This is a genomic window from Kitasatospora sp. NPDC094016 (assembly GCF_040304045.1).
Taxonomy (GTDB): Bacteria; Actinomycetota; Actinomycetes; order Streptomycetales; family Streptomycetaceae; genus Kitasatospora.
The window spans coordinates 1-82,062 of record NZ_JBEOUK010000011.1; the positions used below are offsets into that span (position 1 = coordinate 1).

The following is an 82,062-nucleotide window of genomic DNA, read 5'->3' on the forward strand; positions in this document are numbered from 1 at the left end:
GGCTCCCAGTAGACGACTGGGTTGATAGGCCGGATATGGAAGCCCTGTGAGGGGTGGAGTTGACCGGTACTAATAGGCCGAGGGCTTGTCCTCAGTTGCTCGCGTCCACTGTGTTGTTCTGAAACAACGACCCCAACCCGTTTGGTCACGGGGTTGGTGCGGTTGACAGTTTCATAGTGTTTCGGTGGTCATAGCGTGAGGGAAACGCCCGGTTACATTCCGAACCCGGAAGCTAAGCCTTACAGCGCCGATGGTACTGCAGGGGGGACCCTGTGGGAGAGTAGGACGCCGCCGAACAATTATTCGAGAGAAGCCCCCGCCGGGTGAACCTGGCGGGGGCTTTTCTGTTGTAGGGTCAACGTGCATTGTCGTCACACGGGACAGGAGGCCCCCGGGTGGAGGTCCAGGAGACGCGGGTCCAGACCGATCGCGTCCTCACCATCCCCAACCTGCTCAGCATGGGCCGGCTGGTCGGTGTTCCGCTTTTTCTCTGGCTGATTCTCTGGCCGGTTTTCGACGGCCCCAACAACGATGGTTGGGCGCTGCTGATCCTGATGCTGAGCGGTGTCAGCGACTACCTCGACGGGAAACTCGCGCGGCGATGGGGACAGGTCAGTCGGGTGGGGCAGCTGCTCGATCCGCTGGCCGACCGACTCTACGTGCTGTCCACGCTGGTCGGTTTGACCTGGCGTGAGATTCTTCCGTGGTGGGTGACGGCGATTCTGCTGGCCCGGGAAGTTTTTATCGGCGCGCTGTTGCCCATTTTGAACCGGCACGGTTACGGGCCGCTCCAGGTGAGTTTTCTGGGGAAGGCCGCGACCTTCAATCTGATGTACGCGTTTCCGCTTCTCCTGCTCGGCCGCGTGGACAGCTGGATCGCGCGGCCGGCCGAGGTGGTGAGCTGGGCCTTCATCTGGTGGGGGACCACGTTGTACTGGTGGGCCGGTATTCTTTACGCGGTTCAGGCCCGGCGGATCACCCGGGCGGCCTCGACGGGGTCCGCGTCCGCAGTCTGAGACGTGATCTGAGAGAAGTCCCACGCCGTATCGGTGCGTCGGACGATACCTTCCGGGTAGGGATCCCTCTGGAACGGTTTGATGGACCTGTAGGTCCACCACCGCAAAGGAGGACGCACCCGTAATGAAAGCCGTTGTCATGGCAGGGGGCGAAGGAACCCGACTCCGCCCGATGACCTCCAGCATGCCGAAGCCGCTGCTTCCGGTCGCCAATAGGCCGATCATGGAGCACGTGCTTCGGCTGCTGAAGCGGCACGGCCTCTCCGACACCGTCGTCACCGTTCAGTTCCTGGCCTCACTGGTCAAGAACTACTTCGGTGACGGCGAGGACCTGGGCATGCATCTGACCTATGCCCACGAGGAGACGCCGCTAGGCACCGCGGGGAGTGTCAAGAACGCCGAGGACGCGTTGAAGGACGACTCCTTTCTGGTGATCTCCGGTGACGCACTCACCGACTTCGACCTCTCGGAATTGATCGACTTTCACCGCAGCAAGAACGCGCTGGTCACCGTCTGTCTCACCAGGGTGCCGAATCCCCTCGAGTTCGGTATCACGATCACGGACGACGACGGACGGGTCGAGCGCTTCCTGGAGAAGCCGACCTGGGGACAGGTCTTCTCGGACACTGTGAACACCGGTATCTACGTGATGGAACCAGAGGTCTTCGACTACGTCGCAGCAGGTGAGTCCGTCGACTGGTCGAGTGACGTCTTCCCGCAATTGTTGAAGGAGGGCAAGCGGGTCTACGGCTACGTCGCCGAGGGCTACTGGGAGGACGTTGGCACCCACGAGAGCTACGGCAAGGCCCAGGCGGACGTCCTGGAGGGCAAGGTCGACGTCGAGCTCGACGGGTTCGAGATCTCGCCGGGCGTCTGGGTGGCCGAGGGCGCGGAGGTGGACCCGGAGGCGGTGCTGCGCGGGCCGCTGTACATCGGGGACTACGCCAAGGTCGAGGCCGGCGTCGAGATCCGCGAGCACACCGTGCTCGGCAGCAACGTGGTGGTCAAGCGCGGCGCGTTCCTCCACAAGGCGGTCGTGCACGACAACGTCTACATCGGGCCGCAGAGCAATCTGCGCGGCTGCGTGGTCGGCAAGAACACCGACGTGATGCGGGCCGCCCGGATCGAGGACGGCGCGGTGATCGGGGACGAGTGCCTGATCGGCGAGGAGTCGATCATCGGTGCGAACGTCCGGGTCTATCCGTTCAAGACCATCGAGGCCGGCGCCGTCGTCAACACGTCGGTGATCTGGGAGTCCCGCGGCCAGGAGCACCTGTTCGGCGTGCGTGGCGTGTCGGGGATCCTGAACGTCGAGATCACCCCGGAACTGGCCGTGCGGTTGGCCGGCGCGTACGCCACGACCCTGAAGAAGGGGGCGACCGTCACCATTGCGCGTGACCACTCGCGTGGTGCGCGTGCGCTCAAACGGGCGATGATTTCGGCGCTCCAGACGTCGGCCATAGACGTCCGCGACCTGGAGAACGTGCCGATGCCGGTGGCCCGGCAGCACACCGCGCGGGGGAGTGCGGGCGGGATCTTCCTGCGGACCACGCCGGGGGTGCCCGACTCCCTGGACATCCTCTTCTTCGACGAGCGCGGGGCCGACCTCTCGCAGGCCGGCCAGCGAAAGCTGGACCGCGTGTACGCGCGCCAGGAGTACCGGCGGGCCTTCCCCGGTGAGATCGGGGACCTGACCTTCCCGTCCAGCGTCTTCGACTCCTACGCGGGCAACCTGCTGCGGGCCGTCGACACCACCGGGGTCCGGGAGGCCGGACTGAAGGTGGTCGTGGACACCGCGCACGGCAGCGCCGGCCTGGTTCTGCCGAGCATCCTCGGACGGCTCGGAGTGGAGGCGCTCACCGTCTCCAGCGGGCTGGACGAGGCGCGGCCGACGGAGGACGCGGAGGAGCGGCGGGCCGGGCTGGCCAGGCTCGGCGAGCTGGTGGCCTCCTCCCGGGCGGCCTTCGGCGTCCGCTTCGACCCGGTCGGCGAGCGGGTCGCGTTCGTCGACGAACTGGGCCGGGTGATCGACGACGACCGGGCGCTGCTGGTGCTGCTGGACCTGGTCGCGGCCGAGCGGCGCAGCGGGCAGGTGGCGCTGCCGGTGACCACGACCCGGATCGCCGAGCAGGTCGCCGCGTACCACGGCACCCAGGTCATCTGGACCACGACGACGCCGGACGACCTGGCGAAGGCGGCCGCCACCGAGGGCACGGTGTTCGGCGGGGACGGGCGTGGCGGTTTCGTGGTGCCGGAGTTCAGCGGAGTGCTGGACGGGGCCGCGGCCTTCGTGCGGTTGGTCGGCCTGGTGGCGCGGACCCAGCTCACGCTGAGCCAGATCGACGCGCGCATCCCGCAGGCGCACATCCGTCGCCGGGACCTGGCGACGCCGTGGGCGGCCAAGGGGATGGTGATGCGCTCGGTGGTCGAGGCGGCCGGCAGCCGGCGGCTGGACACCACCGACGGCGTCCGGGTCGTCGAGGCGGACGGGCGCTGGACGCTGGTGCTGCCGGATCCCGCCGAGGCGACCACCCACCTGTGGGCGGAAGGTCCGGACGACGAGGCCACGGAGGCGCTGCTGGACGAGTGGGCGGCGGTGGTCGACGGCGCCGGGAGGTGACGACACCGGCCTGATCGTTCGACGGTCCTGACGGTCGGGGCGCGCGGCATGGTCCGCGCGCCCCGCTGTCCGTTTTCACACTGTTCGCAATGATCCGTCACTTTGTGTCGTGAGTGCAGCTCAGGGGGTGTGCGTGGGCCCCTTCGCCGACGTGGGACGATGGTCCGCATGCCAGCGACGCCGACGCCGAGTGCCCCGAACGGACGGTACAACCGTCCGGACGCCTCGATGTCCCTGCTGACCAACGTCATGGACCACAGCCTCGACGAGGGCTACGCCGAGGCTGCCGCGGCGCGGGGCGCAGACCACGACAGCCGGATACCCAGGACGGCCCGAGGCCTGCTCACGCTGGGCGCCGGGCTGGCGCTGGTCGGGGTCGTGGTGACGGTCGGCGCGGTGAACGCGCACAAGGCGGAGCCGACGCTGGCCAAGGAGCGGGACGCGCTGATCCACCGGATCAACGACACCAACGGCTCGGCCGACCACCTTCAGCAGCAGGTCCAGGACCTGCGGCGCAAGGTCGAGAGCACGCAGCAGCAGGCGCTGGCCACGGGCGACGGCGACCAGGGCGGTCTGACCGGCGCGGTGGGTCTGGGCGAGGTTTCGGGGCCGGGCGTCAAGCTGGTCCTGGAGGACGCGGCGGGGACCGGCGGCGGGGGGAACGTCGACCCGCGGGCCGGGCAGGGCTTCTCCAACAGTGGCCGGCTGCGGGACCGCGACCTCCAGCTGGTGGTGAACGGCGTGTGGGGATCCGGTGCGGAAGCCGTGGCGATCAACGGTCAGCGGCTCACCGCGCTCTCGGCGATCCGGGCCGCGGGCGAGGCGGTACTGGTGGACAACCGGCCGCTCGTCCCGCCGTACAACATCCAGGCGATCGGGGACGGGCCGAAGCTGCTCACCGCCTTCGAGAACGACATGGCCGGGCAGTACCTGCGGTTGCTCCAGGAGAAGTACGGCATCAAGTCGACCATGTCCGCGCAGAAGAACCTGACGCTGCCGGCCGCGGTGGGCGTGACGCTGCGGACCGCGCAGCCGGTCACGTCCGAGCCCTCGCCCCCGGCGTCGCCGTCGGCGGCTCCGGTCGCGCCGACGCCGCCACCCACCGCCGGAACCTCCGGGAGCCCGAGCGCGTCCGTTTCACCGTCTGCGGGCAGCACCGGGCGGCGTACGCCGAGCGGGTCCGCGAAGACCACGACAGCCCACTCGTCCACGACGGCCCCGCCCGGGTCGTCGTCCGCAGGGACAGGAGCAGCTAGACCGTGATTGCCGTACTGGGTCTCGTGATCGGGGTGGTCGTCGGACTCTTCGTCCAGCCCGAGGTGCCGGACGCCGTCGTGCCGTACCTGCCGATCGCGGTGGTGGCGGCGTTGGACGCCGTGTTCGGCGGCGTCCGGGCGATGCTGGACGGGATCTTCAACGACAAGGTGTTCATCGTCTCGTTCCTGTCGAACGTGGTGGTCGCGGCACTGATCGTCTTCCTCGGTGACCAGCTGGGCGTCGGCTCGCAGCTGTCCACGGGTGTGGTCGTCGTCCTCGGCATCCGCATCTTCTCCAACGCGGCCGCGATTCGGCGCCATGTCTTCCGCGCCTGAGTCGGGCCGCGGGGCGGCGGAGGAACACCCGGACGGCGGCGGGAAGGCCTTGGAGCGGGCTGCCGAGGCGTCGGGGCCGGAGTCGGCGGCCGAGGCGGGCCCGGTCGAGCCGGTGGACGGGGCCGCAGAGGTCCAGCACGCCGACCAGGCCGAGGATCCGGAGGAGCCGGGGAAGGCCGAGGGGCCCGAGGGGCCCGAGGGACAGGCTGCGGCGAAGTCTGACGCTAAGCCTGAGCTTGATGCGGAGGCGGCGCCCGCGCCCGTGGTGCGGCTGGAGAAGGCCGCAGCGCCTGCGTCCGAGCCTGCGTCTGAGCCCGAGCCCGAGCCCGAGCCCGTGGTGGAGCCGGCCGCCGTGGACCGCAGTGCGGGACGGCGGCGCCTCAAGGCAGCCCTGTGGCCGCCGCGGATGTCGCGCGGGCAGCTGGTGGTGGCGCTGCTGCTGTTCTCGCTCGGCCTGGGGCTGGCGATCCAGGTGCGGTCGACCAACGACCACCACAGCCAGCTCCGCGGGGCCCGCCAGGAGGACCTGGTGCGCATCCTCGACGAACTGGACAGCCGTCAGCAGCGTCTCCAGCAGGAGAAGGCGGAGTTGGAACAGTCCCTGGCCAAGTTGGAGAACAGTTCCAACCAGGCCAAGGAGGCCCAGGAGCAGACCAGGAAGAAGGCGACGGAGCTCGGCGTGCTCGCCGGCACCGTCAAAGCCACTGGTCCGGGCATCGTACTCACGGTCGATGATCCCCAAGGGCAGGTGAAGGCAGATATGCTGCTGGACACCCTGCAAGAACTTCGAGCGGCGGGGGCGGAGGCGATTCAGATCAACGATGTGCGCGTGGTGGTCAACACCTACTTCACCGACGTGTCGGGCGGCGGGGTGCAGATCGACGGGAAGAAGGTCTCGCAGCCCTATCGGTTCACCGTCGTGGGGAACCCGCAGGATCTGACACCCGCGCTGAACATCCCGGGGGGTGTCGTCCGTACTCTGGAGAGTCACCAGGCGCGGGCGACGATCACCCAGCAGCAGAAGGTGGTCGTGGACGCCCTCGTGGATCTGAAGACGCCGCAGTACGCCAAGCCGGCTTCGAAGTGACGGGGCGCCCGACGAACGGCCCGTCACCTGCGGGCGGCACCCGGTGCGGGGCGCCGCCGTCGCGTGGGCGAGACTGGGTCGTACCAGCACGCACCGGAGCACCAACCGCAGTACCAACCATCGGAGTACCACTCCAGCAGGCCCGATCCGCAATCGGGTCCGCGGCCTGTCCGAGGTTCTCACCCTGCCCCGCGGGCGGGTCTGTCACACGCAAGGGGATTCGCCCGTGAGTTTCTTCTCGAAGTTGTTCGGTCGTAACAAGGGCCGTGGCGCGGCTTCCGTCGAGGCGCCGACCGCGCGGCACCGCCGGCCCGAGGACGAGGCCGTTGTGCCGGGCATGCGCCCCGCCCCCGAGGGGGCGCCGTACGCCGAGCAGCAGCTGTTCCGGGACGGTGCCGCCGCCCAGTACGCCGGGAATCCGGTGGGCGGCTACGGCGCGTCGGTTGACCCTTCCGGCGACCCGCGCATAGGTTTCCAGTCAGGACCCTCAACCTCTGGTGGAGGGTTTGCCCCGGACCCGTACGCCGGGCACAACCCGTCGGGTGTGCCGCGCCAGGAGGCTGTGAACATGGCTGGCCCCACTCCGTGCCCCAGGTGCGGCAACCAGAACCCGGCCTCGGCCCGGTTCTGCTCCAACTGCGGTACGGCCCTGCGCGGTGGCCTGCTTCCGGAGGGGGCGGCGGAGACCACGTCGACCATCTCCATCTCCGGCCTGGAGTCGTACGACCCCAACACCACGACCGGCACCGGCGCCACGCCGGCCCTGTCGGCCGAGGTGCTGTCGGCGATCGACGCGCTGCCGCCGGGCTCTGCGCTGCTGATCGTCCAGCGCGGTCCGAACTCGGGCAGCCGCTTCCTGCTGGACTCGGACGTCACCACGGCCGGCCGTCACCCGCAGGGCGACATCTTCCTGGACGACGTCACGGTCTCGCGGCGCCACGTGGAGTTCCGTCGGACGCAGGCCGGGTTCAGCGTCGCGGACGTCGGCAGCCTCAACGGCACCTACGTCAACCGGGAGCGGATCGACGAGGTGTCGCTGAACAACGGTGACGAGGTGCAGATCGGGAAGTACCGGCTGGTGTTCTTCGCCGGCCACAACCGGGGGTACTGAACCCAACGTCGGTAGGAGCCCGAGTGAGTACGAATACCCCTTCATCTTCTCTCGGGGCGGCCACCCCCGCATCGTCCGGTCCGCAGACGGACCGCGGCGGGCGCGGGGTGGTCGCGGGCCCCAGGCAGCCGCTCCGCCCGGACCGGCCGGGTGGGCGGCGGCGCGGCGGCGACGAGCTGCTGAGCATCGGCGCGGTGTTGGCCTTCCTGCGCGACGACTTCCCCGAGGTCACCATCTCCAAGATCAGGTTCCTGGAGGCGGAGGGGCTGGTCGAGCCGCAGCGCACGCCCTCGGGGTACCGCAAGTTCAGCCCGGCCGACGTCGAGCGGCTGGCCTACGTCCTGCGGATGCAGCGTGACCACTACCTGCCGCTGCGGGTGATCCGCGAGCACCTGGACGCCATCGAGCGCGGTGAGGCACCGCCCGCGCTGCCGCCCTCCGCCGACGCCCGGCCCGGGCCGGTGGAGGAGGCGGACCGGGAGCTGGGGGCTTCGGCCGACGTCCCGTCCGGAGTCCGGCTGGGGCGTGCCGAACTGCTGGCGGCCGCCGAGTCCGGGGAACGCGAGCTGTCCGAGTGGGAGTCCTACGGTCTGGTCGCGCCCGGTCCGGACGGCGGGTACGACGGCGAGGCGCTGCAGGTGGCCCGACTGGTCGCGGAACTCGGCCGGTACGGGCTGGAACCGCGGCACCTGCGGGCCATGAAGGCCGCGGCGGACCGGGAGATCGCGCTGGTGGAGCAGGTGGTGGCGCCACTGCGCCGGCACCGGAACCCGCAGACCAGGGCCCATGCCGAGGCCACCGCGCGGGAGCTGGCGACACTGTCCGTGCGGCTGCACGCGGCGATGGTCCAGGCCGGTCTGCGCAGCCGCGGATAGCGCCCCCGCGGGGTTCCCACGGGGTTTCTGCGAGGTGGCCGTCCAGACCCGGGGCGGCCCGGGTGCACCGCGCTGACCAGCGGCGTCGGCCCTGCGCTTTCATATCCGGGGCCTGAGCCATAGGGTTGCCTGTGTGAATGAGCTCGACGTCGTGGGTGTCCGAGTGGAGATGCCTTCCAACCAGCCGATCGTGCTGCTGCGGGAGGTCGGGGGCGATCGGTACCTGCCGATCTGGATCGGTCCCGGCGAGGCGACCGCGATCGCCTTCGCCCAGCAGGGCATGACGCCGGTCCGCCCGCTGACGCACGACCTGTTCAAGGACGTCCTGGAGGCGCTCGGGCAGCAGCTCACCGAGGTCCGGATCACCGACCTGCGGGAGGGCGTCTTCTACGCCGAGCTGGTCTTCACCGGCGGGGTCGAGGTGAGCGCCCGGCCGTCCGACGCGATAGCGCTGGCCCTGCGCACCGGTACGCCGATCTACGGGAGCGAGGAGGTGCTCGCCGAGGCGGGCATCGCGATCCCGGACGAGCAGGAGGACGAGGTCGAGAAGTTCCGCGAGTTCCTCGACCAGGTGTCGCCCGAGGACTTCGGGGGCAGCGGCCCGCAGTAGTAGTGCGGACCGGATTTCTCTACAGGCCAGGCCGTTGTTTGGCTTGCCGTTTTGCCAAAAACCGTCGACCTACCCACACTAGGGGCACGAAAAACCACTCTCCTGAGTGATGTGGTTTGGCTGGCCCGGCGTGGCGATCGTTGACGGGTCATAGGGGACTGCCTACCGTCAGGAGTGGCTGTCCGGGTGACCGATGCCCGCAGTTCGGGTTGCCCGCAGCACCAGTGGACGGAGGCAGGCATGAGCAGCACCGGCGATGACACGGCCGTGGGAGGCCTGTGCGCCATGCACCTGCCGCGCACCGCTCGCACCGTGACGGACCTGCCCCGGGTGGGCAGGTTCCCGGCCGTGCAGCCCGGTCAGCCCGCCATCGAGCGGCTGGCCCCGACGTCCGAACTGATCGGCTACCGAGGTCCGACGGCCTGCGCGGCGGCCGGCATCACGTACCGCCAGCTGGACTACTGGGCCCGGACCGGACTGCTGGAGCCCAGCGTCCGTTCGGCGTACCCGGCCACCAGCCAGCGGCTCTACAGCTTCCGCGACATCCTGCTGCTCAAGATCGTGAAGCGGCTGCTCGACGCGGGCGTCTCGCTGCAGAACATCCGGGTGGCGGTCGCCCATCTGCAGGCGGCCGAGCAGGGCGACCTGGCCGGGATGACGCTGATGTGCGACGGCGCGACGGTGTACGAGTGCACCACGCCGCAGCAGGTGGTGGACCTGCTGAAGGGTGGTCAGGGGGTGTTCGGCATCGCGGTCGGAGCGGTCTGGCGGGAGCTGGAGCTGACGCTCGGGCGGCTGCACGCGGAGCGCACCGACACCGGCGAGACGCTGGTCGGCCACGACCCGTCCGACGAGCTGGCCCAACGGCGCAACCGGGCGGTCTGAACGCAGAACTGACGAGGCCGCGGGCCCGGACGGGGAACCGTCCGGGCCCGCGGCCTCGTCGTTGCGCCTGGTGAGGCGATCGAGGGAGGACACGTGGGGTTCGGCACCGGGATAGCGGGTCTGCTGCGGCGTCGGGGCGGGCTGCTGAAGGTCCGGGTTCGGCGGCGGCCCGTGCAGCGCAGGGCCTTCCAGGCGGCGACGGTGCTCTGCTCGCTGGCGCTGGCGCCGAGCGCGTGGCTGTGGTGCTCGGCCGGGGACCGGGTCGGCACGGTGGCCAGCGTGCCGACCGCGCCGGTCGCGGTGGTCTTCGGCGCCGGGCTCGACCAGGGCAAGCCGTCGCCGTACCTGGAGCACCGGCTGAGCGCGGCGCTGGACCTGTACCGGGCGGGGAAGGTGCAGGCGATCCTGGTGACCGGCGACAACGGCCGGGACAGCTACGACGAGCCGGACGCGATGCGGACGTACCTGATCGAGCACGGGGTGCCGGCGGTCCGGGTGGTGGGCGACTACGCGGGCTTCGACACCTGGAACTCCTGTACCCGGGCCCGGCGGGTCTTCGGGGTGGAGCGGGCGGTGCTGGTCAGCCAGGACTTCCACGTCCGCCGGGCGCTGGCCCTGTGCGAGGCGGCGGGCATCGACGCGTACGCGGTCGGGGTGCCGGAAGTGCACGACGGCACCTGGCTGTACGGCGGGCTGCGGGAGATCCCCGGGGCGGGCAAGGCGGCGGTCAACGCCTGGCTGCGGCCGGACCCGCTGTTCCTCGGCCCCCAGGAGGACGGCATCCCGAAGGCTCTGGCGGACGCCACGCAGCGCTAGGTGTTCTGACTCGGCCTGGGCCCCGCCCGGGTTCGTACGCATTGTCGGACCCCTGCGGGATGATCGGCGGGTGCGATCACTGCCGAGCATCATCCACCTCGACATGGACGCCTTCTTCGCGGCGGTGGAGCAGGCGGCCAAGCCGAGCCTGCGCGGCAAACCGGTGGTCGTCGGCGGGCTCGGCGGGCGTGGGGTGGTCTCCACCGCCTCGTACGAGGCGCGGAAGTTCGGGGTGCACTCGGCGATGCCGATGGCGCAGGCGCGCCGGCTCTGCCCCAACGCGGCCTTCCTGAGCGGCCGGTTCGAGGCCTACCGGCAGGTCAGCGAGCTCGTGATGGGCCTGCTGCGCGAGCTGTCGCCGCTGGTGCAGCCGCTCAGCCTGGACGAGGCCTTCGTCGACCTGGAGGCCGGCCCCTACGGTCCGGTGCTGGCCGAGTCCGACCACGAGACCGGGGAGCGGCTGGTGCTCGCGTTGGCGGAGGACCTGCGGGCGGACATCCAGCGGCGCACCGGGCTGACCGGGTCGGTCGGGGCAGCCGGGTCCAAGCTGATGGCGAAGATCGCCTCCGAGCAGGCCAAACCGGACGGGCTGGTGCTGATCGAACCCGGGCAGGAGCGGGCCGTGCTCGGCCCGATGCCGGTCCGGGCGCTGCCCGGGATCGGGCCGGCCACCGAACAGGTGCTGCGGCGGGCCGGACTGAACACCGTGGCGGACCTCGCCGAGGCGGGGGAGGGCGAACTGGTGCTGCTGCTCGGGCGGGCGCACGGCGCCGGCGTGCACCAGATGTCGATAGGGCTGGACGACCGGCCGGTGGTGGCCGATCAGGACGCCAAGTCGGTCTCGGTGGAGGACACCTTCGAGGTGGACCTCGCCGACCGGGAGCGGGTGCTGCGCGAGGTGGAGGTGCTGGCCGCCCGGTGTGTGCGGCGGCTGCGCGCGGCCGGGCGCTCGGGGCGGACGGTGGTGCTCAAGGTCCGGCGGTTCGACTTCTCGACGCTGACCCGTTCGGAGACGCTGCGCGGGCCCACCGACGACGAGGCGGTGGTCATCGAGACGGCGCGCCGGCTGGCCTCCCAGGTGGACATCACCGGTGGGGTGCGGCTGCTCGGGGTGGGCGTCGCCCAGCTGGCCGACTACACCCAGGAGGACTTGTTCGCGCAGGCCCTGCGGGAGGAGGCGGCCGAGCACGCGGAGGCGGAGGTCGAGGCGGCCGAGGAGGAGCCGGAGGCGGCCGCGCCGCGCCGCTGGATGCCCGGGCAGGACGTCCGCCATGCCGAGCTGGGGCCCGGGTGGGTGCAGGGCAGCGGTGTCGGGCGGGTCACCGTGCGGTTCGAGACGCCGTGGAGCGGGCCGGGGCGCATCCGGACCTTCGCGGTGGACGATCCGGCGCTGGAGCCGGCCCGTCCGCTGCCGCTGTGGGGGGCCGAGGGGTCGGAAGGGCCGGAGGAGCCGGGGGTGCCGGGGCTGTGAAACGCGAAGCGGCCCCAACCGGTGGGGGGAGTACCGGTTGGGGCCGCATACCGTGCCGGACTTCGTGCGGTCGTGATGCCCTCGCGACCGTCCGAAGGCCGGGCCGCCGCGCCCTGTCCCTGAGCGCGGCGGCCGGACGCCTGGTCAGGCGTCGGTCTTGGCCAGCTCGGGGCTGGAGTTCCGCTCGGCCGTGCCGCCCGAGGCGACGACGGTGGCGGCCGGCTTGACGCCGCGGATCAGGAACGGGACGACGCCGGCGACGGCGCAGACGACGGCCGCGGCCCAGAACGCGTGCTTGTAGGCGTCCAGGGTGGGCAGCAGCAGCGGGATCTGCGGCGGCAGCTTCATGGTGTCGCCGGTCAGGATGGCGGCCATCACGGCGGTGCCGATCGCACCACCGACGGTGCGCAGCACGGCGTTCATGCCGTTGGCGATGCCGCTCTGCTCCACCGGGACGGCGCCGTTGATGTAGGCCGGCATCGCGGAGAACGCCAGGCCGATGCCCAGGCCGAAGATCGCCGAGGAGGTGTAGATGTCGCCCTCGTGGCTGTGCCGCACGGCCAGGTAGGCCATCGCGACGGCACCCAGGACGCCACCGAGGACCAGCGGCAGGCGCGGGCCGCGGCGGGCGATCAGCATCGCGCCGACCGGAGCCGCCACCATCGAGCCGATCGCGGACGGCAGCAGCAGCAGACCGGCGTGCAGGACGGTCGCGGTGAAGCCGTAGTGGGTCAGCTTCTCCGGGGTCTGGGCGAAGTTGCTGATCACCATGAACGAGCCGTACATGCCGAAGCCGATCAGCAGGCCGGCCAGGTTGGTGAAGGCGACGGCCGGACGGGACATCATCTTCATGTCCACCAGGGGGTGCGCGACCTTGGTCTCGATGACCCCCCAGATCAGGGCGACGACGGCGGCCACGGCGAACAGGCCGAGGGTCTTGGTCGAGGTCCAGCCCCAGTGGTTGCCCTGGCTGACCGCGACGAGCAGGGCGGAGAGCCAGCCGGCCAGGGTGAGGGCGCCGAGCGGGTCGGCGCCGCCCTCCTTGTCGGTGACCGGGTCGGACGGGACGCGGAACGCGACCAGGGCGACCGCGATCAGGCCGAAGACCAGGCCCATCCAGAAGATCGACTTGTAGCTCCAGTGCTCCAGCAGGAGACCGGTCGCGACCAGGCCGAGGCCGGAGCCGACGCCCATCGAGGCGCTGATGGCGGCGACGCCGCCGGTCACCTTCTGCTTGGGCAGCTCGTCGCGGACGATGCTGATCGCCAGCGGGAGCACGCCACCGCCGGCGCCCTGGAGGACACGGGCGACGACCAGCCAGGTGAAGGAGTGGGTGCTGACCGCCAGCGCCGAACCGGCGACCAGACCGGCCAGCGAGATCAGCAGCATCGGCTTACGGCCCCGGAGGTCGCCGAAGCGGCCCAGCAGGGGAGTCAGCACGGCGGCGGAGAGCAGGTTGGCGGTCATCAGCCAGGTGATGCTGGACGCGGAGACGCTCAGTTCCTTGGCCAGCGAGGGCAGGATCGGGACGACCGCGGTCTGCACCACGCTGAACGACAGCATCGCCAGGATGAGGGCCGGCAGGACCCGGGCGCTGCTCTGCTTCTCGGCCGCGGTGGTGGGCTGTGGTGCCTCACTCACGGTTGCTTCCTCCCGTACATAGTGAATGAACTGAAGTAACCATGCCGGGAGATACTTCAGAGTGTCAAATATCCATTGGTGACGCTTTGGCAAAATCGAAGGATTCCGGCCGGGCGGCGACCGGGACGAGGGCATGCCGAGGGCCCCGGACCGAGTGGTCCGGGGCCCTCGGGAGAGAGGTCAGGCGAACGGGCGCAGCACGGCCGGGCGGGGGGCCTCGGCCGCCGGGGTGGCCGTCGGGGTCGCCGGGGCGGCGGCGGTGTTGTCGTGGATCTCGACGTGCTCGCGGCGCAGCTCGTCCCGGATCACCTCCTCGGCGGTGTAGCGCTCCACCACCAGGCGGACCCGCTCGATCGGGGTGAGGTACTTGCGGACCACCGGGCGCTCCTCGCGCAGGGTGACCTCCTCCACCGCCTCGGTGATCTCCTTCTCGGTGAGCGAGGCACGCTCGGCCTCGCTCACCGGCATCCGCTCCACCCGGACGCGCTCGCGGACCACCGGGACGCGGCGCTCGACCTGCTCGCTGGTCACGTACTTGCGCAGCTTCGCGGTGCCCACGATGTGCCAGTCCGTGGTGATGTCCAGGCGCTCCTCGCGGCAGGTGATCTCCACCGGGCCGTTGGGGGACGACGGGGCGGGGCCGGTCGAGCGCTCCGGGACCGGCGCGGCCATGGCCGAGTTCGTGGTCGCGGTGGTCGTCACGATCGGGGCGGGCTGCGGCTTGGGCTCGGTCGTCGTGGGGGTGGCCGCGGGTGAGGGGGTGTTGAGGGTTCGCACGTTGACCTCTGTCGCGGTGCCGGTGGGGTCGGCAGGGGTGGTGGTCGGGGCGGGGTCGAGGGAGTGGAAGGCGATGGGCTTCACGGGCTCGGCCGCCGAGGTGGTGCCGAAGTCGAGGTCGGGGCGCGCGGGGCGGTCGCCGTCCCGGCCGGCCGGGCGGTCGCTCTCGCGGCCGACGGGCCGGTCACCCTCACGGTCGGCAGGACGGTCGCCGTCCCGGCCGACCGGGCGGCCGTTCGCCGGGGTGTCCAGGCCGTAGTAGCGGTAGAGCTGGAGCTCCTGGGCGGGCGACAGGTGCTGGCCGGCGCCGAAGTCCGGCGACTCCTTCACCAGCGACTTGTCGTACGGCACCCGGAGCTCGTCGCCGGAGAACTCGCTGGTGGTGAGCGGGACGAAGGCGTCCCGGCCGAAGATGCCGGTCCGGACGGCCGCCCACTCCGGCTGGCCGGTGGCGTCGTCCAGGTAGACCTCGTCGACCGTGCCGATCTTGTCTCCGTTGCGGTCGACCGCCTTGTGGCCGATGAGGTCCCGGGGGTCGATATCGGTTTGCACTCTTTCCTCCAGTGCGCTGCGCCTGCGGAACTCCCGCAGGACCGTGGCCGGAGCACCCGTTCCGCCTGCCACTTCACACCAAAGGCCATGAATCGGACGGGCGCGACCGGGGTGCGCCGGACGGGCTCCGGGCTGGACCGTCCGGGGGACGCGCGTAGACCCCGAGCGACCCGACGCGACCGTGATCGGGGGGCCTGCCGCTGGTACCCTGGGCGGCGACCGCCGAGCCCGCTCGGGAGAGTCCCCGGCCACGGAAAGCGCTGGTCGGGGCGCCGAAGGAGCAACTCCTCCCCGGAATCTCTCAGGCATCCGTACCGTGTGGGGTAGGTCACTCTGGAAAGCAGGGCAGGACCGTCGGCAGGGAGCCGACGGGCACCACCCTCACCGACGGTGCAAGCCGGCGGCGTGCCCACAGCGCGCCGTGCGGGTGAAGCTCTCAGGTCCCGATGACAGAGGGGGAGGCCTGTCGGGTTCGCCCGCCCGGGTCGAGCCGCTGTCCGCAGCGGCTCCGGCCGGTCGGCGTGCGCACCCCCGCCGGTCCGTGACCAGGAGGCCTCGACCACCATGAACGCCCAGCCGAACGCGGGACGCCCCACCGGCGCCTCGACCCTCACCGAGCTTGAGCTGGCCAGCCCCTTCGAGAACCGCCACATCGGCCCCGACGACGCCGCGCAGCAGAAGATGCTGGCGTCCATCGGCTACGGCTCGCTGGACGAACTCGCCGCCACCGCCGTTCCCGAGGCGATCCGCTCCATCACCGGCCTGGACCTGCCCGGCGGCCGCAGCGAGGCCCAGGTGCTCGCCGAACTGCGCGAGCTGGCGAGCCGCAACCAGGTGCTCCAGCCGATGATCGGCCTGGGCTACTACGGCACCTTCACCCCGCCGGTGATCCTGCGCAACGTCATGGAGAACCCGGCCTGGTACACCGCCTACACGCCGTACCAGCCGGAGATCTCCCAGGGCCGCCTGGAGGCGCTGCTCAACTTCCAGACCCTGGTCTCCGACCTGACCGGCCTGCCGACCTCCGGCTCCTCGCTGCTCGACGAGGGCACCGCGGCCGCCGAGGCGATGGCGCTCGCCCGCCGCGTCACCAAGGTCAAGGGCGGCGTCTTCCTGGTCGACGCCGAGACCCTGCCGCAGACCACCGCGGTGATCAACACCCGCGCCGTGCCGACCGGTGTCGAGGTCGTCGTCGCCGACCTGTCCCAGGGCATCCCGGCCGAGATCGCCGAGCGCGGCGTCTTCGGCGTGCTGCTCCAGTACCCGGGCGCCACCGGTGTGGTCCGCGACCTCACCCCGGTCATCGAGCAGGCGCACGGCCTCGGCGCGATCGTCGCGGTCGCCGCCGACCTGCTGGCGCTGACCCTGCTCGCCTCGCCGGGTTCGCTCGGCGCCGACATCGCCTGCGGCACCTCGCAGCGCTTCGGCGTCCCGATGGGCTTCGGCGGCCCGCACGCCGGCTACCTGTCGGTGCGCGCCGAGTACGCCCGCTCGCTGCCCGGCCGCCTGGTCGGCGTCTCGGTCGACGCCGACGGCAACCGTGCCTACCGCCTGGCGCTGCAGACCCGCGAGCAGCACATCCGCCGCGAGAAGGCCACCAGCAACATCTGCACCGCCCAGGTGCTGCTCGCCGTCATGGCCTCGATGTACGCCGTCTACCACGGTCCGGACGGCCTGGCCGACATCGCCCGCCGCACCCACCGCTACGCCGCCGCCCTCGCCGAGGGCCTGCGGGCCGGCGGTGTCGAGCTGCTGCACGGCGAGTTCTTCGACACCGTCACCGCCGTCGTCCCGGGCCGTGCCGCCGAGATCGCGGCCGCCGCCCGCGCCAACGGCGTCAACGTCCACCAGGACGGCGCGGACCGGATCTCGGTCTCCACCGACGAGACCACCACCCGCGAGCACCTCGCCGCCGTCTGGGCCGCGTTCGGCGTCCCCGCGGTCGAGGTCGCCGAGGGCGCCGACGCGCTGCCGGCCGCGCTGCTGCGCCAGGACGAGTACCTGACCCACCCGGTCTTCCACAGCCACCGCTCGGAGACCGCCATGCTGCGCTACCTGCGCCGCCTGTCGGACCGGGACTACGCGCTGGACCGCGGCATGATCCCGCTGGGCTCCTGCACCATGAAGCTCAACGCGACCACCGAGATGGAGGCCGTCACCTGGCCGGAGTTCGGCCAGCTGCACCCCTTCGCGCCGATCGAGCAGGCCCAGGGCTTCCTCAGCCTGATCCGCGAGCTGGAGCGCCAGCTGGTCGAGGTGACCGGCTACGACGCCGTCTCGATCCAGCCGAACGCGGGCTCGCAGGGCGAGCTGGCCGGCCTGCTGGCCGTCCGCGCCTACCACCACGCCAACGGCGACACCCAGCGCGACGTCTGCCTGATCCCCTCCTCCGCGCACGGCACCAACGCGGCCTCCGCGGTGATGGCAGGCATGCGCGTGGTCGTGGTGAAGACCCTGGTCGACGGCGACGTGGACGTCGAGGACCTGAAGGCCAAGATCGAGCAGCACCGGGACAGCCTCTCCGTGCTGATGGTCACCTACCCGTCCACCCACGGCGTGTACGAGACCCAGATCACCGACATCTGCGCCCTGGTGCACGAGGCCGGCGGCCAGGTGTACGTGGACGGCGCCAACCTGAACGCCCTGGTCGGCCTCGCCAAGCCGGGCAAGTTCGGCGCGGACGTCTCGCACCTGAACCTGCACAAGACCTTCTGCATCCCGCACGGCGGCGGCGGCCCGGGCGTCGGCCCGGTCGCGGTGCGCGCCCACCTGGCGCCGTACCTGCCGAACCACCCGCTGCAGCCGGAGGCCGGCCCGGCCACCGGGGTCGGCCCGATCTCGGCGGCACCGTGGGGCTCGGCGGCCATCCTGCCGATCTCCTGGGCGTACGTCCGGCTGATGGGCGGCGAGGGCCTCAAGCGCGCGACCCAGGTCGCGGTGCTGAACGCCAACTACATCGCCAAGCGGCTGGCACCGCACTTCCCGGTGCTCTACACCGGCCCCGGCGGGCTGGTCGCGCACGAGTGCATCATCGACCTGCGTCCGCTGACCAAGGAGACGGGCGTGACGGTGGACGACATCGCCAAGCGCCTGATCGACTACGGCTTCCACGCGCCGACGATGTCCTTCCCGGTGGCCGGCACGCTGATGATCGAGCCGACCGAGTCCGAGGACCTGCACGAGATCGACCGGTTCTGCGACGCGATGATCGAGATCCGGGCCGAGATCGACAAGGTCGGCTCGGGCGAGTGGGCGGCCGCGGACAACCCGCTGCGCAACGCCCCGCACACCGCCGCCGAGCTGGCCGGCGACTGGGCGCACGGCTACTCGCGGCAGGAGGCGGTCTTCCCGGCGGGCGTGAACCCGGCGGACAAGTACTGGCCGCCGGTCAGCCGGATCGACGGCGCGTACGGCGACCGCAACCTGGTCTGCTCCTGCCCGCCGCTGGACGAGTACGGCGCCTGATCCGGACCGGACGTACGGCAGGGCCCCGACGGGACGTATCCGTCGGGGCCCTGCCCCTTGCCGTCGTCCGGCGGCTGCCCCCGCCGGGTGCGGTCAGGCCGCGTGGGCGACGGGGCGGCGCGGTGCGATCACCCGGCCGTCGGGCAGCAGCTCTCCGGTGTCCTCGAACAGCACGACGCCGTTGCAGAGCAGGCTCCAGCCCTGCTCCGGGTGGCAGGCCACCGTGGCGGCCGCCTCGCGGTCCTCGGACTCGGCCGACGGGCACTCAGGACGGTGCTGGCACATACGTACCCTCGCTTCGCTCTGCGATCCTCCCCCGTGGTGCGGCCGCCGGCGGAGCCGTCGGGAGCCGCCGCGGTAGCCGGATCCTGTCCGCGCGCCGACCAGGTGTGGACCGACGCTCAAGTGGGTAGGACAGGTGGTCCTTCCACGCTGGTTCCCAGTGTCGGCATCTGTGGACGTGCGCGCAGGGATTTCGTGACATGCGCCACAACTCCCGGGCAGAGATCACCCGTTCAGGTGGGTCTGGCGGGGAAAGGCGCACCGACGGGTCAGCTGCGGCATGGCCCGAGGAGGTCAGAGCGGATGGCCCGTCCGGGTGGTTCGGGCGGGTGAGGGCGACGCGCACGCCCACCGGGCCACCGGGTGGTGGCCCGGTGGCCCGGTGGGCGTGGGGTCGGCTCAGGAGGAACCGAGCAGCAGTGGCTTGGCGAGCGGCGCCCGGGCGAGCAGCGGCAGCAACTCGCCGGCCGGGTAGGCGCGGTGCGCGGTGACGCCGAGCGGGGCCGGGGCCAGCGGGATCAGCTGGTCGGCGGCCGGGTCGGCGTCGGGGCCGTGCAGCCACAGTGCCGTCGCGTACTGCCCGGGGAAGGTCAACAGCCGGGGCTGCTGGCGGGACCGGGAGCCCTGGGCGAGCTGCCAGGCCTGGCGCAGCGCCCGGACCGTCGAGTCGAGGTAGGGGCCGGCGGTGAAGTGCGAGAAGGTGTGGCCCTCGACGGCCTGGACGACCTCGGCGGCGGCGGCGACCTCGGCGCCGTCCTTGATCAGGAAGCGCCAGCCCGTGCGGCGGGCGGCGCGCAGCTCCGGGCGCGGCCCCTCCAGGACGTGGACGGCGAGCGGGTGCGTGGGGAGCAGCGGGCCGACCGGATGGCGCAGTGCTGCGGCGGCGGGTTGGCGCAGCGCGGTCTCCGAGTCGAGTGCGGCCAGGACGGCGCGCAGGGCGCTCGGCGGGGGCTGGGGGGTCTGCAGAGTCATGGCGGGGTCCGCCTCTCCGTGCGAGATCGGCGTGCGAGTGCGGCATACCGGCGTGGCGCGGCGTGTCATCGGTGACGGGACCTGGCCGTGTCCGGTTGTGCATGATCGCGGTGCCGGCGCGGTCGCCGCCGTCGACGAGGGTTTCGAGGCGGAGCGGGCCGGCCGGAGCGCAGTGCGAATTCTATCGAACAGGTGCGCAGGGTGACCTGTTTATCACAGGCGGTGGCGCCGGGCAAGTCGGCAGATCTGCTGAATATCCGTCAGTTTCCTTGCATTGCAAGCCAGTACAAGCATTCGGGTATCGATCTTCGAGGTGGGCATGATGCTTGCACGGTCGGGTCGGCCGGTGTCTCAGGAGGAGGGGACCGTGGGCGAGAAGGTCGTGGCGACTCGGGCTGATCTGGCGGACCGGCAGCTGTACCGACGCAAGCTCCAGGCCTGCCTCGACGCGCTGGGGCGGATGCTGCGCGAGGACCGGTTCGACCGGCCGCGGGCGGTCATGGGCCTGGAGATCGAGCTCAACCTGGCCGACGAGGACGGCCTGCCGGCGCTGCGCAACGCGCAGGTGCTGAGCGCGATCGGCTCCAGCGACTTCCAGACCGAACTGGGCCAGTTCAACGTCGAGGTGAACATCGTGCCGCACCGGCTGTGCGGGCACGTCTTCGAGGACCTGCGCGAGGAGCTCGAAACCGGGCTGCGCTACGCCGACCGGCGGGCCGCCGAGGCCGGTGCCCGGATCGTCATGGTGGGGATCCTGCCGACCCTGGAGCACGGCCACACCGGCCTGGACGCGATCTCCCACAACCCGCGCTACAGCCTGCTCAGCGACCAGATCCTGGCCGCCCGCGGCGAGGACATCGCGCTGGACATCGAGGGCGTCGAACACCTCCAGCTGGAGACCATCACCATGGTGGCCGAGGCCGCCGCGACCTCCCTGCAACTGCACCTGCAGGTGACCCCGGAACGCTTCTCCTCGGTGTGGAACGCGGCTCAGGCGATCTGCGGGGCGCAGCTCGCGCTCGGCGCCAACTCGCCGTTCCTGTTCGGGCGGGAGCTGTGGCGGGAGACCCGTCCGGTGCTGTTCCAGCAGGCCTGTGACACCCGTACGGCGGAACTCAAGGCGCAGGGCGTCCGGCCGATCACCTGGTTCGGCGAGCGCTGGGTGGACTCGGCGTACGACCTGTTCGAGGAGAACCTGCGGTACTTCCCCGCGCTGCTGCCGATCTGCGACGACGAGGACCCGCTGAAGGTGCTCGCCTCCGGCGGGGCGCCCCGGCTCGCCGAGATGCGGCTCCACAACGGCACGATCTACCGCTGGAACCGGCCGGTGTACGACATCGCGGGCGGGATCGCGCACCTGCGGGTGGAGAACCGGGCGCTGCCGGCCGGGCCGACGGTGGCCGACACGCTCGCGAACGCCGCCTTCTACTACGGGCTGGTCCGGGTGCTCGCCGAGCAGCCCCGGCCGGTCTGGACCCGGCTGCCGTTCGAGCGGGCCGACGAGAACTTCCGGCAGGGCGCCCGCTACGGCATCGACGCGGTGTTCCAGTGGCCGCGGGCGGGCCGGGCGGGCCGCGGCGGCGGGCTGACCACGGTGTCCGCCGTCGACCTGGTGCTCAACGAACTGCTGCCGATGGCCCACCAGGGCCTGGACGAGTGGGGCGTGGAGCCCGCCGATCGGGACCGCTACCTGGGGATCATCGAGCAGCGCTGCCTGCGCCGCACCAACGGCGCGGCCTGGCAGAGCGCGACCTTCCACCGGCTGCGCGAGCAGTACGGGATGGACCGGCCGGCCGCGCTCGCCGCGATGACCAGGCGCTACATCGAGCACATGCGCACCGGCGAGCCGGTGCACACCTGGCCGGTCGGGTAGCCGGACCGCTGTGTCAGGATGATCGCTCCGGCGGTCGGCCGACGGCCGGAGCGACGCCCGCCCCGCTGGAGCCGCCCGTGACCACCCTCCCGACCGCACCGGAGACCGCGAAGCCCACGCGCCGGCTGCTCGGCGTGGAACTGCTGATCGTCCTCGGCCTCTCCCCCGGGGCCAGTGGCGTCAGCGCGCTGATCAGCTTCGCGGCCTCGCTCACCGAACCGATCCAACTCGGCCAGCAGGTCGCCACGTTGAACGGCTCGCGGGCGCCCGGCCGGCCCTGGCTGGACCTGGTGTGGCAGCTGTACTACGTCGGGCGCGGCCTGATGCCGGTGGTGCTGGTCGGATACCTGCTGGTGCGCGAGGGCGCCGCGCTGCGGGTGCTCGGCTTCGACCTCGGGCAGAAGCTGCGCGACCTCGGCCGTGGCGCCGCCGTGGCGGCCGCGATCGGCGGCTCCGGGCTGGTGCTGTACCTGGCCTCGCAGGCGGCCGGCTACAACCTGACGGTGGCGCCGTCCGGGCTGCCGGACGTGTGGTGGCGGATCCCGGTGCTGGTGCTCTCCGCGTGGCAGAACGCCGCCCTGGAGGAGGTCGTCGTCCTCGGCTACCTGCTGCGCCGGCTCGGGCAGCTGGGCTGGTCGTGGCCGGCGGCGGTGGTGGCGAGTTCGGTGCTGCGCGGCTCGTACCACCTGTACCAGGGGGTCGGCGGGTTGGTCGGCAACATGGTGATGGGAGCGGTGTTCTGCCTGCTCTACCGGCGCTGGGGGCGGGTGATGCCGCTGGTCGCGGCGCACGCGTTGATCGACACGGTGGCGTTCGTCGGGTACGCGCTGCTGGCCGGGCACGTCAGCTGGCTGCCGACCCCCTGAGCGGGAGGCGGCCGGCGAGGGTGCGCGGCGGCCGGGCGAGCAGGCGGTCGACGTGCCGGCGCTCCAGGCCCGGGCCCGGGTCGATCGGCAGCAGCAGGCGGTCGCGGCGCCAGAGGGAGTTGCGGACCAGCCGCGGCGGGATGACGTCGTCCACCCAGGCGAACGGGCGGCCCGCGGCGTAGCGCAGCAGCGGGGCCCACTTGCGGGCCGAGAGCAGCTCCATCAGCGGGACGCGCGGGTCACCGGGCTGCGGGACGTCGCCGGTGAAGCGGACCAGCGGGAGGGCGGGCAGGCCGATCGCCGGGGCGATGTGCGTATTGGCGTGCTCCTCCCAGGTGGTGGCCCACACGAGTTCGTAGGTGCCGGCCAGCTCGCGCAGCCAGGCGCCGTGCCGGGCGGAGAGGAGCACCGAGTAGCCGAACAGGGTGTGGGTGTCGAACCCGGCGTCCGGATGCGGGCAGACCGGGTTGAGCACCCCGTCGACGTCCAGGAACAACAGCGGCTTCGGCACCAGTGGCCCCCCAGAGACGGTGGTGTGACTTACCTGGTCGGACGAACCTGGCGTACCAGTGGTTGCGTACGGCCGGGCGCACGCGGGGCGCACGGGGCGCTCACGGCGCGGGCACCGGCTCGGCGGCGGCCACCGGTGCGTCGACGGTGCTCCTGCGGGCCAGCCGGCGGACCTGAGGCTCCAGCAGCACGACCGCGCTGAGTACCAGGCAGACGACGGCGCAGGCCCACAGCGCGCCCGAGAGGCCGAGCACCGTGGCCGCCGGGCCGGCCAGCGCGATGCCGATCGGGGACAGCGAGAAGGAGCCGAGCTCGTCGTACGCGGCGACCCGGGAGAACATCTCCTCCGGGATCTCCTGCTGGAGCGCGATCATCCAGTTGACCCCGAAGACGGTGACACCGACCCCGGACAGGAACATCGCGAGGGCGAGCAGCGGCAGGGGCGCCTCCGCCGCCAGCGCCAGGGCGGGCACGCCGAACAGGAACACCCCCCAGTTGCCGACCAGCAGGATCCGCCGGGGCCGCCAGCGGGCCATCAGCACGCCGGTCACCACCAGCCCGACGCCGTAGGCGGCCATCGCCAGGCCCCAGTCGGACGCTCCGCCGAGGCGCTCCTTGGCGACCGTCGGCCCGTACACCGACTCGACCGCGCCGATGCAGGCGACCAGGACGGAGAACTGCGCCACGACCACCCAGAGCCAGCGGCGGGAGGCGAACTCCCGCCAGCCCTCCCGCAGATCGCGCAGCATGCTGTGGCCCTGCGGGGCGGGCGCCTGCTCGGCCTCCAGGAAGAACCGGAGCGAGGCGGCGACCAGGAAGCAGGCGCCGTCCAGGGCGAGCACCCAGCCGGGGCCGACGGCGGCGGTGAGCGCGCCGCCGAGCGCGGCGCCGCCGATCTGGGAGGCGTTCTGGCCCATCCGGAACACCGAGAAGGCCCGGGCGGCGTGCTCCGGGGCGACGGCCTGCAGCATCATGCCGCCGGAGGCGGGGGAGTAGAGCGCGTACCCGGCGCCGCCGGCGGCGGAGAGCAGCATCAGCTGCCAGAGCCGGATGTCCCCGGACAGCACCAGCGCCGCCAGGACGACCTGGGACAGGCCGCTGAACAGGTTGGCGGCGACCATGAGGTGGTGCCGGGGCATCCGGTCGGCGAGGGCGCCGCCGACCACCAGGAGCAGGACGGTGGGCAGCAGCCGGGCGGCGGTGACGTAGCCGACCTCGGACGTGGTGCCGCCGTGGCCGAGCACGGCGAAGGCCGTGGCGATGGGGGCGCCGGCGTTGCCGAGGCCGCTGACCACGGTGGCGGCGGTCTGGATGCGGAAGTTGCGGCTCGCCCAGGCGAGGCGGCGGGGGCGCGGGGGTCGGGTCGGCACCTGGAGACTATGGCCGCCGCTCGTACGGCTGTCCAACGGGTTTCCACGGCTGGGGCGGGCTCAGCCCAGGTGGCCCCAGAGGAAGGTGAGGGTGCGGCGCCAGGCGGTCGCGGCCTGGAGCGGGTCGTAGCTGCCGAGCGGGTTCTCGTCGTTCATGAAGGCGTGGCCGGCCGGGTAGAAGTGGATCTCGGGGCGGACGTCGGTGGCCTCGCCGATCCGGATCGCGGCCTCGTCGACGGCGGCCATCGGGATCGAGCCGTCCAGTTCGCCGTAGTGCCCCAGGACGTGGGCGGTCAGGCCCCGGTAGTCGAAGTCCGGGTCGGGCGGGAGGCCGTAGAAGGGCACCACCGCGGCGACCCGGTCGCCCTCCCGGGCGGCCAGCAGCAGGGCGAAGCCGCCGCCCATGCAGAAGCCGACCACGCCGACCGCGTCGCCGACCACGCCCTCCAGGGCGAGCAGGTGGTCGACCGCCCCGGAGAGGTCCTCGACGGCCCGCTCGACCGGGAGCTCGCGGGTGAGCCGGGCCGCCTCGGTGCGGTCGTGGGTGGTGGCGCCGCCGAACAGGTCGGGGGCCAGCACGGTGAAGCCCTCGGCGGCGAACCGGTCGGCCATCGTCGCGACGTGCGTGGTGAGGCCCCACCACTCCTGCACCACCACCAGGCCCGGCCCGACGCCCTGGGGCGGGCGGGCCAGGTACCCGTGCGCGGTACGGCCGTTGCTCGGGAAGGCGACGTTCTGCCGGGAGCCGCCCTGGTCAGGCATGGGTTCCTCGCGGTGGGTCGGGCCGGATGCGGCGGGGACTCGACGGGGGCGGGCTCAGCCCATCTCCTCCAGGGCGCGGCCCTTGGTCTCCTTGATGCAGAAGGCCACGAACGGGATGGAGAGCAGCGCGAAGGCCGCGTAGATGACGTACGTCGCCGACAGGTTCCAGTCGGCGAGGTTGGGGAAGCTGACGGTGATCGCCCAGTTGGCGATCCACTGGGCCGAGGCGGCGACGGACAGCGCGAGCGCGCGGATCCGGTTGGGGAACATCTCGCCGAGCAGGACCCAGACCACCACGCCCCAGGAGAAGGCGAAGCAGAGCACGAAGACGTGCGCCGCGACCAGGGCGACGGTGGCGTGGGTGTTGTCGAGGGTGGCGGTGTCACCCGTGCCGTGCCGGTACGAGAACGCCCAGGCGGCGGTGCCCAGCGCGAGCGCCATGCCGATCGAGCCGGCCAGGGCGAGCGGCTTGCGGCCGATCCGGTCCACCAGCGCCATCGCGATCACCGTGCCGATCACGTTGATGATCGAGGTGGAGAGGCTGATCAGCAGCGAGTTGGACTCGTTGATGCCGACCGACTGCCAGAGGAACGAGGAGTAGTAGAAGATCACGTTGATGCCGACGAACTGCTGGAACACCGAGGCCCCGATGCCGACCCAGACGATCGGCAGCAGGCCGAACCGCCCGCCGAGCAGGTCCTTGAGCCGGGGCTTGTGCGAGGACTCCAGCACCGCGCGGATCTCCGCGACCCGGGCGTCCAGGTCGACGTCCTCGCCCTCCACCTCGCGCAGCACCTTGCGGGCCTGGTCCTCCCGGTGGTCGGCGATCAGGTAGCGCGGCGACTCCGGGATGGCGAGCGCCATCAGCCCGTACACCAGGGCCGGGATGGTCTCCACGCCGAGCATCCACTGCCAGGCCTGGATGCCGGCCAGGTGGCCGGTGGACTCGCCGCCGGCGGCCTGGTTGATCGCCCAGTTGGCGAGCTGGGAGACGGTGATGCCGAGCACGATCGCCATCTGCTGGAAGGAGGCGAGCCGGCCCCGGTAGGCGGTCGGCGCGACCTCGGCGATGTAGGTGGGCGCGATCACCGAGGCGATGCCGATCGCGATGCCGCCGACCACGCGCCAGGTGGCCAGCACCTGGATGCTCGGCGGGAACATCGAGCCGATGCCGCTGATCGCGAACAGGGTGGCGGCCAGCAGCATGGTGCGGACCCGGCCGAGGTGGTCGGCGAGCCGGCCGGCGGCCACCGCGCCGGCCGCCGAGCCGAGCAGCGCGATGGCCACCACGAAGGCCGTTTCGCCGTTGCCCACGGCGAAGTGCCTCTGGATGCCCGTCACCGCACCGTTGATCACCGCGCTGTCGTACCCGAACAGGAACCCGCCCATCGCGGCGGCGGCGGAGATGAAGATGACGTGCCCGAGGTGGGCCTCGCCCGCCTGATGGCTGTTGAGTGTGGACAAGCGCGCTCCCCGAGGTGGACGGGCCCGCTCTGACGGCCGAGTGGGCAGGGCTCGTCTCACATTCGAGCAGCGGCGGGGCCGCCCTGCTCGAATTGGGGGCCGATCGGGTGATTCGGGGTCAGTCACCCGGGGCGTGATGGGCCGTTCGCGCCGGGAGCGTGAACGGCCGGACGCGCCCCTCGGTCAGCCGGTGCGCCTGCCGGGCCAGTTGACGCGCTCCCCGGCCAGCCGGTGCGCCCCGGTCAGCTGACGCGCCGCTGGTGTCGGCGCAGCAGTTGGGTGCGGGCGGCGGCGTCCTGGTCGCGCCGGGGGTGCGGGGCGTTCGCGCGGTCGGCCTCGCGCTCTGCCAGCCGGTCGGCGATCGCGTGCTGGGCGTCGGCCGGCTTCTTGTCGTCGTACTTGAACTTGGCGCGCACCTCGCGGACCGTCAGGCGGAGCCCGCGCAGGCCGGGGAGTAGCCGGGAGAACTCGCCCTCACCGGGCACCACCCGGGTGTCCGGCGTCTCCGGCTGGAAGTGCGCCAGCTGGCGGTTGAGGATCTCCGCCTTGCCCGCCGCGGACTCGACGAGCTCGGCGGTGCAGTGGAAGTGGACGGAGGCGTAGTAGCTGGTGGGCGTGCCCGGCTCGCCGCGCCAGTGGCCGGGCGCGAAGGCGTAGCCGTCGGTGACCGCGAGGGTGACCTGCGGGTCGGCCCGGACGGCGGCCAGCAGCGGGTTGGGTGCGGCGAGGTGGAGCAGGATCTCGCCGCGCTCGGCGTCCAGCAGGAAGTGCGTCGGGACGAGCACCGGGCCCTCGCCCGGTCCGCCGTTGGCGGCGAGCAGGCCGAAGTCGCGGCCCTCGGCCAGCCAGGCGCGCCACTCCTGTTCGTCGCCGCGGTCCCAGGATCTGATCAGCATCGGCCGGCCCTCCGTCAGCGGGGGTAGCCGCGCAGGTGCGCGGGCAGCGGGACGGTGGTGGAGGCGGCCGGCTCGGGGGTGCCGTGCACGGTGGTGACCGGGATCAGGCCGGACCAGTGGGGCAGGTCGAGGTCCTCCGGGTCGTCGTCGGCGCCGTCCGCGCGGGTCTTGGCCGAGACCTCGTCCAGGTCGAGCCGGAGGACGGCGGTGGCGGCGAGTTCCTTGGCGTTGGCCGGGCGGACCTCGGTGGAGCGGCCGGGGATCGCGTGGTCGACCAGCGCGGCCAGCGCGACGTCCAGTTCCTCGGGGTCGGTGACCTGGTGGGCGGTGCCGTGCGCGATGACCGAGCGGAAGTTGACCGAGTGGTTGAACGCGGACTTGGTCAGCACCAGCGCGTCGACCAGGGTGACGGTGAGGCAGACCGGCAGGCCCTGGTCGGCGGAGGCGTTGCGCAGCGGACGGCTGCCGGTCGAGCCGTGGACGTACAGCCGGCCGCCGACGCGGGCGTAGATGGTCGGCAGGACGACGGGGGCGCCGTCGGCGACGAAGCCGAGGTGGCAGATGTAGGCGTGGTCGAGGATGTCGTGGATCGTCTCCTGCTCCCAGGTGGCGCGGTCCTTGTAGCGGGTGGGGGTGGTGCGGGGGGTGCGGGAGTAGCTGGCGGAGCCTTCTGAAGGAGCCGACATGACAACCTCTATGTACTAGTGCATAATTTGCTTTGTGCTAGGAGACTATCCGCTGAAAGGGCGACGCGCCAGCGAAATCGCGTCCCACATCGAACAGGGCGTGAGCACCGGGCGCCTCGCCCCCGGAACCGCGCTGCCCCCGCTGCGCGACCTCGCCGCCGAACTCGGCGTCAACCCCAACACCGTCGCCGCCGCCTACCGGCTACTCCGCGACCGCGGGGTGATCGAGACCGCCGGCCGCAAGGGCAGCCGGATCCTCCCCAGGCCCGCACTCACCCCGCGCGACCAGATCCGCGTCCCCGTCCCCCCGCACGCCCGCGACCTGTCCGGCGGCAACCCCGACCCGGCGCTGCTGCCCGACCTCGCCCCGGTCCTCGCGGCCGCCGCCCGGGCCGCCCACGCCGAGCCCGTCCTGTACGGGCACCCGGCCATCGACCCCGGGCTGCTCGCGCTCGCCCGCGCCTCCTTCGAGGCCGACGGCCTGCCCGGCGGCCCGATCGCCGTCGCCTCCGGCTCGCTCGACACCATCGAGCGCATCCTCGCCACCCGGCTGCGCCCCGGCGACGCCGTCGCCGTCGAGGACCCGGGCTGGGGCAGCCTGCTCGACCTGCTGCCCGCGCTCGGCCTGCGGCCCGCGCCCGTCCGGCTGGACGACGAGGGCCCGCTGCCCGACTCGCTCGCCGCCGCGCTGGCCGACGGCGCCCGCGCGGCGGTGGTCACCAGCCGGGCGCAGAACCCGACCGGCGCCGCGCTCACCGCCCGCCGGGCCGAGGAACTGCGGGCCGTCCTGGCCGAGCACCCCGGCGTACTGCTGATCGAGGACGACCACGGGCACGGCATGGTCGACCAGCCCTACCACTCGCTGGTGGGCGCCGGTGCGCGGCACTGGGCCGTGGTGCGCTCGGCGGCCAAGGCGTACGGCCCGGACCTGCGGCTCTCGGTGGCCGTCGGCGACCAGGACACCATCGGACGGGTCACCGGACGGCTGCGCCTGGGCGCCGGCTGGGTCAGCCACCTGCTCCAGCGCGCCGTCGCCGAACTGTGGCGCACCGACGCGGTGCCGGTCGCCCGGGTGGCCGGCGTCTACCGGGCCCGCCGGGACGCGCTGCTCGGCGAACTCGCCGCGCGCGGCATCGAGGCGCACGGCGAGAGCGGGCTGAACGTGTGGGTGCCGGTGCCGGACGAGACCTCCGCGTTGGTGGCGCTGGTGCAGCGCGGCTGGGTCGCGGCGCCCGGCGCGCGCTACCGCGTCCAGTCCCCGCCCGGGCTGCGGCTCACCGTGGCCCAGCTGGAACCGGCGGACGCGCGGCGGCTGGCCGAGGACCTGGCGGCCGTGCTGGGGGCGGGCGGGACCGGTTCGCGGCTGGTGTGAACCGGGCCGCGCCGGTCCGGTTCGACCCCCGCGCCGCGACGGTCTGAACCCGGTGCTCCGCTGGTCTGAACCCGGCGGTAACAAAGCGGGAAACCTGATGCAGATACCTAGCGGTAACCAGTGCGCGCATGTCATGTTCATCGCGCCACCGGCCGGCGGCCCACCCTCACCTAGGCGTCTCCCCGTCCCCACCGCACGGGGAGACCGAGCCGCAGGAGTTCCGCCGTGCCCGAAAACAGTTCGAGCATCACCCGCAGCGCCCCTCGACTCCGCCGACGGCTGCTCACCGCGGCCCTCGCCCTCCCGCTGGCCGCCGGCGGTCTGATGGCCGGCGGCCTCGCCACCGCCGCGTCGGCCGCAGCGGCCCCCTCCGTACCCCTCGCCGCGCCGGCCGGCCCCACCGCCAGCGTCACGCTCGGCGACAGCTACATCTCCGGCGAGGCCGGCCGCTGGATGGGCAACGCCGCCGGCACCAGCGGCAGCCGGGCCGGTACCGACCGCGCCTGGAACGGCAGTTCCGCCGACGCCTCCCGGATCTACGGCCCCACGGCCGCGAGCGGCTGCGACCGCTCCGACGTCGCCGAGGTGCTCAGCGCCTCCACCGGCGCGCAGAACGAGATCAACCTGGCCTGCTCCGGCGCCGTCACCGCGAACATCTTCCGTGCCGCCAGCGGCGGCCAGGCGCTCAAAGGCGAGGCCCCGCAGGCCGACCAACTCGCCACCGTGGCACGGCAGAACAACGTCAAGCTGATCACGCTGTCGATCGGCGGCAACGACCTCGGCTTCGGCGGCATCATCTCCAACTGCGTCCAGGACTACCTCATCTGGTACTCCTACTGCCACGACTCCGCGCAGTCCTCGATCGACTCGAAGATGCCCACGGCGATGGCCGGGGTCGGCAAGGCGATCGACGAGATCCGCGCGGTGATGGCCGGGGCCGGCTACGCGCAGGGGGACTACCGCCTCGTCCTGCAGTCCTACCCCTCGCCGATCCCGCGCAGCGCCGAGATGCGCTACCCGGAGAGCGGCTGGACCCGCTCGAACACCGGCGGCTGCCCGTTCTGGGACGGCGACGCCGACTGGGCGCGCGACTCGATGGTGCCGCAGATCTCCAAGTCGCTGGCCGGGGTCGCGGCGTCCAAGGGCGCCCAGTTCCTCGACCTCTCCGACATGCTGCAGGGCCGCGAGGTCTGCTCGACGGCCACCCGGCAGCCGACCGCCACCGCCGGACCGTCCGCGACCACCAGCGAATGGGCGCGCTTCCTGGACGGCGGCCTCAACTCCACGCAGGGCGTGCTGCAGGAGTCGATGCACCCCAACTACTACGGGCAGCAGGCGCTCGGGCGCTGCCTGACCCTGCTGTGGGGGCAGAGCAGCGGCGACTACGCGTGCCGCAACACGGCGGGGCAGGACGCGAGCGGGATGTACCTGGCGGCGCGGTGACGCCGTGACGCTCGGTTGTCATGACGCCGTGACGTTGTGGCGCTCGGCTGTCGTGACGCCGTGACGCCGTGACGTTGTGGCGCCGTGACGCGATGCCTGGCGCCCGTTTCCGGACCGGTTCCGGAGGCGGGCGCCGGGTGGTTCAGCCCTTGGCGAGCAGGGCCTGGGCGTGCGCCCGGACCTGATCCTTCGTCAAGTACGAGTCGGTGTACTCGAAATCGCGCATCCGGGCGGGCTGGCGGGCGAGGAATCCGGTCCGGACGAAGTCGTCCCCGGCGGTCGCGTTGAGCAGCCAGTTGGCGCCCACCCGGAACTTGGCCGCGTTGGTGCGCATCGCCATCAGGTGGTAGCCGCGGGCCACCAGCTGGGCCGGCACCCCGTGCAGCTCCACGCCGAGCGGCTTGGACACCGCGTCCTTGCCGCCCAGGTCGACCACCAGGCCCAAGTCCTTGTGGTAGTAGGGCTCCAGAGGCTGGTTGCGGAGCGCGGCGATCACGTTGCCGGCCACCACGCGGCCCTGCCGGGCGGAGTGCTGGGCGGTCGGCGGGCAGACAGCGCCGTCGCCCTTGGCGAGGTCCGGCACGGCGGCCGCGTCGCCCAGCGCGAACACGCTCTCGAACTGCGGCACCCGCATCTCCGCCGTCACCGCGAGCCGGCCGCGGACCGTCTCCGCGTCCAGCGTGCCGATCAGCGGGCTGGCGGTCACCCCGGCGGTCCAGATCAGCGTGCGGCAGGGCAGCACCCGGCCGTCGGTGAACTTGACCGACTCGGCGCCGACTTCGGCCACCGAGACGCCCAGCGACACCTCGATCCCGCGGCCGCGCAGCACCTCCAGAGCGGCCAGGCCCAGCGCGTCGCCCAGCTCCGGCATCAGCTTCGGGGCGATGTCGATCAGATGCCACTTGATCTGCCGGGTGTCCAGGCGCGGATAGCGGTGGGACGCGGCGGTGGTCAGGCGTTGCAGGCAGGCGGCCGTCTCGGTGCCCGCGTAGCCGCCGCCGACGACCACGAACTGGAGCCGGGACTCGCGCTCCCGCTGGTCCAGGGTGGCCGAGGCGAGGTCGAGTTGGGCGATCACGTGGTCGCGGACGTAGGCCGCCTCGGCGAGCGTCTTCATCCCGCGGGCGTAGTCGGTCAGGCCGGGGATGTCGAAGGTGCGGGTGACGCTGCCGGGGGCGAGGACCAGGTAGTCGTACTTCTGCGCCACCACCTCGTCGGTGATCTTGCGGACCACGCACACCTTGGAGGCCGGGTCCACGCCGATCGCGCCGCCCGGAACGATGTGGGTGCGGCGCAGCGTGCGGCGCAGGGAGACCGCGACCGACTGCGGGGTCAGCACGCCGGCCGCGACGTGCGGCAGCAGGGGCAGGTAGAGCTGGTAGCTGAACGGTGTGACCAGCGAGATCTCGGCCTCCGACGGCGCGAGCTTGCGTTCGAGTCGGCGTGCGCACTCCAGGCCGGCGAAGCCACCGCCCACGATCAGGATCCGAGGTCGTTCCATCGCTCATCCCTTTGCCGTGCAGGTCGTAACCGCGAAGGCCCCCATTGCTGTCCGCCACACTCGCACGGAGCAGCGGGGGCTGCCACCGGGGTGGGGCGGATGGTGGAGGGGCGGACGGGGGAGTACGGAGGGGAGGAGGTGACGGGTCGGCACCGATAGGCTGTCGTGCGTGCTCCCCGAGGTGACGGCGGTCCGTTATGTGACGCCACTGCGAGAAGGCGGCTCGATGCCGGGCCTGGTCGAGGCCGACGACCGGCGGCTGTACGCGCTGAAATGGGTCGGCGCGGCGCAGGGCCGGAAGGCGTTGGTGGCGGAGGTGCTGGCCGGGGAGTTGGGGCGGCGGCTCGGGCTGCCGGTGCCGGAGCTGGTGGCGGTCGACCTGGATCCGGTGCTGGCCCGCAGCGAGCCTGACCAGCAGGTCCAGGACCAGATGCGGGCCAGTGGCGGGACCAACCTCGGGATGGCCTTCGTCAGCGGCGCGCTCAACTTCGACCCGCTCTGCTTCGAGGTGGATCCGGAGCTGGCCGGCCAGGTGCTCTGGTTCGACGCGCTGATCGGCAACGTCGACCGCTCCTGGCGCAACCCCAACCTGCTGGTGGCGACCGGCGGGCTGCGGCTGATCGACCACGGCGCGAGCCTGATCTTCCACCACCACTGGGCGGGCGCCGCCGCCTGGGTGCGCCGCCCGTACGACGCCTCCGACCACGCGCTGCTGCGGGCCCGGCCGGACCTGACGGCCGCCGACAAGGCGCTCGCGCCGCTCGCGGAGGCCGCGATCGAGGGCGCGGTGGCGAGGATCCCGGAGGTCTGGCTGCTGGACGAGCCCGGCTTCGACTCGCCCGAGGCGGTGCGCGCCGCGTACCGCGCCCAGCTGACCGGCCGGCTGGCCGGTCCGCGCGACTGGCTGCCGGAGGTGCCCGCATGACCGAGCCGAGGACGCCCGCGCTGCCGGCCGCCGTCGAGTTGCACGACTACGAGTACGCCGTGATCCGCGCGGTGCCGCGGGTGGAACGCGGCGAGTGCGTCAACGTCGGGGTGCTGCTGTACTGCCGGCAGAACGGGTACCTGGCCGCGCGCACGCACCTGGACCAGGCCCGGCTGCTGGCGCTCGACCCGGTGGCGGACGTGAACGGGGTGCGGCGGGCGCTGCACGGGATCGAGGCGGTCTGCGCCGGGGGGCCGGAGGCCGGTCCGGCGGCGGGGGACAGTCCGGGGCAGCGGTTCCGCTGGCTGACCGCTCCGCGCAGCGCGATCGTCCAGCCGGGGCCGGTGCACACCGGGCTGACCGCGGACCCGGAGCCGGAGCTGCGGCACCTGTTCGATCAGCTCGTGCTCTAAGCTCTGTCGACCGGCCGGAGGCTTCGTCGACCGGCCGGCGCTGCAGTTCCGGTCAAGCCGTCGACGGTTGCCGTGGTCAAAGCTTGAGTTGCTGAAGCACTTGGCCGTACGCTGAGCCCATGGGTTCGACAGCGACGACGACCGTACCGACCAACGCCGAGTTGATGGAAGCGTTGGCCGCCGTCGGCGCCGCGTACTTCCAGGACTTCGCGGCGGCCGCGGCCCGGCACGGGCTCTCCTCCTCGCAGGCCAAGGCGCTCGGCGCGGTGCAGGAGCCGGTGCCGATGCGGGCGCTGGCCGGACGGCTGGGCTGCGACGCGTCCAACGTCACCGGGATCGTGGACCGGCTGGAGACGCTGCGCCTGGCCCACCGGGAGGCCGCCGCGGGCGACCGCCGGGTGAAGATCGTCGTGATCACGGACGAGGGCCGGGAGATCCTGAACCGCATCCGCGGCGAGATGGCCCGCACCCACCAGGCGTTCGAGGCGATGACCGACGAGCAGCGGATCGCGCTGCACTCGATCTGCGCGCAGGTCCTGCCGGTGCTGGCCGGCCGGGCCGCCGCCCAGTGAGCCGACCGGCAACGGACCGCGCCGCGCCCGGCGGGAACCGTCGGGCGGGCCCGGTCGGAGCCGTCCGCTCCGGCCCGGGCCGGAGCCGCCCGATGCGCCGACGTTCCGGCTGACCTCGGCTGTTAGGCTTGCGAAGCGTGAGCGCGAAGCCCCAGATCCCCAATGTCCTGGCCTCCCGGTACGCCTCGGCGACCCTGGCCCAGCTGTGGTCCCCCGAGCACAAGGTGGTCCTTGAGCGCCACCTGTGGCTCGCCGTCCTGAAGGCCCAGCAGGACCTCGGTGTCGAGGTACCGGCGAACGCCGTCGCCGACTACGAGCGGGTGATCGACCAGGTCGACCTCGGCTCGATCGCCGCCCGTGAGCGGGTCACCCGCCACGACGTGAAGGCCCGGATCGAGGAGTTCAGCGAGCTCGCCGGCCACGAGCAGATCCACAAGGGCATGACCTCCCGGGATCTGACCGAGAACGTCGAGCAGCTGCAGATCCGCCAGTCGCTGGAGCACGTGCGCGACCGCACGGTGGCCGTGCTGGTCCGGCTGGCCCGCCTGGCCGCCCAGCACTCCGAGCTGGTCATGGCCGGCCGCTCGCACAACGTGGCCGCGCAGGCCACCACCCTGGGCAAGCGCTTCGCGTCGATCACCGACGAGCTGCTGGTCGCCTTCCGGCGCCTGGAGGAGCTGATCGCCCGCTACCCGCTGCGCGGGATCAAGGGCCCGGTCGGCACCGCCCAGGACATGCTGGACCTGCTCGGCGGCGACACCGACAAGCTCGCCGAGCTGGAGCGCCGGGTCGCCGGGCACCTCGGCTTCGACAACGTGCTGATCAGCGTCGGCCAGGTCTACCCGCGCTCGCTCGACTTCGAGGTGCTCACCGCCCTCGTTCAGCTGGCCGCCGCGCCGTCCAGCCTGGCCAAGACCATCCGTCTGATGGCCGGCCACGAGCTGGTCACGGAGGGCTTCAAGGAGGGCCAGGTCGGCTCCTCGGCGATGCCGCACAAGATGAACACCCGCTCCTGCGAGCGCGTCAACGGCCTGGCCGTCATCCTGCGCGGCTACGCCTCGATGACCGGCGAGCTGGCCGGCGACCAGTGGAACGAGGGCGACGTCTCCTGCTCGGTGGTGCGCCGGGTCGCGCTGCCGGACGCCTTCTTCGCCTTCGACGGCCTGCTGGAGACCTTCCTGACCGTCCTCGACGAGTTCGGCGCCTTCCCCGCCGTGATCGAGACCGAGCTGGACCGCTACCTGCCGTTCCTCGCCACCACCAAGGTGCTGATGGGCGCGGTGCGCGCGGGCGTCGGCCGGGAGACCGGGCACGAGGTCATCAAGGAGCACGCCGTCGCCTCCGCGCTGGCGATGCGTGCGGGCGCCCGCGAGAACGAGCTGCTGGACCGGCTGGCCGCCGACGAGCGGATCCCGCTGGACCGGGCCGGGCTGGACGCGCTGCTGGCCGACCGGCTCTCCTTCACCGGTGCGGCCGGCGCCCAGGTCGCCGAGGTGGTCCGCCAGGTGGAGGCCGTTGCCGCCGCCTACCCGGAGGCCGCCAAGTACGCGCCGGCCGACATCCTCTGACGGCACGTCAACTGGCTGAGGGCCCTGCCGCCGATCCGGTGGCAGGGCCCTCGTCCGTGTGGACGTGGCCCGGGTCGAGCGGCGGGGTGGTGCCGCAGGCCCACTCGCAGTCCGGCTCGGCCACCGGACGGTCCACCGGCGCGAGCACGTTGCCGCGGACGGTGGCGAAGGCCGTCAGCCCGCCGGCGACGAGCAGCCCGGCGCAGATCAGCATCGCGGTGCGGAAGGCGGAGTCCACCGCGGACGGCACCCGGTAGGCGTCGCCGCTCAGCCCGGCGAGCGCGGGCAGCGCGGCGACCGCGAGCAGCCCGGCCGCGCGGGCGGCGGCGTTGTTGACGCCGCTGGCGATGCCCGCGTGCCGGACCTCGACGGCGGCCAGCACCGTCGCCGTCAGCGGCGCGACCAGCAGGGTCATCCCACTGCCCATGACCGTGACGGCGGGCAGCACGTCCGCCCAGTAGGAGGAGCCGGGGCCGGTGCGCAGCATCAGCAGCACCCCGGCGGCGCACAGCAGCGGACCGACGGTGAGCGGGATCCGGGGGCCGATCCGCTTGCCGAGCCGCCCGGCGCGCGCCGACAGGGTCAGCATCAGCACGGTGATCGGGACCAGGGCGAGGCCGGAGACCAGCGGGGAGAAGCCGGAGACGATCTGCAACTGCACGACCAGCAGGAAGAACACCCCGCTGAACGCCGCGTAGACGCAGAGGGTGACCAGGTTGACGGCGGTGAACAGCCGGGAGGAGAAGAGGCCGAGCGGCAGCATCGGCTCGGCGGTGCGGCGCTCGACCGCGATGAAGGCCGCGCCGAGCAGCAGGCCGGCCGCGCCGGTGAGCCAGACCGCGGGGGACAGGCCCTCCCCGGCGGCGGTCAGCGCGTAGGTGATCGCGCCGAGGGCGAGCGCGGCGAGCAGCGCGCCGGGGACGTCGAAGCGGCCGACGGCGCTCTCGTTCCGGCTCTCGGGGACGAAGCGGGAGGTGACCGCGATCACGGCGGCCGCGAGCGGCAGGTTCAGCAGGAAGATCCACCGCCAGCCGGGGCCGTCCACCAGCCAGCCGCCGAGGAAGGGGCCGACCGCGGCCGACACCCCGCCGAGGCCCGACCACAGGCCGACCGCCGCCGAGCGGTCGTCCGGGTGGAAGACGGCCTGCAGGATGGCGAGCGAACCGGGGGTGAGCAGCGCCCCGCCGATGCCCTGGACGGCGCGGGCGGCGATCAGCACGTGGATGGTGGGGGCGGCGGCGCAGGCCGCGGAGGCGGCGGCGAACCAGAGCACGCCGATCAGGAAGACCCGGCGCCGACCGTACCGGTCGCCGAGCGCGCCGCCGAGCAGGATCAGCCCGGCCAGGGTGAGCAGGTAGGCGTTGAGCGTCCACTGCAGGGACGCGAGGGAGGCGCCGAGATCGGCGCCGATGCGGGGCAGCGCGACGTTCACCACGGTGCCGTCGAGCAGCGCCATGCTGGAGCCGAGCACTGTCGCGAGGAGGACCCAGCGTCCCCGTGAGGTGCCCAGGCGCAGTGTTCCTGCTTCGGAGGTGGCCACGGGCCGATCCTGCGCCCGTGGGGCGTACGTGACAAGGGTCACCGGGGGGTGTGTCGGTGGGTGCGCGGTGCGTGAGCGGGCGGGTGCGCAGCGGTGGCGGAGTCGGCGCAGCGTCGTGGATCAGTGGCGCCGGGTAAATGGATTGTGCACGTACGGTGCAGTCGATCATTCGGAGGGTCACCGCAGCTCGGGGGGTCGTTGCCGGTTCAAGTGATCGACATTGCTTCACCCGAACGGATGGGTTTTAGTTCAGCGACCGCCCGGCCAGTCCGGACGGATCCACCGGGTGGAACGCCGAATCCTGCCGCTGCCCGGTGGCTCGCACCGAACTCTGTACGGCAGGAGCGGGGGACCCACAGGTAAGTCGCCGGACCGGAATCGGCACGCTTTCGCGTACCCGGATCCAGGGCCGGCTAGGGGTGAAGCCGCATGTGCGGCCGGGCAACTCCAGCCCGAACCCGACAGCTCACCTCGCAGGCGTCGGAGAGGAAAATTCCATGCCTGCACAGGCTCGTCGTATCGCCCTGCCCCGCGCCGCCCGCATCGGGATCGCCACCGCCGTCACCGGTGTCTCCTTCGCCCTGCCGCTCGTCACCGCGATGAGCGCCCAGGCCCACCCCGCGCCGGCCGCCGCGGTCACCGCCGCCCCGGCCGCCGCCTCCGCCGACCAGGCCCAGGCCCCGTCGCAGGAGAGCTACCGCGTCGTCAGCGGCGACACCCTGTCCCGGATCGCCGACGCCCAGCACGTCGACGGCGGCTGGCAGGCGCTGTACGACCACAACCGCGAGGTCGTCGGCGGCAACCCGGACCTGATCTTCCCCGGTCAGCAGCTCGTGATCGCCGGCCAGGCCGCCCCGGCCAAGCCCGCTGCCCCGGCGAAGCCCGCCCAGCCGTCCGCCCAGGACGCCGCGCCGGCCACCACCGCCGCCAAGCCGCAGGCCCAGCTGGAGGTCCGGACCGAGACGGCCAAGCCGTCCGCCCAGCTCCAGACCCAGCTGCAGACCGCCGCGCCGACCACCGCGGTCACCGCCGTGCCGGTCGCCGCCGCCTCGGCCTTCGTCGCCCCGCTGGCCAACCCGAAGCTGGGCACCGCGTACGGCGTGGCCGGCTCGATGTGGGCCTCCGGCCACCACACCGGCCAGGACTTCGTCGCCTCCACCGGCACCCCGCTGCGCGCCGTCGGCAACGGCGTCGTGGTGAAGGCCGGCAACGGCGGCGCCTACGGCAACGAGGTCGAGATCAAGCTCGCCGACGGCCACTACGCCGAGTACGCGCACCTGTCCTCGATCGGCGTGAAGATCGGTCAGGCCGTCAAGGCCGGACAGCAGATCGGCCTCTCCGGCGCGACCGGCAACGTGACCGGCCCGCACCTGCACTTCGAGATCCGCAACGGCTCGGAGTACGGCTCGGACATCAACCCGGTCGCCTACCTGCGGGCCCACGGCGTCGCGCTCTGACCCGTGCCGGATGTGCCGGATGTGTCGGACGCGCCGGGTGTACCGGATGTGTCGGATGTGCCGGATGAGGAACCACCGCTGCTACGGGGCGAATCGACCGCCCGGGATGGTCATGTCGGGTGACCGCTCGACCGGGTGATCGCCGCAGCAGTGGACATGGGCGCGGGACACGCCCAGGCCGGCCCGGCTCGCGAGACTTCTCTCGCGAGCCGGGCCGGCCGCTGTCGTTTCCGGGCCTTCTCGGGCGCGCCCGGGGCGAGTTGACGGCTTCGGTGGGCCGGTTCAGAGTCGGTGGGCGGGCAGCCCGTGCTGGGCGGCGGTCAGCAGCTCGTGCATCCGCTGCCCGAAGTCCTCGGTGTCGGCGGCCGGTTCGGGGAAGACCAGGCGGACGTCGCGGTGGCCGTGCGGGTGGTCCAGGCGCAGGACCAGGCCGTGGCGGTCCAGGGCGAGCGGGCGGACCTCCGGGTGCTGGGCGAGCAGGTCCGGGTCGAGCAGCCGGGTGAGGAGGGCGAGGGCGTCGGCGTGGTCGTCGGCGAGGTGGGTGAGCATGGCGGCCTCGTAGCGGGCCAGCGGGTCGGGCGTGGCGAGGGCGAGGTCGTCGGCGGTGAGCGCGCCGGTGCCGTACGGGGTGGAGAGGACGGCGTGGGCGACGTCCACGCGCAGGTGGACGCTGAGGCCGTCGTCGGCGAGGTGGGCCAGGTGCAGTCGGCCGGCCAGGGTGAGGCGGGCGCGGATCCGGTCGCGGACGGCGACGGGGGAGATGTCGGTGACGTCCAGGACGACGGCGAGTCCGTCGGTGGCGCGGGCGGCGGCGGAGGCGAGCGGGTCGCCCAGCGGGGCTCGCAGGCGCAGTCGGGAGCCGTGGACGGAGACCGGGGTGTCGAGGTCGTGGTGCTCGCCGCAGGCGCGGACGGTGAGCGAGGAGGTCGCGCTGAGCAGGCTCTGGACGCGCTCGGCGGTGGTGGGTTCGGGCACCTCGGCGTCGCCGGCGGGCAGGCTCATGACGGACCTCCAGTTAGTTAGGTGAGCCTAACCTAATATCCGCTCGAGGGTGTGGCAAGTGGCGCGGCCGGGGTTGCTGCCGCCAGGGATAGGCGGCGCTTGCAAGTACCTGCGGATGTCTCGTATTGTCGACGCCGGTAGTTGCATACACAACGGTTCTCTCCGGAAAGCGGTCCCTCATGCCCCTCGCGCTCCTGGCGCTGGCGATCAGCGCCTTCGGTATCGGCACCACCGAGTTCGTGATCATGGGCCTGCTGCCCGAGGTCGCCGGCGACTTCTCGGTCTCCATCCCCACCGCCGGTCTGCTGATCTCCGGCTACGCGCTCGGCGTCGTGGTCGGCGGCCCGCTGCTCACCGTCCTCGGCACCCGGGCCCCCCGTAAGGGCATGCTGCTGACGCTGATGGGCCTGTTCGTGCTGGGCAACCTGATCGCGGCCGTGGCTCCCGCCTTCGGGCTGCTGATGGTCGGGCGGATCGTCAGCGCGTTCGCGCACGGCGCGTTCTTCGGCATCGGCTCGGTCGTCGCCGCCGACCTGGTCGCCCCGCACAAGCGGGCCGGCGCCATCGCCCTGATGTTCACCGGCCTCACCGCCGCCAACGTGCTGGGCGTCCCGATGGGCACCCTGCTCGGCCAGCACTTCGGCTGGCGCTCCACGTTCTACGTCGTCGCCGGGCTCGGCCTGCTCGGCCTCGCCGGAATCGCGGCGCTGGTGCCCGTCCAGCCGCGGGCCGGCGCCGCCCGGCTCGGCCCCGAACTCGCCGCCTTCCGGACCCTGCGGCTCTGGCTCGCGCTCGCCATGACCGTGCTCGGCTGGGGCGGCATCTTCGCGATGTTCACCTACATCACGCCGATGATGACCGAACTGGCAGGCTTCGCCCCGAGCAGCGTCACCTGGCTGCTCTTCCTGTTCGGCGTCGGCCTGTTCGTCGGCAACCTGCTGGGCGGGTGGTTCGCCGACCGCGCGCTGATGCGCAGCCTCACCGTGATCCTCGCGGTGCTCGCGGTGCTGCTGTTCGCCTTCACCTTCGCCGCGCACAGCAAGCCGGCCGCGATCGTCCTCATCCCGCTGATCGGGCTGTTCGGCTTCGCGACCGTCGCGCCGCTGCAGAAGCGGGTCATGGACCAGGCGGCGGGCGCGCCGACGCTGGCCTCGGCCGCCAACATCGCCGCGTTCAACCTGGGCAACGCGCTGGCCGCCTGGCTCGGCGGGCTGGTCATCTCCGGCGGTCTCGGCTACGACGCGCCGAACTGGGTGGGCGGGCTGCTCACCGCGGTCGCCCTCGGTGTGACGGTGTTCGCGGCGGCGCTGGACCGGCGCGGCGCGGCGGGCGAGGGACGGGTCGTGGCGCGCTCGGGCGCCCCGGCCGAGCGGGGCGTGCCCGCGGGGAGGTGAGCGAGGGGGGGACGGCGCAGGGCCCGGACGCCTGGTGCGCGTCCGGGCCCCCGCGGTGGTCGGGCTGCTCGACGGTGGTTCAGGCGACGACGGCCTGGGCGTCGATCTCGACCAGCATCGGCTCCTGCGGCAGCTCGACGAAGATCGTGGTGCGGCAGGGCTTCACGCCGCCGGGCTTGATGTTCTCGTCGATGAACTCGGCGTACACCTCGTTCATCAGCGGGAAGTCCGCCCGCTTGGTGAGGTAGACCCGGAACATCACCACGTCCTCGATGGTGGCCCCGCCGGCCTCGACGATCGCCTTGACGTTCTCCAGCGTGCGCCGGGTCTGCGCCTTCACGTCGCCGTGGTACAGGTACTCGCCGGTCGCCGGGTCCTGCGGGCCCTGGCCGGAGACCTGGAGGATCGGGCCCTTGCGGACGCCCTGGGAGAACATCCAGGCGGGGGCGGGGGCGCCGTCGGTGCGGATCTCGGTCTTGTCGCTGGTCGGGTGCTGCTCGTTCATGGGGTTCCTCACGGTCTGGCGGTTGATCAGTTGTGGTCCGGGCGGCCGCAGTCGGCCGAGATGGCGCGGGTGGTGGCGAGCAGCTGCGGGAGGAGGTCCAGCACCTGCTCGTAGGGGAGGACGACGTCCGGCACCGAGATGGACGCGGCGGCGACGACCTGGCCGCTGGCGTCCCGGATCGGGGCGGCCACGCAGTTGATGAACGCCTCGTGCTCGGCGTGGTCCTGCGCCCAGCCCTGGACGGCGACCTTCTCCAGTTCGGCGAGCAGCGCCTCGGGCGTGCCGAGGGTGCGCGGGGTGTGCGGGGTGAAGTCGATCCCGGCGACCACCCGGCGGCGTTCGGGCAGCGGCAGGTCGGCCAGCAGCACCTTGGAGACGGCGGCGCTGTGCAGGGCGGCGCGCAGGCCGATCCGGGAGTACATCCTGACCGGGTGCCGGGAGTCGAACTTGTCGATGTAGACGACCTCGCCGCCCTCGTAGGCGGCCAGGTGCACGGTCTGGCCGGTGGTGGCGTTCAGCTCGGCCAGGTGCGGGGCGGCGATCCGGCGGACGCCGCGCTGTTCCAGGGCGAGGCCGGAGAGGGCGAACAGGCCGGCGCCCAGGTGGTAGCGGTAGGCGGCGTCACGGTAGACGAACCGTTCCTCCTCCAGGCTCTGGAGCAGTCGGAGCACGGTCGTCTTGTGGACGCCGAGCACCTCGGCCAGCTGGTCGAGGGAGCGCTCGCCCTCGCCGAGTTCGGCGAGGAGGCGCAGGGCGCGGGTGACGGTCTGGCTCATCGTGCTCCGCCGGGGTCGTTCGGGCTCGGGTTCGTGCTCATTGTGCCCGGGCCCGCCGGGTGCCGCGGGACCGGTCCGGAGGGACGGCCGGGCCGGTGATGCCCTCCACCGAGACCCGGGTGGCGGCCCAGTCGGCGGGCGAGGCGTCGAGCAGCGCGGCCACCACGGCGGCGGGCGGCAGTTCGGCCTGGTCGCCGTGGGCGGTCAGCGCGCAGGCGGCGCTCAGGTGGCCGAGCCGCAGCCGGCGGCGCTGGTCCAGGCCGCGGACGGTGCCGGCCAGGTAACCGGCGGCGAAGGCGTCGCCCGCGCCGGTGGCCTCGACCACCTCGACGGCCAGGGCCGGTTCGCTCACCGCCGTGCCGTCCCGCTCCAGGGCGGTGACCAGCCGGGCGGCGTCCTTGACCACCACGGTGGCCGGGGAGGCGAAACGGCGGCGCAGCGCGGCCGGCTCCCCGGTGCCGAACGCGGCCTCGGCCTCGTCGGCGCCGATCAGCAGCAGGTCGGCGGCGTCCAGCAGCGGCGGCAGGACGGCCGGGTCGCGGTCGCGCCAGAGCGCGGGGCGCCAGTTGAGGTCGAAGCTGACGGTCAGCTCCGGGCGGCGGTCGGCGAGCAGGGCGCGCAGCAGCGCCAGGCAGTCGTCGGAGAGCGCGGCGGTGATGCCGGACAGGTGCAGCAGGCGGGCGCCGGACAGCAGCCGGACGGCCGCCGGGTCGGCCAGCAGGGCGGGGGACAGCGCGGCCGCCGCGGAGCCGCGCCGGTGGTAGTGCAGCCGGCTGCGGCCGGGGCCGAGGTCGTGGTGGTGGCCGGTGGATCCGCCGACCTCCTTGAGGTACAGGCCGGTGGGGCGGTGCGGGTCGACGGCGACCGCCGAGACGTCCACGCCACGGGCGGCGACCTCGGCGAGCAGCCGGCGGCCGAAGCCGTCGTCGCCGACCCGGCTGATCCAGGCGGTGGGCACGCCGAGCGCGGCCAGCGCGCCGGCCACGTTGGACTCCGCGCCGCCGACCGACAACCGGAAGTTCTCCACCGCCTCCAGCGGGCCCGGCCGGTCCGGCAGCAGCACCGCCATGGACTCGCCCACGCACACGGCCGTCGGGGAAGGACCGGGGCGGGCCGGGCCCGGGGTGTCCTGTCGCGGCATCTGCTGGGCTCCTCCGTCTGCGGCGGCCGTTCCGTTGACCGTGATCCGGCGCCGATGCTAGAACCGTCATGCCAACATGTGCAACCCTCATTGCACATGTTGCAACACGGCAGATGGAGGAAGACGGTGGAGCAGACCTTCGCAAGCATCGGCACCGGGCCGGGCATCGACGACGGCGCGGTGGCGGCCCTCGCCGACGAGACGCTCGACTGGCGGTTCAAGGCCGCCCCGCCGGAGGCTTGGGGGCACTCCGTCCGCGACTGGCTGGCCACCGGACCCACCCTCACCGGGCTCGGCACCCCGCTGCTCACCCTGGACGGCGCCGCGCTCGACCACAACCTCCGCACCATGGCCGACTGGTGCGCCAAGGCCGGGGTCGCGCTCGTGCCGCACGGCAAGACCACCATGGCGCCCGCCCTCTGGCAGGCGCAGCTCGCCGCCGGCAGCCACGGCATCACCCTCGCCAACCTGCCGCAGGTGCGCGTTGCCCGGGCCTTCGGAGTCGAGCGGATCCTGCTCGCCAACACCCTGCTCGACCCGGCCGGACTGGCCTGGATCGCCGCCGAACTGGCCGCCGACCCGGCGTTCGCCTTCGTCTCCTGGGTGGACTCCACCGAGAGCGTCCGGCTGATGGACGAGGCGCTGCGCGCCGCCGGGGCCCAGCGGCCCGTCGAGGTCCTGGTCGAACTCGGCGGCCCCGGCGGGCGCACCGGCGCCCGTGGCGTGGACGCGGCCGTCGAGATCGCCGCCGCCGTGCTGCGCGCCCCCACCCTGCGCCTCGCGGGCGTCGGCGGCTACGAGGGCGCGCTCGCCCACGACGCCACCGCCGACGGGCTGGCCACCGTCCGCGACTACCTCAAGGCGCTCGCCGACCTGCACGGCCGGCTCGCCCGCGCCTACCCGGACGGCGCCCGGCCGATCGTGACGGCCGGCGGCAGCGCCTACTTCGACCTGGTCGTCGAGGAACTGGCAGGCCTGCCGGAAGCCCTCGTGGTCCTGCGCTCGGGCGCGTACATCGCCCACGACGACGGCTTCTACCGGGGCATCTCGCCGCTGGTCCGGGGCGCCGGCGCCACGCCGTTCCGCAGCGCGCTGCACGGCTGGGCCCGGGTGGTGTCCCGGCCCGAGCCGCAGCTGGCCCTGCTGGACGCCGGCAAGCGCGACCTGCCCTTCGACGAGGGCCTGCCCGAGCCGCAACGCGTGCGCGGCGGAGCCGAGTTGACCGGCACCGCGGCCCGGATCACCGCGCTCAACGACCAGCACGCCTTCCTGCGCGACGCGGGCGACCTCGCCCCGGTCGGCGCGGTGCTGCGGCTCGGCGTCTCCCACCCGTGCACGGCCTTCGACAAGTGGACCGCGATCCCGGTGCTCGACTCCGCCGACGCGGCCGAGCCGAAGGTCACCGGGCTGGTCAGGACGTTCTTCTGATGGCGGGCGGCAGAGCGCCCGACACCGTCTTCCGGGGCGCCATCGTCGTCGACGGCACCGGCGCGGACCGCTACCGGGCGGACGTGCGGATCGCCGACGGGCTGATCACCGGGATCGGCCCCGGCCTCGACGCGCCGACGGTGGTGGACGCCGACGGGCTCGTCCTCGCCCCCGGCTTCATCGACATGCACGCCCACTCCGACCTCGCCCTGCTGCTCGAACCCGAGCACCCGGCCAAGGTCACCCAGGGCGTCACCTGCGAGGTCCTCGGCCAGGACGGCCTGTCCTACGCCCCGGTGGACGACACCACCCTGCCCGCGCTGCGCCGCCAACTGGCCGGCTGGAACGGCGACCCGGAGGGCTTCGACTGGGACTGGCGCGGCGTCGCCGGCTACCTGGACCGGATCGACCGCACCGGCGTCGCCGTCAACGCCTGCTACCTCGTCCCGCACGGCTCGCTGCGGATGCTCGCCATGGGCTGGGCCAACCGGCCGCCCACCGCGGCCGAACTCGACCGGATGCGCCAGGAGTTGGCGCAGGGCCTGCTGGACGGCGCGGTCGGCATGTCCAGCGGCCTCAGCTACACCCCCGGGATGTACGCGGACACCGCCGAGCTGGTCGAGCTGTGCACCGTGGTCGCGGCCTACGGCGGCTTCCACGCCCCGCACCAACGCTCGTACGGCAAGGGCGCGTTGGAGGGATACGCGGAAATGGTGGAGATCGCCCGGCGGACCGGCTGCGCGCTGCACCTGACCCACGCCACGATGAACTTCGGCGTCAACCGGGGGCGGGCCGGCGAACTGCTGGAACTGGTCGACCAGGCGCTCGCCGACGGCGTCGACCTCACCCTGGACAGCTACCCCTACCTGCCCGGCTCCACCACCCTGGCCGCCCTGCTGCCCAGTTGGGCCACCGAGGGCGGTCCGGCGGCGACGCTCACCCGGCTCGCCGACCCGGCCGCCCGCGAGCGGATCCGGTACGAGGTGGAGGAGAAGGGCAGCGACGGCTGCCACGGCGTCGTCACCGACTGGGCGACGATCCAGATCTCGGGCGTCCGGACGGCCGAGCTGGCGCGGGCGGTCGGCCGGACCGTCGCCGAACTCGCCGCCGAGCGTGGCCACAGCGGGACGGAGGTCTTCCTCGACCTGCTGCGCCGCGACGAACTGGCCACCACGATCCTCCAGCACGTCGGGCACGAGGAGAACGTCCGGGCGATCATGCGCCACCCGGCGCACACCGTCGGCAGCGACGGACTGCTGGTCGGCGCCCGGCCGCACCCCCGCGCCTGGGGCACCTTCCCCCGCTACCTCGGCCACTACAGCCGGGAGTTGGGCGTGCTGACACTGGAGGAGGCGATCGCCCGGATGACCGGCCGGCCCGCCGCCCGGCTCGGGCTGCACCGGCGCGGCCGGATCGCCCCCGGCCACCACGCCGACCTGGTGCTCCTCGACCCCGAGAAGGTCCGGGACGCCGCCACCTTCGAGCACCCCCGGCTGCCCGCCGAGGGCGTCCAGCACGTGTACGTCAACGGCACCGCCGTCGTCCGGCAGGGCCGCACCACGGGCGCCCGGCCCGGGCGCGCCCTGCGCCGCACCGACCGAGGAACCAGATCCCTGTGAATCCCCCCTCCATGAACCCCCTCGCCGACCTGCGGGACGACCCGGTGATCGCCGTGGTCCGCGCGCCCCGCATCCCGGACGCGGCCGCGCTGTGCGCCGCGCTCGCCGACGGCGGCATCAACTGGACCGAATTCACCTACACCACACCGGAGGTGACGACGCACCTGCGGCGTGCCGCGGACGCGGGCTGGCGGGTCGGCGTGGGCACCGTGCTGACCGCCGAGCAGGCCGAGCGCGGGGTCGCGAGCGGGGCGTCCTTCCTGGTCACCCCCGGCTGCCGGCCCGAGGTCGCGCAGGCCGCCCGGGCCGCCGGGGTGCCGGTGGTGCTCGGGGCGCTCACCCCGACCGAGGTGGCCCGGGCGGTGGACCTCGGGGCCGCCGCCGTGAAGATCTTCCCGGCCAGGGCGTTCGGCCCCGGCTACTTCAAGGACCTGCGCGGCCCGTACCCGGACGTCCCGCTGGTGGCCTCCGGCGGGGTGAACGCGGGCAACGCCGCCGACTTCCTGGCGCACGGCGCGCTCGCGGTCTGCGCGGGCACGGACGTGGTGCCGCCGGATGCGGTCGCGGCGGGGGACTGGGCGGAGATCACCCGGCGGGCCCGGGCGTTCACCGCGGCGTGCGCGGTGGCGCGGGCCTGAGGGCCTGAGGGCCTGAGGTCCGGCGGGCGGCGGGGTGTGCCGGGGCGGTCGGTCGGCGAGTTGTCGGGGCGGCCGTCGGCGGGCTGTCGGCGCGGCCGGGGATGGGCGAGAATCGTGCTCCCCAGCCCCAGCCCCGGCCCCGCCGGTGGCCCCGGCCCCCGGATCCGGCAGGAGGACCCACCCCATGACCTCGCCCCGCCCCGGCCCCGACTGGCTGGCCGACGCCGTCCTGTACCAGATCTACCCGCAGAGCTTCGCGGACTCCAACGGCGACGGCATCGGCGACTTCGCCGGCATCGCCGCGCACCTCGACCACCTCGCCTGGCTCGGCGTCGACACGGTCTGGCTCAACCCCTGCTTCGCCTCCCCGTTCCGCGACGCCGGTTACGACGTCGCCGACTACCTCGCCCCGGCCCCGCGCTACGGTGCCACCGAGGACCTGGTCGCGCTGGTCGAGGCCGCCCGCCGCAAGGGCATCCGGATCCTGCTCGACCTGGTCGCCGGTCACACCTCCGACCGCCACCCCTGGTTCCTGGCGGCCGCCGAGGACCAGGCCGACCACCGGTACATCTGGTCCGACCAGCGGGTGGACGGCTTCGTCGCCTCGCCCGGCAGCCGCCCCGGCTGGTACCGGCCGAACTTCTTCGACTGCCAGCCCGCGCTCAACTTCGGCTACGCGCGCCCGAGTTCCGAGGAGCCCTGGCGACAGCCGGTGGACGCCGAGGGCCCGCGCGCCAACCGGGCGGCCCTGCGCGACATCATGGCGCACTGGCTCGGCCTCGGCCTGGCCGGCTTCCGGGTCGACATGGCCTCCTCGCTGGTCAAGGACGATCCGGGCCTGGTGGAGACCGCCAAGCTGTGGACCGGACTGCGGGACTGGCTGGACCGCGTCCACCCGCAGGCCGCGCTGTTCGCCGAGTGGGGCGATCCGGCGGCCGCCGTCGCGGCGGGCTTCCACGCGGACTTCTTCCTGCAGTTCGGCGGCGCCGACCACGGCCTGGCGCTGCGCTCGCTGTGGAACAACGGCGCCGGCACGGTCGAGGAGTTCTGGCAGCAGGGCCCGTGCTACTTCGAGGCCGAGGGGCGCGGTACCCCGCAGGTGTTCCTGGACGCCTGGCGCGCCGCCGCCGAACCGACCGAGGGCGTCGGCCACATCGCCCTGCCCACCGCCAACCACGACTTCTCCCGGCTGGCCACCGGCCCGCGCACCGACGGGCAGCTGGCCGCCGCCTTCGCGTTCCTGCTCACCTGGCCCACCCTGCCGGCCGTCTACTACGGCGACGAGATCGGCATGCGCTACCTGCCCGGGCTGCCGGACGTCGAGGGCAGCGTGCTCGGCCCGCGGTACAACCGGGCCGGCTCGCGGACCCCGATGCAGTGGGAGCCGGGGCCGGCGGCGGGCTTCTCCAGCGCGCCGCCCGAGCGCCTCTACCTGCCCGTCGACCCGGACCCGCGGCGCCCGGACGTGCTCTCCCAGCGGGCCGATCCGACCTCGCTGCTGCACACCGTCCGGCGGCTGATCGCGCTGCGCCGGGCGCATCCGGGGCTGGGCGCCTCTGGCGGGGTGGAGGTCCGGCACGCCGGGTACCCGCTGGTGTACACCCGGGCCGGACGCTACCTGGTGGCGGTGAACCCGCGCCGGGAGCCGGGGGAGGTGCGGCTGGAGCACGGCGGGGTGCGCCCGCTGGAGGTGCGGGGCGTGCGGGTGGCGGACGGGGAACTGCGGGCGGACGGCTTCTCGTACGGCGTGTTCGAGCTGTCCTGAGTGCTCGGCCGTGCCCCCGCTGGGGCGGCCGGCTTTCGATCGGCGTCAGATAGTTGTAAGCTACATCCAAGATGGTTGCATTTACCACCTGATGTGGGCGCATTCGGCACCCCTCATGGTTGTATTTGCCACCCAACTCGACTCGACGCCACCGGAGGACGGTACGAACGCCATGAGCACACCCCAGACCCCCGCCGCAGCGCCCACCCTGGGGCACTCGCTCAAGCACCTCGCCCTCCACCTGATCACCCCGCTGCTGATGTGCCTCGGCATGGCGCTCGCCTACCAGGGCGCCTTCCACCAGCCCGAGCCGCACCACCTGAAGGTCGCCGTGGTCGGCACCACCCCGCAGGCGCGGGGCCTGGCAGAGGCGATCCAGGCCAAGGCCGGGGCGGCGGTCGACGTCCGCACCCTTCCCGACCGGGCGGCCGCCGAGCAGCAGCTCCGCGACCGCGACCTGGTGGGGGCCTTCCTCCCGGATGCCAGGAGCCCCGAACTGCTCGTCGCCAAGGGGAACTCGGACACCTCGGCGGTGGCCGCCACGGCGGTGTTCAGCAACGTCACCGACCGGCAGGGCGTGCCGCTGCACGTCACCGACCTCACCACCCCGGCCGAGGGCGACCCGACCGGCCAGGGCCTGTTCTTCCTGCTGGTCGCGCTGAGCATCGGCTCCTACGCCAGCGTCGCCGTGATCGGCGCGGCCGGTGCCGGGCTGAGCATGCGGATCCGGGCGCTGGTCGGCGTGGCGGTGTCGCTGGTGGTGAGCGTGATCGGGATCGTCACCGCCGGACCGGTCTTCCACGTGGTCGACCACGACCTGGCCGCGGTGTGGGCGCTCGGCTGGCTCTACTCGGCGGGCGTCGTCCTGATCGGCATCGGCCTGCACAGCTTCCTGAAGAAGTGGACCACCCTGGCCCTGATGGTGCTGTTCGTGATGCTGAACTTCACCAGCTCCGGCGGCGTCTTCCGGCCCGAGCTGCAGAACGGCTTCTTCGGCGCGCTGCACGGCTTCTGGACCGGCGCCGGCTTCCTGGAGGGCGCGCGCAGCATCCTGTACTTCGACGGCGGCGCGGGCCTCGGCGGGCACGTCGTGACCCTGGTGGTCTGGCTGCTGCTGGGCGGGGCCGCGCTGGTGGCCGCCGCGCTCTACGAGGGGCGCGGGCGCCGGGCGGTGGAGGGCCCGGTGGAGGCCGAGGAGGAGATGGCGGAGGCGGTCGCGGTCTGACCGCACCGCACGCGAGTGCTTCACCCGCCGTCGAGGGCATCGGCACCGGGTGGGGACCGGCGGCCCGCGCCCGGCTCTGGACAAGCCGGACGCGGGCCGGTTTCGCGGCTCCGGTTCGTGAGTCCGGGCTCATGGCTCCGGTTCCGCGGCTCAGGTTCCGTGACTCCGGGTTCATGGCTCCGGGTTCATGGCTCAGGTTCCGTGACTCCGGGTTCATGGCTCCGGGTTCATGGCTCCGGGCTCCGGGCGCGCTGTCGGGGCGCCCGTCGTCCGGGACGCGGCCGAAGGCGGCGACGGGGATTCCTCCAGGGGTGAGGGTCATCGGGCGTCCCCGGCGGGGGCCGTCGCGTCGCCGGACGGGGCGTCGCCGCGCAGGTGCGGGCGGGCCAGCAGCAGGTAGAGCCCGCCGGCCGCGAGCACCGCCGCGGCCGAGAGCAGCACGAGGTAGTCGTCGTACCAGGCGGCGTCCGGGGTGCGGCCCCAGCAGATGTTGACGATCGCGGCGAGCCCGTACACCAGCGCGCCGATGTTCACCGCCAGGCCCCAGCGGCCGAGCCGGAAGTCCCCGCTCGGGCGCCAGCCGCGCAGCCGGGCGCGCAGGGCGGCCAGCACCACCATCTGGAAGGCCAGGTAGATGCCGATGCTGGAGAAGGAGATGATCTTCGTCAGGGCGCCCTCGGAGAGCGCCGAGGCGCCGACGATGATCACGCCCGGCAGCGCCGCCGCGAGCAGCAGCGCGTACGGCGGCACCCGCAGGCGGTCCGAGACGGTGGCGAGCAGCCGGCTGCCCACGATCATCCGGTCCCGGGCGAAGGAGTACGCCAGCCGGCTCGCCGCCGCCTGGAGGCTCAGCACGCAGGACAGGAAGGAGATCAGCACCACGCCGATCACCACCCGGGCGCCGGTGGCGCCGAACGCGTCGTGCAGCACCGAGGCCACCGGGTCCTTGTCGTCGCCGGAGACCACCGCGCCGATGTCCTGGATCGACATCACCAGCGCCAGGCTGACGCCGATCGCCGCCGCGCCGCCGACGTACAGGGTGCGCCGCATCGACTTGGGGATCTGTCGACCGGGGTTCGGCACCTCCTCGGCGACGTCGCCGCACGCCTCGAAGCCGAAGAAGAGGAAGACCGCGATCAGCCCGGCGGCCAGGAAGGCGTCGGTGTACGAGCCGCCGTCGCCCGCGCCGAAGCGGTCGAAGACCACGCCGAGCCCGTGGTAGCGGTGGGTCAGCAGCAGCCAGGCGCCGACCGCCAGGGCGCCCAGCAGCTCGGCGGCGAAGCCGAACACGGCCGCCGCCGACAGCACCTTGGTACCGCCCAGGTTGATCACGGTGGCGAGCAGCAGCAGGCCGAGCGCGCACCAGACGGTCGTCGCGGTGCTCGGTTCGACGCCCAGCAGCGCGGCCACGTACGGGCCGGCGCCGTAGGAGACCGCCGCGATGGTGGACATCAGCGCCAGCAGGTACACCCAGCCGGTCAGCCAGCCCCAGGTGCGGCCCCAGAGCCGGCGCGCCCACGGGTACACCCCGCCCGCCACCGGGAACTGGGCGACCACCTCGCTGAACACCAGCGCCACCAGCAACTGGCCGACCCCGGCGATCAGGAAGCTCCACACCATCGGCGGGCCGGCGGTCGCGAGGGAGGAGGCGAAGAGTGTGTACACGCCGACGACCGGGGAGAGGTAGGTGAAGCCGAGGGCGAAGTTCGCCCAGAGGCTCATGTCGCGTTTGAACTCGGAGGCGTAGCCGAGGGCGGCCAGCCGTGCGGCGTCGGCGTCGGCGCCGATGTCGGGGCCCTGAGGGGGGAGGGGGCCGGTCGGGGAGGTGGCACGTGCGCTGGCATCGGTCATGACCTGCTCCTGCTCCTGGGAACGTGGCGTGACGCGTGAGGGCTTACCGGGGGTGGTGCTCGGACCGGGATCGCGGGAAAACATACGAGATCGGGTTTCTACCGGCAAGGGTGCGTGCCCGACCGGGGGTACCCTGCCGGAAGCACCCAGTCCGACGGTGATCGAGGAGAGGGTCGGCGTGGCGACGATCGGGAGCGCGACCCCGCTGCTCAGCGCCGTCCTCGCGCCGCTGACCGACCTCGGCCGCGCCGATGCCGTGGCCCGTCGGATCAGCGAGGCGATCGCCCTCGGCCTGGTCGCCGACGGGGATCAACTACCCAGCGAGAACGACCTCTCCGGCCAGCTCGGCGTCGCCAACGGCACCGTCCGCGAGGCGCTCGCCCTGCTCCGCGAGGCCGACCTGATCGAGACCCGGCGCGGCCGCAACGGCGGCAGCTTCGTCCGCACCCCCGCCGAGGGCTCCGAACGCCTCCAGCTCGCCCGGCTGCGCGACCTCGCCACCGTCGACCTGCGTGACCTCGGCGACGAGGAACTGGCCGTCTCCGGCACCACCGCCCGGCTCGCTGCCGAACGCGCCCCCACCGACCTCGCGCCCCGGCTCACCCGGCTGGTGCACGACCTGCGCGACGCCGCCGGGCCCGCCGAACAGCGCCGCGCCGACGCCCGCTTCCACATCGAACTCGCCGTCGCCGCCCAGTCCGTGCGCCTCGCCCGGCTCGCCGTCCGGCTCCAGGCCGAACTCGGGCCGCTGCTCTGGCTGCCCGCACCGCACGGCCCCGACCAGGAACGGTTCGCCGAGCAGCACCGGGAGATCCTGGTCGCCGTCCTGGCCGGCGACGCGGCCGGGGCCCGGGCCGCCGCCGAGGTGCACACCGTCGCCTGCGTGCACCACCTGGTGCGGGGGCACCTCCGGCTGGCGGACGAACGGCTGGCGGACGAACGGCTGACGGCTGACGGGTGACGGGTGGCGGGAGGCTCGGATATGACCTGCACTCCTGGATGTATCAGTCCCGCCGTGGTGCGGGCGGCCGGGTGAAGCAGCAGTCGCCGCAGACCCCGGCGCCCGGCCCCACCCGGTAGTACAGGCAGCAGCTGGTCCGCCGGAAGGCGGCGCCGTGCGGACCGGTCCGCAGCGTCCCGGTACCGGCCAGCGGCGGGCGCGCGAGCAGCTCCGCGACCAACGCCCTTGCGGGGACCGGCGCGTGGGCGTCCAGGACCCGCAGCGTGCCGGCCAGGGCGGAGGCGGCGTTGCCCGTCAGCAGCCGGGCGGAGAGCGGGGCGGCGGACCGCACCGCCGCCGCCAGCGGCTCCAACTGGCCCACCAGGACGGCCTCGTACAGCTGGTCGGCTAGCGGGAGCGAAGTGGGGAGCGAAGTGGACGACGGAGCGGGGACCGGGGGCTCCGGCGGCGTCCAGAGGTCGAGCGGCCCCTGGTCCGGGATCCGTACCCAGGCGTGCTCCAGCGTCGGGACCGTACCCAGCAGGACGGCCGCCCCGAGGCCCACCGACCAGAACCGGGCGGCCAGTCCGAGGTGCAGGATCGACGCGGCGACCCGGGGCTCGGCGGTGCCGAGCCGCTGCGCCACCACCCGGATCCGCCGGGCCAGCGGCGGGTCCGGCCCGGTGCCGTACAGCTCGGGCAGCGGCCGGAAGCCCGGGGGCGGCCCCGCGCCGGGCGTGGCGGCGGTGTCGAGCGCGAAGTACGGGCCGACGGCGGCGAGTCGGCCGTAGTCGGGGCGGTCGGCGCTTCCTTTGCCGTCGGTGGGGCGGTCGACGGGCATCGGGCGGGCCTCCAGGGCGTTCAGGGCGTTCAGGCGTTCGGTGTGATCGGCGTGATCGGTGCGTTCGGTGCGTTCGGGCGCGCGGAGGAACGGTATCGCGCCCGGCGGGGTGGCGGCCGGTGAGCGCGCCACCCCGCCGGGCGCGGCCGGGGTCAGCGTCCCCGGCCGCCGCCGCGGGCGCCGCGCGGGCGGGTGAGGGTGAAGCGGTCGACGGGGACGAGGTCTCCGTACGGGCCGCTGACGGAGTAGTACGTGACGTCGATGGTGGTCCGGCCGCCGCGCTCGCCCGGGTCGACCTCGAAGGCGGCGAAGCCGTACGGGTTGTCGGCGTCGCGGAAGGCCGACCAGGGGGCGTCCTCGATCACGTACTGCGGGGGCCGCTTTCCGGTGGCCGGGTCGACGGCGCCGACGCCGGTGATGACGCGGGCCTTGGCGGGTTCGAAGAAGAGGCCGTTGGAGGGGGCGGAGGTGCCGCCGCCGCCGATCACCATGTGGACGGTGCCCCGGGTGGTGTCGATGGTCCGGGTGTCGGTGGCGACCGGGACGGGGGTGCGGGTGTCGGTCTGCTGCTGGCCGCGGATCGGGTGCGAGCGCTCGTAGTGGTGCTCGTGGCCGCAGACCACCAGGTCGACGCCGTACTTGTCGAACAGCGGCACCCAGGTCTCGCGGATGCCGAGGTCGGCGCCGTTGAACTTGTCGGCGGTGGAGATGACGACCTGGTGCATGCAGACCACGATCCAGTCGATCTCGGGGTTCGCGTTGGCGGCGGCCAACTCCCGTTCCAGCCAGCGCTGCTGGGCACCGCCGGAGTAGCCGTGGACATAGGAGTCGCCGGCGTCCTGGTAGGCGACGTCGTCGTTGTTGAGGCTGATGACGCGGACCGCGCCGGCGGTGAACGCGTACCAGAGGCCGTGCAGTTCGTCGTCGGAGCCGGACGGGGGGAGGTCGAAGTAGGCCTGGTAGGCGCCGTAGCCGGTCGGGCCGTTGCCGCGCTCGTTCTCGTGGTTGCCGGCGGCGGGCATCCAGGGGCGGTGGCGGGCGGAGCGGGTGTTGTTCTCGAACCAGTCGGACCAGGTGCGGACCCGGTCGGTGGCGAGGTTGGCGTAGCAGAGGTCCCCGTTGACGAGGTGGAACAGCGGGGCGATCCGCTCGACTCCGGCGGTGGTGTCGCCGGCGGCGGGGCTGCCCAGGTTGTCGTTGGCGTAGCCGTTGGCGGTCTTCTTGCCGAGGGTGGGGGTGCCCTGGTCGCCGAAGCTGGTGAAGGTGAAGGCGGCCCGGCCGCGCGGGGCGGTGCGAACGGTGCCGAGCTCCGGCGTGGCGCCGTCGTGGACGGCGGCGTACACGTAGTCCGTGTCGGGGCGCAGGCCGCTCAGCCGGGCGTGGTGGATCTGGACCTCGGTGCCGGACTTGGCGTCCCGGTAGGTGCTGGTGTCGGCCTGCACGCTGCGGCCGAAACCGCCGTTCGAAGTGCCGTACCGGACCCGGGGGTTGCCGACCGAGGCGGTGGTGTGCCAGGAGACCACGACCTCGCGCGAGGCGTCCGAGCCGAACTGGAGGTGCAGCCCGGCGACGCGCGGGGCGCCGGAGCGGTCCGGCCGCTCCAGCAGCAGCGGGGAGGCGGCGGCGGGCGTGGCCGCGATGCCGGAGAGGGAGACGGCGCCGCCGAGACCGAGACCGGTGGCGCCGGCCAGGATGCCGCGCCGGCTGACGGGCGGATGTTCACTGGAAGCGTTCATGGCCGCCAGCCTCACCGGGCGTCGGTGAACCGCGCCGGGGCCGCGACGTGAACTTCCCGCCGGTCCGCATCGGCGGCGGACGGGGAGAGCCGGGTCGAGTCGGGTCGGCATCGCCGTCCAGGCCCGGGAGATGGGCGACCCGGTGCCGCGGTGACGGCTGCCGCGGCGGTGGGCCCCGCGGGCACGGGCGCCGCCGTGACGGGCCCTGCCGCGACGGACGCGTCCACGGAGCCGAGGGGGCGCTCCGTGGACGCGGGGAACCTACGAGGCGGGGGTGGCCTCCGGACATCGTGTCCTCCGGCCGGCAGTTCGATCGTCGACCGAGGTAGTACCAGTGGCAGACCCTGATCCGTCTCGATCTGTCACCACTGCCTCCTGCGGTCGAACTCCTTCAGCTGCCTCGCAGGTCCACCTCCCATCATGCGCTTCCCACGCCGTGTGCACCAGGGGTCAACCGCCCGAAATCGGACGGATTTCGCAAGTCGGGAGGTTCGGGGCGGTGCTACGGCTTCGGCCAGCCGTCGACGAAGGAGAGCGTGCGGTGGTACGGCCCGTCGGGCCCGGTGCTGCGGTAGTCCTCGGTGCTGGTGCCGGTGCGGACGGTGGAGTCGCCGTCGTGGCGGCGGGCGGTGGGGCGCAGGGTGTGGTCGACGGTCGAGCGCTCGGTGACGTGGCCGCCGGTGGCCGCGGTGGTCTCGCGGTGGTAGCCGAGGTCCATGGCGGTGCTCTGGTCGGTGTTGCCGGCGGCGTCGTGGGTGACGCGGTAGGTGACGTCCAGCGGTTCGCCCTCGCGCACGGTGGTGGTGCGGTGCGGGCCGCCGCCCCAGGTGGCGGTGGTGCGGGTGAGGTCGGTGCGGTTGTGCAGGGTCACGTCGTTGCCGCTGTCGCGCAGCTGCTGGGCGGAGCGGAAGGCGAGGTCGTCGCGGACCTCGGTGGTGATCCGGCCGTGCGAGGTCTGAACCCAGCCGCGGGCGAGGTCGTGCCGGCCGGCGGTGACGGTCCAGTCGCCGCTGCCGCCGCCGTGGTCGGTGAGCCGGGTGTCGGCGGCGGCCTCGGGGGCGACCCGGTGGTCGGTGAGCCGCCCGGTGGTGCGGGCGGCGCCGTGGTCGACGTCGGCGAAGAGGTTGACCTGGCCGGTCCAGGTGTCGTTGTTCTGCGCCTCGGTGGCGTTCACGGCGATGCCGACGGTGTGCGGGCGGCCGTCGAGCAGCAGTCCGACGTAGGGGGTGAGGTCGAGCCGGTAGGCGGGCAGGTCGAAGGCGAAGACGCCGGGGACGGGCCGCCAGAGCAGCGGGTCCCACCCGCCGGTGTAGATGACGGGGTAGGGCCAGACCGCGCCGGCCGTCCGCCCGTCGACGGTGAGCCGCAGTTCGCGGAACGGGCCCTTGCCGCAGGAGCCGAGGCCGGGGTTGGCGCTGACGAAGGCGTCGGGCGCGGAGGCGTAGGCGAACTCCTCGCAGGCGCCGCCGCCCCGGGTGTAGACCTCGGCGGTGAGGCGTTCGAGGTTCTGCGGGAAGGTGAGTTCGCGGGTGGCGGCGGGGGCGGCCTGGGTGAGCGCGAACGGCCCGGTGGTGAGCAGGCGGTCGGCGGCGCGGGCGGCCGGCCAGTGGTCGTTCGCGGTGTAGAAGGTGACGCTGGCGCTGATGGTGAAGACGCCGGTGTAGGTGGCGTCGGTGACGTTGGCGAGGTCGAGGGAGAACGGCTGCGGGCCGGCGGCGAACAGCGGGGCGTAGCGGGTGAGATCGTGCTCCAGCTTCCATTCGATGCCGTCCTTGGACGGCTCGGGGGTGGAGGACAGCAGCACCTGGACGCCGCCGACGCGGGCGCTGAAGATGCGGTCGAACTGCCGCCCGGCGACCTGCCCGTGGAGGTCCAGGACCACCGCCGACCAGGGCCCGGCACAGTCGGCGGGCGGGGTGAGGGTGGTGGTGTACGGGGTGTCGGGCGGGTTGCCGTACCCGTTGCGGAACTGCTGGTCGTGCATCACCTCGACGGTGCAGGAGCGGGTGTCGGGGCGGGTGAGCGGCCGGGTGGCGGTGACCGGGTCGTGGTAGTCGGTGCCGAAGTCGGCGTGGGCGGGGGCGGCGGCGGTGAGGGTGCCGGCGAGGGTCAGGGCGGCGGCGCCGAGGAGGCGGGCGGCGCGGCGAAGCAGCGGGCGGACGGCCAAGGCTGGTCCCCAGGGGTCGGGCGGCCGGCGGGCGCTGCCGCGGGCCGGGTGGGCGGTCCGGGCATCCTTTCGGCGGTGGCATGCCAGCGTCAAGGATTCGCCCGAGGGGCGCTTGGGGTGCCCGGCGTGACCCGTCACGAGTGGCCGGGTCCTGTCCGGCCGATCCGGGCCCGGCAACATCGGCCGGGTCCTAGTCGGCCTCCAGGGCCGCCGCCTCCTGGCGGATCAGGTCGCGCAGGGTGGCCAGCCGGGGCCGGCGGTCGTCCAGCCGCCACTGCATCTCCAGCGGCAGGGTGGCCCGGCCGTCCAGCCGGACGGTGGCCACGTCCTCGGTGAGGTGGCCGGTCATCGAGCCGGGCACCAGCGAGAACGCGCGGTTGCGGGCGAGCAGGTAGAGCCGGGAGCCGACGATCCGCGGCGGGCTGACCAGCACCGGTGGGTCGACGCCGTGGTCCGCGCACAGGCCGAGCACGTGGTCGTAGTAGCGCGGGTGCTGCTCGCGCGGCCACAGCAGCAGCGGCAGGTCGCGCAGTTCGCCGAGGCGCACGCTCGTCCGGCCGGCCAGCGGGTGGTCCCGGCCGAGGGCGACCCGCACCGGCTCGTCGGCGATCCGCTCCAGCCGGTAGCCGGCCACCTCGTCGAGGAAGCGGCCGAGGCCGATGTCGGCGAGTTCGGCGGCCAGCGCGGTGGAGACCTGGCCGGTGTCGACGGCGACCTCGGCGGTGGTGAGTGCGGGCAGCTCCTGTTCGGCGCGGCTGACCACGGCGGGCAGCAGTCGGTTCACCACGCTGGGGGAGGCGACGATCCGGGCCGTCCCCAGCCGGGACTCCTCGTGCAGCCGCACCCGGGCCAGCAGCGTCTCGGCGTGCCCGAGCAGCCGGGCGCTCTCGGCGGCCATCACCTCGCCGGCCTCGGTCAGCGCCACCGAGCGGCGGCTGCGGTCGAACAGCTCGACACCGACGGTCCGCTCCAGCCGGGCGACCTCCTGGCTGACCGTCGGCTGGGAGATGTGCAGCCGTTCGGCGGCCCGTCCGAAGTGCAGTGTCTCGGCGACGGTGAGGAAGACCTCAAGCTGACGCAAGGTGAAGCCCATGGCCCAAGCCTAAGCCAACTCATAGGTCTGAGCCTATGGAAAGCCCCAGGACTCATTCTGGATTCCGATGCGAACCGTCCATACGCTGAGCGACACGTTGCCCCACCGCAGTGGCATCTCACAGAGAGATCCGACCATGACCGGACTGCCCCCCAGCACCCCCGAAGCCGCCGGCTCCGCGCCGGCCACCCGTTCCGCGCGGGCCATCCACGTCTCCGCGGAGGTCGCGCAGGCCGTGGCCGACGGCCGGCCCGTGGTCGCGCTGGAATCGACCATCTTCACCCACGGCCTGCCGCGCCCCCGCAACCTGGCCGTCGCGCTGGAGGCCGAGCGACAGCTGCGCGAGGCGGGCGTCGTCCCGGCGACCATCGGCGTGCACGCGGGCGTGCCCACGGTCGGTCTGAGCACCGAGCAGATCACCGAACTGTCCGCGACGGACGGCCTGGACAAGGTGAGCCTGCGCGACCTGCCGGTGGTCGCCGCGCTCGGCCGCCACGGCGGCACCACCGTCGCCGCCACCGCCTTCCTCGCCCACCGGGCGGGTATCCGGGTGTTCTCCACCGGCGGCCTCGGAGGTGTCCACTTCGGCGCCTCCGAGAGCTTCGACGAGTCGGCCGACATGACCACCCTGGCCGCCACGCCGGTCACCGTGATCAGCGCGGGCGTCAAGTCGATCCTCGACATCCGGGCCACCCTGGAGCGCTTCGAGACCTTCAACATCCCGGTCATCGGCTACCGCACCCGCAAGTACCCCGGCTTCTACGTCACCGACTCCGGACACGAGATCAACTTCAGCGTCGAATCGCCCGAGGAGGCCGCGCGGCTGATCGAGGCCCGCGACCGCCTCGCCCTGCCGCAGGCCGTCCTGATCGCCAACCCGGTGGACCCCGCCAAGCAGCTGCCGCCGGAGGAGCTCGACGGCATCCTGGAGCGCGCCTGGGCCGAGGCCGAGCGCCAGGGCGTCACCGGCAACGCCTCCACGCCGTTCCTGCTCGACCACATCCAGCGCGACACCCACGGCCGCAGCCTGGAGGTCAACGTCGAGGTCTACCGGGGCAACGTTCGGCTCGGCGGCCAGATCGCGACCGCACTGGCGGCCGCCGCCCGCAGCGGGGCCTGACCCGTGCTGGGGGTGCTCGGCGACCTCGTCGAGGACATCGTCGTCTGGGTCGACGGCCCGCTGCGGCACGGCACCGACTCCAGCGCCCAGGTCTTCCGGCGGCGCGGCGGCAGCGCGGCGAACGTGGCGAGCTTCGCCGCCGGCCAGTACCCGGCCCGGTTCATCGGCTGCGTCGGCGCCGACCCGGTCGGGGACGGCATCGTCGCCGAGCTGACCGGGCACGGCGTGGACGTACGGGTCGCCCGGCGCGGCCAGACCGGCAGCATCGTGGTCCTGATCGACCAGACCGGCGAACGGACCATGCTGCCCGACCGTGGCGCGGCCAAGCTGCTGGACCGGGTGCCGGACGAGTGGCTGGCCGGCCTGACCCACCTGCACGTGCCCGCCTACTCCTTCGACGGCGATCCGGTCGGCCGCTCCGCGGTGGACGCGCTGGCGCGGGTCCGGCGGGCGGGCGGCACCACCTCGGTGGACGCCTCCTCGACCGGCATGCTGGAGCAGTACGGACGGGAGCGCTTCCTCGCCCTGCTGGCCGAGTTGGCGCCGACCTTCGTGTTCGCCAACCGGTCCGAGGCGGAGTACCTGGGCCTGCTGGTGGGCGGGCGGCCGGGGCCGGAGCGGGCCCGGCTGGCGGCCACCACCGTGGTCACCAAGGCGGGCGCCGAGGCGACCACCGTCGACGTGCCCGGGGACGCGCCGTTCACGGTGCCCGTGCCGCCGGTGAGCGAGGTGCGCGACCTCACCGGCGCGGGGGACGCCTTCGCGGCAGGATTCCTGGCCGGCTTCCTGGAGGCCGGTGACCTGCATCTGGCCGCCGGACTCGGGCACCGCAGCGCGGCCCGGGTGCTGGCCACGCCGGGGGCCTCGTTCGCGGAGCAGTGACCGCAGGGCTGTATCGGGGTGGGCTCGGGGCGGCGTCGAGCTGACCGTACGGTGGGCGGCCCCGAGCGCGGGGGCCGCTCACCGGGTGCCCGGTGGGCCGCTCAGCGCAGCGCGTCCTTGCGGAGGAAACGCTTCAGCCGCTGCCAGGGCCAGGTGTTGATCACGTCCTCGGCGGTGAGCCAGCCGCGCTGCGCCGTGCCGATGCCGAAGCGCGGATAGGCGAGCTGCCCGGTGGCGTGGGCGTCGCTGTCGATCGCGAAGCGGACGCCGTGCCGCTTCGCCCGCAGGACGTCCTCGTCGCGCAGGTCGAGCCGCTGCGGGGAACTGTTGATCTCGATCGCGGTGCCGGTGCGCGCGGCGGCCGCGAACACCGCGTCCAGGTCGACGTCGATCGGGCCGCGGCGGCCGATCCTCCGGGTGGTGAGGTGGCCGATGACGTGCACGTGCGGATTCTCGCAGGCGCGGATCAGCCGGCGGGTCTGGGCGGCCCGGTCGGCGGTGAAGTGCGAGTGCACGGAGGCCACGCAGACGTCGAAGCCGGCCAGGAACCCGGGCGGCCAGTCCACCCCGCCGTCCGGGCCGATGTTCAGCTCGGTGCCGTGCAGGAGGCGCAGCTTCCGGTGGCGGTCGGCGAGTCGGCGCAGCTGCTCGCGCTGGGCGAGCATCTTCTCGTCCGTCATCCGCTGCATCACCAGGTCCGGGGCGTGGTCGGTGACGGCGTAGTAGGAGTAGCCGCGGGCGGCCGCGGTGTCGATCATCTCCTCCAGGGTGGCCAGGCCGTCGGTCAGGTCGGTGTGCGTGTGCAGGTCGCCGCGCAGGTCCGACTCCTGGACCAGGTCGGGGAGTTCACCGCGCAGGGCGGCCTCGATCTCGCCCCGGTCCTCGCGCAGCGGCGGCGCGATCCACGGCAGGCCGAGTGCCGCGTACACCTCGTCCTCGGTCGCGGACGCCACCTTGGCGCCGTCGGCGCCTTCGTCGTTCGTTCCCTCGCCGTCCACCCCCTCGCCGTCCGCCCCCTCGGCGGCGGTTCGGAACAGGCCGTACTCCGAGAGCTTCAGCCCGGCCCGGACGGCCATCGTGCGCAGCCTGATGTTGTGCGCCTTCGACCCGGTGAAGTAGACGAGTGCCGCGCCCCAGTCCTCCTCCGGGACGACCCGCAGGTCCACCTGCACACCCCCGGTGGTGCGCACCGAGGTCTTGGTCGGACCGCTCACGATCACCTCGGCCACGTACGGGAGTCCGGTGAGCGCGGCCATCAGCGGGGCGGAGTCGGCGGCCGTCGCCAGCACGTCGACGTCGCCGACCGTCTCGCGCATCCGGCGCAGCGACCCCGCGTACGCGCAGCGGGTGCAGCCGGGCACGGCGGACAGCGTGGCGACGAGCTGCTCGGCCAGTTCGGTGGCCGCGTCGAGCAGCGTGCGGCCGCCGGAGCGCCGCAGCAACTCGATGCCGTGCAGGATCTTCTCGCCGCTGCGCTCGCCGAAGCCCGCCACGCCGGACAGCCGGTCGGAGCGGACCGCCTCGGCCAGGTCGTCGACGGAGGCGATGCCCAGGTCGCGGTGGAGGGCGAGGGCGCGTTTGGGGCCGACACCGGGCACGGCCGTCATCTCCCGCACCCCGGACGGGACTTCGGCGCGCAGGGTCTCCAGGGCGGCGATCCGTCCGGTGGAGAGGTACTCGGCGACCTTCTCGGCGGTGGACTTCCCGACGCCGGGGATCTGCTGCAGGCCCTTGACGTCCAGGCCGGCGACGTCCTCGGAGTGGCCGCCCACCGCGCGGGCGGCCTTCTCGTAGGCCCGCGCCCGGAAGGCGTCCCCGCCGGTGATGTTGATCAGGTCGGCGTACTCCTGGAGCAGCTCCCGCACCTGGTCGTTGAGCCGGGGCATGGGGCCAGTCTAGGGGGGTCTCCGGGCTCCGGCCCGGGCGGCGGACCTCCGGGCGGGCGAAGGGAGTTCGTGAGGCCCGGCCCCGCGCCGGCGGCGTCGCGTCGCGGGCCCCGGATGGGCCGGTGGCCGGGCCTGCCCCGCCGGTCGGCGGGTGTGGCGCCGGCCGACCGGCGGGGGTGGTGCCCGGTTCGCGTCCCGGAGCCGGATTGTCACCCGAACGAGTGAGGTGCAGGCTGACAGCAGGGCCTGGGAAGCGGCCCGCGCCGGTCGGCCGCGGCACTGATGACGGCCGCCGGCGATGCGCGAGGGGCAGGGCGATGGCAAGCGGGAAGCTCTGGGGCTATGTCGCATCGGGGGCCAGGGCGCTCGGCGCCCTCGGCGGGCCGGGTGGCCCCGGCCGCACGGGCGGGCCCGGCGGCGCGGTGGCGGGCGAGGAACCGGGACCGCTCCGACCGGGCGAGATGGCAGGGCCCCGGGCGCTGTCCCGGCCGGAACTGGAGCGCGTCGAGTGGACCGGCCGGCAGGCCGGCTGCGAGCCGCAGGCGCGGCACGCCCAGGTGGCCGAGGTGGTCCGCAAGGTGGTGCGCGGCGGCGGCCGGGCGGCGGCGGTGACGACCCGGTTGGCGCCGGGGCTGCCGGTGGTGGCCGCGGACGCCCGGCGGCTGGAGGCCGCGCTCGCCGGCCTGGTCGACCACGCGATCCGGCGCAACCCGCCCGGCGGGCGGGTGCTGGTCCGCGCCGAGGTGGCGGGCGGGCCGGGCGCGGCCGCGACGGCCCTGCGGGCGGCCGGGTTGAGCGGGGCGGCGCGACCGCGCGGGCGGGTGGAGATCCGGGTGGCCGACCGGGGGTCGTCCGAGCTGCCCGGGGCGCGGGAGTGGCTGCTCGCGGGCGCCCGCTCCGACGGGCCGGTCGGGCCCGCCGTGCACAGCCTGGTGCTGGCGGCGGGCGGGCGGCTGGCGGTGGAGGCCACGCCGGGCGGCGGGTTGACGGTGGTGCTGCTGCTGGTGGTCGCGCACGACTGACGGACGACTGACGAACGGCTGGCGGACGGCCCCAGGGCTCCGCTCTTCACCGCAAAGGCTTCTTCGCAAAAAACCCTTTGCAAAGATGTCTTTGCGGTTCTACGCTCCTGCCATGACCGATGAACGCGGCTGGATGCACAGCGATGACCCGCACATCGTCCTCACGGCCAAGGGCATGCGGGCGATGGCCCACCCCGTGCGCATGCAGGTGGTCGGGCTGCTGCGCAAGCACGGCCCCTCCACGGCGACCAGGCTCGCCGAGCAGTTGGGGCTCAACTCCGGGGCGACCAGCTACCACCTCCGCCAGCTCGCCGCCGCGGGCTTCGTCGAGGAGGATCCCGAGCGCGGGAACGCCCGTGAGCGGTGGTGGCGTTCGGCCCACAAGTTCACCGTCTGGACGGGTGACGACATGGCCGACGAGGAGCCCGACACGGCCGTCGGCTTCCTCCGGTCCGTCCTCACCGCCCACGCCCTGGTCGCACAGCGGTCGGTCGACGCCTTCGAGACGATGCCGCGGGAGTGGCGCAAGGCGGTCGGCCTCAGCGACGTGCTGTTGCAGCTCACCCCCGAGGAGGCCGAGCAACTGGCCGCTGATCTGTCCGCGGTGGTGCGGCGCTACCGCGCGCTGGATGCGGAGGGGCCGGCCCCGGAGGGCACCGAGCGGGTCTCCGTGGTCGTCCACGTGCTGCCCGACGCGAGCGTCGGCGCCGACGCTGGCACCGACACCGACACCGACAGCGACACCGACACCGATACCGGTGAGGCGGGGTCCCGATGACCACCGTCGCCGACGCACCCGCGCGCAGCCTCCGGCCGTTAGTCGGGGTGCTCTCCGCGATGGCCGTCTCCATCACCGGGACGCGTGTCTCGGCCATCGCCCTGCCCTGGTTCGTCCTGGCCACCACCGGCAGCGCCACCATGACCGGCCTGGTCGCCTTCGCCGAGATGGCGCCGTACGTGCTGGTCAAGGCGCTGACCGGGCCGCTGGTCGACCGGCTCGGGCCGCGGGTGGTGTCCTGGACGACGGACTTGGTGAGCGCCGTCGCGGCCGGGCTGGTCCCGCTGCTGCACGCCCTGGGGCTGCTGCCGTTCGGGGTGCTGCTGGCGATGGTCGCGGTGATCGGCGCGATGCGCGGCCCGGGGGATCTGGCCAAGTCGGTCATGGTCCCGGAGGCCGCCGACCGCGCCCGGGTGCCGATGGAGCGCGCCACCGGTCTCTCCGGCGTCACCGAACGGCTGGCCTCCACGGTCGGCCCGGCGGTCGGTGGCGGGCTGGTCGCGCTGATGGGCCCGCTGGCCGGGCTGGCGCTCAACGCCGCCACCTTCGCCCTGGGGTCCCTCGTCATCGCCTTCGCCCTGCCGCGCGGGATGGGGCGCGCGGCAGCCCCGGCACCCGCTGCCGAGCAGGCCGCCGAGGCCGAGGCCGAGGCCGAGTCCGGGGCCGAACCGGCGGGTTACTGGCGGATGTTCCGCGAGGGCTTCACCTTCCTGCGCTCCGACCCGCTGCTGCTCACCGTGACGGTGCTGGTCGGCATCACCAACCTGCTCGACGCCGGGTTCATCACGGTCCTCCTGCCGGTCTGGGCGCGGGAGTCGGGGAACGGCCCGGCCGCCATCGGCCTGACCGGCACCGCCGGGGGGATCACGGCGGTCGTCGGGAGCCTGATCGCGGCGGCCATCGCCCACCGGCTGCCCCGCCGGACGGTGTTCTTCGCAGGCTACCTGCTCGTCGGGGCCCCGCGCTTCCTGGTGCTCGCGTGCGGCGCGCCGCTGTGGGTGGTGCTCACGGTCTTCGCGGTCGGCGGCTTCGGCGGCGGTTTCCTCAACCCGATCCTCGGCGCGGTGCTCTTCGAGCGGGTGCCCCGCCACCTGCTCGGCCGCGTCCACGCCCTCGGCGACTCCCTCGCCTGGGCCGGTATCCCGCTCGGCGGCCTGCTGGCCGGCGCAGCGGTCGGCCTCGTCGGGCTGATACCCACGCTGATCGCGGGCGGCGCCCTCTACTTCGCCTCCACCAACCTGGCCGGGTTGCGGCCGGAGTGGCGCGAGATGGACCGCCGGCGCGGCCGGACGGGTACCGCCGACGAGGCGAAGCCCGAGCCGGGGACAGAGCCCGAGCCCGAGCCCGAGCCTGCGCCCGCGCCGGTCCCGGCACGCCCGTAGGCCTGTCGCGCAGGGGCGGCGAGGCGAGCGTGCGGCCGGAACCCGTCGGTCAGAACCAGTCCGTCAGAACCAGCCGGTCAGAACCGGCCGGTCAGAACCAGTGCAGGCAGTGCGGGGCGCGCTCGGCGCCGAAGAGGGCGTCGGCGAGGGCGGCCGCGCCCGGGCGGTGGGCCCGGATGTGCCCGGCCCGCACGAGCGTGCTCGGGGTGGTGCCGCCGAGGTAGACCGAGCCCAGGTCGCTCACGTCCAGGGACAGGTCGGGCTCCCGGTCCGTCGGGACGCACTCGGCCTTCCCGTCCCGGACGGTCAGCAGATAGCGGCCGTGCTCGCCGAGGAACGGGTCGTCGACGTCGAGGACGAGCTCGCCGTCCACGAACCAGCCGCGCGAGGTCAGCGCCCGCGGGACGTCCAGCAGCCGCACCCAGAGCCAGTCGGTGCTGCTGCTCCCCTCGCCGGCGTTGAAGTCCGCGAGCTGCCAGCGCAGCGGGTGGTCGGACGGAACGTGCTTGAACACGACCTGCGAGACCAGGTCGTGTTCGAGCGCGAACCGGGCCAGGGCCGTGGCGACGGCGTCGTCGGTGGCGATGGTCTCGTCGACCGTCAAGGTGCCGTCGTCGAGCGAGTAGCTGGCGTAGCCGTCCGGGACACCGCTGGCATCCCGGTGGACGGCGACGTAGCGCGAGGCCGAGGAGACCGGGGGCCGGCCCGCGCCCAAGGCCCACCAGCGGTGCGGCCGGGACAGCGCGCCGGGCTGCGTGCGGCGGTACCGGTCGTAGACCGCTTCCAGGATCTCGCCGCACTCGGCCCGCCGCAGCAGCTCGATCGAGCCGGCGCCCGGGCCGGGCGCCGCGGTGTCGGCCGTTCCGCGCGCCCGGGGGAGGGTGAAGGCGGCCCGGTGGCGCGGCACCGTCAGCCGCTGCGTGTAGGTCGCCGGTCCGTAGCCGAACCTGCGATAGATCACGGCCTCGGAGGCCAGCAGCACGGAGAGGAACTCCCCGCGGGCCCGGAACCCGGCGAGCTGGCGCCGCATCATCGCGGTGAGCACGCCCTGGCGCCGGTGCGAGGGCAGGACGCCGACGCCGGTCACCCCGCTGGTGGGGACGATGGCCTCACCGGGCAGGGTGAGCTCGAAGGTGTACGCGCCGGCGGTGCCGACGGGCCGCCCCTCCGCCGTCACGGCGAGCAGGTTGCGGTCCATCTCGGCCGCCGACCACCAGAGCCCGCCGCCGTCGGTCGGGGTTTCCGGGAAGAGCCCGAACGCGGCATGGAGCGTGTCGACGTAGACGTCGAGGTCCTGATCGGTTGTCGGACGGATCTCCATCGCTGCCGTTTCCTCCCCTGGATGACGACGGCACCACGGCTCGGGTGCCCCGCCACAGTGCAGCGTCGACCCGTGGCCCGGTCAAGCGAATTACGGTCCGGCGCCGGTGGTCAGGCCGGACCGTCTCCCGGACGGCCTCCGGGGCCTTCCCCGGGCCGCTCGTCCTGCGGTGGCGCCCCGACGCTCTCCAGGGTTTCGCGGACGCTGCCCGGCATCGCCGGGTGGCGGCCGATCACGATCACCCCGACCACGATGGCCAGCAGTCCGGCGCACTGCCAGGCCAGCGCACCCGGCGTTACCCGCAGCCGGTCGCCGAGGAAGCCGACCGCGCAGGCGATCCCGGACAGCGGCTGGGCGGCGGTCAGCGCCGGCAGGGACATCCGCAGCGGCGCGGCCTCGAAGGCGCTCTGCACCAGCAGCAGCCCGACCACGCCCGCCGCCACCACCGCGTACGGCTGCCAGCTGCGCAGCACCGCGTCCAGCCCGCTGTGGTCGAGGCGCTGCGTGGTGGTGCGGGTCAGCGCGTCCTGGAGTCCGTAGAGCAGGCCGGCGGCGAGGGCCAGCAGGGTGGCCTCCTCGAACAGCGGCAGCCGCCGGGCCAACGAGACCAGGAGCAGGGTCAGCCCGACCACCGTGCCGACCACCAGCCAGTGCCGCAGTTCCCCGGCGGGCGCACCGCCGCCGGTGGGCCGCCCGGCCACGATGAACGCCGTCACCCCGAGGCCGAGCAGCAGCACCCCGGCCCAGCCCGAGCGGCCGAGGGTCTGGCGGGTGAGCACCCGGGAGAGCGCCATGGCGAACAGCAGGTTGGTCGCGAGCAGCGGCTCGACGAGCGACACCTCGCCCTGGTTGAGGGCGAGCGCGGACAGGATCAGTCCGCACACCATGAACCCGGTGCCGAGCAGCCACTGGGGCATCCGCATCAGGTCCAGGAGCAGCCGCCAGTGCAGCAGGTCGGCACGGGGCGCCCGCTGAGCCGCGTGCTGCTGGAGGACGAAGCCGAGGCCCAGGCAGCAGGCGGCACTGAGGGCGAGGAGGAAGACCGCCACGGAGGGACCACCCGGTTGTCACTGCCCGCGCCGCGCCGGCGGGTCCGGGTTCGGTCGGCGGTCGCGGCGCGCTTCCGTCAGCGTACCGCCGGGGCGGCGACGCGGCCCGGCCGGCGGCGGAGAGCAGCCGGGGCCGGGAGATCCGGGGCGGGCGAGCCGGTTCCGGGGCCGGGTCCGCAGCCCCGGGCCGGGCCCGCTTGCCGCCACCGGCCGGACGGGCGCACGCTGGTGTGAGCGGCCGCCACGGCTCACCGTCCGTGCCGGTCCGGACAGGCGCGAGGGGGCCGCTGCCAGGAGGTGTGGCATGCACAACCAGTGGGACGTGGAGCTGAGCTTCGAGGAAGACGGAGTGCACACGGCGTGCGAGGCCAGGCTGATCGGTGCGCGGGCGCCGGGCTTGCGCGCCCACGGGGAGTCGATGAAGAGCACGGACGACCGCCCGCTCGCCAGGATCGGTGAGGAGGTCGCGGCCTCCAGAGCCCTGGAGGAGCTGTCCCGCAAGCTGCGGGCGCAGGCCACCGGGGAGATCGACGACGAAGGACACCGCCCGGGGTACCTGATCTACTGACCCCCGCCCCGCCGGCCGTCCCGCGCCTGCACGGGACGGCGCGGGACCATGCGGGACCATGCGGGCGTCAGAACCAGGTCTCGCCGTAGTGCGGCCCGGGGTGGTCCTCGCGCAGCAGGCAGATGTCGGGGTCGCGCGGCGGCTCCGGACCCTCGTACGGGCCGACGGCCGGGCAGCGCGGCCCGACCTCGACCAGGTACTCGGGCCAGGACGCCCAGTGCAGGTCGTAGCCCACGCCCTGGACCAGCGCGGAATGGGTGCCGCCGTGCCCGCCGGCGAGGTCGCAGCGCAGGCGCGGATCGATCAGGAAGGCACCGCGCGGAACGGTGTTGTAGTGGTCCACGTCCGCCTGCGGCAGCGTGACGACGGACGGACAGTGGTGGAACTCTGCGGAACGAAGGTCCGGTTGGCTCATGGGCGCCAGCATTCCACCGGGAGTCCGGCGAGGGCCCCGGTTCCCCGCTTTTGTACGGCTCGCGGGGGACAACTGTCGTGCCGTGTACGGGTGGTCGTCACCTCTCCGGGAGGCTCCGGCTACGCGGAGAGGGACCAGCTGATCACCGACAGGGTGGCCATCGAGGCCAGGGTCGACCAGAGCACCGAGTCCCGGGCGAGCCCGGTGCCCTGGCCGTACTCGCGGGCGTAGACGTAGACGTTCTGCGCGGTGGGCAGGGCGGAGAAGAGCACCACGGTGAGGAGTTGGTGCGCGGGGAGGTGGAGCAGCGGGCCGGCCACCGCGAAGGCGACCAGCGGCTGTATCAGGGTCTTGACCGCGACGGTCAGTCCGACCTCGGCGCGGAGCGAACGGCCGGTGGCCGGCGGGCGGTTGTGCAGCGACATGCCGAGGGCGACCAGGGCGGTCGGCACGGCGGCGCCGCCGAGCAGTTCGCAGGAGCGGTTCAGCTCGGCGGGCAGGTGCAGCCCGCAGGCGGAGGCGGCGGCGCCGAGCGCGGTGGCCAACAGGATGGGGTTGCGCAGCGGCAGGGTGAGCAGGGCCCGGCGGCCGGCCGCGCCGCCGTCGAGGACGGCCAGCACGGCGGGCGTGACCACCAGGATCTGGAACAGCACCACCGGTGCGACGAAGGAGGCGTCACCGAGGAGCTGCATCGCCACCGGGATGCCGAGGTTGGCCGAGTTGACGTACCCGCAGGCCATCGCGCCGATCGCCAACTCGCCGGTCCTGCGCCGGAACAGCAGGCGCCCGGCGAGCAGTCCGAGGCCGATCGAGACGACGGTGCCGGCGGTGAAGGCGAGCATCGAGGGGTTGGCGAAGTGGTCCAGCGGGGTGCGGACGATCATCAGGAACAGTGAGGCCGGCATCGCCACGTGGAAGACGAACCGGTTGAGCACCGGCTCCGCGTGCGGCCCGAGCAGCCCGGTCCGGCCGACCAGGTAGCCGATCCCGGTCAGCGCCCAGATCGGGGCGAATCCGGACAGCAGGGGGTGCAGGGACGGCATGGTTCCTCGGATCGCTCGGACGGTCTGCCGGGTGGGCCGGGGGTCTCCCGCCCCGGGGCAGTAAACCAGTGAGCGTGAACGGGGAGACCACGGGCCTACGATGAGCCGATGGAGCCCGAGAACGCGCCGGTGGAACCCGAGTACCTGAGCCTGGCCGAGGTGGAGGCGATCGCCCGCCGCGCGCACGAGGGGCAGGTCGACAAGAACGGCCACCCGTACGGCGAGCACATCGCGGCGGTCGCGCACGGGACGGCCGCGCGCGGTGGCAGCGACGCCCAGATCGCGGCGGGCTGGCTGCACGACACCGTCGAGGACGACCGGTTGAGCCGGGAGTGGCTGGCGGGGGCCGCGTTGCCCGGGGTCACCAAGGCGATCGTGGACGCGCTCACCCGCCGCCCCGACGAGCCGGTCGAGGCGTACACCGCGCGGGTCCTGGCCGTGCCGGGCGCGCTGCTGGTCAAGCGTGCCGACCTCGCCCACAACTCGGACCCGGTCCGGCTGGCCGCGCTGGACGCCGCGACCGCCGAGCGGTTGGCCGCCAAGTACGCGCGGATGCGGGAACTGCTCGGGCTCACCGGCGAGCTCTGAGCGGCGGGGCGCGGCCCGGGCCAACGACTGGAGGCGTCGCGCGACCTGCGGGAGGTGTGCGGGAACCACGAGAGGGCCCGGGCCACGCGGATCGCGCGGGCCCGGGCCCTCTGGGGTCACCCCGGTGATCCCTGTCCGACCCCCGGGGTGAGGGGGGAATGGTCAGGATGCGGGTGGAGTCCGGTGAGCCGAGGTGGTCGGCTTAGTACCAGTGGTTGGCCTGCCAGAAGGTCCAGGCGGCGTTCGGGCTGCCGTAGCGGGAGTTCATGTAGTCCAGCGCCCACTTGATCTGGGTGGTCGCGTTGGTCTTCCAGTCGGAGCCGTGCGTCGCCATCTTGGAGCCCGGCAGCGCCTGGGCCAGGCCGTACGCGCCCGAGCTGGCGTTGGTCGCGGTCACGTTCCAGCTGGACTCGTGGGCGATGATCTGGCTGAAGGAGGCCAGCTGGTTCGCCGGGACGATCTGGGCGGCCACGGCCTGCGGGGACAGGGTGGCGGCGTTCGCGGTGGCGGGCAGCACACCCGCGCCCAGGGCGGTCAGACCGGCGGCGCCGGCGAGAATCGCGGCGGAAGTGCGCATACGGAGCTTGAAAGTGGGCATCTAGAACAGGACCTCAATCAGGTTGGGCCGGGTCGCGCCCCGCCTTGGACCATGGCCGGACAGGGGCCGAAATGGTCGTGGGGCGTGACCTGGCAGTAAGTCGCTACCAGCGGGACAGGTGCCGGTGCGGCTGACGACTGAGCCATTGTTGGCATGCCGGATCGGGCGTCGCCAAGACCCCCTTGTTACGACCCCCGGTCGTACGGGGGCGGTCGCCGTGGATTCGAAGGGCCAGCTGCGCGGAGCGCGCCGACCGTCGCTGACCTGCGCGAACACCCCGTTGGCGGGGCGGGGCACGGGTGCCCGGAAGCTGCCACTACCGCCCGTCGTGGACCGCATTCCGGTGTGAGCGCACTCACCGTTTGGGCCGCTGCGGCCATCACCCGCCGGTCTGCGGCCGGCACGTTGGGTACAGACGATCTCGCCCCCGTTGAGACCGGCGCCACACCCGCCGGGGCCCGGGGGAGAGCGTCGGGCCCTGACGGGGACCGGCAGGCTCCCGCCGACGTTCAGCGAAGGTCGCCGAGCCGGCGGTGACGCAGGGCCCGCGCCGCGAGGCGGTCCGGCTCCGGCAACGCCGCCAGCCCGCCGAGCGCGGCACCCACCGCCCGTCCCAGCCGCGCGCAGAACGCCTCCGGCTCGTCCGCCGCGTCCGGCCGCTCCTCGACCACCTCGTCCACCAGCCCGACCTCCGCCAGGTGGCCCGCGCCGATGCCCTGGGAGCGGGCCAGCTCGGCGGCGTGCCCGCCGTCCCGGTGGACGATCGCGGACGCGCCCTCCGGTGGCAGTGGTGCCAGCCAGGCGTGCCCTGCGGCGAGCACCCGGTCGGCCGGGAGCAGCGCGAGTGCGCCGCCGCCCGAGCCCTGGCCGAGCAGCACCGCCAGGACGGGCGTGCGCAGCGCCAGCAGGGTGGTCAGGCAGTGCGCGATCTCGACCGCGATCCCGTCCAGCTCGGCCTGCGCGGACAGTTCGGCCCCGGCCGTGTCGACGACCGTGACCAGCGGCAGCCCCAGTTGCTCCGCCACCCGCGCGGTGCGCCGGACGGCCCGCAGGTCGGCGGCGGTGAACGGGCGCTCGTGCTCCGGGGTCTGCCGCTGCTGGCCGACCACCAGCACCGGCCGACCCCCGAGGACGGCGAGGGCGCGGACCAGTGCGCCGCCCCGCCCGCCGGGGGCGTCCAGCAGCACCAGTTCCTCGGCGGTGTGGCGCAGCAGCTCGCGGGTGCCCGGGCGGTCGGGGCGACGGGTGCGGCGGACGGAATCCCAGGCGTCGGGGTGTTCGGCGGCCCCGTCGGGAGCGGGAGAGGGGTCGGGGGTGCTGGTGCCGGCGGTGTCCGCGCGGCCCGGGGCGGGCGCGGTGGTGGCGAGGACGGCGAGCGTGCGGCGGACCAGCTCGCGCAGGTCCTCGGGCGGCACGACGGCGTCCACCAGGCCTCGTCCGGCGAGCGTCTCCGCCCGCTGTACGTCCGGGGGCAGTTCCACGCCGCGCAGTTCCTCGTACACGCGCGGGCCGAGGAAGCCGAGCCGGGCGCCCGGCTCGGCGAACACCAACTGGCCGAGCGTGCCCCAGGAGGCGAAGACCCCGCCCATGGTCGGGTTCCGTAGATAGGTGAGATAGGGGAGACCGGCCGCGCGGTGCGCCTGGACGGCGGCGGTGATCCGCAGCATGCAGAGGAAGGCCGACGACCCCTCCTGCATGCGCGTCCCGCCGGAGACGGGCAGGGCGAGCAGCGGCAGCCGCTCGGCGGTGGCGCGCTCGACGGCGCGGGTGATCCGCTCGGCGGTGGCCACGCCGATCGAGCCGCCGAGGAAGCCGAACTCGGAGGCGACCAGCGCCACCGGTCGCCCGCCGACCAGGCCCGCGCCGGTGAGGACGGCCTCGTCGAGACCGGTGCGTGCGCGGGCCCGGTCGAGCGAGGCGCGATAGCCGGGGTCGGCGGGCGGGCCCGCGGGCGGCTCGTCCCAGCCCTGGAAGCCGTCCGGGTCGACCAGCAGTCCGATCAGTTGCCGCGCGGTCAACGGTGCGCCCGTGCCCGTGGCCGGGTGGGCTCCCGTGCCCGTGCCCGTGCCCGCGCTCGTTTCCGTGTTCGTCCCCGTGTTCATGCCCACTCCGTCAGCGGTCGTTCCGGTCCGACATGATCCGTCACTCTATGCGGCGCGACTGGAGCGGGGAGCGAACGTGTGGAAGCTGTGAGGACGCCGGCAGCGGTCGGGTCGCTAGTTCGACGGCGGTCGACCCATGGGGTGTCCGGGCGGTTCGTGGACGGCGCCGGCCGGGCTCGGGTCGGGGCCGGGATACGACTCAAGTCGCTGGTCAGACAGGTGAGTTACCCGTCGGTTAATAGTTTGTCGCAGGCCTTCCGGAGTTGTCGGTGGCTGGTCACACTGGTGGACATGACCCGCACTCTACGCGCGTGGAAGACCCGCGCTGCCGCCGTCACCGCCGTCGCCCTGATGACCCTCGCGCCCGTCGCCGTCGCCACCGAGGCGCACGCCGACGTGAGCGGCACGGTGTGTCTGTCCGCCCTCCCGCCCGAGGCGACCGACACCCTCAACCTGATCGCCACCGACGGGCCGTTCCCGTACTCCCAGGACGGCGTCGTGTTCCAGAACAGGGAGCACGTCCTGCCCAGCCAGTCCAACGGCTACTACCACGAGTACACCGTCATCACGCCCGGCGCCCCGACCCGCGGCACCCGTCGGATCATCACCGGTCAGGCGGTCCAGGAGGACTACTACACCGGTGACCACTACGTGACGTTCTCGCTGATCGACCAGGGCTGCTGACACGCGCCCCACACCCCTTCCGGCCCCGGCGCACGTCTCCGCCGGGGCCGCCGGAACGCAGGGGCCGCCGGAACGACGGGCCCGGCGGATCGCCGAGAGGCGACCCCCGCCCGCCCCGGCGGCCCGCCGCGACCGGCCTCAGAGCTCGGACGGCCCCCAGGCGTCCACCACCAGCTCGTCCCCGACCCGCAGCGTGCCGGGCCGCAGCACCGCGAACTTGCTGCCGAACGCGACCCCGCCGACCGCCGCCCGGCGGTAGCCGGCCAGCGTCCGCAGCGGCTCCGGACCGGCCTTCGCGCCCGTCGACTGGTCGACCAGCGTCACCGAGCAGCGGATCGCGAGCTTGGCATAGGCCAACTCGGCGCCGCCCACGGTGATCCGGCGGGTCAGGTCCTCGGTGTGCGGTTCGTCCCAGCCGTCCACCACCAGGTTCGGGCGGAAGCGGTCCGCCGACAGGGGGAGTCCGCCGCTCAGCGCGTTGAAGCGATCCAGTGACGCGCGGGACAGCAGGTGCACCGCGCAGCTGTCGGCGTAGCCGGACGTGCCCGGTACCAGCCCGTCCGTCACCCGGTCGTGCTCCGGTGGCACCCGGACCAGCCGGCTGCGGACACCCAGCACTCCGGACAGCCAGCCGGCCACCTCCTCGCCCTGGTCGATCCCGAAGAACGGGGCGCCGAACAGCCGCACCGCTCGGCGCGGCCCCTCGGTGTCCACGGCGACGGCCACCGGCTCCACGCCCGGGGCGTCGAGGGTCAGCCGGCGGCCGTCCTCCCCGACCGCCGGGCGGACCGTGGCCAGCAGAGGGTCCCGGCGCTGGGAGCGGAACACCCCGTCCTCGTCCACCACCATGAACGCCCGGTCGTGGGCCAGCCCCGCCGGAGTCAGCTCCGCCCGCGCCACCTCGACCCCGGCACACCCCTTCACCGGGTAGTACCGCAACTCCACCACTTCGGCCATGGCCGCCCCCTCGACTCGCCGCAGCCCCGCGCGGGCCGCTCCGGACCCCTCGCGGAATCAACGCCTGCGTAGGGTAGTTGACCGCCGCCCGACCGCCCGCCCCCGGGATTGCTAGGGTCGGGACATGGCATCGAGCAGCGCGAACCCCCCGGGAAGGCTCCGGCGCGACGCCCAGCGCAACCGCGACCTGCTGCTCGCCGCCGCCCGCGGCATGTTCTCCCGGCACGGCCTCGACGTTCCGCTGGACCAGATCGCCAAGGAGGCCGGCGTCGGCAACGCCACCCTCTACCGCCACTTCCCGACCCGCGAGGCGCTGATCGGCGAGGTGTTCGCCGACGCCGCCGTCGGCCTGGCCGGGGCCGGCGAGGAAGCCCTCGCCGCCGAGGACGCCTGGACCGCCCTCGAACGCTACTTCGAGCGCATCTTCGAACTCGTCGCCGCCGACCGGGGCATCAACGACCTCGTCACCCAGGCCATCCCCACCATCCCCGGCATGATCGAGATCAGCCGCCGGAACGCCGCCACCGTCGGCGCCCTCATCGCCCGCGCCCAGGACCAGGGCACCATGCGGCGCGACGTGGTCACCATGGACCTGCTCTTCCTGCTCGGCCCGCTCTGCCGCGCCCTGCCCGCTACCACCGGCCTGCGCCCCGACCTCTGGCGCCGCTACCTCGCCCTGCTCCTCGACGGCTTCCGCGCCCAGGCCACCCACCCGCTGCCCGTCCCCCCGATCGGTGAGGAACACCTGGACCGGATGTTCGCCGACCTCTGGGAAGCCGAACCACCGGAGGCGTAGGCGCGCCGTTTCCCGCCGGGCAGCCGTCGGCCTTCACCTTCACCAGTGCAGCGCCGCGTTGATCCTTCGGGGGTTGCCGGTCCGATCCTCCTCGACCCCGGAAGCGGGCTACGACGCTCTCTGCCTTCTGCCCGAGGTGACCTCCGGCAGAGGCCCGGGTGCAGGTGGGTGAGCCGGCGCAGCCCGCGAACGCGGCGAACTCGTGGTCGGCGATCGTTCTTCTCGTCCTGCCCTACCGTCTGCGCGGCACGAGTCCGGTGTCGAAGGCGATGATCGCCAGGTGGACGCGGTCCCGAGCCTCGAGCTTGGCGAACAGACGCGCGACATGGGTCTTCGCCGTCGCCGCGCTGATCACCAGCCGCTCGGCTATCTCGGTGTTCGACAGTCCCTGTCCGACCAGTGCCAGCACCTCGCGCTCCCGGTCGGTGATCTCCGCGATGAGGCTCGAGTCCGCGGCGGGCTCGGCGTCCGGTTCGGGGGCCGCGGGGCCGGATGTTCCGGCGAAGTCCGCGATCAGCCGTCGGGTCACGCTCGGCGCGAGCAACGCCTCGCCGGCCGCCACCACGCGGATCGCGTCCAGGATCGCGTCCAGGGCCATGCTCTTGAGCAGGAATCCGCTGGCGCCGGCGCGCAGTGCGCCGTAGACGTACTCGTCGTCGTCGAAGGTCGTCAGCACCAGCACCTTGGGCGGGTCCGGTTCGGCGGTCGCCTGCCGGGTCGCCTCGATCCCGTCCATGCCCGGCATCCGGATGTCCATCACCACGACGTCCGGCCGCAGCTCACGTACCAGGCGCACCGCCTCGCGGCCGTCGCCGGCCTCGCCGACCACCTCCAGGTCGGCGGTGCTGCCGATCAGGATCCCGAGCCCGACCAGCATCAGCGGCTGGTCATCGACCAGCAGCACCCGCACGCTCATGCCGGGAGCCTCGCCGTCACCCGGAATCCGCCCTCCGGACACCGGCCCGCGCTGAACTGGCCGGACAGCAGCGACACCCGCTCGCGCATGCCGAGCAGGCCGAAGCCGCTCCCGCCGGCCGCGGAGTGCCTCGGACGGCCCGGCCCGCCGGAACCGTCGTCCCCATCGTCCACCACCTCGATCCTCACTCCTTCCGGCTCGTAACCGACCGCGACCCGGCACGTTCGCGCCCCGGAGTGCCGCACCACGTTGGTCACCGACTCCTGGATGATCCGGAATGCCGACAGTTCGATCTCCGGCGGCAGTGGACGCTGCTCGCCCTGCCAGGTCACGTGGACCCGCACCCCGGCGTCGGCCGTGCGTCCGGCGAGTAGCGGGACGTCGGCCAGGCTGCCGGCCGGCGCCAGCGGAGCGGCCTGCGGCATGGCGTCGTCCGGCTCGGCGCGGCGTAGCGCCCCGAGCATGCGCTGCAGCCCGAGCAGGGTCTCCCGGCTGGTGGTCTCGATGCCGCACAGCGCCTGCCGCGCCTGCTCGGGCTTGGTCTCCACGACCCGCGCCGCCGCTCCCGACAGCACCGTGATGATCCCGATGCTGTGCGCGACACTGTCGTGCAGTTCGCGGGCGATCCGCAGCCGCTCGGTCACGACGGCGCGGGCCGCCCTCTGCTCGTGCAGGGCTTCGAGGTACTCACGGCGTTTGCGATACACCCCCCCGAAGACCCACGCGACCGCGAACCACAACGCGAGCGCCCCGGCCCACTGGGCCGCGTCGCCGACGGACTGCCCGGGGGCGTGGATGTCGTAGACGAACACGGCCGCGACGCAGGCGACGGAGCCGACGGCGGCGGCAGCCTTCGGCCGCCGGGCGGCGAGGTACCCGCCCAAGGCGAAGAGCAGGACGAACATGACAACGGGCCGCGCGCCGAAGGCGTCGCCGAGGACTGATTCGCCCAGGATCACCGCGAAGACGGTCGCCGGCAGGCGGCGCACCAGCAGAACCGGAAGGGCGAGTACGACGCACAGACCCAGCATCTGGACGGGCTCGAGGCCGGGGAACCGGAACAGGCCGTACTCAGGGGCCGGCATCGTCAAGGGGAGCATCAGCGCGTAGAAGCAGGCGGTGGTCAGCACCACGGCCCGTGACGTCAGCCAGGTCACGCGCTTCGATGTCGAGAGACGCTGGAGAAGCTCTTCCATGCGGAGATCGTATTCAGTGGCGTCGGCTCTGCGCGTCGCCCCGGGGATGTACGCACCGGTACACCGCCGGGCCGATGGCCTGGGGAGAGGTGCATTCGCCAGCCGACGCGATGGATCATGGTCCGTTCCTAGGTTCATGGCCATGACGAATCCGCCGGTGATCGCTCTCCAGGGCGCGACAAAGGTGCAGCGCGCTTCGGTGGTCCTGGCACTGGCCGAGGGAATGTCGAACGCCGCCACGGGCCGTGCGGCAGGTGGACACCGTCCGCTCCTGGCGCAAGCGGTTCACCGCCGAGCGGCTGGCCGCGCTCGTCGACCGGCCCCGGCCGCTGGGGCGGCCCCGCTTGTCCGCCGAGGACAAGCTGCAGGTCATCGCCGCCGCGACCGCCCGACCGCCGGCCGGGCCGGCCGCCCCGGGCAGCACCTGCCGGGAGTTCGAGTACATCCACCACACCCCCGAACACGCCGCGCGGCGCGGCCAAGTCGAACTGTTCTTCTCCACCCTGACCCGGCGTCCACTGCGCCGCGGCCAGTTCGCCTCCCGCGACGAACTGGCCGCGGCCATCGACACCTTCGTCCTGGCCTTCGACGAACACGACGCCGGGCCCTACCGCTGGACCTGCGACGGCAGCCCGCTCAAAGCCGCATGAACCCCCGAAGGATCAACGCGGCGCTGTCCTAGGGCTGGAAGAGTACTTCCGGATTGTTCGGCGAGGGGCCGTCCAGCAGCGGACTGTGGATCCCCTTCAGCGTCTGGTCGAAGAACGCTGTCACGTACTCGCGGGTGATCGCCATCCCGCGTTCCGGGGAGAGGGGCGCCGTCGGGAACCCGGCCTGCTCCTGAAGCAGGTCCCCGTCGGAGAAGCTGAAGTGGTCGGCGCCGGTGACCGTCAGCCACTTCTTGTAGCCGCCGAGGGCGGCCCAGGCCCGGTCCCACACGATGCCGTCGCCGCTGCCGGGCGTGTGGCTGTCGGCGATACCCAGCATGAGGAACGGCCGGTCGATCTGGCCGGGCATCGGGACCGGGTGGAAGGTGCCGTCCATGTTCACTCCGGCCCGTACGCGCGGGTCGGCGATCATCGTGTCGGCGGCCGCCGCTCCGCCGAGGGAGTGTCCGGCCATGCCGATCTCGTGCTTGTCGATGAGGTGTGCCAGGGGCCACGCGGTATTGCCGTGCGTCAACTGGTCGATCACGAAGGACACGTCCCGCGCGCGGCTGACGGCTTCGGCGTCGAAGTCGATCCGCGTCGGGTCGTCGCAGATCGCGCACGGCGGCGTCTGGCCGTTCGCCAGCGTCTCGCCGCTGTCCTCGTAGGTGTGGCCGACGAGCGCGACGACGTAGCCGTGACTGGCCAGGTCGGTCGCGAGCGAGGTGAGCATCATGCGCGGGTTCTCGGACGCGGGTGAGAGGACCACCAGCGGATACTTGCCGCGCTGCGGCCGCGCGCCGTCGAAGGCGTGAGTGGTGACGCTGGAAAGGCTCTCCGGGGTGACGCCGGAGCTCGCCGGCATGTTCCGGCGCTGGATGATTCCGGCTGCCTCGGCGAGGGTCATGTAAGGGGCCGGAGTCCCGGTCCCGGGGACGGCCGGGTAGACCATCGTGACGGTCAGTTGGCGGGGACCGGATGACGGCACCCACGGGTCGGGACGGCTCGCGTCGGTGAGGTGGATGACGTCCTCGCCGGCGGCGTAGGGGCCGGTCGGCGCGGGGAGCGTGCCTTGGAAGGACCGCGTGGGCGCGGTGGCCGTGGCCGGTGCGGTGTCGAACGCGTGCGTGGTCACCGGTGTGGCCGACGGTGTGGTCGTGGCGGCGAACCCGGCGCCGGTTCCGGTGACGAGGGCGGCGAGCGTCAGCACCGCGACAGCGCTGATACGGCGATTGCGTTTCATGGGATCGACGCTAGGTTCCGCAGCTCCGTATCGAATCAGCCCATGGATGTAAGCATTCTGGTGTCGTTCGTAGCCCCCGCGAGGTAGGGGAGTCACCCGCCGGGAGTATGTCGTGCGGCGCGGGGTTCCCTTCGCCGGCATCGTCTAGCGCCACCTTCGTCCTGGCCTACGACGAACACGACGCCGGGCCCTACCGCAGAGCTGGCCGACCACCTGGAGGCGTACCGGACCGCGTTGTAGCGACCCCGGGGCATCAGGGACACGTACGGAACACCCGCGCGCGCGTCAGAGGCGTGTCAACGGGCACCGGAGGTGCGGCGCCGGCCCGCTTTGCTGGAGGACGACAGCACGGCACGGCGGTACGGACCGAGAGGCGGGGCGAACCATGGCGGACAGCGAGATATCCGGCGCGGACGAGGCGGCGGAGCGGGCCGACCGCGCGGGCCGGATCGTCGTCGGCGTCAGCGGCTCGCTCGGCAGCCTCGCCGCCCTCCACCACGCCGTCGCCGAAGCCCACCGCACCGACGCCGAGGTCCTCGCCCTCCTCTGCTGGACCTCACCCGGCGAGGAGATCGGCTACCGCCGCACCCCCTGCCCGGCCGCGATCACCGCCGGCCGCGACGCCGCCGTCGCCCGGCTCCGGCAAGCCCTCGACGAGGCCTTCGCCGGCCGCTACGCCGGAGTCCGGCTGCGCTGCCAGGCCGTCCGCGGCGACACCGGACACACCCTGGTCCGCTTCGCCGACCACCCCGACGACCTGCTCGTCCTCGGCGCCGGCAGCAGCCGCGGCTGCCTCTCCCGGGCGCTGCGCCCCTCCGTCACCGCCTACTGCGTCCGGCACGCGAGCTGCCCCGTCCTGGCCGTCCCCCGGCCTCCTCTGCAGCGCGACCTGGAGGCCATGGAACGCGGACACGGTCTGCGCTCCCTCGTCGCGGGGCGGTAGGCCGCGCGTTGTGCCCGCGGCGCCGTCCACCTACGACAGCCCGGTGGCCTCGGCGAGGACGGCGGCGGTCCGGCGGCCGGCGCGCAGCCGCGCTTCTGCGGTGGTGGGGAGGCAGCGGTCCGCCTCGGCGTCGTACACGGTCATGATGACGCCCGCATGGTCGGTGGCGGGTTCGAGAACCCGTACCGCCGACATCTGCTTCGTCAGAGCAGCGCTCAGTTGCCGGGTGTGCTCGATGTCCAGCACCCCGTCCTCCGTGCCGTGGACCAGCCAGAGCGGCACGGGCGAGGGCTGTTCGGCGAGCAGGCCGAGGGGGGCGTCCCCGGTGGTGATCGCCGGGCGGGCGTAGCTGGAGGCGATGCCGACGGCGGCGATGGGACGTTGCTCGGCGGGGGTGTCCGGGTGGGTGGCCACGGCTACGGCCTCCCGGCCGCCCAGTGACCAGCCGGCCAGGACCAGGCGGTCCGGGTCCCCGCCGTGCGCGGCGGCGGTGTGGCGGGCGTGGGCGAGCGAGGCGAGCAGTTCGGCGCGGCCGCCGTCCGGCCGGTCGGAGCGCCAGTCCGGGACGAGCACCAGCAGGCCGAGCCCGGCGGCCTCCCGGGCGAGCGGCCGCAGCACGTCGCGCTCGTCGGGGCCCCGGCCGTGCCACAGCAGTACGACGGGCGCGGGCCCGGCGGTGCCGGCGGGCGGGCGGTGCACGTCCATGAGCCGTCCGTCGGCGTACGGGATGGCCTCGGGTTGAGCGCTCGTCATGCGGGGTTCGCCTCCGGTTCGGTGCCTGATCACGGAGCTGGTACTGTACTTCTCGTCGCGAG

Annotated in this window: 72 protein-coding genes, 2 rRNA genes and 3 riboswitches; of the genes, 41 read left to right on the top strand and 33 right to left on the bottom strand. The window is 73.3% G+C overall.

Features of this window, described 5'->3' with window-relative positions; all coding sequences use genetic code 11:
* The 13 genes from ABT015_RS13205 to ABT015_RS13265 all read left to right on the top strand — a co-directional run.
* A 23S ribosomal RNA gene (locus ABT015_RS13205) occupies positions 1 to 93 on the top strand; the annotation flags it as partial.
* An 87-nt stretch (positions 94 to 180) separates the two neighbouring features.
* Positions 181 to 297, top strand: a 5S ribosomal RNA gene (gene rrf / locus ABT015_RS13210).
* 98 nt (positions 298 to 395) lie between these two features.
* Positions 396 to 1,016 (top strand): cardiolipin synthase ClsA, encoded by a 621-nt coding sequence (gene clsA / locus ABT015_RS13215; protein ID WP_350879016.1) that lies wholly within the window; start codon positions 396 to 398, stop codon positions 1,014 to 1,016.
* 124 nt (positions 1,017 to 1,140) lie between these two features.
* Positions 1,141 to 3,636: a mannose-1-phosphate guanyltransferase gene (locus ABT015_RS13220; protein WP_063350200.1), complete on the top strand. Its 2,496-nt coding sequence runs from the start codon at positions 1,141 to 1,143 to the stop codon at positions 3,634 to 3,636.
* Positions 3,637 to 3,804: 168 nt separating this feature from the next.
* Positions 3,805 to 4,899: a DUF881 domain-containing protein gene (locus ABT015_RS13225; RefSeq protein ID WP_350879018.1), complete on the top strand. Its 1,095-nt coding sequence runs from the start codon at positions 3,805 to 3,807 to the stop codon at positions 4,897 to 4,899.
* Positions 4,896 to 5,228 carry a small basic family protein gene (locus tag ABT015_RS13230; RefSeq protein WP_030062488.1) on the top strand — a complete coding sequence of 111 codons (333 nt, stop codon included), beginning with the start codon at positions 4,896 to 4,898 and terminating at the stop codon, positions 5,226 to 5,228. Before ABT015_RS13225 ends, ABT015_RS13230 begins: the two co-directional genes overlap by 4 nt.
* Positions 5,212 to 6,315 carry a DUF881 domain-containing protein gene (locus ABT015_RS13235; RefSeq protein WP_350879019.1) on the top strand — a complete coding sequence of 368 codons (1,104 nt, stop codon included), beginning with the start codon at positions 5,212 to 5,214 and terminating at the stop codon, positions 6,313 to 6,315. Before ABT015_RS13230 ends, ABT015_RS13235 begins: the two co-directional genes overlap by 17 nt.
* A 568-nt stretch (positions 6,316 to 6,883) precedes the next feature.
* Positions 6,884 to 7,426, top strand: coding sequence for a double zinc ribbon and FHA domain-containing protein (locus ABT015_RS13240; RefSeq protein ID WP_402449444.1), 543 nt, complete (start codon positions 6,884 to 6,886; stop codon positions 7,424 to 7,426).
* Positions 7,427 to 7,605: 179 nt separating this feature from the next.
* Complete coding sequence (gene ftsR, locus ABT015_RS13245) at positions 7,606 to 8,301, top strand: transcriptional regulator FtsR (RefSeq protein WP_402449472.1); 696 nt, start codon at positions 7,606 to 7,608, stop codon at positions 8,299 to 8,301.
* Between the two features lie 133 nt (positions 8,302 to 8,434).
* Complete coding sequence (locus tag ABT015_RS13250) at positions 8,435 to 8,911, top strand: bifunctional nuclease family protein (RefSeq protein ID WP_063350203.1); 477 nt, start codon at positions 8,435 to 8,437, stop codon at positions 8,909 to 8,911.
* Positions 8,912 to 9,151: 240 nt separating this feature from the next.
* Positions 9,152 to 9,796 carry a MerR family transcriptional regulator gene (locus ABT015_RS13255; protein ID WP_350879020.1) on the top strand — a complete coding sequence of 215 codons (645 nt, stop codon included), beginning with the start codon at positions 9,152 to 9,154 and terminating at the stop codon, positions 9,794 to 9,796.
* Positions 9,797 to 9,889: 93 nt separating this feature from the next.
* Positions 9,890 to 10,612, top strand: coding sequence for a SanA/YdcF family protein (locus ABT015_RS13260; protein ID WP_502897301.1), 723 nt, complete (start codon positions 9,890 to 9,892; stop codon positions 10,610 to 10,612).
* A 70-nt stretch (positions 10,613 to 10,682) separates the two neighbouring features.
* On the top strand, positions 10,683 to 12,083 hold the full coding sequence (locus ABT015_RS13265; RefSeq protein ID WP_350879021.1) for a DNA polymerase IV: 1,401 nt from the start codon (positions 10,683 to 10,685) through the stop codon (positions 12,081 to 12,083).
* Between the two features lie 144 nt (positions 12,084 to 12,227).
* Here ABT015_RS13265 and ABT015_RS13270 read toward each other — a convergent pair whose 3' ends face one another.
* Positions 12,228 to 13,724 (bottom strand): MFS transporter, encoded by a 1,497-nt coding sequence (locus ABT015_RS13270; protein WP_350879022.1) that lies wholly within the window; start codon positions 13,722 to 13,724, stop codon positions 12,228 to 12,230.
* 180 nt (positions 13,725 to 13,904) lie between these two features.
* The gene (locus ABT015_RS37980) at positions 13,905 to 15,053 is read right to left on the bottom strand and encodes a PRC and DUF2382 domain-containing protein (protein ID WP_502897302.1); all 1,149 of its coding nucleotides are present in this window, start codon (positions 15,051 to 15,053) and stop codon (positions 13,905 to 13,907) included.
* A 223-nt stretch (positions 15,054 to 15,276) separates the two neighbouring features.
* Positions 15,277 to 15,380: riboswitch (glycine riboswitch) on the top strand.
* A gap of 1 nt (position 15,381) precedes the next feature.
* Positions 15,382 to 15,513, top strand: a riboswitch (glycine riboswitch).
* Positions 15,514 to 15,617: 104 nt separating this feature from the next.
* Here ABT015_RS37980 and gcvP point away from each other — a divergent pair.
* Positions 15,618 to 18,518 (top strand): aminomethyl-transferring glycine dehydrogenase, encoded by a 2,901-nt coding sequence (gene gcvP, locus ABT015_RS13285; protein ID WP_350879024.1) that lies wholly within the window; start codon positions 15,618 to 15,620, stop codon positions 18,516 to 18,518.
* A gap of 93 nt (positions 18,519 to 18,611) precedes the next feature.
* Here the strand turns inward: gcvP and ABT015_RS13290 are convergent, their stop codons facing one another.
* The gene (locus tag ABT015_RS13290; RefSeq protein ID WP_350879025.1) at positions 18,612 to 18,803 is read right to left on the bottom strand and encodes a DUF5999 family protein; all 192 of its coding nucleotides are present in this window, start codon (positions 18,801 to 18,803) and stop codon (positions 18,612 to 18,614) included.
* Between the two features lie 396 nt (positions 18,804 to 19,199).
* A complete protein-coding gene (locus ABT015_RS13295) occupies positions 19,200 to 19,772 on the bottom strand; it encodes a hypothetical protein (protein ID WP_350879026.1) in 573 nt (190 codons plus the stop codon).
* Positions 19,773 to 20,139: 367 nt separating this feature from the next.
* On the opposite strand from ABT015_RS13295, the gene ABT015_RS13300 reads away from it, so the two are divergent.
* Entirely contained in the window at positions 20,140 to 21,645 is a 1,506-nt protein-coding gene (locus ABT015_RS13300) for a glutamate-cysteine ligase family protein (RefSeq protein WP_350879027.1), read from the top strand.
* Between the two features lie 77 nt (positions 21,646 to 21,722).
* On the top strand, positions 21,723 to 22,511 hold the full coding sequence (locus tag ABT015_RS13305; RefSeq protein WP_350879029.1) for a CPBP family intramembrane glutamic endopeptidase: 789 nt from the start codon (positions 21,723 to 21,725) through the stop codon (positions 22,509 to 22,511).
* On the opposite strand, the gene ABT015_RS13310 is transcribed toward ABT015_RS13305, so the two are convergent.
* From ABT015_RS13310 to ABT015_RS13335, 6 genes are all read right to left on the bottom strand, one after another.
* Positions 22,489 to 23,022 carry an HAD domain-containing protein gene (locus ABT015_RS13310; protein ID WP_350879031.1) on the bottom strand — a complete coding sequence of 178 codons (534 nt, stop codon included), beginning with the start codon at positions 23,020 to 23,022 and terminating at the stop codon, positions 22,489 to 22,491. The two genes, ABT015_RS13305 and ABT015_RS13310, sit on opposite strands and share 23 nt — an antisense overlap.
* A gap of 100 nt (positions 23,023 to 23,122) precedes the next feature.
* Positions 23,123 to 24,391, bottom strand: a complete 1,269-nt coding sequence (locus ABT015_RS13315) for an MFS transporter (RefSeq protein ID WP_350879032.1) — start codon at positions 24,389 to 24,391, stop codon at positions 23,123 to 23,125.
* Positions 24,392 to 24,451: 60 nt separating this feature from the next.
* Positions 24,452 to 25,153 (bottom strand): dienelactone hydrolase family protein, encoded by a 702-nt coding sequence (locus tag ABT015_RS13320; protein ID WP_350879033.1) that lies wholly within the window; start codon positions 25,151 to 25,153, stop codon positions 24,452 to 24,454.
* Between the two features lie 54 nt (positions 25,154 to 25,207).
* The gene (locus ABT015_RS13325) at positions 25,208 to 26,617 is read right to left on the bottom strand and encodes a sugar porter family MFS transporter (protein ID WP_350879035.1); all 1,410 of its coding nucleotides are present in this window, start codon (positions 26,615 to 26,617) and stop codon (positions 25,208 to 25,210) included.
* A gap of 242 nt (positions 26,618 to 26,859) precedes the next feature.
* A complete protein-coding gene (locus tag ABT015_RS13330; protein ID WP_350879036.1) occupies positions 26,860 to 27,513 on the bottom strand; it encodes an FMN-binding negative transcriptional regulator in 654 nt (217 codons plus the stop codon).
* A gap of 14 nt (positions 27,514 to 27,527) precedes the next feature.
* On the bottom strand, positions 27,528 to 28,199 hold the full coding sequence (locus ABT015_RS13335) for a pyridoxamine 5'-phosphate oxidase family protein (protein WP_350879037.1): 672 nt from the start codon (positions 28,197 to 28,199) through the stop codon (positions 27,528 to 27,530).
* A 34-nt stretch (positions 28,200 to 28,233) separates the two neighbouring features.
* Here ABT015_RS13335 and ABT015_RS13340 point away from each other — a divergent pair, with 34 nt between their 5' ends.
* Complete coding sequence (locus ABT015_RS13340) at positions 28,234 to 29,571, top strand: aminotransferase class I/II-fold pyridoxal phosphate-dependent enzyme (protein ID WP_350879038.1); 1,338 nt, start codon at positions 28,234 to 28,236, stop codon at positions 29,569 to 29,571.
* A gap of 225 nt (positions 29,572 to 29,796) precedes the next feature.
* Positions 29,797 to 31,014, top strand: a complete 1,218-nt coding sequence (locus ABT015_RS13345; RefSeq protein ID WP_350879039.1) for a GDSL-type esterase/lipase family protein — start codon at positions 29,797 to 29,799, stop codon at positions 31,012 to 31,014.
* Between the two features lie 142 nt (positions 31,015 to 31,156).
* Here the strand turns inward: ABT015_RS13345 and ABT015_RS13350 are convergent, their stop codons facing one another.
* Positions 31,157 to 32,515, bottom strand: a complete 1,359-nt coding sequence (locus tag ABT015_RS13350; RefSeq protein ID WP_350879040.1) for an NAD(P)/FAD-dependent oxidoreductase — start codon at positions 32,513 to 32,515, stop codon at positions 31,157 to 31,159.
* A gap of 169 nt (positions 32,516 to 32,684) precedes the next feature.
* On the opposite strand from ABT015_RS13350, the gene ABT015_RS13355 reads away from it, so the two are divergent.
* The 4 genes from ABT015_RS13355 (at position 32,685) to purB (ending at position 35,993) form a co-directional block, all read left to right on the top strand.
* Positions 32,685 to 33,440 (top strand): HipA family kinase, encoded by a 756-nt coding sequence (locus ABT015_RS13355; RefSeq protein WP_350879041.1) that lies wholly within the window; start codon positions 32,685 to 32,687, stop codon positions 33,438 to 33,440.
* Positions 33,437 to 33,853, top strand: coding sequence for a DUF3037 domain-containing protein (locus tag ABT015_RS13360; RefSeq protein WP_350879042.1), 417 nt, complete (start codon positions 33,437 to 33,439; stop codon positions 33,851 to 33,853). Before ABT015_RS13355 ends, ABT015_RS13360 begins: the two co-directional genes overlap by 4 nt.
* Positions 33,854 to 33,972: 119 nt before the next feature.
* Complete coding sequence (locus ABT015_RS13365) at positions 33,973 to 34,425, top strand: MarR family winged helix-turn-helix transcriptional regulator (protein WP_350879043.1); 453 nt, start codon at positions 33,973 to 33,975, stop codon at positions 34,423 to 34,425.
* A gap of 137 nt (positions 34,426 to 34,562) precedes the next feature.
* The gene (purB, locus tag ABT015_RS13370; RefSeq protein WP_350879044.1) at positions 34,563 to 35,993 is read left to right on the top strand and encodes an adenylosuccinate lyase; all 1,431 of its coding nucleotides are present in this window, start codon (positions 34,563 to 34,565) and stop codon (positions 35,991 to 35,993) included.
* A 7-nt stretch (positions 35,994 to 36,000) separates the two neighbouring features.
* Here the strand turns inward: purB and ABT015_RS13375 are convergent, their stop codons facing one another.
* Positions 36,001 to 37,533, bottom strand: a complete 1,533-nt coding sequence (locus tag ABT015_RS13375) for an MFS transporter (protein ID WP_350879045.1) — start codon at positions 37,531 to 37,533, stop codon at positions 36,001 to 36,003.
* Between the two features lie 312 nt (positions 37,534 to 37,845).
* A riboswitch (cyclic di-AMP (ydaO/yuaA leader) is annotated at positions 37,846 to 38,028 on the top strand.
* A gap of 2 nt (positions 38,029 to 38,030) precedes the next feature.
* Here ABT015_RS13375 and ABT015_RS13380 point away from each other — a divergent pair.
* Entirely contained in the window at positions 38,031 to 38,990 is a 960-nt protein-coding gene (locus ABT015_RS13380; RefSeq protein WP_350879046.1) for a M23 family metallopeptidase, read from the top strand.
* A gap of 282 nt (positions 38,991 to 39,272) precedes the next feature.
* Here the strand turns inward: ABT015_RS13380 and ABT015_RS13385 are convergent, their stop codons facing one another.
* Positions 39,273 to 39,992 (bottom strand): DUF2470 domain-containing protein, encoded by a 720-nt coding sequence (locus ABT015_RS13385; protein ID WP_350879047.1) that lies wholly within the window; start codon positions 39,990 to 39,992, stop codon positions 39,273 to 39,275.
* Between the two features lie 179 nt (positions 39,993 to 40,171).
* Between ABT015_RS13385 and ABT015_RS13390 the strand changes: the two genes are divergently transcribed.
* Positions 40,172 to 41,386 (top strand): MFS transporter, encoded by a 1,215-nt coding sequence (locus ABT015_RS13390; RefSeq protein WP_350879048.1) that lies wholly within the window; start codon positions 40,172 to 40,174, stop codon positions 41,384 to 41,386.
* A gap of 79 nt (positions 41,387 to 41,465) precedes the next feature.
* Here ABT015_RS13390 and ABT015_RS13395 read toward each other — a convergent pair whose 3' ends face one another.
* The 3 genes from ABT015_RS13395 to ABT015_RS13405 are packed head-to-tail and all read right to left on the bottom strand — an operon-like array spanning position 41,466 to position 43,808.
* The gene (locus tag ABT015_RS13395; protein ID WP_350879049.1) at positions 41,466 to 41,891 is read right to left on the bottom strand and encodes a RidA family protein; all 426 of its coding nucleotides are present in this window, start codon (positions 41,889 to 41,891) and stop codon (positions 41,466 to 41,468) included.
* Positions 41,892 to 41,917: 26 nt separating this feature from the next.
* Positions 41,918 to 42,667, bottom strand: a complete 750-nt coding sequence (locus tag ABT015_RS13400; protein WP_350879050.1) for an IclR family transcriptional regulator — start codon at positions 42,665 to 42,667, stop codon at positions 41,918 to 41,920.
* Positions 42,668 to 42,704: 37 nt separating this feature from the next.
* Positions 42,705 to 43,808, bottom strand: coding sequence for a sugar kinase (locus ABT015_RS13405; RefSeq protein WP_350879051.1), 1,104 nt, complete (start codon positions 43,806 to 43,808; stop codon positions 42,705 to 42,707).
* 126 nt (positions 43,809 to 43,934) lie between these two features.
* On the opposite strand from ABT015_RS13405, the gene ABT015_RS13410 reads away from it, so the two are divergent.
* The 5 genes from ABT015_RS13410 (at position 43,935) to ABT015_RS13430 (ending at position 50,483) form a co-directional block, all read left to right on the top strand.
* Positions 43,935 to 45,236 (top strand): type III PLP-dependent enzyme domain-containing protein, encoded by a 1,302-nt coding sequence (locus ABT015_RS13410; protein ID WP_350879052.1) that lies wholly within the window; start codon positions 43,935 to 43,937, stop codon positions 45,234 to 45,236.
* A complete protein-coding gene (locus ABT015_RS13415) occupies positions 45,236 to 46,855 on the top strand; it encodes an N-acyl-D-amino-acid deacylase family protein (protein ID WP_350879053.1) in 1,620 nt (539 codons plus the stop codon). Before ABT015_RS13410 ends, ABT015_RS13415 begins: the two co-directional genes overlap by 1 nt.
* A gap of 11 nt (positions 46,856 to 46,866) precedes the next feature.
* Positions 46,867 to 47,493: a bifunctional 4-hydroxy-2-oxoglutarate aldolase/2-dehydro-3-deoxy-phosphogluconate aldolase gene (locus tag ABT015_RS13420; protein ID WP_063350231.1), complete on the top strand. Its 627-nt coding sequence runs from the start codon at positions 46,867 to 46,869 to the stop codon at positions 47,491 to 47,493.
* A 184-nt stretch (positions 47,494 to 47,677) separates the two neighbouring features.
* Positions 47,678 to 49,258: an alpha-amylase family glycosyl hydrolase gene (locus ABT015_RS13425; RefSeq protein ID WP_350879054.1), complete on the top strand. Its 1,581-nt coding sequence runs from the start codon at positions 47,678 to 47,680 to the stop codon at positions 49,256 to 49,258.
* A 172-nt stretch (positions 49,259 to 49,430) separates the two neighbouring features.
* Positions 49,431 to 50,483, top strand: coding sequence for an ABC transporter permease (locus ABT015_RS13430; RefSeq protein WP_350879056.1), 1,053 nt, complete (start codon positions 49,431 to 49,433; stop codon positions 50,481 to 50,483).
* A gap of 318 nt (positions 50,484 to 50,801) precedes the next feature.
* Here ABT015_RS13430 and ABT015_RS13435 read toward each other — a convergent pair whose 3' ends face one another.
* A complete protein-coding gene (locus tag ABT015_RS13435) occupies positions 50,802 to 52,334 on the bottom strand; it encodes an APC family permease (RefSeq protein ID WP_350879057.1) in 1,533 nt (510 codons plus the stop codon).
* A 178-nt stretch (positions 52,335 to 52,512) separates the two neighbouring features.
* Between ABT015_RS13435 and ABT015_RS13440 the strand changes: the two genes are divergently transcribed.
* The gene (locus ABT015_RS13440) at positions 52,513 to 53,295 is read left to right on the top strand and encodes a FadR/GntR family transcriptional regulator (protein WP_350879059.1); all 783 of its coding nucleotides are present in this window, start codon (positions 52,513 to 52,515) and stop codon (positions 53,293 to 53,295) included.
* Between the two features lie 43 nt (positions 53,296 to 53,338).
* On the opposite strand, the gene ABT015_RS13445 is transcribed toward ABT015_RS13440, so the two are convergent.
* The 4 genes from ABT015_RS13445 to ABT015_RS13460 all read right to left on the bottom strand — a co-directional run bounded on the left by ABT015_RS13445 (position 53,339) and on the right by ABT015_RS13460 (position 59,111).
* Positions 53,339 to 54,115, bottom strand: coding sequence for a (2Fe-2S)-binding protein (locus ABT015_RS13445; RefSeq protein ID WP_502897307.1), 777 nt, complete (start codon positions 54,113 to 54,115; stop codon positions 53,339 to 53,341).
* A 152-nt stretch (positions 54,116 to 54,267) separates the two neighbouring features.
* Entirely contained in the window at positions 54,268 to 55,851 is a 1,584-nt protein-coding gene (locus ABT015_RS13450) for a purple acid phosphatase family protein (RefSeq protein ID WP_350879062.1), read from the bottom strand.
* Positions 55,852 to 56,353: 502 nt separating this feature from the next.
* The gene (locus tag ABT015_RS13455; protein ID WP_350879063.1) at positions 56,354 to 58,018 is read right to left on the bottom strand and encodes a peptide-N4-asparagine amidase; all 1,665 of its coding nucleotides are present in this window, start codon (positions 58,016 to 58,018) and stop codon (positions 56,354 to 56,356) included.
* A 190-nt stretch (positions 58,019 to 58,208) separates the two neighbouring features.
* Entirely contained in the window at positions 58,209 to 59,111 is a 903-nt protein-coding gene (locus ABT015_RS13460) for a LysR family transcriptional regulator (RefSeq protein WP_350879065.1), read from the bottom strand.
* A gap of 136 nt (positions 59,112 to 59,247) precedes the next feature.
* Here ABT015_RS13460 and ABT015_RS13465 point away from each other — a divergent pair, with 136 nt between their 5' ends.
* Both ABT015_RS13465 and ABT015_RS13470 read left to right on the top strand, forming a co-directional pair.
* Positions 59,248 to 60,231, top strand: coding sequence for a pseudouridine-5'-phosphate glycosidase (locus ABT015_RS13465; RefSeq protein ID WP_350879066.1), 984 nt, complete (start codon positions 59,248 to 59,250; stop codon positions 60,229 to 60,231).
* A 3-nt stretch (positions 60,232 to 60,234) separates the two neighbouring features.
* A complete protein-coding gene (locus tag ABT015_RS13470) occupies positions 60,235 to 61,113 on the top strand; it encodes a carbohydrate kinase family protein (protein ID WP_350879067.1) in 879 nt (292 codons plus the stop codon).
* Between the two features lie 101 nt (positions 61,114 to 61,214).
* Here ABT015_RS13470 and polX read toward each other — a convergent pair whose 3' ends face one another.
* A complete protein-coding gene (gene polX, locus ABT015_RS13475) occupies positions 61,215 to 62,999 on the bottom strand; it encodes a DNA polymerase/3'-5' exonuclease PolX (RefSeq protein WP_350879068.1) in 1,785 nt (594 codons plus the stop codon).
* Between the two features lie 317 nt (positions 63,000 to 63,316).
* Here polX and ABT015_RS13480 point away from each other — a divergent pair, with 317 nt between their 5' ends.
* The 3 genes from ABT015_RS13480 to ABT015_RS13490 all read left to right on the top strand — a co-directional run bounded on the left by ABT015_RS13480 (position 63,317) and on the right by ABT015_RS13490 (position 66,181).
* Positions 63,317 to 64,021, top strand: coding sequence for a histidine kinase (locus tag ABT015_RS13480; RefSeq protein ID WP_350879069.1), 705 nt, complete (start codon positions 63,317 to 63,319; stop codon positions 64,019 to 64,021).
* A gap of 112 nt (positions 64,022 to 64,133) precedes the next feature.
* Positions 64,134 to 64,799 (top strand): ArsR/SmtB family transcription factor, encoded by a 666-nt coding sequence (locus ABT015_RS13485; RefSeq protein ID WP_350879071.1) that lies wholly within the window; start codon positions 64,134 to 64,136, stop codon positions 64,797 to 64,799.
* A complete protein-coding gene (locus ABT015_RS13490; RefSeq protein ID WP_350879072.1) occupies positions 64,796 to 66,181 on the top strand; it encodes an MFS transporter in 1,386 nt (461 codons plus the stop codon). Before ABT015_RS13485 ends, ABT015_RS13490 begins: the two co-directional genes overlap by 4 nt.
* Positions 66,182 to 66,272: 91 nt before the next feature.
* On the opposite strand, the gene ABT015_RS13495 is transcribed toward ABT015_RS13490, so the two are convergent.
* Positions 66,273 to 67,502 carry a GNAT family N-acetyltransferase gene (locus ABT015_RS13495; protein WP_350879073.1) on the bottom strand — a complete coding sequence of 410 codons (1,230 nt, stop codon included), beginning with the start codon at positions 67,500 to 67,502 and terminating at the stop codon, positions 66,273 to 66,275.
* 110 nt (positions 67,503 to 67,612) lie between these two features.
* Complete coding sequence (locus tag ABT015_RS13500) at positions 67,613 to 68,551, bottom strand: DMT family transporter (RefSeq protein ID WP_350879074.1); 939 nt, start codon at positions 68,549 to 68,551, stop codon at positions 67,613 to 67,615.
* 304 nt (positions 68,552 to 68,855) lie between these two features.
* Here ABT015_RS13500 and ABT015_RS13505 point away from each other — a divergent pair, with 304 nt between their 5' ends.
* The gene (locus ABT015_RS13505) at positions 68,856 to 69,119 is read left to right on the top strand and encodes a dsRBD fold-containing protein (RefSeq protein WP_350879075.1); all 264 of its coding nucleotides are present in this window, start codon (positions 68,856 to 68,858) and stop codon (positions 69,117 to 69,119) included.
* A 67-nt stretch (positions 69,120 to 69,186) separates the two neighbouring features.
* Here ABT015_RS13505 and ABT015_RS13510 read toward each other — a convergent pair whose 3' ends face one another.
* Both ABT015_RS13510 and ABT015_RS13515 read right to left on the bottom strand, forming a co-directional pair.
* Positions 69,187 to 69,534, bottom strand: coding sequence for a hypothetical protein (locus ABT015_RS13510; RefSeq protein ID WP_350879076.1), 348 nt, complete (start codon positions 69,532 to 69,534; stop codon positions 69,187 to 69,189).
* A 119-nt stretch (positions 69,535 to 69,653) separates the two neighbouring features.
* The gene (locus ABT015_RS13515) at positions 69,654 to 70,577 is read right to left on the bottom strand and encodes an AEC family transporter (protein ID WP_350879077.1); all 924 of its coding nucleotides are present in this window, start codon (positions 70,575 to 70,577) and stop codon (positions 69,654 to 69,656) included.
* A gap of 108 nt (positions 70,578 to 70,685) precedes the next feature.
* Between ABT015_RS13515 and ABT015_RS13520 the strand changes: the two genes are divergently transcribed.
* Complete coding sequence (locus ABT015_RS13520) at positions 70,686 to 71,165, top strand: HD domain-containing protein (RefSeq protein ID WP_350879078.1); 480 nt, start codon at positions 70,686 to 70,688, stop codon at positions 71,163 to 71,165.
* A gap of 202 nt (positions 71,166 to 71,367) precedes the next feature.
* Here ABT015_RS13520 and ABT015_RS13525 read toward each other — a convergent pair whose 3' ends face one another.
* Both ABT015_RS13525 and ABT015_RS13530 read right to left on the bottom strand, forming a co-directional pair.
* On the bottom strand, positions 71,368 to 71,763 hold the full coding sequence (locus ABT015_RS13525; protein ID WP_478317618.1) for an aggregation-promoting factor C-terminal-like domain-containing protein: 396 nt from the start codon (positions 71,761 to 71,763) through the stop codon (positions 71,368 to 71,370).
* A gap of 509 nt (positions 71,764 to 72,272) precedes the next feature.
* Complete coding sequence (locus ABT015_RS13530; protein ID WP_350879080.1) at positions 72,273 to 73,781, bottom strand: carboxyl transferase domain-containing protein; 1,509 nt, start codon at positions 73,779 to 73,781, stop codon at positions 72,273 to 72,275.
* 375 nt (positions 73,782 to 74,156) lie between these two features.
* Here ABT015_RS13530 and ABT015_RS13535 point away from each other — a divergent pair, with 375 nt between their 5' ends.
* Entirely contained in the window at positions 74,157 to 74,549 is a 393-nt protein-coding gene (locus tag ABT015_RS13535; protein ID WP_402449198.1) for a ribonuclease, read from the top strand.
* A 138-nt stretch (positions 74,550 to 74,687) separates the two neighbouring features.
* On the opposite strand, the gene ABT015_RS13540 is transcribed toward ABT015_RS13535, so the two are convergent.
* Positions 74,688 to 75,506, bottom strand: coding sequence for an MOSC domain-containing protein (locus ABT015_RS13540; protein ID WP_350879081.1), 819 nt, complete (start codon positions 75,504 to 75,506; stop codon positions 74,688 to 74,690).
* 124 nt (positions 75,507 to 75,630) lie between these two features.
* Between ABT015_RS13540 and ABT015_RS13545 the strand changes: the two genes are divergently transcribed.
* Entirely contained in the window at positions 75,631 to 76,302 is a 672-nt protein-coding gene (locus ABT015_RS13545; RefSeq protein WP_350879082.1) for a TetR/AcrR family transcriptional regulator, read from the top strand.
* Between the two features lie 232 nt (positions 76,303 to 76,534).
* Here ABT015_RS13545 and ABT015_RS13550 read toward each other — a convergent pair whose 3' ends face one another.
* Both ABT015_RS13550 and ABT015_RS13555 read right to left on the bottom strand, forming a co-directional pair.
* A complete protein-coding gene (locus ABT015_RS13550; RefSeq protein ID WP_350879083.1) occupies positions 76,535 to 77,218 on the bottom strand; it encodes a response regulator in 684 nt (227 codons plus the stop codon).
* A complete protein-coding gene (locus ABT015_RS13555; protein WP_350879084.1) occupies positions 77,215 to 78,414 on the bottom strand; it encodes a sensor histidine kinase in 1,200 nt (399 codons plus the stop codon). Before ABT015_RS13555 ends, ABT015_RS13550 begins: the two co-directional genes overlap by 4 nt.
* Positions 78,415 to 78,668: 254 nt before the next feature.
* Between ABT015_RS13555 and ABT015_RS13560 the strand changes: the two genes are divergently transcribed.
* Positions 78,669 to 79,064, top strand: coding sequence for a helix-turn-helix domain-containing protein (locus tag ABT015_RS13560; RefSeq protein WP_350879085.1), 396 nt, complete (start codon positions 78,669 to 78,671; stop codon positions 79,062 to 79,064).
* A 28-nt stretch (positions 79,065 to 79,092) separates the two neighbouring features.
* Here ABT015_RS13560 and ABT015_RS13565 read toward each other — a convergent pair whose 3' ends face one another.
* On the bottom strand, positions 79,093 to 80,400 hold the full coding sequence (locus ABT015_RS13565) for an alpha/beta hydrolase family protein (RefSeq protein WP_350879086.1): 1,308 nt from the start codon (positions 80,398 to 80,400) through the stop codon (positions 79,093 to 79,095).
* A gap of 289 nt (positions 80,401 to 80,689) precedes the next feature.
* Between ABT015_RS13565 and ABT015_RS13570 the strand changes: the two genes are divergently transcribed.
* Positions 80,690 to 81,247 carry a universal stress protein gene (locus ABT015_RS13570; protein ID WP_350879087.1) on the top strand — a complete coding sequence of 186 codons (558 nt, stop codon included), beginning with the start codon at positions 80,690 to 80,692 and terminating at the stop codon, positions 81,245 to 81,247.
* Between the two features lie 30 nt (positions 81,248 to 81,277).
* Here ABT015_RS13570 and ABT015_RS13575 read toward each other — a convergent pair whose 3' ends face one another.
* Positions 81,278 to 82,000 carry an alpha/beta hydrolase family protein gene (locus ABT015_RS13575; RefSeq protein WP_350879088.1) on the bottom strand — a complete coding sequence of 241 codons (723 nt, stop codon included), beginning with the start codon at positions 81,998 to 82,000 and terminating at the stop codon, positions 81,278 to 81,280.
* Positions 82,001 to 82,062 lie beyond the last annotated feature (62 nt).

What these genes read in the sequence shown, in the direction of transcription:
- ABT015_RS13220 (WP_063350200.1), top strand. Translation starts at nt 1,141, where the DNA reads ATGAAAGCCGTTGTCATGGCAGGGGGCGAAGGAACCCGACTCCGCCCG.
- ABT015_RS13225 (WP_350879018.1), top strand. Translation starts at nt 3,805, where the DNA reads ATGCCAGCGACGCCGACGCCGAGTGCCCCGAACGGACGGTACAACCGT.
- ABT015_RS13235 (WP_350879019.1), top strand. Translation starts at nt 5,212, where the DNA reads ATGTCTTCCGCGCCTGAGTCGGGCCGCGGGGCGGCGGAGGAACACCCG.
- ABT015_RS13240 (WP_402449444.1), top strand. Translation starts at nt 6,884, where the DNA reads ATGGCTGGCCCCACTCCGTGCCCCAGGTGCGGCAACCAGAACCCGGCC.
- ABT015_RS13255 (WP_350879020.1), top strand. Translation starts at nt 9,152, where the DNA reads ATGAGCAGCACCGGCGATGACACGGCCGTGGGAGGCCTGTGCGCCATG.
- gcvP (WP_350879024.1), top strand. Translation starts at nt 15,618, where the DNA reads ATGAACGCCCAGCCGAACGCGGGACGCCCCACCGGCGCCTCGACCCTC.
- ABT015_RS13290 (WP_350879025.1), bottom strand. Translation starts at nt 18,803, where the DNA reads ATGTGCCAGCACCGTCCTGAGTGCCCGTCGGCCGAGTCCGAGGACCGC.
- ABT015_RS13295 (WP_350879026.1), bottom strand. Translation starts at nt 19,772, where the DNA reads ATGACTCTGCAGACCCCCCAGCCCCCGCCGAGCGCCCTGCGCGCCGTC.
- ABT015_RS13320 (WP_350879033.1), bottom strand. Translation starts at nt 25,153, where the DNA reads ATGCCTGACCAGGGCGGCTCCCGGCAGAACGTCGCCTTCCCGAGCAAC.
- ABT015_RS13330 (WP_350879036.1), bottom strand. Translation starts at nt 27,513, where the DNA reads ATGCTGATCAGATCCTGGGACCGCGGCGACGAACAGGAGTGGCGCGCC.
- ABT015_RS13335 (WP_350879037.1), bottom strand. Translation starts at nt 28,199, where the DNA reads ATGTCGGCTCCTTCAGAAGGCTCCGCCAGCTACTCCCGCACCCCCCGC.
- ABT015_RS13350 (WP_350879040.1), bottom strand. Translation starts at nt 32,515, where the DNA reads ATGGAACGACCTCGGATCCTGATCGTGGGCGGTGGCTTCGCCGGCCTG.
- ABT015_RS13360 (WP_350879042.1), top strand. Translation starts at nt 33,437, where the DNA reads ATGACCGAGCCGAGGACGCCCGCGCTGCCGGCCGCCGTCGAGTTGCAC.
- ABT015_RS13365 (WP_350879043.1), top strand. Translation starts at nt 33,973, where the DNA reads ATGGGTTCGACAGCGACGACGACCGTACCGACCAACGCCGAGTTGATG.
- ABT015_RS13380 (WP_350879046.1), top strand. Translation starts at nt 38,031, where the DNA reads ATGCCTGCACAGGCTCGTCGTATCGCCCTGCCCCGCGCCGCCCGCATC.
- ABT015_RS13385 (WP_350879047.1), bottom strand. Translation starts at nt 39,992, where the DNA reads ATGAGCCTGCCCGCCGGCGACGCCGAGGTGCCCGAACCCACCACCGCC.
- ABT015_RS13390 (WP_350879048.1), top strand. Translation starts at nt 40,172, where the DNA reads ATGCCCCTCGCGCTCCTGGCGCTGGCGATCAGCGCCTTCGGTATCGGC.
- ABT015_RS13395 (WP_350879049.1), bottom strand. Translation starts at nt 41,891, where the DNA reads ATGAACGAGCAGCACCCGACCAGCGACAAGACCGAGATCCGCACCGAC.
- ABT015_RS13400 (WP_350879050.1), bottom strand. Translation starts at nt 42,667, where the DNA reads ATGAGCCAGACCGTCACCCGCGCCCTGCGCCTCCTCGCCGAACTCGGC.
- ABT015_RS13405 (WP_350879051.1), bottom strand. Translation starts at nt 43,808, where the DNA reads ATGCCGCGACAGGACACCCCGGGCCCGGCCCGCCCCGGTCCTTCCCCG.
- ABT015_RS13415 (WP_350879053.1), top strand. Translation starts at nt 45,236, where the DNA reads ATGGCGGGCGGCAGAGCGCCCGACACCGTCTTCCGGGGCGCCATCGTC.
- ABT015_RS13420 (WP_063350231.1), top strand. Translation starts at nt 46,867, where the DNA reads ATGAACCCCCTCGCCGACCTGCGGGACGACCCGGTGATCGCCGTGGTC.
- ABT015_RS13425 (WP_350879054.1), top strand. Translation starts at nt 47,678, where the DNA reads ATGACCTCGCCCCGCCCCGGCCCCGACTGGCTGGCCGACGCCGTCCTG.
- ABT015_RS13430 (WP_350879056.1), top strand. Translation starts at nt 49,431, where the DNA reads ATGAGCACACCCCAGACCCCCGCCGCAGCGCCCACCCTGGGGCACTCG.
- ABT015_RS13435 (WP_350879057.1), bottom strand. Translation starts at nt 52,334, where the DNA reads ATGACCGATGCCAGCGCACGTGCCACCTCCCCGACCGGCCCCCTCCCC.
- ABT015_RS13445 (WP_502897307.1), bottom strand. Translation starts at nt 54,115, where the DNA reads ATGCCCGTCGACCGCCCCACCGACGGCAAAGGAAGCGCCGACCGCCCC.
- ABT015_RS13450 (WP_350879062.1), bottom strand. Translation starts at nt 55,851, where the DNA reads ATGAACGCTTCCAGTGAACATCCGCCCGTCAGCCGGCGCGGCATCCTG.
- ABT015_RS13460 (WP_350879065.1), bottom strand. Translation starts at nt 59,111, where the DNA reads ATGGGCTTCACCTTGCGTCAGCTTGAGGTCTTCCTCACCGTCGCCGAG.
- ABT015_RS13465 (WP_350879066.1), top strand. Translation starts at nt 59,248, where the DNA reads ATGACCGGACTGCCCCCCAGCACCCCCGAAGCCGCCGGCTCCGCGCCG.
- polX (WP_350879068.1), bottom strand. Translation starts at nt 62,999, where the DNA reads ATGCCCCGGCTCAACGACCAGGTGCGGGAGCTGCTCCAGGAGTACGCC.
- ABT015_RS13480 (WP_350879069.1), top strand. Translation starts at nt 63,317, where the DNA reads ATGGCAAGCGGGAAGCTCTGGGGCTATGTCGCATCGGGGGCCAGGGCG.
- ABT015_RS13485 (WP_350879071.1), top strand. Translation starts at nt 64,134, where the DNA reads ATGACCGATGAACGCGGCTGGATGCACAGCGATGACCCGCACATCGTC.
- ABT015_RS13490 (WP_350879072.1), top strand. Translation starts at nt 64,796, where the DNA reads ATGACCACCGTCGCCGACGCACCCGCGCGCAGCCTCCGGCCGTTAGTC.
- ABT015_RS13495 (WP_350879073.1), bottom strand. Translation starts at nt 67,502, where the DNA reads ATGGAGATCCGTCCGACAACCGATCAGGACCTCGACGTCTACGTCGAC.
- ABT015_RS13505 (WP_350879075.1), top strand. Translation starts at nt 68,856, where the DNA reads ATGCACAACCAGTGGGACGTGGAGCTGAGCTTCGAGGAAGACGGAGTG.
- ABT015_RS13510 (WP_350879076.1), bottom strand. Translation starts at nt 69,534, where the DNA reads ATGAGCCAACCGGACCTTCGTTCCGCAGAGTTCCACCACTGTCCGTCC.
- ABT015_RS13515 (WP_350879077.1), bottom strand. Translation starts at nt 70,577, where the DNA reads ATGCCGTCCCTGCACCCCCTGCTGTCCGGATTCGCCCCGATCTGGGCG.
- ABT015_RS13520 (WP_350879078.1), top strand. Translation starts at nt 70,686, where the DNA reads ATGGAGCCCGAGAACGCGCCGGTGGAACCCGAGTACCTGAGCCTGGCC.
- ABT015_RS13525 (WP_478317618.1), bottom strand. Translation starts at nt 71,763, where the DNA reads ATGCCCACTTTCAAGCTCCGTATGCGCACTTCCGCCGCGATTCTCGCC.
- ABT015_RS13535 (WP_402449198.1), top strand. Translation starts at nt 74,157, where the DNA reads ATGACCCGCACTCTACGCGCGTGGAAGACCCGCGCTGCCGCCGTCACC.
- ABT015_RS13540 (WP_350879081.1), bottom strand. Translation starts at nt 75,506, where the DNA reads ATGGCCGAAGTGGTGGAGTTGCGGTACTACCCGGTGAAGGGGTGTGCC.
- ABT015_RS13545 (WP_350879082.1), top strand. Translation starts at nt 75,631, where the DNA reads ATGGCATCGAGCAGCGCGAACCCCCCGGGAAGGCTCCGGCGCGACGCC.
- ABT015_RS13550 (WP_350879083.1), bottom strand. Translation starts at nt 77,218, where the DNA reads ATGAGCGTGCGGGTGCTGCTGGTCGATGACCAGCCGCTGATGCTGGTC.
- ABT015_RS13555 (WP_350879084.1), bottom strand. Translation starts at nt 78,414, where the DNA reads ATGGAAGAGCTTCTCCAGCGTCTCTCGACATCGAAGCGCGTGACCTGG.
- ABT015_RS13570 (WP_350879087.1), top strand. Translation starts at nt 80,690, where the DNA reads ATGGCGGACAGCGAGATATCCGGCGCGGACGAGGCGGCGGAGCGGGCC.
- ABT015_RS13575 (WP_350879088.1), bottom strand. Translation starts at nt 82,000, where the DNA reads ATGACGAGCGCTCAACCCGAGGCCATCCCGTACGCCGACGGACGGCTC.